At 71.0% G+C, this 111124-nt stretch carries 111 protein-coding genes and 2 tRNA genes (2 of these 113 running past the window's edge); 52 read left to right on the top strand and 61 right to left on the bottom strand.

Going from position 1 to position 111124, the window contains the following annotated elements; translation table 11 throughout:
- Positions 1-610, top strand: the 3' portion of a protein-coding gene (locus tag ACFFR3_RS13810; protein ID WP_364366371.1) for an ANTAR domain-containing protein. Its footprint begins 113 nt before the window's first position; only the last 610 of its 723 coding nucleotides appear in the window; its start codon lies off the left edge, out of view; its stop codon occupies positions 608-610.
- A 72-nt stretch (positions 611-682) separates the two neighbouring features.
- On the opposite strand, the gene ACFFR3_RS13805 is transcribed toward ACFFR3_RS13810, so the two are convergent.
- Complete coding sequence (locus tag ACFFR3_RS13805; RefSeq protein ID WP_345409712.1) at positions 683-1039, bottom strand: STAS domain-containing protein; 357 nt, start codon at positions 1037-1039, stop codon at positions 683-685.
- 172 nt (positions 1040-1211) lie between these two features.
- Here ACFFR3_RS13805 and ACFFR3_RS13800 point away from each other — a divergent pair, with 172 nt between their 5' ends.
- Both ACFFR3_RS13800 and ACFFR3_RS13795 read left to right on the top strand, forming a co-directional pair.
- Positions 1212-1982, top strand: coding sequence for a SigB/SigF/SigG family RNA polymerase sigma factor (locus tag ACFFR3_RS13800; RefSeq protein WP_345401745.1), 771 nt, complete (start codon positions 1212-1214; stop codon positions 1980-1982).
- A 16-nt stretch (positions 1983-1998) separates the two neighbouring features.
- Positions 1999-2412 (top strand): ATP-binding protein, encoded by a 414-nt coding sequence (locus ACFFR3_RS13795; RefSeq protein ID WP_345401748.1) that lies wholly within the window; start codon positions 1999-2001, stop codon positions 2410-2412.
- 59 nt (positions 2413-2471) lie between these two features.
- Here the strand turns inward: ACFFR3_RS13795 and ACFFR3_RS13790 are convergent, their stop codons facing one another.
- The 4 genes from ACFFR3_RS13790 to ACFFR3_RS13775 all read right to left on the bottom strand — a co-directional run bounded on the left by ACFFR3_RS13790 (position 2472) and on the right by ACFFR3_RS13775 (position 4547).
- Positions 2472-2669 (bottom strand): hypothetical protein, encoded by a 198-nt coding sequence (locus tag ACFFR3_RS13790; protein WP_355421584.1) that lies wholly within the window; start codon positions 2667-2669, stop codon positions 2472-2474.
- A 6-nt stretch (positions 2670-2675) separates the two neighbouring features.
- Complete coding sequence (locus ACFFR3_RS13785) at positions 2676-3497, bottom strand: hypothetical protein (protein WP_379483224.1); 822 nt, start codon at positions 3495-3497, stop codon at positions 2676-2678.
- A gap of 7 nt (positions 3498-3504) precedes the next feature.
- Positions 3505-4053 carry a hypothetical protein gene (locus ACFFR3_RS13780; RefSeq protein WP_345401757.1) on the bottom strand — a complete coding sequence of 183 codons (549 nt, stop codon included), beginning with the start codon at positions 4051-4053 and terminating at the stop codon, positions 3505-3507.
- 68 nt (positions 4054-4121) lie between these two features.
- Complete coding sequence (locus tag ACFFR3_RS13775) at positions 4122-4547, bottom strand: hypothetical protein (RefSeq protein WP_364366378.1); 426 nt, start codon at positions 4545-4547, stop codon at positions 4122-4124.
- A gap of 95 nt (positions 4548-4642) precedes the next feature.
- Between ACFFR3_RS13775 and ACFFR3_RS13770 the strand changes: the two genes are divergently transcribed.
- A tRNA-Pro gene (locus tag ACFFR3_RS13770) sits at positions 4643-4716 on the top strand.
- An 81-nt stretch (positions 4717-4797) separates the two neighbouring features.
- Here ACFFR3_RS13770 and ACFFR3_RS13765 read toward each other — a convergent pair.
- From ACFFR3_RS13765 to ACFFR3_RS13685, 17 genes are all read right to left on the bottom strand, one after another.
- Positions 4798-5916: a tyrosine-type recombinase/integrase gene (locus ACFFR3_RS13765; protein WP_379483223.1), complete on the bottom strand. Its 1119-nt coding sequence runs from the start codon at positions 5914-5916 to the stop codon at positions 4798-4800.
- Between the two features lie 89 nt (positions 5917-6005).
- Complete coding sequence (locus ACFFR3_RS13760) at positions 6006-6239, bottom strand: helix-turn-helix domain-containing protein (RefSeq protein WP_345401763.1); 234 nt, start codon at positions 6237-6239, stop codon at positions 6006-6008.
- Positions 6236-7618 (bottom strand): replication initiator, encoded by a 1383-nt coding sequence (locus ACFFR3_RS13755; protein ID WP_345401766.1) that lies wholly within the window; start codon positions 7616-7618, stop codon positions 6236-6238. The genes ACFFR3_RS13760 and ACFFR3_RS13755 overlap by 4 nt, the downstream gene beginning before the upstream one ends.
- Entirely contained in the window at positions 7615-7857 is a 243-nt protein-coding gene (locus ACFFR3_RS13750) for a hypothetical protein (protein ID WP_345401769.1), read from the bottom strand. The genes ACFFR3_RS13755 and ACFFR3_RS13750 overlap by 4 nt, the downstream gene beginning before the upstream one ends.
- A gap of 43 nt (positions 7858-7900) precedes the next feature.
- Positions 7901-8080, bottom strand: a complete 180-nt coding sequence (locus ACFFR3_RS13745; RefSeq protein ID WP_345401772.1) for a hypothetical protein — start codon at positions 8078-8080, stop codon at positions 7901-7903.
- A 374-nt stretch (positions 8081-8454) separates the two neighbouring features.
- Complete coding sequence (locus tag ACFFR3_RS13740) at positions 8455-8682, bottom strand: hypothetical protein (RefSeq protein ID WP_379483222.1); 228 nt, start codon at positions 8680-8682, stop codon at positions 8455-8457.
- An 8-nt stretch (positions 8683-8690) separates the two neighbouring features.
- A complete protein-coding gene (locus ACFFR3_RS13735; RefSeq protein WP_345401778.1) occupies positions 8691-8843 on the bottom strand; it encodes a hypothetical protein in 153 nt (50 codons plus the stop codon).
- Positions 8844-8969: 126 nt separating this feature from the next.
- Complete coding sequence (locus ACFFR3_RS13730; RefSeq protein WP_345401781.1) at positions 8970-9113, bottom strand: hypothetical protein; 144 nt, start codon at positions 9111-9113, stop codon at positions 8970-8972.
- Positions 9114-9136: 23 nt separating this feature from the next.
- Positions 9137-9262 carry a hypothetical protein gene (locus tag ACFFR3_RS13725; RefSeq protein ID WP_345401784.1) on the bottom strand — a complete coding sequence of 42 codons (126 nt, stop codon included), beginning with the start codon at positions 9260-9262 and terminating at the stop codon, positions 9137-9139.
- Positions 9263-9267: 5 nt separating this feature from the next.
- The gene (locus tag ACFFR3_RS13720) at positions 9268-9510 is read right to left on the bottom strand and encodes a hypothetical protein (RefSeq protein ID WP_345401787.1); all 243 of its coding nucleotides are present in this window, start codon (positions 9508-9510) and stop codon (positions 9268-9270) included.
- A complete protein-coding gene (locus ACFFR3_RS13715) occupies positions 9507-9830 on the bottom strand; it encodes a hypothetical protein (RefSeq protein WP_345401790.1) in 324 nt (107 codons plus the stop codon). The genes ACFFR3_RS13720 and ACFFR3_RS13715 overlap by 4 nt, the downstream gene beginning before the upstream one ends.
- A 43-nt stretch (positions 9831-9873) precedes the next feature.
- Positions 9874-10611 carry a DUF2637 domain-containing protein gene (locus ACFFR3_RS13710; RefSeq protein ID WP_379483221.1) on the bottom strand — a complete coding sequence of 246 codons (738 nt, stop codon included), beginning with the start codon at positions 10609-10611 and terminating at the stop codon, positions 9874-9876.
- The gene (locus ACFFR3_RS13705) at positions 10608-10832 is read right to left on the bottom strand and encodes a helix-turn-helix domain-containing protein (protein ID WP_345401796.1); all 225 of its coding nucleotides are present in this window, start codon (positions 10830-10832) and stop codon (positions 10608-10610) included. Before ACFFR3_RS13705 ends, ACFFR3_RS13710 begins: the two co-directional genes overlap by 4 nt.
- 85 nt (positions 10833-10917) lie before the next feature.
- Positions 10918-12090 (bottom strand): FtsK/SpoIIIE domain-containing protein, encoded by a 1173-nt coding sequence (locus tag ACFFR3_RS13700; RefSeq protein WP_345401799.1) that lies wholly within the window; start codon positions 12088-12090, stop codon positions 10918-10920.
- A gap of 8 nt (positions 12091-12098) precedes the next feature.
- Positions 12099-12251 carry a hypothetical protein gene (locus ACFFR3_RS13695; RefSeq protein ID WP_345401802.1) on the bottom strand — a complete coding sequence of 51 codons (153 nt, stop codon included), beginning with the start codon at positions 12249-12251 and terminating at the stop codon, positions 12099-12101.
- 3 nt (positions 12252-12254) lie between these two features.
- On the bottom strand, positions 12255-12482 hold the full coding sequence (locus ACFFR3_RS13690) for a hypothetical protein (RefSeq protein ID WP_345401805.1): 228 nt from the start codon (positions 12480-12482) through the stop codon (positions 12255-12257).
- A gap of 271 nt (positions 12483-12753) precedes the next feature.
- Positions 12754-13083, bottom strand: a complete 330-nt coding sequence (locus tag ACFFR3_RS13685) for an SCO3933 family regulatory protein (protein WP_345401808.1) — start codon at positions 13081-13083, stop codon at positions 12754-12756.
- 194 nt (positions 13084-13277) lie between these two features.
- On the opposite strand from ACFFR3_RS13685, the gene ACFFR3_RS13680 reads away from it, so the two are divergent.
- The 5 genes from ACFFR3_RS13680 (at position 13278) to ACFFR3_RS13660 (ending at position 17808) form a co-directional block, all read left to right on the top strand.
- A complete protein-coding gene (locus ACFFR3_RS13680; protein ID WP_345401811.1) occupies positions 13278-13820 on the top strand; it encodes a GntR family transcriptional regulator in 543 nt (180 codons plus the stop codon).
- Positions 13821-13836: 16 nt separating this feature from the next.
- A complete protein-coding gene (locus ACFFR3_RS13675; protein ID WP_345401814.1) occupies positions 13837-14553 on the top strand; it encodes a GntR family transcriptional regulator in 717 nt (238 codons plus the stop codon).
- A 12-nt stretch (positions 14554-14565) separates the two neighbouring features.
- A complete protein-coding gene (locus ACFFR3_RS13670) occupies positions 14566-14988 on the top strand; it encodes an NUDIX hydrolase (RefSeq protein WP_345401818.1) in 423 nt (140 codons plus the stop codon).
- A gap of 1052 nt (positions 14989-16040) precedes the next feature.
- Complete coding sequence (locus ACFFR3_RS13665; RefSeq protein ID WP_379483220.1) at positions 16041-16859, top strand: DUF6414 family protein; 819 nt, start codon at positions 16041-16043, stop codon at positions 16857-16859.
- A 151-nt stretch (positions 16860-17010) separates the two neighbouring features.
- Positions 17011-17808, top strand: a complete 798-nt coding sequence (locus ACFFR3_RS13660; RefSeq protein WP_379483219.1) for a DUF4231 domain-containing protein — start codon at positions 17011-17013, stop codon at positions 17806-17808.
- Positions 17809-19336: 1528 nt separating this feature from the next.
- Here ACFFR3_RS13660 and ACFFR3_RS13655 read toward each other — a convergent pair.
- The gene (locus tag ACFFR3_RS13655) at positions 19337-19552 is read right to left on the bottom strand and encodes a hypothetical protein (RefSeq protein WP_345401826.1); all 216 of its coding nucleotides are present in this window, start codon (positions 19550-19552) and stop codon (positions 19337-19339) included.
- 112 nt (positions 19553-19664) lie between these two features.
- On the opposite strand from ACFFR3_RS13655, the gene ACFFR3_RS13650 reads away from it, so the two are divergent.
- From ACFFR3_RS13650 to ACFFR3_RS13635, 4 genes are all read left to right on the top strand, one after another.
- Complete coding sequence (locus tag ACFFR3_RS13650) at positions 19665-20441, top strand: hypothetical protein (RefSeq protein ID WP_379483218.1); 777 nt, start codon at positions 19665-19667, stop codon at positions 20439-20441.
- Positions 20442-20487: 46 nt separating this feature from the next.
- Positions 20488-20590, top strand: a tRNA-OTHER gene (locus tag ACFFR3_RS13645).
- A 107-nt stretch (positions 20591-20697) separates the two neighbouring features.
- Positions 20698-22311 (top strand): dihydrolipoyl dehydrogenase family protein, encoded by a 1614-nt coding sequence (locus ACFFR3_RS13640; protein ID WP_379483217.1) that lies wholly within the window; start codon positions 20698-20700, stop codon positions 22309-22311.
- Positions 22312-22529: 218 nt separating this feature from the next.
- On the top strand, positions 22530-23504 hold the full coding sequence (locus tag ACFFR3_RS13635; RefSeq protein ID WP_379483216.1) for a zinc-binding alcohol dehydrogenase family protein: 975 nt from the start codon (positions 22530-22532) through the stop codon (positions 23502-23504).
- 122 nt (positions 23505-23626) lie between these two features.
- On the opposite strand, the gene ACFFR3_RS13630 is transcribed toward ACFFR3_RS13635, so the two are convergent.
- The gene (locus ACFFR3_RS13630) at positions 23627-23815 is read right to left on the bottom strand and encodes a hypothetical protein (RefSeq protein ID WP_364366390.1); all 189 of its coding nucleotides are present in this window, start codon (positions 23813-23815) and stop codon (positions 23627-23629) included.
- 146 nt (positions 23816-23961) lie between these two features.
- Between ACFFR3_RS13630 and ACFFR3_RS13625 the strand changes: the two genes are divergently transcribed.
- The 3 genes from ACFFR3_RS13625 to ACFFR3_RS13615 are packed head-to-tail and all read left to right on the top strand — an operon-like array spanning position 23962 to position 27120.
- Positions 23962-25131, top strand: coding sequence for an L-talarate/galactarate dehydratase (locus ACFFR3_RS13625; protein ID WP_379483215.1), 1170 nt, complete (start codon positions 23962-23964; stop codon positions 25129-25131).
- Complete coding sequence (locus ACFFR3_RS13620; protein WP_379483214.1) at positions 25128-26261, top strand: L-talarate/galactarate dehydratase; 1134 nt, start codon at positions 25128-25130, stop codon at positions 26259-26261. Before ACFFR3_RS13625 ends, ACFFR3_RS13620 begins: the two co-directional genes overlap by 4 nt.
- 10 nt (positions 26262-26271) lie before the next feature.
- On the top strand, positions 26272-27120 hold the full coding sequence (locus ACFFR3_RS13615) for a FadR/GntR family transcriptional regulator (RefSeq protein WP_345401841.1): 849 nt from the start codon (positions 26272-26274) through the stop codon (positions 27118-27120).
- Between the two features lie 5 nt (positions 27121-27125).
- On the opposite strand, the gene ACFFR3_RS13610 is transcribed toward ACFFR3_RS13615, so the two are convergent.
- From ACFFR3_RS13610 to ACFFR3_RS13595, 4 genes are read right to left on the bottom strand one after another with little or no spacing between them, the layout of a single operon-like run.
- The gene (locus tag ACFFR3_RS13610) at positions 27126-28397 is read right to left on the bottom strand and encodes a glucarate dehydratase family protein (RefSeq protein ID WP_345401844.1); all 1272 of its coding nucleotides are present in this window, start codon (positions 28395-28397) and stop codon (positions 27126-27128) included.
- On the bottom strand, positions 28397-29911 hold the full coding sequence (locus ACFFR3_RS13605) for a tripartite tricarboxylate transporter permease (RefSeq protein ID WP_345401847.1): 1515 nt from the start codon (positions 29909-29911) through the stop codon (positions 28397-28399). Before ACFFR3_RS13605 ends, ACFFR3_RS13610 begins: the two co-directional genes overlap by 1 nt.
- Positions 29912-29933: 22 nt before the next feature.
- Positions 29934-30476, bottom strand: a complete 543-nt coding sequence (locus ACFFR3_RS13600) for a tripartite tricarboxylate transporter TctB family protein (RefSeq protein ID WP_364366405.1) — start codon at positions 30474-30476, stop codon at positions 29934-29936.
- Positions 30477-30503: 27 nt separating this feature from the next.
- Positions 30504-31511: a tripartite tricarboxylate transporter substrate binding protein gene (locus ACFFR3_RS13595; RefSeq protein WP_364366408.1), complete on the bottom strand. Its 1008-nt coding sequence runs from the start codon at positions 31509-31511 to the stop codon at positions 30504-30506.
- Positions 31512-31682: 171 nt separating this feature from the next.
- On the opposite strand from ACFFR3_RS13595, the gene ACFFR3_RS13590 reads away from it, so the two are divergent.
- The 3 genes from ACFFR3_RS13590 (at position 31683) to ACFFR3_RS13580 (ending at position 34984) form a co-directional block, all read left to right on the top strand.
- A complete protein-coding gene (locus ACFFR3_RS13590; RefSeq protein ID WP_364366411.1) occupies positions 31683-32597 on the top strand; it encodes a LysR substrate-binding domain-containing protein in 915 nt (304 codons plus the stop codon).
- Between the two features lie 134 nt (positions 32598-32731).
- Positions 32732-33646 (top strand): 5-dehydro-4-deoxyglucarate dehydratase, encoded by a 915-nt coding sequence (gene kdgD / locus ACFFR3_RS13585; protein ID WP_345401859.1) that lies wholly within the window; start codon positions 32732-32734, stop codon positions 33644-33646.
- Positions 33647-33661: 15 nt separating this feature from the next.
- Entirely contained in the window at positions 33662-34984 is a 1323-nt protein-coding gene (locus tag ACFFR3_RS13580; RefSeq protein WP_345401862.1) for an enolase C-terminal domain-like protein, read from the top strand.
- Positions 34985-34987: 3 nt separating this feature from the next.
- On the opposite strand, the gene ACFFR3_RS13575 is transcribed toward ACFFR3_RS13580, so the two are convergent.
- Complete coding sequence (locus ACFFR3_RS13575; RefSeq protein WP_379483213.1) at positions 34988-35839, bottom strand: DUF72 domain-containing protein; 852 nt, start codon at positions 35837-35839, stop codon at positions 34988-34990.
- Positions 35840-35919: 80 nt separating this feature from the next.
- On the opposite strand from ACFFR3_RS13575, the gene ACFFR3_RS13570 reads away from it, so the two are divergent.
- Positions 35920-36777 carry an NAD(+)/NADH kinase gene (locus ACFFR3_RS13570; RefSeq protein ID WP_364366420.1) on the top strand — a complete coding sequence of 286 codons (858 nt, stop codon included), beginning with the start codon at positions 35920-35922 and terminating at the stop codon, positions 36775-36777.
- 48 nt (positions 36778-36825) lie between these two features.
- On the opposite strand, the gene ACFFR3_RS13565 is transcribed toward ACFFR3_RS13570, so the two are convergent.
- The gene (locus ACFFR3_RS13565; RefSeq protein WP_345401870.1) at positions 36826-38253 is read right to left on the bottom strand and encodes a YibE/F family protein; all 1428 of its coding nucleotides are present in this window, start codon (positions 38251-38253) and stop codon (positions 36826-36828) included.
- 81 nt (positions 38254-38334) lie between these two features.
- On the opposite strand from ACFFR3_RS13565, the gene ACFFR3_RS13560 reads away from it, so the two are divergent.
- Positions 38335-39054, top strand: a complete 720-nt coding sequence (locus ACFFR3_RS13560) for a DUF72 domain-containing protein (protein WP_345401873.1) — start codon at positions 38335-38337, stop codon at positions 39052-39054.
- Complete coding sequence (locus ACFFR3_RS13555; RefSeq protein WP_364366429.1) at positions 39054-40025, top strand: magnesium transporter CorA family protein; 972 nt, start codon at positions 39054-39056, stop codon at positions 40023-40025. The genes ACFFR3_RS13560 and ACFFR3_RS13555 overlap by 1 nt, the downstream gene beginning before the upstream one ends.
- Here the strand turns inward: ACFFR3_RS13555 and ACFFR3_RS13550 are convergent.
- From ACFFR3_RS13550 to thrS, 4 genes are all read right to left on the bottom strand, one after another.
- A complete protein-coding gene (locus ACFFR3_RS13550) occupies positions 39992-40444 on the bottom strand; it encodes a DUF1850 domain-containing protein (RefSeq protein WP_364366432.1) in 453 nt (150 codons plus the stop codon). The two genes, ACFFR3_RS13555 and ACFFR3_RS13550, sit on opposite strands and share 34 nt — an antisense overlap.
- Positions 40445-40464: 20 nt before the next feature.
- On the bottom strand, positions 40465-41418 hold the full coding sequence (locus tag ACFFR3_RS13545) for a TAXI family TRAP transporter solute-binding subunit (protein ID WP_364366435.1): 954 nt from the start codon (positions 41416-41418) through the stop codon (positions 40465-40467).
- Positions 41415-43388 carry a TRAP transporter permease gene (locus ACFFR3_RS13540; protein ID WP_364366438.1) on the bottom strand — a complete coding sequence of 658 codons (1974 nt, stop codon included), beginning with the start codon at positions 43386-43388 and terminating at the stop codon, positions 41415-41417. The genes ACFFR3_RS13545 and ACFFR3_RS13540 overlap by 4 nt, the downstream gene beginning before the upstream one ends.
- Positions 43389-43479: 91 nt before the next feature.
- Positions 43480-44874: a threonine--tRNA ligase gene (thrS, locus tag ACFFR3_RS13535; protein ID WP_345409717.1), complete on the bottom strand. Its 1395-nt coding sequence runs from the start codon at positions 44872-44874 to the stop codon at positions 43480-43482.
- On the opposite strand from thrS, the gene ACFFR3_RS13530 reads away from it, so the two are divergent.
- On the top strand, positions 44845-45816 hold the full coding sequence (locus tag ACFFR3_RS13530; protein WP_364366441.1) for a helix-turn-helix transcriptional regulator: 972 nt from the start codon (positions 44845-44847) through the stop codon (positions 45814-45816). The genes thrS and ACFFR3_RS13530 overlap by 30 nt on opposite strands.
- 59 nt (positions 45817-45875) lie before the next feature.
- On the opposite strand, the gene ACFFR3_RS13525 is transcribed toward ACFFR3_RS13530, so the two are convergent.
- Positions 45876-46328, bottom strand: a complete 453-nt coding sequence (locus tag ACFFR3_RS13525) for an ATP-binding protein (protein WP_345401891.1) — start codon at positions 46326-46328, stop codon at positions 45876-45878.
- Positions 46329-46499: 171 nt separating this feature from the next.
- Here ACFFR3_RS13525 and ACFFR3_RS13520 point away from each other — a divergent pair, with 171 nt between their 5' ends.
- The 3 genes from ACFFR3_RS13520 (at position 46500) to ACFFR3_RS13510 (ending at position 48545) form a co-directional block, all read left to right on the top strand.
- Positions 46500-46967, top strand: a complete 468-nt coding sequence (locus ACFFR3_RS13520) for an adenylyltransferase/cytidyltransferase family protein (protein ID WP_345401894.1) — start codon at positions 46500-46502, stop codon at positions 46965-46967.
- Between the two features lie 206 nt (positions 46968-47173).
- A complete protein-coding gene (locus ACFFR3_RS13515; protein WP_345401897.1) occupies positions 47174-47761 on the top strand; it encodes a phosphatase PAP2 family protein in 588 nt (195 codons plus the stop codon).
- A 40-nt stretch (positions 47762-47801) separates the two neighbouring features.
- Entirely contained in the window at positions 47802-48545 is a 744-nt protein-coding gene (locus tag ACFFR3_RS13510; protein ID WP_345401900.1) for a DUF427 domain-containing protein, read from the top strand.
- Positions 48546-48548: 3 nt separating this feature from the next.
- Here ACFFR3_RS13510 and ACFFR3_RS13505 read toward each other — a convergent pair whose 3' ends face one another.
- From ACFFR3_RS13505 to ACFFR3_RS13495, 3 genes are read right to left on the bottom strand one after another with little or no spacing between them, the layout of a single operon-like run.
- The gene (locus tag ACFFR3_RS13505; RefSeq protein ID WP_364366449.1) at positions 48549-49811 is read right to left on the bottom strand and encodes a M20/M25/M40 family metallo-hydrolase; all 1263 of its coding nucleotides are present in this window, start codon (positions 49809-49811) and stop codon (positions 48549-48551) included.
- Positions 49808-51664: a S9 family peptidase gene (locus ACFFR3_RS13500; RefSeq protein ID WP_364366452.1), complete on the bottom strand. Its 1857-nt coding sequence runs from the start codon at positions 51662-51664 to the stop codon at positions 49808-49810. The genes ACFFR3_RS13505 and ACFFR3_RS13500 overlap by 4 nt, the downstream gene beginning before the upstream one ends.
- A gap of 4 nt (positions 51665-51668) precedes the next feature.
- Positions 51669-52739, bottom strand: a complete 1071-nt coding sequence (locus ACFFR3_RS13495) for a C39 family peptidase (RefSeq protein WP_379483382.1) — start codon at positions 52737-52739, stop codon at positions 51669-51671.
- A gap of 205 nt (positions 52740-52944) precedes the next feature.
- Here ACFFR3_RS13495 and ACFFR3_RS13490 point away from each other — a divergent pair, with 205 nt between their 5' ends.
- Entirely contained in the window at positions 52945-55875 is a 2931-nt protein-coding gene (locus tag ACFFR3_RS13490) for a DUF7824 domain-containing protein (RefSeq protein WP_379483212.1), read from the top strand.
- Between the two features lie 45 nt (positions 55876-55920).
- Here ACFFR3_RS13490 and ACFFR3_RS13485 read toward each other — a convergent pair whose 3' ends face one another.
- On the bottom strand, positions 55921-57030 hold the full coding sequence (locus ACFFR3_RS13485) for a DUF5925 domain-containing protein (protein WP_364366460.1): 1110 nt from the start codon (positions 57028-57030) through the stop codon (positions 55921-55923).
- A 222-nt stretch (positions 57031-57252) separates the two neighbouring features.
- Between ACFFR3_RS13485 and ACFFR3_RS13480 the strand changes: the two genes are divergently transcribed.
- The 5 genes from ACFFR3_RS13480 (at position 57253) to scpA (ending at position 64884) form a co-directional block, all read left to right on the top strand.
- The gene (locus ACFFR3_RS13480) at positions 57253-59118 is read left to right on the top strand and encodes a CASTOR/POLLUX-related putative ion channel (RefSeq protein ID WP_345401918.1); all 1866 of its coding nucleotides are present in this window, start codon (positions 57253-57255) and stop codon (positions 59116-59118) included.
- A gap of 47 nt (positions 59119-59165) precedes the next feature.
- Positions 59166-60104: an S-methyl-5-thioribose-1-phosphate isomerase gene (gene mtnA / locus ACFFR3_RS13475; protein ID WP_364366465.1), complete on the top strand. Its 939-nt coding sequence runs from the start codon at positions 59166-59168 to the stop codon at positions 60102-60104.
- A gap of 77 nt (positions 60105-60181) precedes the next feature.
- Positions 60182-60955, top strand: a complete 774-nt coding sequence (locus ACFFR3_RS13470) for a peptidoglycan recognition protein family protein (RefSeq protein WP_364366468.1) — start codon at positions 60182-60184, stop codon at positions 60953-60955.
- A gap of 45 nt (positions 60956-61000) precedes the next feature.
- On the top strand, positions 61001-62740 hold the full coding sequence (locus tag ACFFR3_RS13465) for a methylmalonyl-CoA mutase family protein (RefSeq protein WP_345401921.1): 1740 nt from the start codon (positions 61001-61003) through the stop codon (positions 62738-62740).
- Positions 62737-64884, top strand: coding sequence for a methylmalonyl-CoA mutase (gene scpA / locus ACFFR3_RS13460; protein ID WP_364366472.1), 2148 nt, complete (start codon positions 62737-62739; stop codon positions 64882-64884). Before ACFFR3_RS13465 ends, scpA begins: the two co-directional genes overlap by 4 nt.
- 232 nt (positions 64885-65116) lie before the next feature.
- On the opposite strand, the gene ACFFR3_RS13455 is transcribed toward scpA, so the two are convergent.
- Complete coding sequence (locus tag ACFFR3_RS13455; RefSeq protein ID WP_379483211.1) at positions 65117-67534, bottom strand: serine/threonine-protein kinase; 2418 nt, start codon at positions 67532-67534, stop codon at positions 65117-65119.
- A gap of 111 nt (positions 67535-67645) precedes the next feature.
- Between ACFFR3_RS13455 and meaB the strand changes: the two genes are divergently transcribed.
- The 4 genes from meaB to ACFFR3_RS13435 all read left to right on the top strand — a co-directional run bounded on the left by meaB (position 67646) and on the right by ACFFR3_RS13435 (position 72751).
- Positions 67646-68605 (top strand): methylmalonyl Co-A mutase-associated GTPase MeaB, encoded by a 960-nt coding sequence (gene meaB / locus ACFFR3_RS13450; RefSeq protein ID WP_379483210.1) that lies wholly within the window; start codon positions 67646-67648, stop codon positions 68603-68605.
- 146 nt (positions 68606-68751) lie between these two features.
- Complete coding sequence (locus ACFFR3_RS13445; RefSeq protein ID WP_379483209.1) at positions 68752-70968, top strand: CehA/McbA family metallohydrolase; 2217 nt, start codon at positions 68752-68754, stop codon at positions 70966-70968.
- A gap of 74 nt (positions 70969-71042) precedes the next feature.
- The gene (locus ACFFR3_RS13440) at positions 71043-71663 is read left to right on the top strand and encodes a TetR/AcrR family transcriptional regulator (RefSeq protein ID WP_364366483.1); all 621 of its coding nucleotides are present in this window, start codon (positions 71043-71045) and stop codon (positions 71661-71663) included.
- Positions 71660-72751, top strand: a complete 1092-nt coding sequence (locus tag ACFFR3_RS13435) for an acyltransferase family protein (protein WP_379483208.1) — start codon at positions 71660-71662, stop codon at positions 72749-72751. Before ACFFR3_RS13440 ends, ACFFR3_RS13435 begins: the two co-directional genes overlap by 4 nt.
- Before the next feature lie 31 nt (positions 72752-72782).
- Here ACFFR3_RS13435 and ACFFR3_RS13430 read toward each other — a convergent pair whose 3' ends face one another.
- Entirely contained in the window at positions 72783-74537 is a 1755-nt protein-coding gene (locus ACFFR3_RS13430) for an AMP-dependent synthetase/ligase (protein ID WP_379483207.1), read from the bottom strand.
- A 343-nt stretch (positions 74538-74880) separates the two neighbouring features.
- Here ACFFR3_RS13430 and ACFFR3_RS13425 point away from each other — a divergent pair, with 343 nt between their 5' ends.
- Positions 74881-75855, top strand: coding sequence for a hypothetical protein (locus ACFFR3_RS13425; protein ID WP_364366492.1), 975 nt, complete (start codon positions 74881-74883; stop codon positions 75853-75855).
- A gap of 75 nt (positions 75856-75930) precedes the next feature.
- Here the strand turns inward: ACFFR3_RS13425 and ACFFR3_RS13420 are convergent, their stop codons facing one another.
- Positions 75931-76191: a TFIIB-type zinc ribbon-containing protein gene (locus ACFFR3_RS13420; protein ID WP_364366495.1), complete on the bottom strand. Its 261-nt coding sequence runs from the start codon at positions 76189-76191 to the stop codon at positions 75931-75933.
- A 59-nt stretch (positions 76192-76250) separates the two neighbouring features.
- Complete coding sequence (locus tag ACFFR3_RS13415; protein ID WP_345401942.1) at positions 76251-77108, bottom strand: phosphotransferase; 858 nt, start codon at positions 77106-77108, stop codon at positions 76251-76253.
- A gap of 65 nt (positions 77109-77173) precedes the next feature.
- On the opposite strand from ACFFR3_RS13415, the gene ACFFR3_RS13410 reads away from it, so the two are divergent.
- Entirely contained in the window at positions 77174-78061 is an 888-nt protein-coding gene (locus tag ACFFR3_RS13410) for a TIGR03619 family F420-dependent LLM class oxidoreductase (protein WP_345401945.1), read from the top strand.
- On the opposite strand, the gene ACFFR3_RS13405 is transcribed toward ACFFR3_RS13410, so the two are convergent.
- The 3 genes from ACFFR3_RS13405 to murQ are packed head-to-tail and all read right to left on the bottom strand — an operon-like array spanning position 78058 to position 80454.
- Positions 78058-78438: a VOC family protein gene (locus ACFFR3_RS13405; RefSeq protein ID WP_345401948.1), complete on the bottom strand. Its 381-nt coding sequence runs from the start codon at positions 78436-78438 to the stop codon at positions 78058-78060. The two genes, ACFFR3_RS13410 and ACFFR3_RS13405, sit on opposite strands and share 4 nt — an antisense overlap.
- Positions 78439-78448: 10 nt before the next feature.
- Positions 78449-79510 carry a serine hydrolase domain-containing protein gene (locus ACFFR3_RS13400; protein WP_379483206.1) on the bottom strand — a complete coding sequence of 354 codons (1062 nt, stop codon included), beginning with the start codon at positions 79508-79510 and terminating at the stop codon, positions 78449-78451.
- Between the two features lie 44 nt (positions 79511-79554).
- The gene (gene murQ, locus ACFFR3_RS13395; protein ID WP_345401954.1) at positions 79555-80454 is read right to left on the bottom strand and encodes an N-acetylmuramic acid 6-phosphate etherase; all 900 of its coding nucleotides are present in this window, start codon (positions 80452-80454) and stop codon (positions 79555-79557) included.
- Between the two features lie 57 nt (positions 80455-80511).
- Between murQ and ACFFR3_RS13390 the strand changes: the two genes are divergently transcribed.
- On the top strand, positions 80512-81621 hold the full coding sequence (locus ACFFR3_RS13390) for an exo-beta-N-acetylmuramidase NamZ family protein (protein ID WP_355432906.1): 1110 nt from the start codon (positions 80512-80514) through the stop codon (positions 81619-81621).
- An 8-nt stretch (positions 81622-81629) separates the two neighbouring features.
- Here ACFFR3_RS13390 and ACFFR3_RS13385 read toward each other — a convergent pair whose 3' ends face one another.
- From ACFFR3_RS13385 to ACFFR3_RS13350, 8 genes are all read right to left on the bottom strand, one after another.
- Entirely contained in the window at positions 81630-82493 is an 864-nt protein-coding gene (locus ACFFR3_RS13385) for a GNAT family N-acetyltransferase (RefSeq protein WP_379483205.1), read from the bottom strand.
- The gene (locus ACFFR3_RS13380; RefSeq protein ID WP_364366507.1) at positions 82493-83503 is read right to left on the bottom strand and encodes an ABC transporter ATP-binding protein; all 1011 of its coding nucleotides are present in this window, start codon (positions 83501-83503) and stop codon (positions 82493-82495) included. Before ACFFR3_RS13380 ends, ACFFR3_RS13385 begins: the two co-directional genes overlap by 1 nt.
- Complete coding sequence (locus ACFFR3_RS13375) at positions 83500-84486, bottom strand: ABC transporter ATP-binding protein (RefSeq protein ID WP_364366510.1); 987 nt, start codon at positions 84484-84486, stop codon at positions 83500-83502. The genes ACFFR3_RS13380 and ACFFR3_RS13375 overlap by 4 nt, the downstream gene beginning before the upstream one ends.
- 3 nt (positions 84487-84489) lie before the next feature.
- Positions 84490-85407 carry an ABC transporter permease gene (locus ACFFR3_RS13370; protein ID WP_345401963.1) on the bottom strand — a complete coding sequence of 306 codons (918 nt, stop codon included), beginning with the start codon at positions 85405-85407 and terminating at the stop codon, positions 84490-84492.
- Positions 85404-86411 carry an ABC transporter permease gene (locus ACFFR3_RS13365; RefSeq protein ID WP_364366512.1) on the bottom strand — a complete coding sequence of 336 codons (1008 nt, stop codon included), beginning with the start codon at positions 86409-86411 and terminating at the stop codon, positions 85404-85406. The genes ACFFR3_RS13370 and ACFFR3_RS13365 overlap by 4 nt, the downstream gene beginning before the upstream one ends.
- Positions 86412-86414: 3 nt before the next feature.
- The gene (locus ACFFR3_RS13360; protein ID WP_345401969.1) at positions 86415-88241 is read right to left on the bottom strand and encodes an ABC transporter substrate-binding protein; all 1827 of its coding nucleotides are present in this window, start codon (positions 88239-88241) and stop codon (positions 86415-86417) included.
- A 145-nt stretch (positions 88242-88386) separates the two neighbouring features.
- The gene (locus ACFFR3_RS13355; RefSeq protein WP_345409726.1) at positions 88387-89355 is read right to left on the bottom strand and encodes a zinc-dependent alcohol dehydrogenase family protein; all 969 of its coding nucleotides are present in this window, start codon (positions 89353-89355) and stop codon (positions 88387-88389) included.
- An 11-nt stretch (positions 89356-89366) separates the two neighbouring features.
- Entirely contained in the window at positions 89367-90584 is a 1218-nt protein-coding gene (locus tag ACFFR3_RS13350; RefSeq protein ID WP_379483204.1) for a M20 metallopeptidase family protein, read from the bottom strand.
- 100 nt (positions 90585-90684) lie between these two features.
- Here ACFFR3_RS13350 and ACFFR3_RS13345 point away from each other — a divergent pair, with 100 nt between their 5' ends.
- On the top strand, positions 90685-91425 hold the full coding sequence (locus tag ACFFR3_RS13345; RefSeq protein ID WP_345409727.1) for an HAD-IIA family hydrolase: 741 nt from the start codon (positions 90685-90687) through the stop codon (positions 91423-91425).
- A 171-nt stretch (positions 91426-91596) separates the two neighbouring features.
- Positions 91597-92049, top strand: coding sequence for a hypothetical protein (locus ACFFR3_RS13340; protein ID WP_379483203.1), 453 nt, complete (start codon positions 91597-91599; stop codon positions 92047-92049).
- Between the two features lie 125 nt (positions 92050-92174).
- Here ACFFR3_RS13340 and ACFFR3_RS13335 read toward each other — a convergent pair whose 3' ends face one another.
- The 3 genes from ACFFR3_RS13335 to ACFFR3_RS13325 all read right to left on the bottom strand — a co-directional run bounded on the left by ACFFR3_RS13335 (position 92175) and on the right by ACFFR3_RS13325 (position 95847).
- The gene (locus ACFFR3_RS13335) at positions 92175-92711 is read right to left on the bottom strand and encodes an NADPH-dependent FMN reductase (RefSeq protein ID WP_364366522.1); all 537 of its coding nucleotides are present in this window, start codon (positions 92709-92711) and stop codon (positions 92175-92177) included.
- A 128-nt stretch (positions 92712-92839) separates the two neighbouring features.
- Positions 92840-94834, bottom strand: coding sequence for an ABC1 kinase family protein (locus tag ACFFR3_RS13330; RefSeq protein WP_379483202.1), 1995 nt, complete (start codon positions 94832-94834; stop codon positions 92840-92842).
- A gap of 83 nt (positions 94835-94917) precedes the next feature.
- Complete coding sequence (locus ACFFR3_RS13325) at positions 94918-95847, bottom strand: acyl-ACP desaturase (protein ID WP_364366528.1); 930 nt, start codon at positions 95845-95847, stop codon at positions 94918-94920.
- A 77-nt stretch (positions 95848-95924) separates the two neighbouring features.
- Here ACFFR3_RS13325 and ACFFR3_RS13320 point away from each other — a divergent pair, with 77 nt between their 5' ends.
- Positions 95925-96368: an NUDIX hydrolase gene (locus tag ACFFR3_RS13320; RefSeq protein WP_345401990.1), complete on the top strand. Its 444-nt coding sequence runs from the start codon at positions 95925-95927 to the stop codon at positions 96366-96368.
- A gap of 93 nt (positions 96369-96461) precedes the next feature.
- Here ACFFR3_RS13320 and arfB read toward each other — a convergent pair whose 3' ends face one another.
- The gene (gene arfB, locus ACFFR3_RS13315; protein ID WP_345401993.1) at positions 96462-96869 is read right to left on the bottom strand and encodes an alternative ribosome rescue aminoacyl-tRNA hydrolase ArfB; all 408 of its coding nucleotides are present in this window, start codon (positions 96867-96869) and stop codon (positions 96462-96464) included.
- Positions 96870-97040: 171 nt separating this feature from the next.
- Between arfB and ACFFR3_RS13310 the strand changes: the two genes are divergently transcribed.
- The 3 genes from ACFFR3_RS13310 to ACFFR3_RS13300 all read left to right on the top strand — a co-directional run bounded on the left by ACFFR3_RS13310 (position 97041) and on the right by ACFFR3_RS13300 (position 100108).
- Entirely contained in the window at positions 97041-97856 is an 816-nt protein-coding gene (locus ACFFR3_RS13310) for a hypothetical protein (protein ID WP_364366534.1), read from the top strand.
- Positions 97853-98434 carry an HAD family hydrolase gene (locus ACFFR3_RS13305; protein ID WP_379483201.1) on the top strand — a complete coding sequence of 194 codons (582 nt, stop codon included), beginning with the start codon at positions 97853-97855 and terminating at the stop codon, positions 98432-98434. The genes ACFFR3_RS13310 and ACFFR3_RS13305 overlap by 4 nt, the downstream gene beginning before the upstream one ends.
- 129 nt (positions 98435-98563) lie before the next feature.
- Positions 98564-100108 (top strand): alkaline phosphatase D family protein, encoded by a 1545-nt coding sequence (locus ACFFR3_RS13300; RefSeq protein WP_345401999.1) that lies wholly within the window; start codon positions 98564-98566, stop codon positions 100106-100108.
- 140 nt (positions 100109-100248) lie between these two features.
- Here ACFFR3_RS13300 and ACFFR3_RS13295 read toward each other — a convergent pair whose 3' ends face one another.
- Positions 100249-101856: an efflux RND transporter periplasmic adaptor subunit gene (locus tag ACFFR3_RS13295; RefSeq protein ID WP_345402002.1), complete on the bottom strand. Its 1608-nt coding sequence runs from the start codon at positions 101854-101856 to the stop codon at positions 100249-100251.
- A 146-nt stretch (positions 101857-102002) separates the two neighbouring features.
- Between ACFFR3_RS13295 and ACFFR3_RS13290 the strand changes: the two genes are divergently transcribed.
- Genes ACFFR3_RS13290 through ACFFR3_RS13265 form a run of 6 tightly spaced genes read left to right on the top strand, consistent with a single transcriptional unit; the run spans position 102003 to position 107850 of the window.
- Positions 102003-103151 (top strand): efflux RND transporter periplasmic adaptor subunit, encoded by a 1149-nt coding sequence (locus ACFFR3_RS13290; RefSeq protein ID WP_379483200.1) that lies wholly within the window; start codon positions 102003-102005, stop codon positions 103149-103151.
- Complete coding sequence (locus ACFFR3_RS13285) at positions 103148-103903, top strand: ABC transporter ATP-binding protein (protein ID WP_364366546.1); 756 nt, start codon at positions 103148-103150, stop codon at positions 103901-103903. The genes ACFFR3_RS13290 and ACFFR3_RS13285 overlap by 4 nt, the downstream gene beginning before the upstream one ends.
- The gene (locus ACFFR3_RS13280; protein WP_379483199.1) at positions 103900-105150 is read left to right on the top strand and encodes an ABC transporter permease; all 1251 of its coding nucleotides are present in this window, start codon (positions 103900-103902) and stop codon (positions 105148-105150) included. Before ACFFR3_RS13285 ends, ACFFR3_RS13280 begins: the two co-directional genes overlap by 4 nt.
- Positions 105151-105161: 11 nt before the next feature.
- Positions 105162-105701 (top strand): hypothetical protein, encoded by a 540-nt coding sequence (locus tag ACFFR3_RS13275; RefSeq protein ID WP_345402014.1) that lies wholly within the window; start codon positions 105162-105164, stop codon positions 105699-105701.
- Positions 105698-106390 (top strand): response regulator transcription factor, encoded by a 693-nt coding sequence (locus ACFFR3_RS13270; RefSeq protein ID WP_345402017.1) that lies wholly within the window; start codon positions 105698-105700, stop codon positions 106388-106390. The genes ACFFR3_RS13275 and ACFFR3_RS13270 overlap by 4 nt, the downstream gene beginning before the upstream one ends.
- Positions 106391-106395: 5 nt before the next feature.
- Positions 106396-107850, top strand: coding sequence for a sensor histidine kinase (locus ACFFR3_RS13265; protein ID WP_379483198.1), 1455 nt, complete (start codon positions 106396-106398; stop codon positions 107848-107850).
- Between the two features lie 27 nt (positions 107851-107877).
- Here ACFFR3_RS13265 and ACFFR3_RS13260 read toward each other — a convergent pair whose 3' ends face one another.
- Positions 107878-109260, bottom strand: coding sequence for an FG-GAP-like repeat-containing protein (locus ACFFR3_RS13260; protein ID WP_345402020.1), 1383 nt, complete (start codon positions 109258-109260; stop codon positions 107878-107880).
- Positions 109261-109427: 167 nt separating this feature from the next.
- Here ACFFR3_RS13260 and ACFFR3_RS13255 point away from each other — a divergent pair, with 167 nt between their 5' ends.
- On the top strand, positions 109428-110657 hold the full coding sequence (locus ACFFR3_RS13255; protein WP_345402023.1) for a cytochrome P450: 1230 nt from the start codon (positions 109428-109430) through the stop codon (positions 110655-110657).
- Between the two features lie 8 nt (positions 110658-110665).
- Here the strand turns inward: ACFFR3_RS13255 and ACFFR3_RS13250 are convergent, their stop codons facing one another.
- A protein-coding gene (locus tag ACFFR3_RS13250) for an MFS transporter (protein WP_345402026.1) crosses the window boundary here: on the bottom strand, positions 110666-111124 show its final stretch. Its footprint extends 945 nt past the window's final position; 459 of the gene's 1404 nt are visible here — the last part of the coding sequence; its start codon lies beyond the right edge, outside the window — the gene reads right to left on this strand; the stop codon is at positions 110666-110668.

The raw sequence follows: 111124 nt of genomic DNA, 5'->3' as shown, positions 1-111124 counted from the left end.
GGCGGCAGGAGTGCCCGGCTGCTCGGGAGCCTCGGCCGAGCACTGGCGCGACCACCGGGTGCTGGTCTCCGGCTCCCACAGGGAGCTGATCCTGCTCGTCGAGGGCGAACGTGAGCTGGGCGAGGGCCCGTCCATCGAGGCCAGGCAGAGCGGCGGCCGCGCCACCGTGACCGACGTGCTCAAGGAGACCCGCTGGCCGCGCTACGACGCGCTGGCCACCCGCTCCGGCGTGCGCTCCGTGCTCACGGTGCCCATCGAGGTGCCGCCCGCGCTGCTGGTCGTCGGCCTCTACTCGGTACGCCCTGGCGCGTTCTCGCCCCAGGGCGCGGTGTCGCTCGCCGACATGCTGACCGAGCAGGTCGGCGTGGCGATGGCCAACATGTGGGAGTTCGAGGAGGTGCGCACCGACGCCGCCCAGCTGCAGGAGGCCCTGGCAGGACGCTCGCTGATCGACCAGGCCAAGGGCATCATCATGCAGACCAGCGGGTGCAGCGCCGAGGCCGCGTTCGAGGAGCTGCGCCGCATCTCCCAGCACCACCAGGTGAAGGTGGCCGACCTGGCCAGGCTCCTGGTCGAGGAGCACCAGCGCAAGTCGTCGAAACGCGGCTGACCCTCACTGGACGCGGCTCACCGGACGCGGCTCACTGGACGCCGCCACTGGACGCCGCTCACTGCACACGGCTCACTTGATCGCGGCGACCGCGTCAGCGAGCGTGTCGTAAATCGGCAGCCGCTGCGCCAGACCTGTGATCCACATCACCTTCGACTTGGTGTACTCCACCCCGATGAGCGCGAACTTGGTGCCCGCCGTGAGGCTGGTCTGCCAGTGATGCACGATCAGCCCGAGCGCGCGCGAGTCCATGAACGTCACCCCGGCGAGGTCGAGGATCAGGTCGTCGCCCGCCATGGCTAGATAGTCGGCGAACTGGGCGCGTGTCGTGGCGTCGAGCACCCCGTCGACCCGCACCACGGTGATCCCGTCCACGGTCGACGACGTCAGGCTGAGGGCCGCCACGGGCTCCCCGCCGTTCTCCGGCATTGTCACGAAGCAACCCTACTGTCACCACGCGATCGAGGAATACTTCCAGCCCGATGGGGGACACTGGATCCGAGGTCCAGCAGAGGGCTTCTGTCTCGAGAACAGACGAGGCGTGCCTCTGCATGGGCTTTTTTCCTTGCGAGGCCGCCTGCGATCCATATAGGGAGCAGCGATGGCTGTGCAGGAATACGTCCTCGAGGAGATGACCGCGGAAGAACTCCTGGCCGAAATGGTCAGGGAAGAGACGCCCGACAGCCACAGGGAACGCCTGCGCGAGCGCATCGTCGAGATGCACAGGCCGCTCGCCATGGAGATCGCGCGACGCTACCGCTACCGCGGCGAGCCATTGGAGGATCTCCTCCAGGCCGCGTATGTTGGCCTGATGAAAGCCGTCAACGGCTTCGACCCGACCCTCGGACACGCGTTCAGGGGCTACGCGGTCGTCACGATGACCGGCGAGGTCAAGCGGCACTTCCGCGACCGCACCTGGGCGATCCGGGTGCCCCGCCTCTACCAGGAGCGCCGCTCGGAGCTCAACCGGCTCGTGGCCGACCTGAGCCAGGACCTCGGCAGGTCCCCGACCGTTGCGGAGCTCGCCGCCAAGATGAACATCACGGAGGAGGACGTCCTGCTGACGCTCGACGCCTCGGCCGCGTACAGCACGCTCTCGCTCGACGCGCCGCTCGGCACGGACGACGACGCCGCCTCGCTCGGCGACGTCATCCCCGAGGACGACGACACGCTGAGCACCATGGTCGACAGGGAGGCCGTCAAGCCGCTCATCGACGCCCTGCCCTCCCGCGAGAAGCACATCCTGCTGTTGCGCTTCTTCGGCAACATGACGCAGGCCGAGATCGCGGCCGAGTTCGGCATCTCGCAGATGCACGTCTCACGCATCCTGCGCAAGGTTCTCGACCAGCTGCGTGCCGAGCTGGTCTCCTGACGAGGGCGGTCACCGGGTGAACGAGGACGTGGAGCCTCAGTCGGGCCACAAGGGCCCGCCACCCGGCGCGCCCGTGAAAGGCCTGCGGTTCCGCCTGCCGGACCTGCCGCGCGTGCGGCAGTACGCCGAGGAGGAGGCGCGGGCCTCCGGCATGCCGGAGGACGCCATCGGCGACTTCGTCATCGCCGTCAACGAGGTCGCCACCAACGCCGTCACCCACGGGCACGACCACGCGTTCCTGCGGACGTGGACCTCTGACGGCGACCTCGTCGTCGAGGTGCACGACAACGGCTCGTGGAAACCGGGGCCGATGCCCGGCTCCGTCGGCGGCATGGGGCTGTGGGTGGCTCGCCTGCTCTCCTCCGACCTGACCTTGCAGGTCGGCGGCGAGGGCAGCACGGTCATCATGCGCTTTCCCGGCAAAAGCTGACATCCGCGTCCAACGCGTATGGCGAAGGGGCCCGGCTCGCCGGGCCCCTTCACTTCGTTCTAGCGGCGGGCCCTGCTGCGCCAGCCGCCGTTGCCCGTACGGATGCCGGCCGTGCCGACGCCCGCCTGGTGCAGCGCCAGCAGCGTCAGCCCCAGCAGGACGAACGTCATCCCGGAGAAGCCGCCGGGGATCGACGCGCCCACCAGGTCGAGCAGGAACCCTAGACCAAAGATGATCGCTGCGATGATCGCGAGCATGCCACGTCACCTCATTCCCTGAGCATGCTGGACGCCGTGGTCCTGCGAGATCCCCTGGGCGTGCTGGACGCCGTGGTCCTGCGAGATCCCCTGAGCGTGCGGCGCGCCGTGGTCCTGCGAGCCGCTGAGCGCCAGCAGGCGCTCCAGGACGTTGCGGTAGTCGCGCAGCGCCAGCCGCAACTGCTCGGTCTCCGCCTCGCCGGCGTCCTTCCAGCGGCCGCGCAGCGCCTCCGTACGGCTCGTCAGGCTGCTGGTGAGCGACTCCACCACCTCGCCGACCAGCCCGTCCGCGCGCCGCACCGCCTCACCGGGGTCGTCCACGAACGACGCCTGCAGGTCGCGCCAGCGGGCCTGCACCTGGGTGGGGTCCTGGTCGAACAGGACGATGTCGTCGGGGGCCGCGTGCGCCGGCGCCTGGTCCGCGTACGGGTCACGGCCGGTCGCCGCGGGAGCCGCGGGGGTCGCCGCGACGCCGGTGCCGGGGATGGCCGTGCCGTCGTGGGGGTCGTCGTCGTACGGGGAGATGCGGTCGGTCCCGGCCTCGGACGCGGCCAGCTCGTCGCCGTCGCGGGCGTACTCGCCGTCGCGGACGGGCTCGTCGCTGACGATCACGTCCTCGACGGGCTCCCGGTGCGCGACGTCGTCCTTGGGGTCGTCCTTGAGGTCGTCCCTGGGGTCGTCACGCAGATCGTCTGCGAGGCCGTCGCGCTCGCCGTCCCTGTAGTCGTGCTCACGGTCGTTCGGGGTGTTATGCGGGGTGTCGTTTCCGGCGTGGTCGTACGTTCTGCCGGGCTGCGACGGCACCTTGAGCTCGTCGCTGCTGCTCATATCGTGCTCACCGTCCTCGGGTGGTCTCGTGGAGGAGCTCCTCGAACAGCGCGCGGTAGTGCACCATGGCCTGCCGGAGGTCCTCGGTGGAGGCCTCCTTCCTGGCCGCGCGCCCGCTGATCTCATGAGCCGTCCTGTAGTGGTCGAGCGTCGCCGCGTGCCCGACCGACAGGTCGGACAGGCGCTGCTCGAAGTCCTCGGTGGGGTAGCCCCGCTCGGCCATGACGGCCGTCACGAGCTGGTCCGCCTCCGTCACCGCGAAGCCGGGCGCGTCCACGAAGCGCTCCTGGACCTCGATCCAGCGGCTCGCGTACGCGTCGCGGGACTCGTCCGACAGGGGCCTGATGTCCAGCTCGGCGTGGCGCTGCTCACGGTCGAGCAGCTCCTGCTCCGCCTCCCGGCGGTTGTCGTGCTCGGAGACTATGCGTTCGTACTCCGGGCCGAAGCGTTCGCGGAGGTGGGAGCGGCGCTTCTGCTGCTGCAGCATGAACCAGCCCACTGCGGCGAGCGCCACCACCACGACCACGACGACGGCCACCCATACAGAGGTGGTCATGTTCTCGCCTCCGGTCTCTTCGATGAGACCAGCGACTGCCCTCGAACAGGTATGTCGAAACGCGAGCCTCAGTGAGCGTCGAGTGCTTTCCTCGCCGCCTCCAGCACGGCTGCGACATGTGAGCCCCCTGGGGAGGCCGGCACCTCGCTGAACCCTTCCGCGGGGTCGTAGCGCACGTCCAGGCCCGCGTCCACGAGCCGCTGAGCCCACCGCAGCGCCGTGTTCAGCCGCTCGGCCGCCGGCGGCTTGCCCTGCGCCGCGGCCGACAGGTTACGCAGGTTCGTGGCGGGCCCCGACTGGGAGTGCGTCCTGGCGAGCTTCCACGGCAGGGCGGCACTGTGGTCGAGCATCGGCTTGGCCAGCCCCGCGGCCCGCTTGGCCTGCAACACCCCCGATTCGCTCACCCCGAAGTGCGCCGCCAGCTCCTGCACGCTCCGCCCTTGAGCGACGAGCCTGGCCAGCTCATCCCGATCGATGCTCGGCCTCCGCCCCACTGGCCGCCTCCGCTCCCGCTTTTCCGTGTACGCGCGCACCTCTGATGTGCGCTAAGGTTATGACGTCCCGCCCCGCAGGGGGCGGCCGACACAACCGGGACGTAGCGCAGCTTGGTAGCGCACTTGACTGGGGGTCAAGGGGTCGCAGGTTCAAATCCTGTCGTCCCGACTGGTTGTAAAAGGCCCGTTAGCCTGGCATCAGTCCAGGACAACGGGCCTTTCCGCTTTTCTACGTAGTGCTCGCCGATCCTCAGACGGCACGCAGGTGGGGACCACTTGGGGACCGCTCGTCTCCGAGGTGCGCGCTCAGCGCGTCGCCGGCATCGGTGATGGAGCGCAAATCGGGGTGCAGATACCGCTGCGTCGTGCTCAGCGAGCCATGACCGGCGATCTTCCTCAGGACGTGCACAGGAACGCCCGCGTCGGCCATCCAGGTCAACCCGGTGTGCCGAAGGTCGTGGCGCCGGAAGTGCTCGTAGCCAAGCCTCGTCACGACCTCGTCCCAATGCGTCGCATCACGCAGCACCGCCGTGGTGATGCGCCCGCCCCGCGGCCCGGTGAACAGCCGCGCATCCGGATCAGAGCCTACGGCCGTCAGTCGCGCCGAAACCAGGTCCTGGACCTTTCCGATCAGTGGCACCTTGCGCGCACGCTTGCCTTTAGTCCCCTTGTCGGCCAGCCCTCCGGGGCTCGGAGTCGTCTGCCGCCGGACTGTCCACACCCACGTGTCGGTGTCGATGTCGCGCACCCGCACGCCGGACACCTCACCGATCCGAGCCGCCGTGCACGCCGCGAACACCACCACGTCACCCCAGCCGGCGAACTGGTCGGCCGACCGCGCCACCAACGCCTCGGCCAGCCCCACCAACGCCTGCCAACTCGGCAGCGCGAGCGACCGCGGATCGTCCAGTTCGTCCTCCGCACGCTGGAACTCACGCTGCCAGCCGGTCACCCGGGCAGGATTGCGATCGATGATTCCGTCCCGTACCGCCTGCTCCATCACCCGGACCAGGATCGCCAGACTGTTCTTGATGGTCGACCGGCTGCACTCGTCAGCGATCCAGCCATGAACGGCGCGATCGACGGCACCATTGGTGATCAGTCGTACAGGCAGATGCCCGAGCGTAGGAACCACCCGCTTACGCCAGCCGGCCAAGTACGGATCGAGCGTCTTAGCCTCCAGGCCGCGCACGGCCAGCTCCATCACGCGGTCGCCATACTCGCTAAGAGCCGATGTCGCCGCGAGTGGATCAACCCCGCCACGAGCGGCCTTCTCCATCGCCTCGATCCACGCGGCCGCCGCTTCCGGGGTGGCCACGGACTCCGACTTCGACAGCCGTCTCTTGGAGACGGGATCGATCCACCGCACACGGGCTCGGTACGGCATTCTCCGGTCCGGCCGATGCTCGACATCGGATGCCAGCGTGATACCGACCGGAAGCACCACCCCAGACGCCATCACGACGCGCCAGGGTCAGTCCGGCGGCTCTGGAGCCACGCGCGCACGTCATCCACGCTGTACAGCGTCGTCCGCCCCGACACCCGCACGAAAGGCGGCCCCTGTACGGGCTGCTGCGTCCGCCACCGCCGGACCGTCGAGGGATCGACCTTCATGAGCGTGGCCAGTTCCTCGGTCGTGTACCAGCCGGACCCGAGCAGATCAGGACCTTGATCAGTTGGCGCATGAGTCATGGGACGACCTCCTTCGGTGGGTCGAGTGAGTCGATGAGCAGGGATTCGCCGGGGCTGTAGCCCTGACCGGCGAACGTCCAATGGGCGAGCACGAGCGTGCTGGCGTCGGTCTCAGGCAGCAGGCCGGCCACGCGCAGCTGGTCGTGCCGGTAGTCGGTGCGTTCCTGGCGGATGGCACCAAGAGTGGTCGAGTAGGCCCTCGATCGAGTGGAGAAGTGGCCGCGGAAGCCGAGCATGTGGGCCCACTTGCGCAGCCGCAGCCCGGTCAGCTCCGGATGGCTCTGGGGATGGCCCAGTCGCCACGCGGTGCGGATCAGCCGGGCGGCGTGCGGTGTGGCGCCGCGTTCCTGGAGGTGGGTCAGGTCGTGGTCCCGGATGCGGCGATCGAGGGTGCCTGAGGCTTCGGCGGCTTTGGTGGCGTACTTGGCGATGTAGCCGGCCACGGCTTGTTCGGACAGTTCGCCGTCGAGGTCGCTGCCGTGGATCGGCTTGACGTCGACCTGGCGGCCCCACACGAGGTGCTCGGTGGGTTGCCCAAGCTGAGGTGCCTCCAGCTTGACGGCTGCGGCGGCCGAGCGGATGGCGCTGTCGAGCAGCTGCACGGTGGCCCACTCGGGTGGCATCTCGACGTCGGCCGGGTCGGTGGTTCGGCCGTCGAGCCGGATCACGGCGTGGAAGTGCACGACGCCGCGGGCCTGGTACTCGGCGACCTTGGCGAAGGACACTCGCACCGCTTCGTTGAAGGCGCGCTGGGTCATGCCTGCCGAGGCCGCCAGGTGGCGCCGCAGGTAGACGGTGAAGCGTCGCCACAGGTCGCCCGCGTGGGCGTTCCACAGCACGTGGCCGACGTAGTCGTAGGTGTCCGGGTCGAGCGGCTGGCCGATCCGGGAGTCGCCGGCTTGATGGCGCTCGAAGCAGACCGGGCCGGAACGGCGTGGGTGGCAGACCGGGGCGATGCCGTCCTTGTCCGGTCCCCGGTGTACCGGCCCGAACGACGGCGCGGTGAGGGTGGCGAACACCTTTGGGTGCGTACGGACAGTGCTGGGCACGCCCTTCGTGCCGCCGAGGAGACCTGCCCGGATCAGGTGGTAGGTGTCCCGGCGATACAGCTCTGAGCAGGACGGGCAGCGGGAGGCGCGCCGGTTCCCGCACCGGATGAGGAGCTGACCGTGCGGCTCAGTGTCCGTGCGGTAGTGGTTCAGAACCTCGCCCGAGGCGGCATCCAGGGTGATGCTCTCGCCGACCAGCCGCACGGGTTCGGCACAGCCGTGCAGCCGGTGGACCTGGTCCAGCCAGCGAGTCAGGTTGGTGCTCGAGTACCGGGCCAGGTCGCGGACGGCTGACCCGGCGAGTTCGGCGAGCGCCCCCGCATCGCTCACAGGGTGATCCTCCTTACCTTGACGATCGTGATCTGCGGACGGCAGGCCGCGCACTGCTGGCCAAAGGGCAGACGGCGACCGCACGAGATGCGCCGTTGCCGGCCGGGACCGCGAACCACGAGCGGCCTCTGGCATAGGCCGCCGGGCTGATGGTCGAGCACGCGGCGCGTCACGCTCCATGGGCGATCAGCGCCGCCTGCATACGTCTCGACGACTTCGACGCGATAGCGAATGGCCATCAGTTCGGCTCCGCTGTCGAGCCACTTGGCTCGGCGCCTGGCCTCACAGTGCCCGGCAGTTCTGGGCGTGCTTGTCGGCGTCGGTGTAGTGCCCTGAGGTTGCTTCGCCGCAGCCGCCGCACTCGTACCTTCCGGATCTGTACGGCCACTTGGGGTCGTATGGGAGCTTCTTCCAGGTGACGGTGTTGCCGCCAGCAGTTCGGTATCTGATCGTTTCCTTCATGGCGACGTCTCCTTCGTGATCTCGGAGCCATGACGTTCCGGACACCCGCCCAGCCCTGATCGGGCAGGCTGAGCGAGCACCCGCAACCTCAGGCATCGCGATCAGTGGAAAGCGACCCAGAAGGAGTAGCGGCAGTTCGGACAGCCGACCTGGAGCCCGCCCTCGCCTACCAGCAGCGCTTCAAAGCGCGCGAGCCGGGTTCGGTGGCGGCAGTCGGGACAGGACACCTGCTGGTCGTTGACGCCAGTCGGTAGTGACACGGTGGTGGGCCTCCCTTCAGCGATCGCATTTGGGGCAGGTTCGGGTCCGGACGTAGAGGTAGCCGTGGCAGATCGAGCACCGCTGTGCGGGCCGGGGTGGCGGCTGTTTCCTGCTCATCCGAACCAGCGCCCCAGGCCCTTGGCGCGGGCGCCGGCCTGTCGCAGGGCGTCCTCACGCAGGCGCTTGGCCTTCCTCGTGCCGACCGTGGCCTCCAGTTCGGCTTGCGCCTTGCGCCGCTCGACGGCGGTGACGCCGTGGCCGTTGGCGGCTTGGGCCAGCTTGTTCAGCTCGTTGGCGCTCTGGGTGCTGGCCTTGAGCGCGGCCAGCTGCTGCTCGGTCATCCGGCTTCTCATGAGCGCGACCTCCGAGTCTGCTCGCGCTCGGTGCGCTCGGCCTCTTGCTGGGCGAGCTGCTCGTCATAGGCGTCGCGTACGGCCTGTGGCTCGCCACCGGGCCAGATGCCCGGCTTGCCGGGGTGGAAGATCCGCGTCTTTGCTGCCATCGTGGAGTTCTCCTTCGTGGAGCCTCCAGGGCCGGGAATCTTGGCGGAGGATCGGCCCTGGAGGGATGTTCGTTGTCTGCTTGCGTCGAAGCTGGCTTCGGTGTGCACGTTCGCCTTCGGGGATCGCTAGCGGTCCCGCTCGGTCTCGTCGAACATGGCTTCTTCACGGGCCTGCAAGGCGGCTCGCGCCTCAGCGAAGGCCTGCCGGTGCGCCTGGGTGAGGCTGTAGCCCTGCTCGCAGAGCTGCTCCACCCGGCGGTCGTAGTCCACGGCTGTCACCTCCCTTCTGCCGGTCAGTCGTCGGTGTGGTTGTCGATGCCCGTGCCGGTGCAGTCCCGGCAGGTCAGCCCGTCGCCATCGAGGCCGGAGCCGTTGCAGGTGCAGCACCGATAGGCCCACAGGGCGAGTTGCTCGGACACCTCGGTCACCAGCCCTCGGGCTTGCCGAGATCGGTCCACCAGCACAGGTCCTGCTCGCAGGTGATCGGCGGCGGCGTGCTGCTACTCGTCGGCCTCACGGCCGGCACTGCGGGCGCCGGGGCGGCCGGAGCCTTCTCAGCGCCGAAGCCGCCGGACAGACCCAGAGCGACCAGCGCCACGCCTGCGATGGCGAGCCAGACGACCACGCCAGGCAACTGCCGGCCTGGCTCCGAGGAGTAGGCGTTCACGCGTTCGTCACCGCCCCGAGGTAGCTCACGGCCGCGCCGTACTCGTTCAGGGCCTGCTCAGTGACCGCGACAGCGCGGTAGGTGATCGGGCCGAAGTGGCGCTCGGTCAGGTAGTGCGTGCCGCCGCTGGCCGGTACGCCGATCAGCTCGGCGACGCGGTCCACGGCCGCGCACTTCTCCCGGTCGGTGCCACTGGCGTGGACGCTGACCGCCTCGCCAAGGCTCGGCACGGGCACCTTGGGGTTGTCGGCCAGGAATCGTGCCAGCGCACGCAGTCCGGCGATGAACTCGGCGCGGACGGTGGAGTCGGTGGTCATCATCAGCGGGTCTCCTCGTGTCGTGATGTCGGTCCGGAGTTGCGTCTCAGTCGCCGCCCAGGCCCAGGTGATCCACCAGACCGGCGGCCAGTTCGGGGGCGATGTTCATGCGGGTGCGCAGCACCTCAGCGGGGATGGGCCTGCCGTGAGCGGTCTCGTACTCGGCGGCCAGGCGGCGCGCGTAGCCCAGCAGCGCAGGCGCCGGCACAGGTCCGCCCTCATCCGCAGGCGCAGACGACGAAGGAGCGTGTTCGAGCTGCGGTTGCGTCTGCTCCTCAGGCGCAGCGGTCAATTGCTCGTGCTCATCAACCCGGGTCGCATGAACCCGCTCAGCAGGCTCGTCTTCTGCCGCAGGCGCCTCATACGCCGGTACCGTGCGCGTCGCCAACGGGGCAGGCTCGGCATGGCTCGCCCGCCGCTCCAGCATCGACATGGCGATGAGGAACGCTCCGGCCGGAGTCGCGGCCAGGATCCAGCCCCAGGCACTCTGCGGCGCTTCCGCGAGGTTGGCCGCCAGAGTCAGCACGATCCCGCCGGACAGCACCAGCGCGGGCCACGACAGCGGTCCGCGGCGAGGCCGGCCCGTCCGCTTGTCCCGCTGGATCTCCCGCGCGGCCATCACACACAGCAGGTCGATGCAGACCGCCACCGCCCAGGCCCGCCAGCCGTCCTGGCCGTACTTGCGCGCCAAGCTGGAGATGTGATCGAACGATCCGACAGCCGCGATCACCGCCAAGACGGTCACCGGCGCGGAGTCGGCCACCATCGACCGGAGCCGGTTCATCGCCCGCCCTCGCGTTCCTGGAGCCGGAGCGCTTCCCAGCGCTGGGCCTGCCGGTGGCTCACGCCGATGCGGTCCGCAGCCTGGGCGATGCTGTGGCCCTGCTCTTCGCGCAGCCCCGCGTAGTCTTCGCGGCGGCCCGCTGCTTGCTCGGCGTACTTCGCGCGGGACTTGGCCGCGCCACGTTGCCGTGCCGCCGTCGCGGCACTCGATGGTGCCTTCACGCTGATCTCCCGAATCAGGCATGGATCAGGTAGGGACGTGGCGTGATCAGGGCTCACGCCTGGCCCGATAGGTGCCGGCAGATGGCTAGGCCGGTAGATCCTCGAAGTCGGGCTCGGTGAACTCCTCCACCGCCTGCTCCAGCTCCGCCGAGTCGGCCACCTCGACCGCCGGTCCGCCGGTCAGCAGCGCCCAGGACGGAGCCAGCTCCGCATGCGCTTCCGCCGCGGCTTCGGCTTGCTCCTCGGTGACGTGCACCGAGCGCTCCAGATGCCAGCGGCTGTCCGCCCCCAGCACCACCGCCGTGCCCGGCCGGTCCGCCGAGATCTGCCGGGCCGCCGCCACAGCCCGGGAGTCCATGTCACCCAGGCACATCTTGGCTGTCTCGTCGTCGTTGACCATGTGGCAGATCCGGCCGGTCAGCTGCGCACGCAGCGCCGTCACACCCGGCCCCAGGTCCGAGCCCACCCGCTGCCCGCACACCACCAGGTAGATGCCGAACGCACGGCCCAGCTGGGCGATGCGCAGTAGCCGGGTGGCGACCGCGGCGACCTCTTCCTTCTCCGCCTTCGGATCGGCCATCAGGAAGAGTTCGGCCACCTCATCGACCAGCACGACGATGGGCACAGGCCGGACCTCATCCGGCAACCTCGGATGCCAGATGTTCTTGACCCGGTACTCCCGGCACAAGGCCATCCGCGACGTGATGATCCCGACCAGGTCAGACAGCAGCCGCGCGCACTCGGCACGCTGGGTGGCCAGCGCCGACAACCGTCTCTGGTACGGCGTGAACTCGACCCCGCCCTTGAGGTCGAAGCCGACCAGCGCCACCGGCTGCGGTGCGAGCCCCGCGATCAGCGCGTTGGCCAGGTTCGACTTACCGGACTGCGTGGCCCCGACGTTCAGCCAGTGCGGCACCTTCCGGAAGTCGATGACGAACCACTCGCCGGAGTCCAACCGGCCCACCCGCACCCGCAACAGCCCATCGGCCAGCGAATGCCCGCCGGCCACCGTCTCCAGCGGATCGACCATCGTGGCGGCGAGCGTCACCTTGCCCGGCCGCCAGCCGACCAGGCGCACACTGTGCACCCGCCAGGCATGCGCCAGCTTGTCCAGCACTCGCTCGTAATCGTCGGGAGTCTGCCCGTCATGCAGCCGGATCGTCACCCGGAAGCCGGTGGACGTCGGTCGCAGCATTCCCAGACGCGGTGCCCGTTCGACCTCGACCCGGCGAAGGCTCCGGCGTTGCTGAGTGAGCATCAGGCCTCTCACCCGGGGTACCTCCCCTTGGCATAGGCGACGGCGTCCAGCACCGCACTGCCATCGTGGTCGGCCAGCCATGCCAGTGCACAGTCAGCCTGCTCCGGCGTCAGCTCCGCCAGTTCCTCGTTGAACCGCTTCCAGAACTCCGCGAGCTTCACGCCTCAGCCCCCCAGACCAGGAAAGCCGGGGAACGTCCACCGCCAGCGACGCCGACGCCTGGACAGACCGCAGCCCGAGGCCACCGCCCGCCACGTCCCGTACACCACGAGCACCTTGACCGGGAACCCGGTCACGTACCAGAACGAGGTCGGTGCCCACCGCCGCCACGCCCACAGACCTGAGCTGACAGCCAGCAACGCCAGCCCCAGCCACACCGCGAAGTCGGCCATACTAGAGCCGTCTCCTTTCCTCTTCTTGCTGGTCGGAGACCCCGGAGCGGCTTGAGACCGCCAAGCCGACAGCCGCTCCGGGACCACAGGGTCAAAACAAGGGCTCCGTCGTAGGCCCCTGCGGAGGACGGCGCAGGCCACGAAACGGCCGCACCACCTTCTCGCCAGAGGCGCGACGGATCAGCACGTTGCGTGGACCGGGCCCCGCCCAGGCGATCAGAACCGTTACCGGCTCCCCACGCTCCAGGTAGACGCGCCCCGCGACGCCCATCTAGGCCGCCTTCTCGGGCGCCGGCCGGATCGCCTCGCAGCGGAACCCCATCCCGGACCGCCCGTTCATCTGCCAGTAGAAGCAGGTCAGACCCACCGGTCGGACCTTGCTGCCCACCACGATCTGCGGGAAGTCTGCCGACGGGAACGTCACCGTGATCACCGGGTTACGCCGGTCGTCGTTCGGCATGGGCAGCAGCGGCAGCGTGTACAGCTCACGCCCCTCCGCGTCCTTCTTCACCTCACCCGTCGCGCGGTCCACGATCTTCGGCTCAGCCTCACCGGCGACCGTGAACGACAGCGACGCGATGTCCACCGGAATGTTGCGCACGTCTTCTCCTCTGACCTTGTTCCTCGGTAAGCCCTAGCTTCGAGGTTCTAGCGAAACCATACTGCCTTTTCGATAAGGCAGCAAGGCGTTGGCTAGAGTCCATCGGGGAGTAGGTGCAAAACGGTCCTTATCGCCTTGCCAGTAAGGTGGCTAGGTGCGACCCACCAGGTTGGGCCAGTGAGGAGTGGTAGGTCATGGCTGACCAGGACATTTGGACCAGCGTCTCCTTGCCGTACGTGCGACCTCGAAGGTCAGGCCAACCGGACGCCTGGACGGAGGAAGCGGCTCAACACGGCCACACTGGTAGCAACATCCTTCGCGAAGTAGTCGAGCTGTACCCGCCGGCGAGCGTGGGAGCAGCCCTTGGCCTCCGCGAGGACGAACCGGCGGTAGTCAGACGCCGAACCGTGCTCCTTGATGAGCAGCCCATCGAGCTGGCGGATTCGTACTATCCCGCTTCCATCGCTCGAGGTACCCGCCTCGCTGACATGCGAAAGATCCCTGGAGGAGCGCCAACGCTCCTCGTTGAGCTGGGCCATGAACTTGTTCACGTCGAGGAAGACGTCTCTGCTCGACCGGCCACCGAGGAGGAGCGGGAACTTCTCCGCCTTGGAGATCACGAATGGGTGCTTGTTCTCTTTCGGCGGTCGCTATCCCGTGACAGAACGCCTATCGAGGTCAGTGTGCTGACCATGGTCCCTCACGGACGCCACCTTCGTTACAAGCTCTCACTTTGAGCAGAGAGGCTGACCCATGGTTCAGTATCAGGACACCCGTCCGAAGCATCAGCAGATCGCCGCCGCCATCCGAGCGGACATCATGGCCGGCAGACTCTCCCCAGGCGAGCAACTCCCATCCACTCAACAGCTTGTGAGTCAGTACGCGACTGCTAACGCCACTGTGCAACGTGCACTTTCGCTGTTGAAGGACGAAGGCTTCCTGGAGGGGCGCCCCGGCAAAGGCGTTTTCGTCCGTGCCAAGCAGCTGGCCGTCGTTGAAGTGTCTTCCTACTTCGCACCATCGCCACGGGGCTACAGCTATGAGCTTCTTCGTGTGGATGAAGTCGTCCCGCCCGCTGACGTGGCACAAGCTCTTGAGCTGAACGATGGTGACAAGGCTGTCCTACGTCATCGCCTGCTTCTCCTCGATGGCGACCCTGTCGAGCTCTCCTGGTCGTACTATCCGTCGAGTCTCGTGGGAGGAACACCGCTGACGGGCTCCAAGAAGATCAAAGGCGGGGCGCCTCAGGTGCTAGCCGATCTTGGCTACCCGCAACGTGAGTTTACGGATCTCCTGTCGAGCCGCCCTCCCACAGTCGAAGAGGCTGAAGGTCTGGAGCTTCCAGAGGGAGTTCCGGTGATGAGGCAGTTCAGAGTGATCTATTCCGACGACAAACGCCCTGTCGAAGTTTCTGTCCTGGTGAAAGGCGGCCATCTCTACACACTGCTGTACCGCCAGAGCACGACGTGACGAAGGGCAGGCATGACCCATTCCAAGCATTCGGTGAGCGTTGCCGGCGTCGTTGTCGATGACGCCGGCCGAGCCCTGCTGACTCGCAGGGCCGACACTGGCGAGTGGCAAGCCCCGGGCGGCGTCCTTGAGATCGAGGAGACCATCCCGGAAGGTGTTCGCCGTGAAGTCCTGGAAGAGACCGGCCTGATCATAAAGCCCGAAGCTCTCACCGGCGTCTACAAGAACATGCCTCGCGGCATCGTGGCCCTCGTGTTCCGCTGCAAGGTAGCGGGTGGCCAACTCGCCACCAACGACGAAGTCACCGCCTTCCACTGGGCATCCGAGCCTGAGATCCGCGACATGGTCACCGAGGCGTTCGCCATCCGCATCCTCGACGCTCTGTACGAAGGCACTCCAGCGATCCGGCACCACGACGGGATCAGCCTCATGTGACCCCTGGTCGGGCTGTTACAAGTTTCCCTGCGGTTTCAAGCCCGCCGCGCAGCGGCGGGAACCGCGCGATCTTGGGGACAGTAGGGGACGGCACACCCGAGTTTTGGGATAGGGCCTGAGAAGGTCTCCATGAAGAAGCCGTGAAGAGCGGCGTCAAGGCACCGGCTAGAACCAGGCAGCACATCCGGCCCCGGCTCCGTCGCGGGAGGCGTGATCCTCTCAAAGAACAGCTTCAGCGATGAGCCGCCCTACCCTGATGCCGCGCCGGCAGCGCACCGCCGCAGCGAACCCCAACGACACATCGCCTGGCCCTGCGCGCTCGCTCGCGGCGGGCTGCGGCTCTTCGGCCGGTCCCGCCGCGGCGGCGCGCGTGCCGGCAAGCCGGCACCTCCGGTAGCAGGCGGCAAGAGTTGCCAGACGCTGCGCCCTCTTCATGTATCGACGCCCCAGCCCAACGATCGACGTGACCAAGACGAGCAGCCCTCAAGCCTCAACCGTGACTCTGCGCCTGGCGGAGACGGACGACGGCCAGCTGCACGAGGAAGCAGAAGCGCGAAGGGCTGAAGACCTTGGGGCTCCGCCCCAAACCCCGGCCCTCCTCGGAGATGCGCCCGGCCGCGCGAATCAGGGGGAGTGGCTGAGGTCCTGCGCGGTCATCTCCCCGCCGGCCACCACAAGGGACACCAGACCAGCCGCGCCAGGGCAAGCCGTCATGTGCGGGCAGGACAACCAGCGCACGAGGAAGGTCACCGGGCCACATGTACACGCGAACGACGGCTTGCCCTGACACGTCCGGCCCGGTATGGCTTTACGCCTGCCCGACGAGGAGATGACCACGACTTCGCCATGGCGTCGGCGACAACTTACGGCTAACGTCTCAGAGAGCGGCTACCAACAGACAACCTTCGACCTAAACTTGAGTCACACCTCTAAACCTAGGGTAGCAAGCTGGCCTGCGCACAAGTCGCCACATGTGCGCATTAGGAACAGCGTTGAACGGGAGTGGCAACGCATAAGTCGCGATACGGACAAGCGCGCAAGCGAGGAGTAGTATGGGGTTTCGCAATCCACTTTATCTGGACTTGCAACTGCTCAAGAATTTAGCCGACTATCATGGCATAGATGTACCTATCCAAAAGGAAGTAGTCCGCAAAGTCGCCGAAGACAAAACCAGTGGAATTGGCCTAGATAAAGCTATCCAACTCAAGCGAGATGTCAACAAAACCGCAGAGGTTACAGAAACCTACTCAACCGAAATACGCCCTGTGCGTCTAGTCAATGACGTTATTGACTACTTGATCGACAATGGTGATCTTACTGATCTCACCTCCAGTCCAAAGGATCCAGTCTCCCGGCGTTCGCTTATCGAAATAGAAGGCCAGATAAGCCAGTCGCCAGCCACGTTGATTGGTTCCTTCGTGCAAAGATTCATGCCCATTCTTGTAGCTCAGGCTGCACAAGGATCATCGAACTACACACTTACGAGTGCGCAATCAGCCGAGATTTTTCTGACGCCGCAGCAGGTGGGAGATAGCCCTATAGTTTTCGATCTGGAAGCACTAAGCGACGATGAGCGCCGCTACGTCTTAATATGTGATCCAAGTGGGTTGCATGGGGCTTCAATAGATGATCTCGATGGAGAGCTCACCGTTTTTGGCATAGTCGATCGCTTGATCAGTGAGCAATCGTCTATGTCGTTGGACAGATACCTGTTGCCAGGAATGAACCGTGCTCTACGTCGCGCCCTCAGCAAAGATCCCGTCGAGAATCTTGTACGCAAGTTCGCTGAGCTTCCAGGGCAGGACATTGACGCAGACTCACTCACAGTGATTGGTCCGGCTGTGGTCATCAAGCCCGTGGCAATGTACTAGAGTTACGTAGGCGTAAGTCCTTTAGCTATTGCAATTAGCCAAAACTTCCTCCGAATATGAGAGGTAACCGACAGTATACCCAAAGCGCTACTGATCAATATAAAGGTCTGGCTTTGGGCAGCTCCATCATCGTGGGCCTAGAAGGACAGTCATGACCAGCGAACTGGAAGCGCGGCAGCGAGAGAACGCTACAACTTTGGACCAAGGACAAACTCTCCTGCGAGGGCTACGAACAGTTCAGCGCCTCCGCATGATTTGGCTTCTAGCAAGCATAGGAGCAGCCGGGTTCCTTGGATGGGCAATGCTCGTCGGAATTTGGTCAAGCTATCGTGGCGCTTTTAGCGTTATAGGGACCATCGCAGCACTGGTTTCTACAGCTGCAGCCTCAATCTTCCTTCTCAAGGCCCGGCCTGAAATCGATGAGATTCGCTACAAGATTCACGAACTTCAAGCTCAGCGTCTACATCTTGCAGCAGCGCAGGCAGCTAATCCATTGGTCGCCCTGCGCATCTATAGAGTGTCAGCTTTAGACGACATTCAAGACCTCGAGAGTCGGGCCAATAGGAATCGACGGACGGCTAATATCTTCCAATGGGCTATCATTGTTGGGTCTGTTACTGCTACTAGCCTAACGGGTGCCGCAGCCACTAACCCTGACATGCAGTCCTGGTTTAGATGGTTGGCTGCAGGGATCAGCGCAGTAGTCAGCATATCGGCAGGAGCGACCGGCTTTTTCAAGTTTCGTGAACGCAGCTTCGGGCAGCAGCAAACGGCTGACGCTATCAAGAAGCATTATAAAGCTGCCGAGTTGCGGATAGGGGAATACGAGGGTGAGGACGAAGAAACTGCTCTCACATTGTTTGCACGTAATGTTGAGATCCTAAAGGATGAACAGCGCAAACGCGAGCTACAGCTAGAGGAATCTACCGAAAGTCACGAGACTCGGTAGAGGCATTAATCGGCCATCCTCTTGGTTTATGCAGCGGCTTGCTACGACGAAGTAGTTAGACTTAAGCGCGCACGGATTCCCGGCTTCGCGCGCTCAGAGCGGCTTCATGCAGCTCATGGTGGCGAGAGAGCGACACCTCGCTTTACAGGAATGGCTACGGCAAGGCCAGACAGCCCAAGCTGAGTGCCCCTATGAATGACAACGCCCTCAAACGATCGTGGACTCTCACGGATTGCCCTGAGTTTCTCGCTCAAGACGTCCGCGTGTTTCGCTCCACCAGGTATTCGCCTGGCTTCGTTGGTAAGCAGGCAGGTAGGAATCCGGGCCTCCGCACTGTGACGAGCCAATACCTCGCAAGAAGGGCGAGAAACAGTCAGGGATCGGCAGTCAGCGCTGCTATCTAACTAGTGATCGACGAAGCGGTCCAGGCCGCGCTGGCACACTGCCCATCGGATGTCATCACTGTTCGCACTCTCAAGCATGAGGCTGGCCACGATGGGCTCACTGCACGGTGGAGTGCCATGCGCGCTGCATCCGCCCTGGGCAGCGGTGCCGCCTTGGTCCTTGTACCAGCTCGCCGGCTGAGGAGCGAGCTTCTGACGAAGACGAAGTGCCATGCTGCGACGCTACGCCGCAGGCGAGATTTGCGGTAGAAGTTGGGGACCATGTGGGGACCACACGTTCTGCGCACTGGCGAACGCGCCCTACGTGGCCACACTGATCGATGATCAGCTACAGGCCGTCCGAGCTGGGGAACCACCAACTGCAACGTTCTGGGGGTCAAGGGGTCGCAGGTTCAAATCCTGTCGTCCCGACCAGATTTTCGCTGGTCGATGAGGGTGTCACTCTAAAGAGTGGCACCCTTTCGCATTGATGAGTGCTTTCCGAGCACGAATCTGCTTACGGTGGACGGCTTTGGTGGCGGCGGTGCCACTGTTGACGACCAGGTGGGGCAATGTCGTCCAGGGGACGCCGGAGCCGGAGAGCAGCGAGACGAAGCTGTGGCGCAGCTCCCGAGGCGTCCAGTAGTACTCGCCAGGAACCGGGGCTCTTCAACCCTCAAGGACGCTCCGGCCCCCGAGGTGGGGGACCACCTCGCACGCCATCGATTCAGGCAACCCCAGCAGTCCGGCTCTGACCGCAGGACAACACGTGACCGAGGAACGACGACCGGCGAACGTACACGCGAAGCCGGGCTTGACGCTCTGCCCCCGGCCCGCTGCCGCTACGCGGTGAGTCGACGGCGTACGAGGTGGCAGGCGAGAGGACTGGATCGCAACATGGTCACCGTGGCGGAAGAAGGGGCATGGCAGGTGGTCGTCCAAGTGGATCGGCCAGCGCTTCACTCCTCCCGGCATCTCGTGCGCATCTCCGTCCAGCGCGAGCAAGGCCAGAGTGCCGTTACGCAGCACCGCTATCACGGTCCCGAAGCGTCCGAGGAGGAAGGAAGCCCACGCTCGTGTTGCTGCCGGGCTGTGGAGCATGCCCGTGATCTCGGCGCGGCGGCCGACTCTGGTGGAGGGGGTGGTCACAGTGCCTGCTCTCCTGCTTCCTGCTCCTTCAACTGCTCGGCGAGCTGGGCGATGTCGTCCGCGTCGATCGTCTGTGCCAGGCCGTGATCTATCTCGCGCTGAGACAGCCGACGGCCATTCCGGGTGGCCCAGATGCGACCGGCGGAACTACGCCAAATGCACCAACCGGGAAATGCCGCTTGGAGGTCTTCGAGAATTACCGGGGTTGACATGGGATCAGCGTGCTTACCTGCGCGTGACAAACCCACCGCGTTACCAAGACGTCCAGGACGTTATGGCGTTACGCTCCAGACGTCCCTGACGTCCTCCAGCGCGAGGTGTACCGTGGCCAACGTCCCCCTACGCAGAGCCATGCTGAACGCCCAGGTCACGAACCAGAACTTGGCCGACCGATGTGGCGTGGACGTCAAGACGGTGGAACGCTGGCTGCAAGACGAAACGCGCGTTCCGCACATGCGACACCAATGGGCCGCCGCAGAGGCACTAGGAGTTGAGATCGCCGTGCTATGGCCAGAAGCAATCCGCAATACGGTGAAAACCGGGCCGGACAAGGAAGTCTTGACCGTTTATCCCTATCGCTCTGCATGTCCGAAATCAATCTGGCGCAATCTCATCAATTCGGCGCGCAACGAAATCGTCTTCGCCGGTTACACGAACTACTTCCTGTGGCTGGAACACCCCAACCTCGCGAAGGTGCTCAAACGGAAGGCCCAGCAGGGCTGCAAGGTCCGGTTCCTCGTCGGCGATCCGGACAGCGAGGTCACCCGGCGACGCGAGGTGGTGGAGAACGTTCCGCTGACCGTCTCCACACGCATCCGGATCACGTTGTCGGAGGCCGAGCAGCTACGAGACGTTCCCGGCGTCGAAGCCCGGTTCGGCGATGAGCACATCGCCATGAGCGTGTTCCGGTTCGACTCGGAGATGCTCGTCACGCCCCACCTGGCCAAGCTGGTCGGGCACGACTCGCCTATGCTGCACCTGCGGCGGTATCAGGATGACGGCCTGTTCGACCGGTTCGCCTACCATGCCTCTGAGCTGTGGAGCAACGGCCGAGACGTATGGCAGCAGGCCCAGCCAACCGGCCAGATTCTGGGTGACTAACTGAGTGACAACCGGCCCGGACGACCAAGGATCTGAGGGGATCGTACGGGACGGCCGTACCAGGTGGGGGCGGGTTTCGGCCGTTATCCCGCCCCGTCGTGATGTGCCTGGGGGTCAAGGGGTCGCAGGTTCAAATCCTGTCGTCCCGACGGTTGTAGAAGGCCAGACGATCTTGGAGTGACTCCGGATCGGCTGGCCTTTTTGCTTGGGCGGCCGGCAGGGCAATGATCTGCAGCTCCTTTAGCCATCGTGGGGCATGTCGGCGTCGTTCCTGGTGGCGGGCGTGTTTAGATCGATGGGTTCCTGTCCGGTGGCCACTGGCCGCATGGTGCGGCGAGCAGTGCCGCGTCGCCTGGCTCGGGACGATTCCTGCCGGGTCGCGTCGCGAGCCGCGTTCCACCGCCGTGACGTGGGGCTCGTCATGCTCGCAGCCCGTCACGCAAGTACAGGACGGGAGCCCTTCGTGATGCATGAGAACGAAGTCTTCGACGTGGTCGTCGTAGGCGCGGGCCCGGTCGGAATGACCGTGGCCGAACGCGTCGCCCGCGCCGGTCCGACGGTGGCCGTGGTCGAGGAACGCCTGGTGGGCGGCGAGTGCAACTACTACGGATGCGTCCCGAGCAAGGCCATGCTGTGGCCGATGGAGATCGCGGCCGACGTCAGCCGGATGCCGGGCCTCGAACTCGGCGGTCCGATCGACGCCGCCGCGGTGCTGGACCGCCGGGAGGAGTTCGTATCGCATTTCGATGACAGTGACTACGTGAGCGGGCTGAACGATCTCCCCGCGACGTTCGTGCGAGGCCGTGGCCGGCTGTCCGGGCCCTCGCAGGTCGCGGTGCGGACGCCGGACGGTGGCACCCTCTCCCTGCGGGCCGGCGAAGCCGTCGTCCTGGCCACCGGCAGCACCCCCGCCATCCCCGGCATCCCAGGGTTGCGGGAGGCGCGCCCGTGGACGAACCAGGAGGCCACCAGCGCGCGGCAGGTGCCCGAGCGGCTCGTGGTCATCGGCGCCGGGCCGGTCGCCTGCGAGATGGCCCAGGCCCTGCATGCCCTCGGCGCTCGTGAGGTCACCATGCTCGTCCGCGGAGATCGGCTGCTGGCGCAGACTGAGCCGTTCGCCGGGGACTTGGTGGCCAAGTCTTTCGCCGGCCTCGGCATCGACGTGCGTTTCCGGCATACGGCGGTCCGGGTTGAACGGCCCGTCCCGAAGGGTCCGGTGAGTGTGCACACCGATGCCGGTGAGCGGATCGACGCCGATGAGATCCTCGTCGCCGCCGGGCGCCGGCTGGCCGTAGCCGATCTCGGGCTGGAGACCGTCGGTGTCGATGCTGACGGGCCGATCATCGTGGACGCGCGTATGCGGGCGACCGCGGTCCCGGACGGCTGGCTGTACGCGGTGGGCGACGTCAACGGGCGCAACCTGCTCACGCACATGGGTAAGTACCAGGCCCGCGTCTGCGCCGATGTGATCACCGCTCGGTCCGGCGGGCTGGAAGGCGATATCGCTGACGAGCGGGGGGCGCCCCAGGTCATCTTCACGGACCCGCAAGTGTGCGCGGTGGGACTCACCGAGGCACGGGCTCGCGCGGCCGGGTTCACGGTGCGCACGGTCGAGTACGACCTGGCCGCCGTGATCGGTGCGAGGCTGCGCGGCGACGACTATCAGGGCCGGGCGAAACTGGTCGTCGACGAGGAACGCCGCGTCCTGCTGGGCGCCACCTTCGTCGGCCCTTCGGTGGTCGACCTGCTTCACTCGGCCACCATCGCGGTGACCTGCGAGGCATCCCTCGACCAGCTCCGGCACGCGGTCCCCGTCTTCCCCACCGTCAGCGAGATCTGGCTCAGCCTGCAGACGGAGTACGGCTTGTAGAGGCGCTCGAGCCGAGAGCCCGGCGGCGTGCGTGCTGCCTCCACTCGACCCTCGTGTGCTTCCTCCGGGAGCTGAACGCGCTGGTCAGAGCGTGAACGTGGGGTGAGGGGGCAGCATCCTTTCCAGGTCCCGGTAACGGGGATCACCTTCTCCGGTGCCCGCGCCACTGTGGCGGTGCCGCCTTGGGGCGCAGGATGCCGTACGTCGTGGGAGTCGTGATGCGCGCCATCGTCATCGAGAGATTCGGCGGTCCTGACTGCCTGGTCTATACCGAACTGCCCGACCCCGAGCCCTTCGCCGGTCAGGTCGTCATCGAGATCAAGGGGTTCGGTGTCAATCATGCCGAGATGCACATGCGCCGGGGTGAGTGGGCCGAGGCCGCGAAGGTGAGCGGCATCGAGTGCGTCGGACTGGTCAAGGCGTGCCCTGGCGGTGAGTTTCCGGTGGGCGCCAAGGTCGCGGCGTTGATGGGCGGTCTCGGACGCACCATCAACGGCAGCTACGCCGAGTACACCCGGGCGCCGGCCTCCAACGTGGCGCTGATCGAGTCCGATCTGCCGTGGGAGGTGCTCGCGGCCATCCCGGAGACCTACGCGACGGCGTGGACCTGCCTGTTCCGCAACCTGGAGATCGCTGAGGGGCAGTCGCTGCTCGTTCGTGGGGCGACCTCCTCTTTCGGTCAGGCCGCACTCAAGCTGGCGGTCAACGCTGGTGCCCAGGTCATCGCCACCAGCCGCAACCCAGAACGTTTCGCCATGCTGGAGGAACTCGGCGCGCGGCGCGCCGAACGGGAGGAGCCCGACCTGTGCCGGCGCATCGGCGAGGCCAGGCAGCTCGACGCGGTACTCGACCTGGTGGGCAACAGCACCATCCTGGACTCCCTGGCGATGCTGCGGCGCGGCGGCCGTGCCTGCCTGGCCGGTTGGCTGGGCGGGCTCGATCCCATCGCCGACTTCAATCCGCTGGCGCAGATGGCGAGCGGCGTCTACCTCACCTTCTTCGCCAGCTTCGTCTTCGGCACTCCCGGCTTTCCGCTCTCCGACGTCCCCCTACAGCAGATAGCCGAGCAGGTGGCGGCGGGCCGGCTCAAGGTCGAGCCGGCGCGCGTGTTCCGCTTCGACGAGGTCCCCGAGGCGCATCGGGTGATGGAGGCCAACAAGGCCGGCGGCAAGATGGTCGTGGTCCTCGACTGAACGGAGGGCGAGGGCCGCCGCGAAACGTCACGTGCAAGGCGGCGGTCATCGTCACCGTCGATTCGGAGCGTCCCTGCTTCGGTGGAGATTTTGGTGGATTGATGCGCCGATCGGGATCGGGTTCAGAGTGGGCGTTTCGTGCCGGACTCGCCGTCGGCCAGCACCATGACCTGCGGGGTGCGGACGACCGTGGCGGCCTGTGCGCAGTCCGAGGGGTCGGCGGCCTGGGCCGGGGCGGTGGTGAGGGCGAGGACGGCGACCAGCGTGGCGGCCGAGGCAGCGGTGCGGCGGGCCCAGGGGCGGGTTCTCATGCGGATCTCCCGGTACTCGAGGCGCGGGTGTCCCCCGGAGAAGGGGTCCCCGATCATTGGTCAGGTTCAGGATCCGTGGCGGGCATGCGTGTGTCCATCGCGTGGCCGCGGATGGCCAGTTGTCGGATGAATATCGAATTTGTACGATGACTTGCGTACGCCAGCCCCACCCCGACCCCGCGAGGTTCCTCATGGCCGACCGCATCCGGCACGTCACGCTCTCCTCCGTCACGCTTCCCCTGGACGTGCCCGTCAGCGACGCCAAGGTGCTCACCGGGCGGCAGAAGCCGATGACGGAGATCGTGTTCCTCTTCGCCGAGATCGCGACCGAGGACGGGCACTCCGGCACCGGGTTCAGCTACTCCAAGCGGGCCGGCGGCCCCGCGCAGTACGCGCACGCCAAGGAGGTGGGCGAGAACCTCATCGGGCAGGACCCGTCCGACATCGGCAAGGTGTACGACACGCTGCTGTGGGCGGGCGCGTCCGTGGGCCGCTCGGGCGTGGCCACGCAGGCGCTGGCGGCCGTGGACGTGGCCCTGTGGGATCTGAAGGCGCGGCGGGCGGGGCTGCCGCTGGCGAAGCTCCTGGGCGCCTACCGGGACTCGGTGCGGGCGTACAACACCTCGGGCGGCTTCCTGCACGCGCCGATCGAGGAGGTGAAGCAGCGGGCCTCGCAGTCCCTCGCCGACGGGATCGGCGGGATCAAGATCAAGGTGGGGCAGCCGGAGATGAAGGAGGATCTGCGGCGGCTGGCGGCGGTCAGGGAGCATCTCGGGGACGGGGTGCCGCTGATGGTGGACGCCAACCAGCAGTGGGACCGAGCGTCGGCGTTGCGGTTCGGGCGGGCGGTCGAGGACCTGGGCCTGGTGTGGATCGAGGAGCCGCTGGACGCGTACGACGCGGAGGGGCACGCGCGGCTGGCCGCCGCGCTGGACACGCCGATCGCCACCGGCGAGATGCTCTCCAGCGTCGCCGAGCACGTCCGGCTCATCGAGGCCCGCGCCGCCGACGTCATCCAGCCCGACGCGCCCCGCGTCGGCGGCATCACCTCCTTCCTGCGCCTGGCCACCCTCGCCGACCACGCGGGCCTGCAGCTCGCGCCGCACTTCGCCATGGAGATCCACCTCCACCTGGCCGCCGCCTATCCGCGCGAGCCGTGGGTGGAGCACTTCGAGTGGCTGAACCCGCTGTTCAACGAGCGTCTCGAGACGCGCGACGGGCGCATGATCGTGCCGGACCGCCCCGGGCTCGGGTTCACGCTGAGCGAGCAGTGCCGTGCGTGGGTGACGGACAGCGTCGAGTTCGGGAAGGCGTGACCCGCGTGGGCGACGCGATCGCGTACGTCCGGTTCGCCCGGTACGCGGTGCCGCTCGCGGCCCCCGTCAGCGACGCCAAAGTGGCCACGGGACGGCAGCGACCGCTGTCCCAGATCGACGTGCTGACCTGCGAGATCGGCACCAGGGACGGCCTGCGCGGGCTCGGCTTCTCCTACACGACCAGGGCGGGCACCCCGGCGCAGTACGCGCACGTCAGGGAGGTGGGGGAGAGCCTGCTCGGGCGCGACCCGTCGGACATCGGCAAGACGTACGAGGCGCTGCTGTGGGCGGGCGCGTCGGTGGGCCGCTCGGGTGTGGCCACGCAGGCGCTGGCGGCCGTGGACGTGGCCCTGTGGGATCTGAAGGCGCGGCGGGCGGGGCTGCCGCTGGCGAAGCTCCTGGGTGCCTACCGGGATTCCGTGCGGGTCTACAACACCTCGGGTGGTTACCTCCAGGCGCCGCTGGACGAGGTCAAGGAGCGGGCCGCGCAGTCCCTGGCCGGCGGGATCGGCGGGATCAAGATCAAGGTGGGGCAGCCGGACATGAAGGAGGATCTGCGGCGGCTGGCGGCGGTCAGGGAGCATCTCGGGGACGGGGTGCCGCTGATGGTGGACGCCAACCAGCAGTGGGACCGGGCGTCGGCGTTGCGGTTCGGGCGGGCGGTCGAGGACCTGGGCCTGGTGTGGATCGAGGAGCCGCTGGACGCGTACGACGCCGAGGGGCACGCGCGGCTGGCCGCCGCGCTGGACACGCCGATCGCCACCGGCGAGATGCTCTCCAGCGTCGCCGAGCACATCGGCCTCATCGAGGCCGTTGACGTCATCCAGCCCGACGTGCCGCGCGTCGGCGGCATCACCCCCTACCTCAAGATCGCCGCGCTGGCCGACCACGCGCACACGCAGGTCGCGCCGCACTTCGTGATGGAGATCCACGTGCACCTGGCCGCCGCGTTCCCGCGTGAGTCGTGGGTGGAGCACATCGAGTGGCTGGCGCCGCTGTTCGAGGAGCGGATGCGCATCGAGGGCGGGCGGATGGCCGTGCCGGACCGTCCAGGGCTGGGCCTGAGTCTGTCCGGGCGGGCCCGCGACCGGCTGATCGACGACGTCGAGTTCCACGGCTCCGGCCGGTAGATTGTCCGCCGTGCCGAGCGACCAGAGCGACGCCACGCCGGGCGGCAAGAGCGATGTCACGCCGGGCGACCGGAGCGATGCCACGCCGGGCGACCGGAGCGATGCCACGCCGGGTGACCGGAGCGATGCCACGCCGACCGGCCGGAAGGCGGCGCGCAGGATCGGGCGAGACGGCGGGCGCGGGCTGGCGCACGAGCTGGTCGAGCGGCTCCGCGCCCGCATCCTGGCCGGCGAGATCAGGCCGGGCGACAAGCTGCCCACCGAGTCGTCGCTGATCAAGGAGTTCGGAGTCAGCCGCACGGTGGTGCGCGAGGCCGTCTCGCGGCTGCAGGCGGCCGGGCTGGTGGAGACGTTCCAGGGGCGGGGCTCGTTCGTGCTGGCGCTGCCGCCGCCCACGGCGTTCTCCGTGGAGGCGGCGCAGGTGCGCACCCACCGCGACGTCCTCGACATGATCGACTTCCGCATCGGCGTCGAGACGGAGGCCGCCGGGCTGGCGGCTGAGCGGCGTACGGATTTGCAGCTCAAAGCCATCGAGCGGGCCCTGATCGACCTCGGGCGGTCGGGCGAGCAGCCCGGACACGCCGTCGAGGCCGACTTCGCCTTCCACATGAAGGTGGCGCTGGCCTCGGGCAACCGGTTCTACTCCGACCTGCTGGCCTCGCTCGGCCCCATGATGATCATGCTGCCGCGCACCCGGCTCGAACACGTCTACACGGTCTCCGACGCCACCCACCTCACGCGGGTGACGCTGGAGCACGAGAACGTCTACCGCGCCGTCGCCGACAGGGACGCGGCGGCGGCGCGGGCGGCGATGCGGCTGCACCTGTCCAACAGCCGCGCCCGCCTGCAAGCCCCGTAGGAGGGCTACCAGCGGGCGGTGTTCGGGGTGAAGCCGGGGACGATCGAGCGCATGTACGCGGTGTCCTCGCGCCCGCGCTGCCCGCAGCGCAGATACTGCTCGTGCAGCGCGGCCAGCGCGTCCTCGTCCAGCTCGACCCCGAGGCCGGGGCCGCGCGGCACGGCCACGCCGCCGTCGCGGAACTCCAGCATGCCCGGCTTGACGACCTCCTCGGTCTTCCACGGGTAGTGGGTGTCGCAGGCGTAGGTGAGGTTGGGCGTGGCGGCGGCCAGGTGCGTCATCGCGGCCAGGCTGACCCCGAGATGCGAGTTGGAGTGCATCGACAGCCCCATGCCGAACGTCTCGCAGATGCCCCCGAGCAGCGCCGAGCGGCGCAGCCCGCCCCACAGGTGGTGGTCGGAGAGCACGACCTGCACGGCGTCGGCGGCCACGGCCGGCTTGAGGTGCTCGAAGGCGATCACGCACATGTTCGTGGCCAGCGGCAGCTCGGTGTGCTTCGCGACCTCGGCCATGCCGTCGATGCCGGGCGTCGGGTCCTCGAGGTACTCCAGCACGCCGGACAGCCGATCGGCCACCTCGATCGAGGTGCCGACGGTCCATGCGCCGTTGGGGTCGATGCGCAGCGCGTGGCCGGGGAAGGCGGCGGCCAGCGCCTCGACGGTCTCGGCCTCGTGGCGGGGCTCGTACACGCCGCCCTTGAGCTTGACGGCGGTGAAGCCGTACTCGTCGACCATCCGGCGCGCCTGGGCGACCAGCTGCTCGGGCGTGCGGCCCTCGCCCCAGGCGTCCTCGTCGTGGCCGGGGTGCCCGGCCCATTTGTAGAACAGGTACGCCGAGTACGGCACCCGGTCGCGTACGGCGCCGCCCAGCAGGTCGCTCACCGGCCGGCCCAGCGCCCTGCCCTGGAGGTCGAGCAGCGCCACCTCGAACGGCGACACCACGGTGTCCACGGCGCTGGAGACCTCCAGCATGCCGCCGAAGCTGGCCCCCGCACCGCCGGTCGAGGCGCCGAGCGTCTCGGTGACGACGCGGCGTAGGGCGTGCAGGTCGAAGACGTCCGCGCCGGGCAGGGCCGCGGCCACCGCCTCCAGGCGGCCGAGATGCGCCTCGTCGGCGTACGTCTCGCCGAGCCCCACCAGCCCCTCGTCGGTGTGCACCTGGACGATCGCGCGCAGCACGTACGGCTGGTGCACGCCCACCACGTTGAGCAGGGGCGGGTCGCGGAAGGCGACGGGCGTGACGACGACCCGGCTGACCCGGCCGGCGGTGACGGTCATCAGATCCTCTCCTCGACACGATCGGCGTCCTGCGCCGGTCTGCGGCGCACGGCTCTGCGGAGCAGCGGCCAGGCGGCCACGATCACCACGATGGCGAACACCGTCCCAGAAATGGGGCGGGTGAGGAAGCCCGCCGGGTTGCCGCCGAAGATGAGCAGCCCCTGACGCGCCGAGCTCTCGATCATCGTGCCCAGCACGAACGCCAGCACCAGCGGCCCCGGCTCGAAGCCGAACTTCTTCATCAGGTAGCCCAGCACGCCGAACACGATCACCAGGAAGATGTCGTAGACCTGGTTGCGCACGGTGTAGGCGCCGAGCAGCGTGATCAGCACCGTGATGGGCGCCAGGATGGCCGGGCGCACCCGCAGGATCCTGACGAACACGCCGACCATGGGGATGCTCATGATCAGCAGCAGGATGTTGCCGATGTACATCGAGTTGATGACGCCCCAGAACACGTCGGGGTGCTCGGTGACGAGCTGCGGTCCCGGCTGGATGCCCTGGATGAGCAGCGCGCCGAAGATCAGCGCCATCGTGGCGTTGGCCGGGATGCCGAGCGTCAGCAGCGGGATGAACGAGGAGGTGGCGGCGGCGTTGTTGGCGGTCTCGGGCGCGGCCACGCCCTCCACCGCGCCGCGGCCGAAGCGCTCGGGCTGCTTGGCGCGCCGCTTCTCCAGCGCGTACGCCGCCAGCGACGACAGCACGGCCCCGCCGCCGGGCAGCACGCCCAGCACGAACCCGACCAGCGAGCCCCGCCCGATCGCGCCCTTGGACTGGCTGAGGTCGCGGCGCGACGGCCAGACGTTGCCGACCTTGGCGGGGGAGTGCACCTTGTTGTGCCGCTCCTCCAGGTTGTAGAGGATCTCGCTGAGCCCGAACAGGCCCATGGCGATCGGGATGAAGTCGATGCCCTCGGCCAGGTTGAGGCTGCCGAAGGTGAAGCGCTCCGCGCCGGTGAACGTGTCGCGGCCGACGGTCGCGATCAGCAGGCCGACGCAGGCGGCGATGATGGCCTTGAGCTTGTTGCCGTTGCCGATCGAGGAGATCAGCAGCACGCCGAGGATGCCGAGCGCGGCGTACTCGGGCGGCCCGAAGTCGAGGGCGAAGCCGGCCACGATCGGCGCGACGAGGGTCAGGCCGATGATCGAGATCGTGCCGCCGACGAACGAGCCGATGGCCGCGATGCCGAGCGCCGTGCCCGCCTTGCCCTGTTTGGCCAGGGCGAAGCCGTCGAAGACGGTCACGACGGAGGACGCCTCGCCGGGCAGGCGCAGCAGGACCGAGGTGATCGTGCCGCCGTACTGGGCGCCGTAGAAGATGCCCGCCAGCATGATGATCGCCGAGACCGGCCCGATGCCGTACGTGATCGGCAGCAGGATCGCGATCGTCGCGCCGGGCCCGAGGCCGGGCAGCACGCCGATGAGCATGCCGATGATGACGCCGACCAGGCAGTAGAGCAGGTTGGCCGGCTCCAGGACGACGCCGAAGCCGTTGAGGATCGGGGAGATGTCCATGTGACTCTTCTCGGGGCCTTCCTCAGATGAGGCGGGGGAGCGGGATCTGCAGCAGCAGCACGAAGAGCACGTAGAACGCGGCCACGGCGCCGATGCTGATCACGATGGACGAGCGCCACGACTCCTTGCCCAGCCAGCGCAGCCAGACGAACATCAGCAGCGCCGACGGGATCTCGAACCCGATCACCGGCAGCAGCGCGGCGAGCAGCACGAGCGTCACCAGGCCGACCACGGTCTGCAGGCTCGCGCGGGAGAACCGCTCGGTGTCCCGCAGGCCGCGGCCGGTGACGAGGAGCACCGCCGACAGCACGACGATGACGACGCTGATGGCGAACGGCCACAGGCCGGGGCCCGGCTGGGTCAGCGCGCCGAGGCCCAGCGCGTACGAGCCGGCCGTGCCGAGCAGGCCGACGACCAGCGCCACCAGCGCGGCGCCGACCTGGGCGGCCGGGCCCGCGTGCGGGGGCCTGGCCTCCTCCATCTCGGCCTGGATCCGGTCGGCCTCGGCCTGCAGCACGGCGGCGTCGCCGGAGTCCGGTGGCGGCGCCGGGTCGGACACGGACATGGGGGTACTCCTTCGCAGGAAGGGGGGTCAACCGGCCAGGCTGATGCCGAACTCGTCGAGCTTCGCCTTGAACGTCGAGGAGTCCTTCTGCAGCGCGTCGAGGACCTCCTGCGGGGAGACCTCCATCGGAGTGAGCGAGTTCTGCTCGTTGAACTTCTTGTACTCCGGTGTGGCGAACGTCTTCTTCGCCGCGTCGAGCAGCTTGGACTTGACGTTCTCCGGCGTGCCCTTGGGCGCGGTCAGGAAGCGGTACTGCGTCACCTGGACGTCGAAGCCCTGCTCGATGGCGGTCTTGACGTCGGGCAGGTAGGGAATGCGCTCCTTGGAGAACACGGCGAGCGGCACGAGCTTGCCGCCCTTGATGTTCTCGATGGCCTCGCCGATCTGCATGGTGGAGACGTCCACCTGGTTGCCGAGCAGGGCCGTCAGGTTGGGGGCGCCGCCGTCGAAGGGCACGGCCGTGGCGTCGATGCCGGCGGTCTTGAACGTCAGCGCGGAGGCGAGCTGGGCTCCGGTGCCGACGCCGGTGGTGCCGTACCGGATGGTCTTGCCGGCCTTCTTCATGTCCTCGATGGACGTGAAGCCGGACTTGGGGTTGGTGGCCATGACGTAGTCGTCGCGGGAGACACCGGTGATGACCTCGAACGAGTCGATCTTGGTGGCCTCGGCGGGCGACACCGTGAGCGGCGTGATCGTGAACAGCGAGGCGTTCTGCACGGCGATCTTGTAGCCGTCGGGCTTGGCGGCCTGCAGCTCCTTGGCAGCGAGCGCGCCGTTGGCGCCGGGCTTGTTGATCACGGGCGCGGACACGCCGAGCTCTTTGGCGATGCCCTGGGCGAGCGCGCGGGTGATGAGGTCGGAGGAGCCGCCGGCGGAGGCGCCGACGCTGAACTCGATGTTGCCCGACGGATATTCCCCGTCGCCGCCCCCGGAGGAGGTCGTCTTGACACCACCGCACGCGGTCAGCGCCATCGCGGCGACGGCACCGGCGACACCCAGGAGGATGCGGCGGGGGGCTGTCCGAGATGTCGGCATGGACTTCTCCTTCATCCGGGCGGGGGGGCCGCCCGTGGCTTGCTCTGTGCGGAGATGCAGTTGCGTCAGGTTACGGCAAGGTTTCCGCTGTTTTGGTTCTCCGGAGACTAAGGACCTGGCTTGATGCCTGTCCAACCTCTTTTCGGTATCGAGTGATACTCTGCGAGCATCATGCTGACCCTCGACCAGATCCGGGCCTTCGTCGCGGTCGCCGAAGAGCTGCACTTCGGCCGCGCGGCCGACCGCCTGCGCATGACGCAGCCGCCGCTCAGCCGGCACATCCAGAAGCTCGAACGCGCCGTCGGCGTGACCTTGCTGGAGCGTGACAACCGCCGCGTCGTGCTCACCGACGCCGGGCGCGGCTTCCTGGAGGACGCCCGGCGCATGCTCTCGCTGATCGACACCGCGGGCGACCGGGCGCGCCGGATCGCCAGCGGCGCGGCGGGCACCGTGCGGCTCGGGTTCACCGCCGTCTCGGCCATCAGCATGCTCGGCACGCTGCTGCGCCGCCTGGCCGAGCAGCTCCCCGACATCGACGTCATCCTGCACGAACGGGTGACCGCGGGGCAGGTGGACGGCCTGCTGCGCGGCGAGCTCGACCTCGGTCTCGCCCGGCCGCCGTTCGACATCGCCACGCTCGACTCCCGGGTCGTCTTCCGCGAGCCGCTGTGCGCCGTCGTGCCCGCCGGGCACCGGCTGGCCGGGCTCGGCAGGCCGCTCGCGCCCGACGACTTCGACGGGCTGCCGGTGATCAGCTACAACCCCGTACAGTCGCGCTACTTCCACGAGCTGACCGTGCGCTTCCTCACCAACGCCCACCCCCGCATCGAGCAGCAGGTGCACCAGATCCTCACCGCCGTGCTGCTCGTCGCGGCCGGGCGCGGGGTGGCGCTGGCGCCCGCGAGCGCGCGCTCGCTCGGCGTCGACGGCATCGCCTTCTGCGACCTCGTACGCGGCGGCGGCGACCCGCTCGACGCCGGCACGGCCATCGGCGAACCCGTCGAGCTGCACGTCATCTGGGACCGCGACTCGACCAACCCCGCGCTCGGCCGGGTGCTCGACCTGCTGCCCGACCTGGAGGCATGATGCTCTTAAGGCATCGCCGGATACAGAATCGCACTTGGACAGGAATCACTCCTCCTTCTTAGCCTGTCGGACGTCAGACCTTTCAGCCGATGCGGGGAAACCCCACGGCCGCATGTCGAGCGAGGAGCCTCATCGTGTCCAGTTACTCCCCGCAGGAGCTCGCCACCCAGCTCAAGAGCGGTTTGCTGTCGTTCCCCGTCACCCACTTCACCGGCGACCTGGAGTTCGACGAGCCGCGCTACCGCGAGCACCTGTCCTGGCTGAGCGGCTACCCCGTCGCCGGCCTGTTCGCCGCGGGCGGCACGGGTGAGGGCTTCTCGCTGACCGGCGCGGAGATCGACCGGGTGGTCCGCGCCGCCGTGGACGAGGTCGACGGGCGCGTCCCCGTGATGGCCCCGGCCACCGGTGGCACCGCCAACGCCGTCGCCCAGGCCAAGGCCGCCGCGGCGGCCGGCGCCGACGGCCTGCTGCTGATGCCGCCCTACCTCACCGAGGCCGGCCAGGCGGGCCTGGTCGAGCACGTCTCCGCCGTGTGCGCCGCCACCGGCCTCGGTGTGATCGTCTACAGCCGGGCCAACGCCGTGCTCAACGACCGCTCCGTGGCGGCCCTCGTCGAGCGGAACGAGACGCTCATCGGCTTCAAGGACGGCGTCGGCGACATCGAGAACCTCACCCGCATCTACGCCTCCGTCGGCGACCGCCTGGCCTACATCGGCGGCCTGCCCACCGCCGAGACGTTCGCGCTGCCGCTGCTGCAGCTCGGCATGAGCACGTACTCGTCGGCCATCTTCAACTTCGTGCCGCAGTACGCGCTCGACTTCTACGCCGACGTGCGCGCCCAGGACCGGGAGGCCGTCTACCGGCGCATCCGCGAGTTCGTGCTGCCCTACCTCGACATCCGCGACCGGATGAAGGGCTACGCCGTCTCGATCATCAAGGCCGGGCTGACCGCCGTCGGCCGCCCCGCCGGGCCCGTGCGCCCGCCGCTGCAGGACCTCACCGAGGGCGAGCTCGCCGAGCTGACCGCGCTCATCAACAAGATCAGCTAGGGGGATCGTCCCGAGATGTCGCCCACCATCGCGAGCGTCGAGGTCGTCCCGGTCGCCGGGTACGACAGCATGCTCCTCAACCTCAGCGGCGCCCACGGGCCGTTCTTCACCCGCAACGTCGTCATCGTCACCGACTCCGACGGGCGTACCGGGCTGGGCGAGGTGCCCGGCGGCGAGGCCATCAGGCGGACCATCGAGGAGGCCGGCACGCTGCTCGCCGGGCAGCCGGTCGCCCGCTACCGCGCCCTGCTGCGCGACGTGGCCGGCCGTTACGCCGCCCGCGACGCCGGCGGGCGCGGGCAGCAGACCTTCGACCTGCGCACCACCGTGCACGCCGTCACCGGCCTGGAGTCGGGCCTGCTCGACCTGCACGGCCAGTACCTCGGCCTGCCCGTCGCCGACCTCCTGGGTGAGGGCAGGCAGCGCGACCGGGTGCCGATGCTCGGCTACCTGTTCTACGTCGGCGACCCCGGCAGGACGGACCTGCCGTACCTCGTGGACGACGAGGGCGACGACCGGTGGTCGCGGCTGCGCCGCCGGGAGGCGCTCACCCCCGACGCGGTGGTCGCGCTGGCCGAGGCCGCCCAGGAGCGCTACGGCTTCACCGACTTCAAGCTCAAGGGCGGAGTGCTGGCCGGCGAGGAGGAGGTCGAGGCGGTCAGGGCGCTGGCCCGCCGCTTCCCCGAGGCCCGCGTCACGCTCGACCCCAACGGCGGCTGGCCGCTGGCCGACGCCGTACGGCTGTGCCGGGACCTCGGAGGCGTCCTGGCCTACGCCGAGGACCCGTGCGGCCCCGAGGGCCGCTTCTCGGGGCGGGAGACGATGGCCGAGTTCCGGCGGGCCACCGGGCTGCCGACCGCGACCAACATGATCGCCACGGACTGGCGGGAGCTGGCCCACGCCGTACGCTCGGACGCGGTCGACATCCCGCTGGCCGACCCGCACTTCTGGACGATGGCGGGCTCGGTGCGCGTCGCGCAGTTCTGCCACGACTTCGGGCTGACGTGGGGATCGCACTCCAACAACCACTTCGACATCTCGCTCGCCATGTTCACCCACGTCGGTGCCGCCGCGCCGGGCGAGATCACGGCGCTCGACACGCATTGGATCTGGCAGGACGGCCAGGCCCTCACCACCAAGCCGTTCCCGATCACGGACGGCGCCGTCCAGGTGCCCGACACGCCGGGGCTCGGGGTCGAGCTGGACAGGGACGCCCTGGCCGAGGCCCACGACCGCTACCTGCGCCACGGCCTCGGCGCCCGCGACGACTCCGTGGCCATGCAGTACCTGGTCAAGGACTGGACGTTCGACCCGAAACGCCCCTGCCTGGTGCGCTGAGGGTCAGAACAGCGTGAGGGGCTCGTGCGGCTCCGGGTCGGGGAGCGGGGCCAGGTCCGGGACGAGGGCGCGTACCTCGTCGTGGAAGCGGCGGGCCAGCGCCGGCGCGTCGGCGTTGTCGGGGGTGTGGATGAACACCGTCGGTGAGCGGCCCTCGCGGAGCCACCCGGCGACCGTCGGCACCCAGGGCTGCCAGCCCGCCACCGTGCGCTCCTCGTCGTCGCGGCCGAGGTAGCGCACGATCGGGTGGGCGGTGAGCGCCCGCATGCGGCGGGGGAGGCGTGGCTTGCGCTCCCACGCCTCCCGCTCGGCGGCGCTGGACGGCGGCGCGGCGAACATGACCGTGGTGTCGAACGGCACCCACTCGGCGCCCGCGCCGTCCAGCATCCGTTCGAGCAGGCGGGCCGCCCGCTCGTCGGTGAAGAACGCCGGGTGGCGGACCTCCACGGCGCAGCGCACGCCGCGCGGCAGCCGGCGCAGGAAGGCCGCGAGCGTGCCCACGTCGGACGGCCCGAACGAGCCGGGCACCTGCACCCAGAACGCGTGCACGCGCGGCCCGAGCGGCTCCATGGCGTCGAGGAAGGCGCTCAGCTCCGCCTCGCCGCCCATCAGCCGCTGCTCGTGGGTGACGGCCTTGGGCAGCTTGACGACGAAGCGGAAGCCGGGCGAGGTCTGCGCCGCCCACGACTCGACCGTGGCGCGGGCCGGCGTGGCGTAGAACGTGGTGTTGCCCTCGACCGCGTCGCACCAGCCCGCGTACGCCTTCAGCCGCTCGGCCTGAGGCAGGTGGGCGGGCACGAAACGCCCCTGCCACCGCGCGTTCGCCCACATCGCGCATCCCACATGAAGCCGCATGGCCACGACGCTACCGGACACCCGCGAAGGCAAGATCCCCCGTTGCGTCCCCATGACGGCGCTCCACGTAAGGTGGCGGCATGGGCATGGTCGGGACGGTCGGGCTGGTGCTGCACCCCCAGCGCGACTCCAAGAAGGCGATCGACACCATCCTGCGGTGGGCCGCCGACAAGGGTGCCACGGTGCTCGGCCTGCCCGAGGAGGTGGGCCGCATCGACTGCACCGCCGTACCCGTCGACACCGACGCGCTGGTCGAGAAGGCCGACCTGCTCGTCGGGCTGGGCGGCGACGGCACCATGCTGCGGACGATGCGGCTGCTGGCCGGGCGGCCGACGCCCATCCTCGGCGTGAACCTCGGCAAGCTGGGCTTCCTCGCCGAGATCGACGTGGACGAGCTGCCGAAGACGTTGTCGGCCATCGACCGGCACGAATACACGATCGAGCCGCGCATGGCCATCCGCACCAGCGTCAACGGCACCGAGATGACGGCGTTCAACGACATCGCGCTCGTCCGCTATCCCGGCCACGGGCTGGCCAACGTCGCCGTCACCCCGTCCGACAGCCCCTTCGTGCGCTACTCCGCCGACGCCGTCATCGTCGCCACCAGCACCGGGTCCACCGCCTACAGCTTCTCCGCCGGAGGGCCGATCGTCTCGCCCCGCGTGGAGGCGGTGCTGGTCGTGCCCGCCGCCGCGCACTCCGCGTTCAACCGGGCCCTGGTGCTGCCCGCCGACGAACAGGTGAGCCTCCACGTGCTGCCGAGCAGCGGGCGGCTGGCCGTCGAGGTGGACGGCGCCGTGAAGGGGCATTTGGCCCCCGGCGACAGCCTCACCGTGACCGCCTGGCCCGGCGCGGCCAAGGTGGTCCGCCTGGGCACCACGTTCTACGAACGCGCCCGCCGCAAGCTCCGCGTTGACGGCAGCATCGAAGCCGACTGAGCCCAGGCCAGGGCCGGCTGCGGGCGCCCGCGTCACACTGGCGCGGCGTCAGGTTCCTGCGCGGCGGCGGTGGCGCGCCGGGCGCTGGGGCTCCGCCTGTGACGTCTTGTCGGCAGGTGTCGTTCCCGGAGGCGGACCGGCCGGGCGTGGGGTGAAGAAGCCGCCGGGGTCCCGCTCCTGTGGCGCGAAGAAGTCGCCGGGGTCCTGGTCCTGCGGGGCGAAGAAGTCCGACGGGCCGTCGTCGTCCCGGCCGCGAGACTTGCGGTCCCGGGCCGGGGAGTCCTGGGGCGCGGGGTCCTGGGGCGGGGTGGCGCGGGAGCGGGTGGCGGCCAGGGCGGCCAGGGCCGTGGTGATGGGGACGGCCGCGATGAGCCCGAGCGTGCCGACCACGCCGCGCACGATCTCCTGCGCGATCACCGGCGTCGTCATCACCTCGCCCAAGGGCTGCGCGCCGATGCTGAACAGCAGCAGCAACGGCAGCGACGCCCCCGCGTACGCCAGGATGATGGTGTTGATCACCGACGCGATGTGCGCCCGCCCGATGCGCCCGGCCGCGCGGTAGAGGCGGGCGAAGCCGTACGACGGGTTGGCGCGGGCCAGCTCGGCCACCGTCACGGCCTGGGTGACGGTGACGTCGTCGAGCACGCCGAGCGCGCCGATGATGATCCCGGCCAGCAGCAGGCCCTGCGTGTCGATGTTCAGGCTCATGCCGAGCATCAGCGCGCTGTCGTCGGTGACGCCGTTGAGCCTGGCCACTCCCAGCGCCGCGTACGACAGCAGCCCGGTCAGCGCCAGGCTGGCCAGCGTCCCCAGCACGGCGACCGACGTGGACGGGGAGAAGCCGTGCGTCAGGTAGAGCACGGTCAGCATGATCGCCGCCGACCCGACGATGGCCACCAGCATCGGCGGCCGGCCCTCCAGGATGCCGGGGATGACGAACGTCAGCAGCAGCACGAACGTCACCGCCAGCCCCGCCAGGGCGGTCACCCCGCGCCAGCGCCCGAAGGCGATGACCGCCAGCGCGAACGCCACGCCGAACAACCACAGCGGCAGCGACCTGTCGTGGTCGGAGAGCTGGTAGGCGCCGTCGGCGTCGCGAAGCAGGATCACGTCGTCGCCCGGCGTGAAGCGCTGCGCGCCCGGCCCGCCCGGCAGCCGGAGCTCCACCTCGCTGCCCAGGTCGGGCCCGTCGCCGACCTTGACGACGGCCTCGCCGCAGGTGGCCGGGTCGGGCTTGGGCGCGCCCTCGGGGGCGTCGGGGCAGCGTCCGAGCGTGACGCTGACGACCGTGCCGGTGAGCCGCTGGACGCCGGACTCGGGCGCGGGCCCGGCGGCGGTGCCCTCGGGCCAGAGCCAGATCAGCGCGGCCAGCGTGACGATCGCCAGCGGCACCAGGACGGCCAGCCCGGCCGTCACCGTACGCCGTGAACCGCCCGCTTCGGTGACGGTGGTGCCGTGAGCGTGGTTGGCGCCCATCGCGTGAGAGGTCCTCCTTGGCCGACTGGCCGACGAAGTAGGACAGTACTGCACCTCGCGGGGCGGGGTAGGCGCAACGGCATGACATGGCTGGCCGGCACCTCAGGGTGGCAGTACAAGGACTGGCGCGGGGTGCTCTATCCGCCGGGGGTGCCGCAGCGGCGGTGGCTGGAGACGTACGCGGGGGAGTTCCCGACCGTCGAGAGCAACAACGCGTTCTACCGGCTGCCGAGCAGGGAGGTGTTCGCCGGCTGGCGGGAGCGTACGCCACCGGGGTTCGTGATGGCGGTCAAGGCCAGCAGGTTCCTGACGCACATCAGGCGGCTGAACGAGCCTGAGGAGCCGGTGGCCAGGCTGATGGCCGCGGCCGCCGGGCTGGAGGAGAAGCTGGGGCCGATCCTGCTGCAGCTCCCGCCCACTCTCAAGGCCGACCCGGGGCTGCTCGACCGCTGCCTGGCCTGCTTCCCGCCCGGCACCAGGGTGGCCGTGGAGCCGCGGCACCCGTCCTGGTGGACCGAGGAGGCGCGGGCGGTGCTGGAGTCGCGTGCGGCGGCGCTGTGCTGGGCCGACCGGCTGGGCCGGCCGCAGGCGCCGTTCTGGCGTACCGCGACGTGGGGTTACCTCCGCCTGCACCAGGGCAGGTCGGCCTACGCGTACGGGGAGCGCGCCCTGCGGACGTGGGCCGCCCGCGTCGCCGAGGCCGGCTGGCCCGACGCCTACGTCTACTTCAACAACGACCCGGGAGGAGCAGCCGTGCACAACGCGCGACGTTTCGCCGCACTTCTTGCCAGACTCGGCTAGTGCACACCCGTCTTTACCGGAACGGCCGCCTGGAGAGCGAGGGCTTCCCCATCGCGGACGTCTCCCGGTACGTGGGCGACCGGGACGCCACGGTCTGGTTCGACCTCTGCGCGCCGTCGCCGGCCGACCTCGCCCTGATCGGCGAGGAGCTGGGGCTGCACGAGCTGGCCCTGGAGGACGTCCTGGCCGGACACCAGCGGCCGAAGCTGGACATCTACGACAACCACCTGTTCATCGCCGCCTACGGCGTGCACTTCGACGACGACCGCCGCGTGCACGCCGTCGAGGTGGACGTCTTCGTCACCGCCAACGCCCTGGTCACCGTCCGCGAGAGCGGGCACTTCGACATCGCCGAGGTGGTCAGGCGCTGGGACGCCGCCGCGCACCTGGCGGGGCACGGCGTGATGTTCCTGCTGCACGGCCTGCTCGACTACGTCGTGGACACCCAGTTCGAGCTGGCCCAGGACCTCGACGCGGAGGCGGAGGAGCTGGAGGAGTCGCTGTTCGCCGAGCAGCTGAGCAACGGCAAGGGCCTGCAGCGCACCCTGTACGTGCTGCGCAAGAACGCCACCAAGCTGCGCCGGGTCTCGCTGCCGATGCACGAGGTCATCGGCAGCCTGCTCAGGCGCGACCAGGCGCTGATGGGCGACCCGGTGATGGCTCCCTACTACGAGGACGTCCGCGATCACGTGCTGCGCGTCGGCGAGTGGGTGGACGCGGTCCGCGACATGCTCGCCAACGTCCGCGACACCCGCCTGGCGCAGCAGGGCTTCCGGCTCAACGAGATCATGAAGAAGATCACGAGCTGGGCGGCGATCATCGCCGTGCCCACCGCGATCACCGGCTTCTACGGGCAGAACCTGCCCTACCCCGGCACCGGCGAGCAGTGGGGGTTCTGGCTGTCCACGGCGCTGATGGGGCTCACCTCGGTCGCGCTCTACGTGGTGTTCAAGAAGAAGGACTGGCTCTGATCGCAGGGCCCGCCCCGCACGTCGGGGGTGACCCGCAGCGCCACCCGCACCTCGGCGGCGCCGCCGCGCGGAAAGAGCGGCAGGCAGCGCCCTCCCGAGACCAGCGTCCTGCGGCCGAGCGAGGTGGTCAGCAGCGACAGCTCCCGGTACGCCACGGGCTCGGCCAGGCGCAGCACGAACCGGCCGCCCGGCAGCCTGGCCCGCTCGCCCTCCAGCGCGTAGTAGTCGAGCACGCCGCCGCTCGCCGAGACCACCGCCCGCATCGTGAACCGGCCGCCCTCCACGGTGAACACCTCGGCGGACGGCGCCCGGTACATCGAATGCACGTACGCGATCGCGAAGCGGCCCGCCACGACGGGCAGGCCGTTCACGGTCAGGCGCCCCGGGCCGCCGGCCGCGCCGAGCGCCGCCACCGCCACGAGCGCCAGGACCAGCCGGGTCAGGCCTTCTCCTTGTAGTAGCGGGCCGCGCCGGGGTGCAGCTCGACCGGGGCCACCTGCTGGCCGAGCGCCGGGTCCAGCTTCTTCGCCTCGGGGTGCACCTTCTCCAGCTCGGCCTTCTTCTCGAACAGCGTCTTGGTGATGTCGTACGCGAGCTGCTCGTCCATCGAGTCGGGCACCAGCAGCACGTTCGCGATGCCGACGGTCTTGATCAGGCCGGACAGCTTGTAGGTGGCGGCCAGGTCGACGTCGAGGCTCACGTACTGCTCGCCGTGCGTGGACTGCATGGTCGGCAGCACCTCGCTGGTGTCCATCATCTTCATGTCCGGCCTGCTCACCGCGAGGTCGGTGATGCCTGCCGTGGGCAGGCCGCCGACCCAGAAGAACGCGTCGATCGTGCCGTCCTTGGCGGCCTGCACGGACTCGTTGATGGACAGCTGCTGCTTGGTGACGTCGTTGTCCGGGTCGAGCCCGGCCGCCTCCAGCACGCGCCGCGCCACCACCTGCGTGCCGGAGTTGGCGGGACCGAGCGAGACGCGCTTGCCCTTCAGGTCGGCGACCTTGGCCGCGCTGACGCCGGGGGCGAGCACCAGGTGCAGGTAGTTGTCGTAGATGCGGGCCAGCGCCTTGATGGGCTGCTCGGCGGTGAAGCCGTCCTTGCCGTTGACCGCGTCGGCGGCGGTGTCGGCCTGGGAGAAGCCGATCTGGGCCTTGCCGGAGGCGAGCAGCTTGATGTTCTCCACCGAGGCCGAGGTGACCGACGCGGTGGCCTGCGTGTTCGCGATGCCGGCCGACAGCTGCTTGGCCAGGCCGCCGCCGTAGACGTAGTAGACGCCCGTCGTGCCGCCCGTGGCGATCGAGATCCGGTTGCCCGCGCCACCGCCCGCGCCACCGCCCCCGCAGCCGGCCACGGTCAGGACGGCGGCGGCGACGATCGTGAGTATCCGCTTCACCTTGGGTCCCTTCTCCTTCTTCTGACGAGATGCACGGCGGCGGCCACGGCCAGGACGGCGAGGCCGGCGACGATGGGGACGGGTTCGAGGAAGAGCAGCAGCACCGCGGCCACCGCCGCGAGCACCCGCTCGGGCCAGGCGGCCGCGCCGCCGGTGGCCACCGCGAGCGCGGCCACCGCGACCGCCGACACGGCGGTCATCAGCAGCACGGTCCCGAACGGGCCCTGCCCGAGCAGCGCCTGCCCGTTGGGGGTGAGCACGAAGGCGAACGGCACCAGGAAGGCGGGCAGCGTGTACCGCCAGGTCATCATCATCGTCCGGTACGTGTTGCCGCCCGTGATCGCCGCCGCCGCGACCGCCGACAGCGCCGTGGGCGGGCTCACCTCCGACAGCACCGCGTAGTAGAAGACGAACATGTACGCCTCGGGCCGCGTCACCCCGAGGTCGAACAGCGCGGGCCCGATGATCACCGCGGCGATGATGAAGCTCGCCGTCACCGGCACGGCGAGGCCCAGCAGCAGCACCGCGACCGCCGCCATGACCGTGGTCGCGATCAGGCTGCCGGCGCCGACGTCCACGATGATGTCGGCGAGGTTCTGGCCGAGCCCGGTCAGCGTGATCGAGCCGACGATGATGCCGGCCGCCGCGCAGACCGCGGTCACCGGCAGCACCTCCAGCGCGCCCTTGGCCAGCGCCCGCCCGATGCGCCGCGGCCCCATCCGGCGCTCCGGGTCGAGGAACGACAGCAGGAACGCGACCACCGTGGCGATCACCACCGCCTGGAACGCCGACCGGTCGAGCGCCATCAGCACCACGATGAGGATCAGCGAGCTGAAGTGGTAGCCGAAGCGCAGCAGCAGCCGCCCCGCGCCCGGCGCGTCCACCTCGACCGCGCGGGTGCCGAAGCGGCGCGAGTCGATCTCGATGGCCAGGAAGATGCCGAGGTAGTAGAGCAGGGTCGGCACGGTCGCGTACAGCAGCACCTGCAGGTAGCTGACGCCGAGGTATTCGGCGATGATGAACGCCGCCGCGCCGAGCGTGGGCGGCGACAGGATCGCGCCGATGCCGCCGGCCGCGAGGATGCCGCCCGCCGCCTCCCTCGGGTAGCCGGCCCGCCGCAGCACCGGCCAGGCCACGCTGCCCAGGCTCACCGTGGTCGCCACGCCAGAGCCCGACACGGTGCCGAGCAGGAAGCCCGCCGTGGTCACCGTGCGGCCGGGCGCGGACCTCGACCTGCGGAAGGCGGCGAAGCTCAGGTCGATGAAGAACTTGCTGGCGCCGGAGTGGTCGAGCACCGCGCCGTAGATGGTGAACAGGATGATGTAGCTCGCCGCGACCTGCATCGGCACGCCGAAGAAGCCCTCGGTGCCGGTGTAGAGCTGCGAGACGATCTGCGAAATGTCGAAGCCGGGGTGCCCGATCGTCCAGTCGATCGGCAGGTACGCGCCGTAGTAGGCGTACAGCAGGAAGCCCACGCAGATGACGGCGAAGGCCAGGCCGACCGTGCGGCGTACCGCCTCCAGCAGCAGCACGGTCAGCGCCACGCCGAACACCACGTCGAGGTCGGTCAGCGCCGCTCCGGAGCCGCGCTCGCGGAAGGCGTCCATGTCGAGCAGCGGGTAGACGAGCACGGCCAGCGAGGCGGCGGCCAGCAGCCAGTCGGCCACGCCAGGCCGCTCCGGCTTCGTGCTGTCCCGGGGCTCGGGTGCGGGCCGCCGCAGCAGGCGCCGCACGACCGCGTCCAGCCCCGAGCGGTAGCAGAGGAAGACCAGCGGCAGCGCCACCGCCAGGAACGTCATCCGGTGCTGAATCGCCTCGACCGGCCGGAACACCACCAGCAGCGAGTACGCCGACAGCAGCCCGCCCACGACCCACACCCCGGCACGGAGCGGACCGCCCAGCTCGCGCGCCGGGCGCTCCTGCTCGTGGGCGGAGACCAGGTCGGCCTCACGATCGCTCAGCTCGGTCAAGCCGTCCTCCTCGGACCTCGGCCGTTGCAGCGGACTTTACGAGCCCTTTACACGATCGGGGAAGCCTCCGTTATCCGATTGATCTTTACCGTCAGCCGAACGGCCGCGCTCGCCCGGCCAGCTCCTCCACCGGCACCTCACCGGCCTGGGAGCCGTCGCGCAGCCGTACCGACGCGCTCCCGCTCGCCGCCTCGCGCGGCCCCACCACCAGCTGGTACGGCACCAGCCGGTGCGCCCTGATCCTGGCCCCGAGGCTGCCCCGGTCGGCCGGCGCCAGCTCCGCCCGCAGCCCCGACTCCAGGCAGCGCCGCAGCAGGCTCTCGGCGGCCGGCAGCTCGGCGTCCGACAGCGGCAGCACCACCGCCTGCACCGGGGCCAGCCAGGCGGGGAAGGCGCCGCCGTGCACCTCGACCAGGTGGGCGACCAGCCGCTCGATGCCGCCCACCACGCTGCGGTGCACCATCACGGGCCGCCGGCCGCCTACATAGGTCAGGTCGAAGCGCTCGGGCTGGAAGTAGTCGACCTGGACGGTGGACAGGGTCGACTCGCGGCCCGCCGGGTCGGCGATCTGGATGTCGATCTTCGGGCCGTAGAAGGCGCCCTCGCCGCGCTCCTCGTCGTACGGCCGCCCGCGCTCCTTCAGCACCTCGCGCAGCACCGACTCCGAGCGCGCCCACATGGCCGGGTCGTCCACGAACTTCGCGCCCTCGCCGCGCAGCGACAGCCGGTAGCGGGCGGCCCTGATGCCGAGCCGCGCGTGCGCCGCCTCGATCAGGTCGAGCGCGGCCGACACCTCGGCGGCGGCCTGCTCGGGCGCGCAGAACACGTGGCCGTCGTTGAGCTGGATCGAGCGCACCCTGGTCAGGCCGCCCAGCACGCCCGACGGCTCCGAGCGGTACATGCCGCCCAGCTCCGCGATGCGCAGCGGCAGCTCGCGACGGCTGCGCTGCCTGGAGCGGTAGATGAGCGCGTGGTGCGGGCACAGGCTGGGCCGCAGCACGAACTCCTCACCGCCCACCAGCATCGGCGGGAACATGTCGTCGGCGTAATGAGCCCAGTGGCCCGAGCGTTCGTACAGCTCGCGTTTGCCCAGCACCGGCGAGTTGACGTGCTGGTAGCCGTTGCGGCGTTCGAGCTCGTGCACGTAGTCCTCGACGGCCTTGCGCACGGCCGCGCCGGCGGGCAGCCAGTAGGGCAGCCCTGAGCCGATCAGCGGGTCGGTGTCGAAGATGCCCAGCTCGCGGCCGAGCCTGCGGTGGTCGTTCATGATCAACCTTTCCGTGGAAAGGGCGAACGACCAGCTCCCCGGGCGTCCGCCCGGGAAGCAAGGAATCAGCGCGCCGGGACGGTGTCCGGCGTCGTCGTGACGTAGGCGCGCTGCTGCATGGCACGACCATAGCACCCCGGGTTTCGGCAAAGCCAAGGGCGCAAATCGGTAAATGATATAAAGACAGGCGTGGCCCAGATCACCGTTGACGTGCGCCATCTCCAGGCGTTCGCCGAGGTCGGCTACCAGGTCGCGGGCGGTGGGGGCGCCCACGGCGCGATGGCGGCGCTGCGCCGCGTCGTCCCGCTCGACGCCTACGAGTTCGTCGCCTACGACCCCGCCACCGGCCGCCACCAGAGCGTGATCTCCGACGGCCACCCGCGCATCGACCACGACGCGGCGGAGGAGTACGCCGCGCTCGACGCCTACCGCAGGGCCCTCGACACCCGCGCGCCCGTCGAGATGCCCGAGCCGGGCACCGAGCGCTACTTCCGCCGCCACCTCGCCCCCTACGGCTGGCGGGCCGGGCTGACCGCGCCGCTCTTCCTCGACGAGGGCCGCTTCACCGGGCTGCTCCACCTGACCGCCAGGCAGGCGTTCCCGCGGCGCACCGGCGCGCTGGTGGCCGCCGTCAGCCCGCTGCTCGCCCACGTCACCGACCTCAACCGGTGCGTGATCGACCCCGTGGGGCTGCCCGCCGGGTTCCGCGCGGTGGCCTTCGACCGGCTCGGCACGCGGCGCGAGGTGCCGGGCCGCGAGGTGTCGCCCGTCCTGTGGGACGACCCCGCGATGGCCGCCTACGCGCGGGCCTTCATCGACTCGCGCGAGCTGAGCAGGCAAGGGCTGTGGCTCGGCGGCGACGGGCGCTGGCACGAAGTGCGGCTGGTCAGGGCCGGGGTCGGGTTCCAGGGGGCGCTCCAGGGGGCGGTGGCGGCCGAGCGGCCGTGCCCCCTGCCGTACGACCTGACCGGGCGCGAGGTCGACGTCCTCACCCGGGTCGCGGCCGGCGACTCCAACCCGCAGATCGCGGCGGCGCTCGTGCTCAGCGTGCGCACGGTCACCACACACCTCGAGCACATCTTCGCCAAGCTCGGCTGCGACAGCCGCACCCGCCTGACCACGAAGGCGCTCGCCGAGGGGCTGTGCCGGCTCGACCTCTGACCGCTGCTGAGTCGGACCGCTGCCGAGTCGGACCGCTGCCGAGTCGGACCGCTGGTGACTCAGACCGCGACGCCGGCCGGGACGGGCTCCTCCAGCAGCTCGAACCAGACCGTCGTCGAGCCCTGCTCGCGGGTGAAGCCCCAGCGGTGGCTGAGCGCCTCGATCAGCGGCAGGCCCCGTCCGCTGGTCTCCTGCGCCGCCGTACGGCACACGCACGGCGGCCCCTCGGAGCCCGCGTCCGTCACGAACACCCGCACCGCGCTGCGCGAGCTGGCCAGGCTCACCGTGAACGAGCCCCCGGCGCCCGACCTGGTGTGCAGGATCGCGTTCGTGGCCAGCTCGCTCGTCAGCAGCACCACGTCGTCGTAGAGCGGATGATCGCGGCCGAGCGCCGTCCTCACCAGCGCCCTGGCCCTGGAGACCTGCGACGGCGTCCCCGGCAACCGGACCACGTGGTCGCCTGGGCCTGGCCGGTCGTCCTCGTTCACCTGGTGCGCGTCCGGCGGTGCCACGGCGACCTCCCCCAAAATCCGGTGACGTCATGAGACGCGCCAGAGGGGGCCCGGAGATTATCGCGAAAAGGTAGGAATCGCCTTTCCGAGGTCGCCTGCACGGCCTCGCGCGCCGACCGAGTACGCTGCGATCGACGAGTCGTCTAGGCCCATGGGGGAGCAGGAGGTCGCGTGAGCAGCCTGGAGGCCGTCTGGGTGCAGCCGTACGACCGGCCGGGCACGGCGGTCGTGACCGGAGTCTTCGACATCCTGCACGTGGGCCACGTGCGCTACCTCGGTGCGGTGGCCGCGCGCGGGCTGCCGCTCGTCGTCGGCGTCGAGGACGACCCGCGGGTGCGGGCGTGGAAAGGTCCTACCCGGCCGGTCAACCCGGCCGAAGAGCGGGCCGAGGTGCTGGCCGCGCTCCGGTTCGTGACCGGCGTCTTCGTCGTCACCGGGCCGCCCGAGGCGCACGGCCCCGAGGACTACATCGACCTGCTCGCCCCGATGCGTCCCGCCGCGCTCGCCCACACGGCCGGCGACCCGCACGCCGGCGCCCGCGCCGCCGCGGCGGCGATCCTGGGGGCCGACTGCTGGGAGATGGACGCCATCCCCGGCCGCTCCACCACCCGCATCGTCAACGCGGCCTCCAAAACCTGACCCCGCGCCTTGCTCAGGCAGATGGGTGAGTGAATCACCGGCCTCCTGGTCGTCGCTTGGGGAGAGTGGTCACCTGACCCCCTGCGGACAGCCTGACCTTCTGTCTGTTGTTCGGGGCTTTTGGCTCTTTGGGATCGGGGTGCCTTACCTGGGGTTTTGTGGCTGGTGGGGTGAGTGTGGGGCATGATCGCGTACTGTTTCGTGCCATGACGGCTGAGCTGGTGGCGAGGCGGGTGACGAACATCCTGGCACCTCAGGTGCTGGTCATCGTCATGCCGCCGGCCGTGGGGCTGCTCGCGCAGGGGTGGAGCGGCGCCGCCTGGGGGCTGGTGGCGTCGATGCTCTGCGGCGGGGTGCCGGCGGCGGTGATCGCGGTGGGCGTACGCAGGGGGTTGCTGGACTCGCACCACATCGTGGACCGGACGCGGCGCACCAAGCCGCTGCTGGCGGCCGTCGCGGCGGTGCTGGTGGCGCTGGCCCTGCTGGTCGTGCTGGGCGCCCCGACGCTGCTCGTGGCCACCGTGACGGCGATGCTGATCGCGCTGGCGGTAACCGTCCCGATCACGCTGCGCTGGAAGATCTCCTTCCACGCCGCCGTCTCGGCGGGCACGGTCGTGGTGCTCGCGCACGTGCTGCCCGCCTGGCCGGCCGCGCTCATCGGGGCGGCGGTGGTGGCGCTGGTGTGCTGGGCGCGGGTCAGGCTCTCCCACCACACCTGGCCCCAGGTCGCCGCAGGAGCGGTGACCGGCGCGCTGACGACGTGGGGCACGCTGGCCGCCTTCGGCCTCGGCTGACGACCGGAATAGGCGGGGCCGCGAGCGGGTTTGCGGGGATATGGATGCCAAGAACCGCGGCCGGGTGCGCGTCGAGCGTACGGCCAAGCGTGTCAGGACCTACCTAGGCGGCCGGGTGGTGGCCGACACCACCTCCGCCCTCCTGGTCTGGGAGGTGCCCTACTACCCGGCTTACTACTTCCCGCTCGCCGACGTGGACGAGTCCGCGCTCAAGCCGACGGGCGCGACCAAGCACTCGCCGAGCCGGGGCGACGCCGTGGTCTACACCGTCACCTCGGGGACGAAGGAGGCCGCCGACGCCGCGCTCGCCTACCCCGACTCGCCCCTGGAGGAGATCCGGGGACACGTGCGGTTCGAGTGGGACGCGATGGACGCCTGGTTCGAGGAGGACGAGGAGGTCTTCGTCCACCCGCGCGACCCGTACACGCGGGTGGACATCCTGAGCAGCTCGCGCCACGTCCGCATCGAGGTGGACGGCGTCACGGTGGCCGACTCGCACAGCCCGCGACTGCTGTTCGAGACCGGGCTGCCGACGCGTTACTACCTGCCGAAGACCGATGTACGGCTCGACCTGCTGGAGCCGACCGGCACCGTCACGCACTGCCCGTACAAGGGCACGGCCGAGTACTGGTCGGTCAACGGCAAGGAGGACCTCGCCTGGTCCTACCGCACGCCGCTGCCCGAGAGCGAGAAGGTCGCCGGGCTGGTCGCGTTCTACGACGAGAAGCTCGACGTCTACGTGGACGGCGTGCTGCAGGACCGGCCGAAGACCAAGTTCGCCTGACGCTCAGGTGAGCAGCCGGGTCAGCACGCGGGTGCCGAACTCCAGGCCCTCCACCGGCACCCGTTCGTCCTTGCCGTGGAACATGCCGAAGTAGTCGAGGTCGGGCCGGAGCATGAGCGGCGCGAAGCCGTAGCCCTCGATGCCGATGCGGGCGAACGACTTGGCGTCCGTGCCGCCCGCCATCACGTACGGCACCGGCCGCGCCCGCGGGTCCTCGGCCACCAGCGCCCCGGCCAGCTCGTCGAAGAACGGCGACGGGTAGGGGACGCCCGGCGCGTCCTCCAGGTTCACGAACTCGCGGGTGATCTTCGGACCGAGCAGCTCGTCGATCACGCCGAGGAACTCCTCCTGGAGGCCGGGCAGGTAGCGCCCGTCCACGTGTGCCTGGGCCGTGGAGGGCACGACGTTCACCTTGTAGCCGGCGTCCAGCATGGTCGGGTTCGCCGAATTGCGGATCTGGCCCTTGAACAGGTGGCCGAGCGCGCCCAGCCGGGCCGCCTCGGCGTCGAGGCGGTCGAGGTCCACGGGCTGGCCGGTGATCTCGCCGAGCTCCCTGATGAGCGCCGCGACCGGAGGCGTCAGGCGTACCGGCCACTCGTAGGACGCCACCCGCGACAGGGCGTGCGCCAGCGTGGCGACCGGGTTGTCCCTGGGCGGGCGTGAGCCGTGGCCCGCCACGCCGTGCGCGGTCAGCCGCATCCACGCGGTGCCGCGCTCGCCGACCGCGATCGGGTAGACCCGGTCGTCCCCCGAGGCGACGCTGAACCCGCCCGACTCGCTGATCGCCTCGCTCACCCCGTCGAACAGGTCACGGTGCTCGCCCACGGCGTGCCGCGAGCCGTAGTCGCCGGTCGCCTCCTCGTCGGCCAGGAACGCCAGCACCAGGTCACGCTTCGGCCGCTCGCCGCGCGCCGCCATGCCGAGCACGGTGGCCAGCGTCATCGCGCACGAGCCCTTCATGTCGACCGCGCCGCGGCCGTACACGCAGTCGTCCACGATCTCGCCGGAGAACGGGTGCATGCGCCACTCGGCCGGGTCGGCGGGCACCACGTCGAGGTGGCCGTGGATCAGCAGCGCGTCGGGCGAGTCGCCGTCGATCCTGGTGACGACCGTGGTCCGCTTCGGCGCCGACTCGAACACCACCGGCTCCATCCCGGCGTCGGCGAGCAGCGTGGCGACGTACTCGGCCGCCGGCCGCTCTCCCGAGCCCGGATTGGTGGTGTCGAATCTGATCAGGTCCGAGCAGATCTCGGCGACGCTCTTCACGCTCTCCCCTTCAGTGTCAGAGGCGGCACGTCGGGGGTCTCCATGCCGAAGATCAGCCCGTAGAAGGCCAGCTCGGCCTCCAATACCGCGACGATGGTCTCTTCCCTGCGCCAGCCGTGCTGCTCGCCGGGAAAGGTGAGCAAGGCCCACTCTTTGCCATGTTTGTCCAGTTCGGCGGTGAATCGCTCGGCCTGGCTCACGTCCACGATCGCGTCCTCCAGGCCGTGCAACATGAGGCAGGGGCCCGAGGCCCGGAAGGCGTTCAGGAGCGGGGAGCGTTCGGTGTAGCGCTGCCGCGTCTCGGGCAGCGGGCCCACCAGGCCGTCCAGATAGCGCGACTCGAAGTCGTGGGTCTCGGCGGCCCAGCTCTCCGGGTCGGTGATCGCGTAGTGCGCGACCCCGCCCGCGAACACGTCGCTGTGCACCAGCGCCGCCACCGTGGTCCAGCCGCCCGCGCTGCCGCCCCTGATGGCGATCCTGGCCGCGTCGGCGACCCCGCGCTCGACCAGCCCGCGCGCCACTATGGCGCAGTCCTGGACGTCCACGACGCCCCACTGGTGGCGCAGCCGCTCGCGGTAGGCGCGGCCGTAGCCGGTCGAGCCGCCGTAGTTGACCACCGCCACGCCGATGCCCCTGCTGGTGAAGTAGGCGATCTCCAGGTCCAGCAGGATCGGCATGTTGCCGGTGGGGCCGCCGTGCACGAAGATCACGTACGGGCCCGGACCCTGCGCGCCGGACGGCGGGTAGAGGTGGGCGTGCACGCCCTCGATCGTCACCGCCTCGGGGTCCGGCAGCAGCGCGCGGTCCGGCAGCGGCTTGGGCGCCGACACCACCTCGTGCCCGCCGTCGTCCAGGCCGACCAGCGTGACCTGCAGCGGCGTGTACGGCGTCCCCTTCACCGCCACGGCCTTGCCGCCCGCGACCGAGACCGTCCCCGACCAGTGGGTGGCCGTGCCGCCCAGGTCCCGCAGGTCGCCGGTCCGGGGGTCGAGCACGCCCAGGCGGCGGCGGTCGGCGGTGCCGTGCACGACGACCAGCCGGCCGTCGTCCGCGACCGCGAACGTGGCCAGGCCGGGCTTCCACGGCGCCACGCCGAACTCGGACTCCATCGGGGTCAGGTTGCGGGGCTCGCCGCCGCCGAGCGGGACGAGGTGCACGTTCCACCAGCCGGTCGGGTCGGTGACCGCGTACAGGCTCGTCGCGTCGCGCCACTCGGCCTGCGTGACCGACTCGCTCGGGCCGCCCGCCACCACCTCGTGCGGGCCCGCCGTGCCGTCGGCGGCCAGCGGGGCGACGCACAGCTCGGTGCCGTCCCAGGGCATGTTGGGGTGGTCCCAGCCGATCCAGGAGACCTTGCGGCCGTCGGGGGAGATGCGGGGGTTCATCACGAAGTCCTGGGCCTTGACGATGACCCGCGCGTCGCCGCCGTCCAGCGGCACCGCCACCAGGTCCCGCACGTCGTGGGTCTCCCTGACCGCCCACACCTCGTCGCGGCCCGGCGGCAGGTACAGGTCGCCGTAGCGCTCGGGGCCCTCCGGGGTGAGCGCCACGGGCTCGGCGCCGTCCAGGCGGTAGAGGCGCTGGTCGGCCCAGTTCGTGAAGACCAGGCCGCCCCCGGGCAGCGGGCGCCAGGAGCGGCCTCCGTACTCGACGACCCGGTTGCGGGCGTTCCAGCCCTCGGGAAGGGCGTCCACGCGGGTGCCGTCCGGCAGGCGGCGGACCACGCAGCGCCGGCCGCCCTCGTGCGGGCGGGGCTCGTCCCACCAGACCTCGACCCCGGCGGGCGTGGCCACCGCCTCCACCCACTGGGGACCGCCGTCGGTCCTCGCCACGTCGATCGGGCTAATGCTCATGAACTCACCAATTGCCGTTGGTACTAGGAGGAAGATGGACGTCTGGGGGGTGCAGCACGTACGCGATGCCGCCGCTGCCCGAACTCCGCAGCCACACGTGCTCGAACGCGGCCCGCGGGTAGACCCGCCTGACCTCGCCGTCCGTGGGGGCGGCGGGGTCGTTCACCACCACGTCGCCCTCGGCGGTGAAGCCGGTGACGACCAGGATGTGACCGTTCGTGCTGTAGCAGGAGCCGGGCAGCTCGTGCGCCTTGAACGACTGGGAGGTGATCACCGGGATGCCGGCTCTGACGAACGGCTCCAGCTCCGCCGCCGACCGCAGCCGCGTTACGAACCCGGACAAACCGTACCGGCCGGCGTAGGCGACGTTGAACGGCCAGTTGCCGGTGCCCTGGTAGCTCGCGTCGTACGTGCCCGCCGCCGCGTGGTCCACCGCCGGGGCCGGGTCGTCGCCGCCCACCCAGGCCAGCTCCTCGGGGGCCGGGCCGCGCCCCCAGAACGCCAGCACCATCGCCACCGAGGCCGGGCTGCACCAGTTGGCGCCGCCGCCGTCGTAGCGCGGGTGGTGGCCGGCGTGCGCGTGCTGGGAGTGACGGGGCACGTCCAGCTCCACCGCGCCGCCCGGGCCGGGAGCGCTGGGGGCGGGCGGGTGCGGCGGCAGGGCCGAGGCCATCACGCCCAGGCCCGTCACCACGGCGCCTTCGCCGTGCCTGGTCACCCGCACCTGGTAGGCGGTCACCGGCCGCCTGGCCACGAACGTGTCCACCGCCACGTCGCCGTCCTCGTCGCCCTGGCCGGGCACCGACGTCCGCGGGTCGCCGTGCTCGGACCAGCGGCCCATGACGTACCACTTGGTCCAGGTGTCCTCGGCTTCGGAACGGGCTCTCGCGCGTAACGCGATCTCGATCCACGAGCCGGGCGGGGTGCGGGCCGTCCACGACGGGATGATCTGGGTGGCCGCGAAGCCGATCGGGTGCTCCGCACCGGTCCACTCCTGCGCGCCTTCCTGTGCCGTCGGTACGGCGAAGCGGGTGAAGGCGACGCGGGCCAGATCGACGGTGAGCACCAGGCACATTGTGGTTTTGTGCCGCATGCCGCACATCGGATGGTTTACGTACCGGGGCGAATGTGTCGGTGATCAACCCTATGGTCTGGGGCATGACTTTCCCTTTCCAGGCACACTCGCACCCCGTGCCCTGCCCGCCGGCCGGCATGCCCGGCCGCACGCCCGCCGGTGGCACGGCCTTACCCGGCGCCCGGGCCGCGGGGGAGGCGGCGCCGTGAACGTCGGGGAGGAGCCGCTCGCCACGTCATGGGACGCGGTGGCGGCCGCCGTCGCCACCGCCGACCCCGAGACGGCCGCCGACCTCCTCCACCGCCTCGACCCCCGCGCCCCGTGGCGGCCCGGCCCACGAGGCGCGCACAGCCCTTACACCCCCTCCGACCCCACGCCGCGAGCCTCCTTGGGGCACGGCCGTCACGCTCCTTCCGGGCATGGCCGGTACGACGGCCCGTTTGACGGCGCGTATGACGGCCCATTTGACGGCGCGCAGGTCCCATGGGATCGCGGCTCGCACGTCGCCCACCAGGCCGCCGTCACGAGCCGTTCACAAAGGTACGGGCGCTTCGCCGGAGAAGTACGGAGTCGCGGCCGGGCGGAGGAGCCGGGTGACGCCGTGCTGCTCTGGATGCTCGGGCCAGGGCTGGCCGGGCGCACGGCGGAGTGGCGGGCCGAGTTCGCCACCCTGGCCGCGCTCAAGCTCGCTCCAGGGCCGCGCCGGCGCGGCGGTCCTGGGCAGGGGGTCCGTACGGTGCTGGCCCTGCTGCGCCACACCGGGGTGACCCCGCCCGAGCACGACCCGCTCGTCGTCGCGTGGGCCGCCTGCACGCCCGACGCCGCGGGGCTGCGCGCCGACCCGCTGCTCGACCACCTCGTGCCCCGGATGTTCGACGCCGAGGGGGTCGGGGCGCTGCTGCGCGACGAACGCGCCGACCCGCCCAGGCCCCGGTCGTGGCTGGCCGCGCTGCACGAGCTGGCGGGCGACGGGCGGATCGGGCGCGACCTGCTGCTCGACGGGTGCCTGCGGCGGTTCCTGCGTGGCGGGCAGCCCGCCGACCTGCGCTTCTTCGTACGCCTCCATGAGCTGCTCCAGCCCACGGACGACGAGGTGAGCCGGCGTCGCCGCGCCTACCTGGGGTTGCTGCCTGCCGCGCCCGGCGCGGTGGCCGAGCCGGTGCTCAGGCACGTACGGCGGCTCGGCGACCTGGAGGCCGGCGACGTGACCGAGGCGGTGCGGGCCTTGCTGCTCAGGCCCGAACGCAAGCTGCAGACGGCCGGCGTCACCTGGCTCGACGAGGCCGCCGCCGGTGACCCCGCCGCCGGGCTCGACGCGCTGGCGCCCGCGCTGGGCTGCGCGTTCGGCTCGGAGTCCACCGACGTGCAGGGGCGGGCCGTGCGGGTGGCGGTCAAGCACGCCAAGCGGTTCACCGCCGAGGGGGCTCGGGCGATCAGGGAGGCGATGGCGGTGCTGCCGCAGGAGCTGGCCGAGACGCTGGCGGCCGTCTTCGGCCCGGACGCGGCGGACGGGCCCGGCGATCTCGACGGCTTCACCCCGGTGTCCTTGCCCGCACCCGTCGAGGCCGGCGCGTTCCCCGCGCCGGTGCGGGCGGCGTACGAGCTGGGTCCGTGCCCGCGGGACGACTGGCAGGGTGCGGAACGCTGGCTCGCGGGCGTGGTCCACCTGTACGGACACGCCCGCGAGGCCCTCACCACCCGCCTCACGGAACACCGGCCTCCGCCCCCGGGCCCCTGGCTGGACATCGGCCACTGGGCTCAGGCGATCGCCCGCCTCGTGACCGGGACCGTCGTCCCGTCGGCCGCGGATGGCTCGTCACCGGTCGGGGACGAGCGGCTGCCGGGGCTCGGGGACGTGCCAGGGCCGCACCTGTTCCTGCTGCGACGCTGGGCCGAGGTCCACGACGCGCTCGCCGCGGGCACACTGCCGCCCTACCTGCTCGCCGAACCCACCGAGGGCTCCGGACTCCTGGACCCCGAGATGCTGGTGGAACGCCTGTCCGGCTACGAGCGGGCAGGCGTCGAGGCCCTGCCCGCCGACCTGCAACAGGCCCTGTTGCGGCTGCCCCGCGACATCCCGCCGCACGCGGCGGCCCAGGCGGCCCGGCTCGCCTCGGAGGCGGGCCGCGTCGCCGCCCGCTGGATGAACGGCGAGCGGCCGGAACCGATCGCCGAGCTGATCTGGTCATGCCGGGTGCTCGGCGGCCCGGACACCGCCACACCAGTGCCTGGCACGAACATCCTCCCGCCCGCCCCGCCGGCGCCCGGCGTGCACGTCCTCCCGCCCGGCAGCCCGGTCGGCGGGGATGCGGGCCACTCCGGCGGTGGCGGCTTTCCAGCCGGCGATGGTGGTGAGCGAAGCGGTGAGGCGGCTGCCGGCGAGTCCGGCCCTTGGCAGGAGGGCTGGGCTTGTTGTGCGGCTGACACCGGGCCGGTGCTGGACCGGGCGCACGAGCTGAGCGCGCGGCTGCGGCCGGCCGGGCCCACTGGGCTGGAGTTCGTGGACGGGCTGTTCAGCGGGTCCGTGGCGCATCGGTTGCGCGATCACGGCGGGTATCTGGGGTGGTGGCCCCATCTGATGCCGTCCGACCGTGAGGCGGTGGCGGCCCACTGCGTGCCGCATCTCATGGAGCGGTGGCGGCGGGTGCGCATGGAGACGGCGCAGGCGCAGGCCCTGGCGGCGGCGGGTGGGCCGCCCGGGGAGGCGCTCGCGCTCGTGGTGGCGTACCTGGTCGCGGATCGGGCACGCGGGACGGCGGAGGAGCGGGCGCGGCCGGTCGTGGAGCTGGCCGCGCGCGGCGAGCTGGACGCCGAGCGCGTGGGACGGCGGCTCGCGCTGCTGATCCAGCGTACGGAGCTCAAGCCCGGCCCGGCGTTCGAGACCTTGGAGGCGGCGGCCGCGTTCGGCGCGCAGCGGGAGGTGTGGCGGATCGTGACCGCGTTCCTGCCGGGCTTCCTGCCCGCGCCGGGCGAGCGGTCGCACACCCGGCACACGCAGGGCCTCGTGTTCGCGTTACGGGCGGCCCGATGGGCGGGCGCGCGCGGCGCGGTGCCGTGCGTGGCCGAGATCGCCCAGCGCAAGGCCTCGAACAACTTCGTCCGTGAGGCCCGCCGCCTGCACACCTACCTCACCTGAAGGGCGATCCGGGGGCGTCTGTCAAGGCGCCCCCGGGGCCCGACGTCAGAGGTAGAGGCCGGTCGACTCGTCGCCCGGGGTCGGGGTGATCTCGCGGCCGGAGCGGAGCGCGTAGAGCTGGGCCAGGGTGGCGCCGGACGGGCCGACGCCCTCCTGCGTGCCCAGCCACGCCACCGCCTCCTCCTTGCTCAGCGGCCCCACCTCGAGCTGCGCCAGGCAGCGGCCGGGGCGGACGACGGCGGGGTGGAGACGGGTGAGGTCTTCGTTGGTGGTGATGGCGACGAGCACGTCGCGGCCCTGCCCGAGCAGCCCGTCGGTGAGGTTGAGCAGCCGGGACAGCCCCTGACCCGCCTGGGCCTTGGCGCCGGAGCTGATCAGCTCGTCGCAGTCCTCCAGCACGAGCAGCCGCCAGCGCTGGGACTCCTCGTCGGTGTCGTAGCCGACGGCGACCTCCATGAGGTAGCCGGGCTCGTTGAACAGCCGCTCGGGGTCGAGCACGCAGTCGACCTGGCACCAGTCGCGCCACTGCTTGGCGAGCGTGCGCAGCAGCGTGGTCTTGCCGGTGCCGGGCTGGCCGTGCAGCAGGATGAGGCGGCCGTTGACGTCTTCCGGGGTGACCGCCATGAGCCGGTCGAGCGCCGGGCGGACCTTCGCCGAGTAGTTGGTGCCGATCTCGTCCCAGGGCTGCGCGGTGATCGGCTTCTCCGAGCGGGTGCCGCCGTGCATGCCGCGCCACCAGAAGCCCATCTCCACGTGGTCGACGTCGGGGACGGCCTCTTCCGCGCCTTCGATGCTCTCCGCGAGCACGCTCTTGGCCAGGTCTTCGTCGACCGCGGTGACGCTGACCGTCGCCGTGCGGTTGCGGTGGCGTACGACGCGCAGGGTCCAGCCGTCACCGCAGATCAGCCGAGACTCGGAGCCGTCCTCGACCCGGGCGGTGCGCAGCACCCGGCCGCCGGCGGGGGCGAGCGGGGCGTCAGGGCGTACGCGCTCCAGGTTGGCCAGGCGGGACCACGGCTGCACGCCCGTCGCGAAGGGCGACAGTGCCAGAGCGTCGATCACGTCGATGGCGGAGTCGGCGTCGTCGATCCAGATGTTCATCGGGAGCTCAGAGGAGTCCGGGCTGGGGAACGGCACCTCCCTAATCACAGACATACCGTTGATGATCTCCGTCTCAGGGGCCGGATGTCGAAGAGTTTTCTGGCTGGGGACAGTGGTTCTCCTTGAGCGTACCTGGCCGGGTGGTGACGAGGGGGCCGGGCGCGCCAAGCCCGGTGGCGCCGGGGAAACTGTGACCGCTTCGCCATGCGAGAGGGGTGTATGCCCGGTACCTTGTGACGTCGGGTTAATCAGTCCTTAAGCGGAGGTATGGGGGAAGTGTCGAAAGTCACGTTCCGCGAACGGGCTCGGTACTGGTTCGACAACACCATGTCGAAGGGCACGGCGTCGCTCATCGGGTGGCTGGCCATCGTGTCGGTCGCGCTGATGGCGGTCGTGACGGGACTGACGCTGTGGCTGGCGCCCAACGAGCCCGAGGGTGTCGACCACGCCGGCGAGCTGCTGTGGATCTCCCTCATGCACGCCCTGAGCCCGGGCAAGGTCGCCAGCGACGAGGGGTCCATCACGTACGTCGCGATCATGTTCGCGATGTCGCTCGGCGGCTTGTTCATCGTCAGCATGCTGGTCGGTCTGCTGTCCAACGGCCTCAAGCAGAAGGTGGACCGGCTGCGCAGGGGGCGCTCGCGGATCGTGGAGCGCGGGCACACGGTCATCCTCGGCTGGTCGGACCAGGTGTTCACGATCATCTCCGAGCTGGTCAAGGCGCAGGCCAGCCAGAAGCACTCCGTCATCGCGATCATGGCGGAACGTGACAAACTCGAGATGGAGGAGGAGATCCGCGAGCGGCTGGGCGACCTCGGCGGCACCCGTGTGGTGTGCCGTACGGGACGGCCGACCGAGCCGCGCGACCTCGCGCTGATGAACCTCTCGACCGCCCGCTCCGTCGTCGTGCTGTCGCCCGCTCGCGACGACCCCGACGCCCACGTCATCAAGATCCTGCTCGCGCTGGCCAAGCGCGAGGGCGTGCGCCCGCCGGTGGTGGCCGCCCTCACCTCCAGCCGCAACCTCGCCGCCGCCCGCCTGGCCGGCGGCGAGGACGTGCACCTGGTCGACTCCGACGACACCGCCTCGCGGCTGATCGTGCAGTCCTCCCGCCAGTCCGGCATGTCCGTGGTCTGCATGGACCTGCTGAACTTCGACGGTGGCGAGATCTACCTGCGCACCCCGAAGAAGCTGCTCGGCGTCACGTACGGGGACGCGCTGCACGGGTACGAGACCGCGTCCGTGATCGGCCTGCGCCGCCCGTCGGGCATCGTGCTGAACCCGCCGCTCGACACCGTCATCGACGACGGCGACCAGGTCATCATCATCGCCGACGACGACTCGCACGTCCGCCTCGCGGCCGGCCGGCCCGCGCTGGAGGAGGCGGCGATCGTCACGGCGGAGAAGGCGCCCACCCAGCCGGAGCGCACGCTGCTGCTCAACTGGAACGGCCGCGCCGAGCAGATCATCCGCTACCTCGACGGCTACGTCGCCGCGGGGTCGGTGCTGGAGGTCGCCACCGACCACCCCTCGGCCGGGACGAACCTCACCGGCCTGCGCAACCTCACCGTCAACGTCAAGGACTGCGACACCACCGACAGGTTCGCCCTGGAGTCGCTCGGCGTCGGCCTGTTCCAGCACGTCATCGTGCTGTCCGACGACCGCTTCGACCCGCACCACGCCGACACCCGCACGCTCATGACGCTGCTGCAGCTGCGCGACATGCAGAAGACGCTGGGCGAGCACTACTCGATCGTCAGCGAGATGCACGACGAGAACAACCGCGCGCTCGCCGAGGTCACCGAGGCCGACGACATCGTGATCAGCGACACCGTCATCGGCCTGCTGCTGGCCCAGCTGGCCGAGAACCGGCACCTCGCGGACGTCTTCGGCTACCTCTTCGACTCGCGCGGCTCGGAGATCTACCCCCGTCCGGCCTCCGACTACGTCAAGACGGGCGTGGAGGTGTCGTTCTCCACCGTCGTGGAGTCGGCGCGGCTCAGGGGAGAGACGGCCATCGGCTACCGCGACAACCTGGGCAGGAACGATCCGCCGCACTACGGCATCGTCCTGAACCCGGACAAGACGCGGCCGATCGTGCTCGGCACGAGCGACTCGGTCATCGTCCTCGCCGAACGTTGATGAGCCCGGCGCTGATGGCTGGTGGGAGATTGGGTTAGCGTTCTGTCGTGAGGACCATCGACTGGGTCGGCGACGCCGTCGAGATCATCGACCAGACCCTGCTGCCCGACAAGTGCGTGATGCTGCGCATCCACACGGTCGCCGAGCTCATCGACGCCATCAGGCGGCTGGCGGTGCGCGGCGCGCCCGCGCTCGGCGTGGCGGGGGCGCTCGGCGTCGTGCTGGCCGACGGCGACCCCGACCAGATCGCCGCGCTGCGGGCCGCCAGGCCGACCGCCGTCAACCTCGCTTGGGGCGTCGACCAGGCCGCCGCCCACCTCGACGAGGGCCGTGCGGCGGTGCTGGCCGCCGCCCTGCGCGTACGCGACGACGACCTCGCCGCGAGCCGGTCCATGGGCGCGCGCGGCGCCGCCCTGCTCGAAGGCGACCGGTTGCGCATCATGACCGTGTGCAACACCGGCGGGCTGGCCGCCGTCGAGCGCGGCACCGCGCTCAGTGTCGTCCAGACGCTGCACGAGCGCGGCCGGCTGGCCGAGGTGCTGGTGCTGGAGACGAGGCCGCTGCTGCAGGGTGCCAGGCTCACGACGTGGGAGCTCGGCAGGATGGGCGCGCCGCACCGGCTCATCGCCGACTCCGCGGGCCCCTACCTGCTGGCGCGGGCCGACGTCGACGCGGTGCTCATCGGCGCCGACCGCATCGCCGCCAACGGCGACACGGCCAACAAGATCGGCTCGTACGCGCTCGCTCTCGGGGCGGAACGCGCCGGGGTGCCGTTCATCGTGGTCGCGCCGGAGTCCACGATCGACGAGGACACCCCGTCGGGCGACAAGATCGAGATCGAGGACCGCGGCGCCGACGAGATCGTCTCCGTACGCGGCGTGCGCATCGCCCCCGAAGGCACCCAGGCGCTCAACCCGGCCTTCGACGTGACGCCCCACGACCTCATCACCGCCATCGTGACCGACCGGCGGGTGATCAGACCGTAACCGAAATCGCCGATCCCGGGACCGTTCCGCGTCCTCCGGGTTACGCTCAGTCGTCACGACAGCGACTCTCGGAGCTCATGGTGGCCATCGACCTGGTGTTACGGCGCGACTGGAACGCCCGCGCCCCGCGCGGCGACTACACACAGCTCGACTCCACCAAAGGAGTCAAGGTTCACTACACCGGCGGCAGGGTCGATGAGGCGATCGTCGGCGACCACGGGCGCTGCGCGGCGCTGGTGCGCTCGATCCAGGCCCACCACATGGACGGCAACGGCTGGATCGACATCGGCTACAGCTACGTCGCCTGCCCGCACCGCAAGGTGTTCGAGGGCAGGGGCCTGCACCACCTGCCCGCCGCCAACGGCCCGGGCCTGAACGCCGGCCACTACGCCGTGCTCGGCCTGGTCGGCAACTCGGGCCTGGTCAGACCGCCCGACGGCATCCTGCACGCCGTCGTCGACGCCATCGAGTTCGTCAGGAAGAACGGCAGCGCGGGCAAGGAGATCAAGGGTCACCGCGACGGCTACGCCACCGACTGCCCCGGCGAGCCCCTCTACGCCTGGGTCAGACGCGGCGCGCCGCGCCCGGCGGGTGGCGGCGACGACGGCGGGGGAGGCGGGCCGACCGCACCGCCGTTCCCCGGGAGGCTGCTCAGCTACCCGCCCGTCACGCGGGGCCAGGACGTCCGCACCTGGCAGACGCAGATGCGGCGGCGCGGCTGGGAGCTCGCGGTGGACGGCGCGTACGGGCCGGAGTCGCGCGAGGTGTGCCGGAGCTTCCAGCGTCAGCAGAACGTCAGCGACGACGGCATCGTGGGCCCGATCACCTGGCGTCTGACTTGGGAGGCTTAGGCCCGGGGTTACTGGGTTCGGGTGGTTCCGCCTACTATCCGAACCATGGAACTGGCAGCGGGGTTCGCGCCCACCTCACGGGACGACTGGCGGGCGCTGGCGGCGGAGGTGCTGCGCAAGTCGGGAGCCGAGACGTCCGCGCCTGAGGAGGCGCTGTCCAGGACGACGTACGACGGGCTCACGATCGCCCCGCTCTACGACGCCGATGACCTGCCCGGCGACCCCGGCTCCCCGGGCGCCGCCCCCTACGTGCGCGGCGCGCGGGTCACCGGCGGCTGGGACGTACGCCAGCGGCACGCCGTCGCCGACCCCGAGGCCGTGCTCGCCGATCTGGAGAACGGCGTCACCTCGCTCTGGCTGGTCGTCGGCGACGACGCCATCCCGGTGGGCGCGCTCGGCAGGGTGCTGGAGAACGTCTACCTCGACCTCGCGCCCGTCGTCCTGGAAGCGGGGGAGCAGACCCCCGAGGCCGCCGAGGCCCTGCTCGCGCTGGCCGCGGAACGCGGCGTCGAGCCGTCGGGCAACCTCGGCGCGTCGGCGGCGTACGGCACCGGCGGGGCCGAGCTGGCGCTGCGCTGCGCCGAGCGGCATCCGGGGCTGCGGGCCGTCACCGTGGACGCCACGCCGTACCACGACGCGGGCGGCAGCGACGCCGAGGAACTGGCCTGCTCGATCGCGGCCGGCGTCGCCGAGCTGCGCGCGCTCACCGAGGCCGGGCTGAGCGCCGGGCAGGCGCTCGGGCAGCTCGAGTTCCGGTACGCCGCCACCGCCGACCAGTTCGCCACCATCGCCAAGCTGCGCGCCGCGCGCCGCCTGTGGGCCAGAGTCGCCGAGGTCTGCGGCGCCCCGGACGCGGGCGGGCAGCGGCAGCACGCCGTCACCGGCTCCGCGATGATGACCGCCCGCGACCCGTGGGTCAACATGCTGCGCACCACCCTGGCCTGCTTCGGCGCCGGGGTCGGCGGAGCGGCGGCGGTGACCGTGCAGCCGTTCGACGCCTGCCTCGGGCTGCCCGACGACTTCTCCCGCCGCATCGCCCGCAACACCCAGTCGCTGCTGCTGGAGGAGTCGGGGCTGGGGCGCGTCATCGACCCGGCCGGCGGCTCCTGGTACGTCGAGCGCCGCACCGCCGACCTCGCCTCCGCCGCCTGGGCCTTCTTCCAGGAGATCGAGGCGGCCGGCGGCATCCTGGCGGCGGGGCCGCTGATCGCCGCCCGCATCGCCGCCACCCGCGCTCGCCGCGACGACGACATCGCGCACCGCCGCTTCCCCATCACCGGGGTGAGCGAGTTCCCCGACCCTGCCGAGAAACCGCTCCGGCGGGCTCCCGACCGCACGGACGAGCGGGCGGAGCCGCCCAGGATCCGGTACGCCGAGCCGTACGAGCGGCTGCGCGACCTGGCCGACGCGCAGCCCGAGCGGCCCAAGGTGTTCCTGGCCACGATCGGCCCCCTGGCCGCGCACAGCGCGCGGGCCACGTTCGCCGCGAACCTCTTCCAGTCCGGCGGGCTGGCGGTCGAGACGGCCGGGCCGGGCACCGACCCCGGGCGGATCGCCGCCGCGTTCGCCGCCAGCGGCACCACCGTGGCCTGCCTGTGCTCCACCGACCAGCTCTACGAGCAGCACGCCGCCTCCGTCGCCGCCGCCCTGCGCGAGGCCGGTGCGAAGAAGGTGTGGCTGGCGGGGAAGGGACGTCATGAGGGGATCGACGCGAACCTCTACGCCGGGTGCGACGTGCCCGCCGTGCTCCGCGAGACGTTCGACGACCTGGAGGTGACCCGATGATCCCGGACTTCTCCGGCATCCCGCTCGAACCCCTGCCCGCGGACGGGCCGGCGGGCCCGCAGCCGGAGGGCGAGGTGTGGGAGACGCCCGAGGGCATCGCGGTCAAGCCCCTCTACACCGCCGCCGACCTGGACGGGCTGGACTTCCTGCGGACGTATCCCGGCGCGCCGCCCTACCTGCGCGGCCCTTACCCCACCATGTACGTCAACCAGCCCTGGACGATCCGCCAGTACGCCGGCTTCTCCACCGCCGAGGACTCCAACGCCTTCTACCGGCGCAACCTGGCGGCCGGGCAGAAGGGCCTGTCGGTGGCGTTCGACCTGGCCACGCACCGGGGCTACGACTCCGACCACCCGCGCGTCGCGGGCGACGTCGGCATGGCGGGGGTGGCGATCGACTCGATCTACGACATGCGGCAGCTGTTCGAGGGCATCCCGCTCGACCGCATGTCGGTGTCCATGACGATGAACGGCGCGGTGCTGCCCGTCCTGGCCCTCTACATCGTGGCGGCGGAGGAGCAGGGCGTCGCGCCCGAGCAGCTCGCGGGGACCATTCAGAACGACATCCTCAAGGAGTTCATGGTCCGCAACACCTACATTTATCCGCCAGCTCCGTCAATGCGCATTATTTCGGATATTTTCGCTTATACGAGTGAGAAGATGCCGAAATTCAACTCCATCAGCATTTCTGGCTATCACATCCAGGAGGCCGGAGCCACGCTGGATCTGGAGCTGGCATACACGCTCGCCGACGGCGTCGAATATCTGCGCGCCGGCACCGCCACAGGGCTCGGCATCGACCGGTTCGCGCCCCGGCTGTCGTTCTTCTGGTGCATCGGCATGAACTTCTTCATGGAGGTCGCCAAGCTGCGCGCCGCCCGGCTGCTGTGGGCCAAGCTCGTGTCCGGGTTCGGCGCGAAGAACCCCAAGTCGCTCAGCCTGCGTACGCACAGCCAGACCTCCGGCTGGTCGCTCACCGCACAGGACGTCTTCAACAACGTCGCCCGCACCTGCGTCGAGGCCATGGCCGCCACCCAGGGCCACACCCAGTCGCTGCACACCAACGCGCTCGACGAGGCGCTCGCCCTGCCCAGCGACTTCTCCGCGCGCATCGCCCGCAACACCCAGCTGCTGCTGCAGCAGGAGTCCGGCACCACGCACGTCATCGACCCCTGGGGCGGCTCCTACTACGTCGAACGCCTCACCCACGACCTCGCCGCCCGCGCCTGGGACCACATCCAGGAGGTCGAGTCGGCCGGCGGCATGGCCAAGGCCATCGAAGCGGGGCTGCCGAAGCTGCGCATCGAGGAGGCCGCCGCGCGTACGCAGGCCCGCATCGACTCCGGCAGGCAGCCGGTGATCGGGGTCAACAAGTACCGGGCCGAGGGTGACCGCGACATCGAGGTGCTCAAGGTCGACAACAGCGCCGTACGGGCCAGCCAGCTCGACAAGCTGGCCCGGTTGCGGGCCGAGCGCGACCCCGACGCCGTACGCCGCGCGCTCGACGCCCTCACCAAGGCCGCCTCGCACCCCGCGCCCGGCCTGGAGCACAACCTGCTCAAGCTGTCCGTGGACGCCGCCCGCGCCAAGGCCACCGTGGGGGAGATCTCCGAGGCCCTGGAGAAGGTCTTCGGCCGGCACGCCGAGCAGGTGCGTACGATCACTGGCGTGTACCGCGACGAGTCAGGCCAGGCCGCCAACATCGAGCGGGCCCGGCGCGCCTGCGACGCCTTCGCCGCGACGGAGGGGCGCAGGCCGCGCATCCTGGTGGCCAAGATGGGGCAGGACGGCCACGACCGGGGCCAGAAGGTGATCGCCACCGCCTTCGCCGACCTGGGGTTCGACGTCGACGTCGGCCCGCTGTTCCAGACGCCCGAGGAGGTCGCTCGCCAGGCCGTGGAGGCCGACGTGCACATCGTCGGCGTCTCGACGCTGGCCGGCGGGCACCTCACGCTCGTCCCCGCGCTGCGCGACGCCCTCGCCGCCCTCGACGCCGCCGACATCATGATCGTCGTCGGCGGCGTCATCCCACCCGGCGACCAGGACGAACTCCGCGCCGCCGGCGCCGCCGCCATCTTCCCCCCGGGCACGGTGATCGCCGACGCCGCCCTCGACCTGCTCGAACAACTCAGCAAACGCCACTAGGCCCCGGCCGGACCCGAGCAAGCCGACGGATCCGCTCACTCCGCGCGTCTCAGGAGGTGTGCGGGGCTGGGGGCGTGGAAGGCGAGGGCCCGGGGGCCCGCAGGGGTGCTGCGGGGCCTCGGCCGTCACGGAGGTGTGCGGGACCGGGTGGCGCGGAAGGTGAGGGCCCGGGGCCCGCAGGGGTGCGGGGCCTGGGCCGCTCGGGAGGTGTGTGCCGGGTTGGTCGGGAGGGTCAGTAGGTGCCCTGTTCGCACATGGGGACCGAGATCGTGCGTTCGACGGTGACCGGGGTGGTGATGCGCAGGGTGACGCGGTGGACGCCGCCGGTGCTGCGCAGGGTGCGGGGTGCGGCGAGGTAGCGCTCGCCGTTCGCCGAGATCACCGCCGAGGAGCGGGCGATCGACGTGCCGTCCACGAGCCAGGCGTAGGTGAAGGTCGTCGCGGTGCCGCTACGCCGTACCAGGGCCTGGAGCGTCACCTGGCCGCCCGACCAGCAGTCGCCGCTCCTCGTGCCGCCGGGGCGCACGTAGACGAGGCGGAGCCGGTTCGCGCCCGAGGTGGTGCTGGTCGTGCGGTCGTCGGCCGGGACGGTGGTCGCGGTGCCGTCCGACTGCGGGGTGGGGCGCCGGCTCCTGGCCTGATCGGAGGACGAGTCGGCCGGTGCGGTGGCCGGTGCGGTGGCCGATGGTGTGGCCGCCGGTGCGGTGGGGGTGCCGCTGCTCGCGGGCACCTCTCCCGTCTTGGGGGTCGGCTCCGTCGGGGTGAGCCAGACGATCGCGCCGGCCAGCGCGCACACGGACACGCCGGAGACGCCCGCGACGGCCACGGTCTTGACCCGCCGCCGCCGCGACGGCTTGCCCGCCTTACCCGCGCCCTTCCCGCTCTCCTGCCCGCCGGCCGCAGCCTGCCCACCGCCCTCGGCGCCGCCGATCCCGCCGTCACCACCGCTGCTGCCGAATCCACCGGCGCCGCCGAATCCACCGGCGATGGCACCGAAGCCATCCGCCGCAGCGCCGTGCCCATCCGCCGCAGCGCCGTGCCCGGCCTCCGCAGCGCCGCGCCCGCTGGCCGAACCGCCGTGCCCGGCCTCCGCAGCGCCGCGCCCGCTGGCCGAACCGCCGTGCCCGGCCTCCGCGGCGCCGAGTCCCGCCGCCCGGTCCTCGAACCCGGAGCGTGCGCCTGCGACGCCGGACCCGAACCCGCTCGCTCCCGTCCCGCCGGGTCCGCCCGCCGAGGTGTGGCCGTCGGCCGTGCGCGAGGCGGGCGGTGCGTCGAAGGCGACGGGGGCGCCCAGCGCCATGCCCGATCCGTGCCGTTCCCGCTCGCCGGAGGACGGCTCCACCGTGGACGACATGTCGAACAGCGCCTGCAGCGACGCGGCGGTCTGCCCGTTCTGCCCGCTGACGTCGTGCTCGCCCTGCTCGGGCCGCTGGTGTTCGTCGCGCCCGCGCACGTCACCGCGCACGTCACCCCACACGTCACCCCACACGTCACTGTGAGCGTCGTGCGGACGAGCCCGCCCGCGCGGGTCGTGCGGATGCGCCCCGCCGTGCGCGTCGCGGGGGTGACCGTCGCCGTGGGGATCGTGCGGCCGGGCGCCGGGACGCACGTCGTAGTCGTGGAGGTGCGCGTCGTATGAGGGTCTGCCGTCGTGCGAGTGTCCTGCGGCGACACCAGGGGCCTCGCTGCCGTGCGCCGCGCCGGTGCGGGCGTGGGGGTCCCCGGAGGCGGGGTCTTGGGTGGGGCCGAAGTCGCGGGTCGTCGCCTCGGCGGGGCGGCGGCGGGGCATCGGGGGCACGCCCTGCCTGTCCGGCGTGTCGTAGGCGTCGGGGGCCGCGTGCGGGGCCAGGGTGCGCCGCGAGGGCGCCGTCAGCTCCAGCAGCACGTCACGCATCGACGGCCGCGCCCCGGGGTCCTTGACCAGGCAGGCGGCGACGATGTCGCGCAGCGGCCGGCCCAGCTCGCCGAGCTGCGGCTCCTCCCGCAGGATGCGGTTGATCACGGCGGGCAGCGCGTCGTCGCCGAACGGCGGCACGCCGGTGGCCGCGAACACCAGGACGGACGCCCACGAGAACACGTCGGCCGCCGCCCCCACGGGCCGCCCGGCGAGCTGCTCGGGCGCCATGTACGCGGGCGTCCCCACGATGTTGCTGGTGGCCTTCATGCCCGAGCCGAGCGCCGCGGCGATGCCGAAGTCCACGACCTTGGCCCCGTCGGGGCCGAGCAGCACGTTGGACGGCGTGAGGTCGCCGTGCACGACGCCGGCCTGGTGGATGGCGTCGAGCGCGGTCGCGGTGGCGACGGCGAGCCGCTGCAGCTCCGCGCCGCCGCGCCGGCCGGCCTGCTGCAGCGAGGGCCCGTCCACGTACTCGGCCACGATGTACGCCCTGCCGCTGGTCGAGGCGTCGAGCACCCGCGCGAGGCAGAACGGCTCGACCGTGCGCGCGGCGGCGATGGCCGCCGCCAGGCGGTCGTCCACGCGGTCGTCCACGGTGAGCCCCTCGCGCAGCACCTTGACGGCGACCGGGGTCCCGTTGCGTGCCTGACCGAGGTAGACGACACCGTGGCCGCCCGCGCCGAGGCGCCCGACCAGCCGGTAGGGTCCCACCGCTGCCGGGTCGCCCTCGCGGAGGGGTTCGACATTGGGCATGAGGGGAGTGACTCCTGTGACGGCTGAGATCAGAACTCCAGCACCCTACTGGCAAAAGTCAAGATTTGTCAGAAGTTAGGCTGATCAACTGCGAAGAAAGGGGTAAGTAGGGTGCATTCGCTGGAGGACTACGCCCGCGGCGTACGGGCCGGTTCGCGCACCTGGATCGCCCGCGCGATCACTTTGGTGGAGTCGACCAGACCCGACCACAACGCGCTCGCGCAACGGCTGCTCGTCGAGCTGACCCCGCTCACCGGGCACGCCCGCAGGGTCGGCGTCTCGGGCGTGCCGGGGGTCGGCAAGTCCACGTTCATCGACGCCCTCGGCGCCCGCCTGACCGGGCAGGGGCACAAGGTGGCCGTCCTGGCCGTGGACCCGTCCTCCACCAGGACGGGCGGCAGCATCCTCGGCGACAAGACCCGCATGTCCCGCCTGGCGGCCGACCCCGCCGCCTTCATCAGGCCCTCGCCCACCTCGGGCACGCTCGGCGGCGTGACGAAGGCCACCAGGGAGGCCATGGTGGTGGTGGAGGCGGCCGGCTTCGACGTCGTCGTGGTGGAGACCGTGGGGGTCGGGCAGTCGGAGACCGCGGTGGCCGACATGGTGGACACGTTCCTGCTGCTCACCCTGGCCCGCACCGGCGACCAGCTCCAGGGCATCAAGAAGGGCGTGCTGGAGCTCGCCGACGTCATCGCGGTCAACAAGGCCGACGGCGAGTACGAGCTGCCCGCGCGCAAGGCCGCCCGCGAGCTGGCGGGCGCGCTGCGCATGCTGCGCTCCGACGCGCCCCCGCCCCCGGTCCTGACCTGCAGCGCCTTGACCGGCGACGGGCTGGACGAGGTCTGGGCCAAGGTGCTCGCCCACCAGGAGGGCCTCGACCTCGCCGCCAAGCGCCGCCGCCAGCAGGTGGGCTGGACCTGGACCCTGGTCAAGGACCGGCTGCTGGCCGAGCTGCGCGCCGACCCCCGGGTGGCGGAGATCAGCGCGGAGGTCGAGCGCGAGGTGCTGGCGGGCGAGCTGACGCCCGCGCTGGCGGCGGAACGCATTCTGTCCGCATTCACCCGATCCTGAACCGGCGGGCGGAGCAGCATCGGAACCCCGCAGGTGGAGATACCTCTCCCGGGGATGAGGATTCCCCCTCCGCCCCGCTCCGGCCCGGCGAAACCGCCCGGTGAACCATGCCACGATGGCGCCCAACCGACGTGGGGGAGGCGCACATGGGTGCGGAATCGATGCTGCCCGGAAGGGTGACCGACGAGCTCGAGGAGTACGGCCGCCTCCTCGACCGACACGGCATCACCTGGGGAGAACCGGAGATCCATTACGTGAAGTTCTTCGCCCGGCGGAGGGTCCTGCCGCCCGCGCTCTTCGACCGCTTCTGGTCCCTGGTCCTCCAGGCCGTCGCGGCCGACCACCCGGACGAGCCGCACGACCGGCTCGCCGCCCGGCTCGCCGAGCCCGACTACGACCGCGTCCTGCGCGACACCCTCGACGGTGAGCTGCCCGGCCACCTCGTCGCCGTCCGCATCAAGCAGGGCGGCGCGGTGCTGGAGGGCGCGCCGCGTACGGTGCTGGTCGGCACGCGGACCTCCCGCGCGGGCGGCGGCACGAAGGAGCAGGCGCGCGGCCACGTGCCGTTCGTGGTGGAGCCGGGTGAGGCGCAGGCGCCCGAGCACGGCGGGTCCGCCGCGCCCTGGCAGGAGGCGCGCACGGCGGGGCTGCCCGGCCGCGGCGGCGAGCGGATCTCGCTGCTGTTCGACTCCAAGCGCGAGGAGCCCTGCCAGGTCGCCGTCGACGGCGCCGGCCGGGTGCTGGCGCCGCACGGCGCCTGGCTGGTGGAGGTGGACGAGGACAGCACGATCCTGGTGGACGGCGAGCGCGTCAGGCTCGACACGCTCGTACGCCACGTGCCCGCGGCCAGGCTGCGGCTGTCGGCGGGCACGCCGTGCCGGTGGAGCGTCGTGGACGGGGACGGCAGCGGCTGGTTCCCCTCCGGCGTGCCGCACCGCTACGACTACCACGGCCGCCCCTACTTCCACGGCGACGACCTCGTCGTCGAGGTCCCCAGCCTGCCGCTGACCGTGCGGGCGGCCAGGGGCATGGAGTACGGCGAGCGCGAGCTCGCCCTCACCCCCGACCCCGGGGCCGAGCGGCTCGTCGAGCTGACCCCGGACCGCCTGTACGACGCCGCCGCCCGCGGCTGGTACGGCGGCGACCTGCACGTCCACCTCAACTGGGCGGGCGACCTGGTGGCCGTGCCCGCCGACGCGGCCGCCGCCCAGCACGGCGAGGACCTCCACGTGCTCAACCTGCTGGCGGGCAACGTCTCGGGCCGCCGGGTCTACGACAGGGAGGCGCTCGAACACTGGACCGGCCGCGACCTGCCCTGGTCCGACGGCACCCACGTGGCCAGGATGGGCGTCGAATACCGCAACGACCTGCTCGGCCACGTCTACGCCTTCGCGCCGCGCTCGGCCCCAGGCCGCTACCACACGGGCTTCGACGGCGACGCCGACTGGCCGCCGAACGCCGACGGGCTGCGCGAGCTGCGCGGACTCGGCGCGCTGGTCGGCTACAGCCATCCCTTCCGCACCCCGATCGGCGACGGCGACCCGCCCACGGGCGTGGTCTCGCCGGTGCCGCGCAACTGCGCCGCCCGCGAGCTGGTCGCCGACGCCGCGCTCGGGCTGGTGGACAGCCTCGACGTGCTCACCCACGCCTCCATCCCGGCCACGGCGGCGGTCTACCGGCGGCTGATCGGCGCGGGCAACCGGCTGGCCGTCACCGCGGGCACCGACGCGATGATCTCCTTCACCCGTTCCGACACCCAGTCGAACCCGCCCGGCTGGGCCCGCGTCTACGCGCAGGTCGAGGGAGGGCTGACGGCGCGCTCGTTCGCCGCCGCCGTACGCGCGGGCCGCACGTTCGCCACCACCGGCCCCTGGCTGGAGCTGAGCGTGAACGGCCACGGCCCCGGCCACGTCATCCACGCCACCGCGGGCGACCGCATCAGCGTCACGGCCGCCACCGTCGGGCCCGAGGCGGTGGCGATCCGCATCCGCACCGCCGACGGCCTGTGCGCGGGGGCCGAGCGGCTGGCCCCCGACGGCCGCGACTGCGGCGACGAGCCGCTGACCGTGACGGCCGAGCTGACGCTGGACGCGTCCACGTACGTGGTGGCCGAGGTCCTGTGCGCGCCGCATCCGCGCACGCTGACCGCCACCGGCTACGCGCTGACCAGCCCCGTCTACGTGGACGTGGACGGCCGGCCGGTGGCCAGGCGCGAGGACGTGCTGTGGTGCCTGGAGTGGCTCGACCTGCTGGAGCAGCTCATCCGCCAGCACGGGCGGCTGGCCAGCCCGTACCAGTTCGGCGACCACATGTCGCTGTTGCAGCAGGCCAGGGCGGTCTACACGAGCCGGCTCGAGTCCTAGACGCCCCGATGGACGACCCCCCGCGGACGCGGGGGGTCGTCGTGCTTTCTGGCCATGTGTGTTAGATTTTGGCCATGCGGTCAGAAAATGAGCCGGGCGGCCAGAAGTCTCGCTCGTTCATCGAGGAGGCCAGGCGGGCGCAGATCGTGGCCTCGGCCATCGAGGTGATCGCCGAGGCCGGCTACGGTCAGGCGTCGCTCGCCCGGATCGCCAAGCACGCCGGCATCAGCAAGGGAGTGATCTCCTACCACTTCGCCGGCAAGGACGAGCTGATGGAAGAGGTGGTCGAGCGGACCTACGGACGCATCGCCGAGCACGTCGCGGCCAGGATGGAGGGCCGCACCACGGCGAGCGAGCTGCTCAGGACGTACGTGCTGGCCGTGGCCGAGCACATGCGCGGCCACCGCACCCAGCTCGCTGCCCTCGGAGAGATCTTCAACAACTTCAGGGGAGCCGACGGCCAGCCCCGCTACGGCGTGCACACCAGCGAGCCGATCTACCAGACGTTTGAGTACTTCTACCGGATGGGCCAGGAGAGCGGCGAGTTCAGGAGCTTTGACACCCGGGTCATGGCCGTCACGCATTCGGCCGCCATCGACAGCATGTTCGCCTACTGGGCCGCCCACCCCGACCACGACCTCGACGCTCACGCCACCGAGCTCGCCGACCTCTTCGAAAGGGCCTGCCGCGCATGACGACAGAGACCGCCGCCCCCGCCACCAGGACCACCAGGCTCCACGCCGTCGACAACCTGCGCGTCGTGCTGACCGTGCTGGTGGTCGCCCACCACGTCGCCCTCACGTACGGCAACATCCCCGTCTGGTTCTACCTGGAGCCGGCCCGTGACCCCTCAGGCAGCCTGCTGGACCTGCTGGTGGTCTTCAACCAGGCGTTCTTCATGGGCTTCTTCTTCCTCATCTCCGGCTTCTTCACGCCGGGCTCCCACGCGCGCAAGGGCGGGCGCGCGTTCGTGCGCGACCGGCTGATCAGGCTCGGCGTCCCGCTGCTCGCCTTCCTCGTGGTGCTGCGCCCGATGGTGAACTTCGGCGCGCTGGCGGACCTGCCCGGCATGCCGTACTGGCAGTTCTACCTGTTCTCCTGGGACCCGGGCCCGATGTGGTTCGCCGAGGTGCTGATCGTGTTCGCGCTGGTCTACGCCGCCTGGCGGGCCCGCAGGCCGGCGCCGGAGCGCGCGGACGTGCCGTTGCGCACGCGGCAGGTCGTGCTGTTCACGCTCGCGCTCGCGGCCGTGACGGCCCTGTGGCGGATCCCGGTGCCGACCGGCACGTACATCCCCGTGCTCGGGCTGCCGTCGGTCAGCTTCCTGCCGCAGTACATCGCCATGTTCGCGGCCGGATGCGTGGCCTGGCGGCGCGGCTGGTTCGCCTCGCTGCCCGCGCGGGCCGGCCGGATCGGGCTGCTCACGGCCGCCGGGGCGAGCGCGACCGTGCTGCCCGCCTCGCTCGTGACCACCGGCCTCGTCTCCAGCTCGCTGACCGCGCTGTGGGAGTCGGTCTTCGCCGTCAGCATGATCATCGGGCTGACCGTGCTGTTCAGGGAGCGGTTCGGCACCCAGGGGCCGCGCGGGCGCTTCCTCGCCCAGCACGCCTTCACCGTCTACATCCTGCACCCGCTCGTGCTGGTCGGGCTCGGCCACGCGCTGAGCTGGATCCAGGCGATCGCCATCGTCAAGTTCGCGATCATGCTGGTGCTCGCGCTGCCGCTGTGCTGGGGGCTGGCCTATCTGGTGCGGTCGCTGCCGGGCGCCAAGCGGGTGCTCTGAGCCCCTTCCCGGGCCCGGCAGCGCTCAGGCGTCAGCTGTAGAAGGCGTCGAGGACGCCGCCGTGGCGCTCCTCGACGGCCCTGCGCTTGATCTTGAGGCTGGGGGTCAGCTCACCCGTCTCCACCGTGAAGTCGCTCGCCAGGATCGCGAACTTCTTGACCGTGGCGTAGCTGGCCTCGCCCGCGTTGACCTGCTCGATCGCCTTCTCGACCTCGGCGCGCACGCGCGGGTGCTCGCGCAGCTCCTCGGGGTCGAGAGGCAGCGACTCCGCCTCGGCCCACGGCTTGACCACCTCCATGTCGAGGGTGACCAGGCAGGTGACGTAGTTGCGGCGGTCGCCGTGCACGAACACGTGCGACACGTACGGGCAGGCCGCCTTGATCCGGCCCTCCAGGTAGGTCGGGGCGACGTACTTGCCGCCCGAGGTCTTGATCAGCTCCTTCTTGCGGTCCGTGATGCGCAGCCGCCCGGCCTCGTCCACCTCGCCGATGTCGCCGGTGCGCAGCCAGCCGTCCTCCAGCGCCTCGGCCGTCTCCTCGGGCAGGCCGTGGTAGCCGCGCATGATGCCGCGTCCCTTGATGAGGATCTCGCCGTCCTCGGCGATGCGCACCTCGGTGCCGGGGAACGGCAGCCCGACCGTGCCGAACCTCACCGACTCCGGCCGGTTGAGGAAGGTGCCGGCCGACGACTCCGTCAGCCCGTACCCCTCGAGGATGGTCAGGCCGGCCGCGTCGAAGAACTCGGCGATGTCCTGCGACAGCGGGGCCGCGCCCGAGATGAAGAAGCGGATCCGGCCGCCGAACCGCTCGCGCAGCTTGGCGAAGACCAGCCGGTCGGCGAGCGCGTACTCGGCGCGGGTGGTCACCGGCACCGGCACGCCGCGCTGGCGGGCCCTGCTCACCCTGATGCCGGTCCTGCGCGCCCACTCGAAGATGCGCAGCTTGAGCCCGCCGTCGTTGCGCATGTTCGCCACGACCGTGTTGTGGATCTTCTCGAAGATGCGCGGCGCGGCGGCCATCACGGTCGGCCGCAGCACGCCGAGGTTCTCGGCGATCTTGTCGAGGCGGCCGTCGATCGCGGTCGGCACGCCCTGCCCGATCATCACCACCTCCAGCAGCTTGCCGAACGAGTGCGACAGCGGCAGCCACAGGAAGTGCAGGTCGCTGGGGGAGATGAGGCCGACCTCGCGGACCGCCTCGGCGGTGTAGAGCCAGTTGTCGTGGGTCAGCTCGACGCCCTTGGGGCGGCCGGTGGTGCCCGAGGTGTAGATGAGCGTGGCCAGGGAGTCCTGGGCGATGGCGTCCACCATGGCGTCGTAGTCGCCCTCGCTCGCGGCGACCGAGGCGAGCGGGATCACCCAGCCGTCGTCACCGGCCGCGCCGTCGATGACGATCACGTGCGTGACGTCGGGGAGCTCCTTCTGCACCGACCTCAGCTTGGCGACCTGGTCGTCGTTCTCGGCGACGACGATCGTGCTGCCGGAGTCGTTGATGATGAACGCGGACTCCGCCGCGGTGTTGGACGGGTAGATCGTGGTCGTGGCCGCTCCGGTCGCCAGCACGGCGAGATCGCACAGGATCCATTCGAGGCGGGTCGAGCAGAGGATCGACACGCGGGTGCCGGGGCCCGAGCCGAGCTGCGCCAGGCCGAGGGCCAGCCCGCGCACCCGGTCGCCCACCTCACGCCATGACAACGAGGTCCACCCGTCGTCCGAGGGCACGCGGTACGCCTCGGCGTCGGGGGTGGCCGCGATCCGGTCGCGGAGCAGGGAGGGAATGCTGGACATGCCTGACCTCCTGGGGGGTGATGGCCCGACTCTAAGGCGGCGGTGGCGCTCCAGTCGATGGTTCTCGCCATGCCGTGGGGCGTGACGCTTCCTGTTCCGCGGGGAGCGGGCCGAGCGGCGAGCGCTTCCGCGGGGACCGGGCCGACCGACAACCTCGACCTGGCCGGCGTCAGGCGGCCGGCCGAGGCGCCGGCGGCATACCGGGACGCGTTGATCGTGGCCGGCCACGACCGGCCGTTCCTGGAGACGCTCGGGATCACCCGGTGGCTGCGGCAGGACCGGAGGAGGGACTGTCGGAATCGTGAATTGACGGTTGGGGATCAACCCGGAGATAGTGTGGCAGGTGGCTACACCCCGGTTGATCTCCTCCGTTCTCGCTCTGGCGACCCTCACCACGCTCGGCGCGTGCTCAGCGGCCGGTGAGTCACCCACCGGGGGCGAGTCGAAGGTGAGCGGCGTCGCGGGCGGCGAGGGCACCGCCCCTGCCACCGACGGCAAGGAGACCTCGGCCGCGCTGACGCCCGAGGCGTACAAGGGCGAGCTGGAGAGCCGGCGCAAGGCGATGACCGACGCGATCAGCGGCCTGACCAAGGCACGCGGCGTCAAGGCGCTCGACACGCGGGTGGGACGGGCCGAGGAGGCGCTGAGCGGCGCCGCCGAGGCGCTGTCCGCCCTCACCCCGCCCGACGCCGTACGCGCCCAGCACGAGGCGTACGTCGCCAGCCTGCGCGAGGTCGCCACCGGCCTCGGCTCGACGGCGGGCAAGGTCGGCTCCCGCGACCTGTGCACCCCGTCGGCGGTGCTCACCGACCTCGGCGACAAGCTGACCGCGCTCGACAAGGCGGGCCGCGCCCTGCAGACCGCCGGCGACTACCCGGCCGACGTGGTGACGGTCAAGGCGGGCGAGCGGCGTACGCGGCGGCTGCGCAACGGCGCGTTCGTCAAGAAGGGCGGCACGCTCGACGGCCGCAGCTCGCTGGAGATCGACAACGGCGGCAGCCTCGACGCCGTGGTGACCGCGCTCAGGGGCGGCAGCAAGGTGTTCAGCGTGTACGTGCGCAGGAAGGCGACGTTCAAGGTCAAGGGCGTGCGCGACGGCAACTACAAGATCTACTTCACGCACGGCACCGACTGGGACGGCAAGTCGGGCGCCTTCACCCGCGAGTGCAGCTTCGAACGCTTCGAGAAGACCGTGAAGTTCAAGACGACGTACACGGCGACGCAGATCCTCTGGCACGACTGGCGGCTCACGCTGCACACGATCAGCGGCGGCAACGCCCGCACCGCGCCGGTGGACCCCGAGGACTTCCCGGGCTAGACCCGCGACCAGGCCCGCCAGGAGCCCGGCGACGGGAAAGGCCGCGCTCCCTGGCGGGGCGCGGCCTCAAGAGGATCAGGTGGAGAAGAGCATGCCCACCCAGCTGCGCTGACGGTGGTGGCCGTAGTGGTGGCCGCCGTGGTGGGGGGCTCCCCAGGCCGGCCCGGGAGCCGACGGAGGGGGCGGGGGAGCCGCGTGGTACTGCGACTCCATCCGGGTCAGCGTCTCGAGCTCGCCGTAGTCGAGGAAGATACCCCGGCAGTTGTCGCACTGCTCGATGTGGACGCCGTTGCGCTCGTAAGTCCGCATGTTCCCGCGGCACTTGGGGCACTGCATCTAAGTCGCTCTCCTTGACTTCGAGGTCTCAGGGTTGAAACCTACCGCGCGCAACGCCGTCACGCCCTGACGATTCTGTTGCACGCCTCGACTAACGAATGTTCGACCTCGTCGAGTTCCCGGCCCTCGCGGTCCGCGTTGACCACGGCCACCGCCGCGAGCTGCACGGTCAGCGCCCTGGCCGGCACGTCGAGCCACCGCCACGGGTCGTCGCCAGGGCCCAGGGCGGGCCCGCCGGAGGCGAGGTAGGCGCCGAGGAACCGCTCCCACACGGCCGGTTCGAGCAGGCCGGCCGCGTACCAGGCGGCGGGCCGCGCGAGGTCCCACGCCGGGTCGCCCACGCCCAGGTCGTCGACGTCGATGAGCAGCCACCTGTCGCGGTGGACGAGCTGGCCGAGATGCCAGTCGCCGTGCGTCGGCAGCCCGGGCAGCGGCGGCGGCTCGGGCAGCTCCTTGAACGCCCGCCTGATCAGCTGCTCCACCGGCCCGTCGCCGGGCATGCGATCGACCGCGCGGGCCGCCCTGGCCGGGCCTCCGGCGGGCGGCAGCGCCGGCAGGAACGTCAGCGGCACCGCGTGCAGCCTGGCCAGCAGCCGGGCGCCCTCCTCCCAGGGAGCCGCGCCGGGGTCGTCGTCCTGCGAGATCGGCCGCCCGGCCGGCCACACCGTGACCGCGCGCCCCGCCGCCGACAGCACCTCGGGCACCAGCGGGGCCAGCATCACGCCGCTCACCGCGGCCGACGCGGCGGCGCGCAGCCGTGGCCGCAGCGACTCGGCGTCGTCGCGCGCCGAGTGGGCCTTCACCACGACCTCGCCCAGCCGTAACACCTTCACGTCGGTGCGCGTCGGGTGCCACACGGGCGTTCCGGTGCCGCCGTACGCGGCGGCGATGCCCGCCAGCTCCTCCTCGAGACCCACGCGTACAGCCTATTTCGTCCGCAGGTGGCGCGGCTCCCGGCGGCGGCGTAGGGAAAACTGGGCGCATGAGAATCGGTTTCGCCGTACCCGTGTCAGGGCCGTGGGCCACACCCGAGCACATGCGCCGTGTCGCCGTCCGGGCCGAGGAGCTCGGCTACGCGGAGCTGTGGACGTTCCAGCGGCTGCTCTATCCGGTCGGCAGCACCATGGGCCCCACCTACCGCGCCGTCCACGACCCGCTGATCACGCTGTCCCACGTGTCGGCCGTGACAGGCCGCATCGGGCTCGGCGTCGCGGTGATCAACGCGTACGTGCCGCCGATCCTGCTGGCCAAGCAGCTCGCCACCCTGCAGACGCTGTCCGGCGGCCGGGTCACCGCCGGCATCGGCCTGGGCTGGCTGCCCGAGGAGTTCGAGGCGAGCGGCGTCGGCATGGAGCGGCGCGGGCGCAGGGGCGAGGAGTTCGTCGAACTGCTGCGCCGGGCGTGGAGCGACGACGTGGTCGAGCACAGCGGCGACTTCTACCGGGTGCCGGCCGCCCACATCGACCCCAAGCCAGAGCCGGGGCCGCCGCGCGTCCTGCTCGGCGGGTCGGCCGACGTCGCGCTGCGCAGGGCGGCCCGGCTGGCCGACGGGTGGGTCAGCTCCAGCAGGGAGGACCTGGCGGCCATCGGCGGCAGGATCGAGATGATCAAGGCGGAGCTGGCCGCGTCCGGGCGCGACCCCGGCGCGTTCCGCTTCGTGGTGCGCGGGGTGACGCGGGTGCGGGCCGCCGACGAGGACCGGCCGCTGTCGGGCACGTACGACAAGATCCGCCGCGACGTTGCGGCCCTGGGCGCGGTCGGCGTGACCGACGTCTTCCACGACCTGAACTTCGACCAGGACATCCCGGCCGCCGGCCCCGAGGAGGCGATGCGCAGGGCCGAGGAGGCCCTGGAGGCGCTGGCTCCCTAGCCGCCGCCGTAGGGCACGGTGATGATCTCCAGATTGTGCCCGTCGGGGTCGGACCAGTAGAGCCCGCGCCCGCCGTCGTTGGTGTTGATCCGCCCCGGCTCCTGGTGGTACGGATCGGCCCAGTAGGTCAGCCCGCGCTCCTCGATCCGGCCCCGGATGCGGTCGAACTCCTCCTCGCTCACCAGGAACGCGTAGTGCTGCCCCGGCACGTCATCGCCGGCCTGCACGACGTCGAGCGAGACGCCGTTGGCGAGCGTGACGACGCGGAAGGGCCCGTAGACCGGCGCCGGCTCGAGACCGAGCACGTCCACGAGGAAATCCGCCGTGGCGTCCCGGTCCCTCGCGGGGACGATCGTGTGGTTCAGCTCGACGCTCATACTTCGCAGGCTACGTCAAGAGGCCGGACAGGCGGGCCGCCTCCTCCGCCACCGCCTTCCGCAGCTCCCTGACGCCCTCGCGGCCGCGTACCGGGTGCACGGCGTTCGTCAGCAGCACCACGGTGAGGCGGCGGGCCGGGTCGACCACCAGGGACGTGCCGGTGAAGCCCGAGTGGCCGTACGCGTCCTTGAGCGGCCCGACGATGCCTGGATCGCCGATCCGCACGCCCAGCCCGTGACGGAACGGCGCCCCCTCGGCGCCCTGGTCGCGTGTCATCTCCGCCACGGCCGCCGCGCCCAGCACCGGCCCGCCGCCCAGCCGCAGCGCCTCGCCGAAGGCCAGCAGGTCGTCGGCGGGGGCGAAGACGCCCGCGTGCCCCGCCACGCCGCCGAGCGCGTACGCGGTCTCGTCGTGCACCTCGCCCCGCACGCACCCCGGCCCTGGACGCTCGGCCTTCCACTCGGTGGCGGCCACCCGCCCGAGCACCTCGGGGCCCGGCCGGTAGCCCGTGTCGGGCAACCCCAGCGGGCCGGTGACCCGCTCGCGTACCAGCACGTCCAGCGGCGCCCCTCCGGCCAGCTCGGCCAGGCGGCCGGCCATGATCATGCCGACGTCGCTGTAGAGGTAGGGGCCGCCGACCGGATGCGCGGACGGCGTGGCGACCATGGCGGCCAGGCGGGCGCCGGCGTCCGCGTCCGGCAGCTCCTGGTCGATGCGGCGGGTCGGCGGCAGGCCCGCCGTGTGGGTGAGCAGGCGGCGCGGGGTGATGCGGGGATCGGCGTCCGGCAGGTGCGCGGTCACCGGCGCGTCGAGGTCCAGCCTGCCCTCCTCGGCCAGTGAGAGCAGCACCGTCGTGGTGAACAGCTTGCTGACCGAGGCCAGGTCGAAGATCGAGTCGCGGCGGGCCGGCGGGCGGCCGGCGGCGAGCGTGCCGCCGGCGTCCGCGTACCGCACCAGCTCCCCGGCGGACGCCTGGGCCGCCACGGAGCCGTCCACGGCGATCAGCGCCACCGCGGCGGGGCACACCTCGGGCACCGCCGCCGTCAGGATCGCCTCCAGCCGGTCCGACATCCCCGTCCTCCTCATCGTGAAGTTCGACCGCCCGCCCGGACGTCTCAGCCGCTGAGCGCGTCGCTGAGGCGTTCGCCGTGCGAGCTCAGCAGCGCCCTGGCCGCGTCGGCGTCGAGGCCGTGCCTGATCATCAGCACCGCGACCTTCGCCTGGCCGCCCGCCGCGTCCAGCGCCGCGCCGGCCGTCTCCTGGTCGGCGCCGGTGATGTCGCTGACGATGCGCAGCGCCCGCCCGGCGAGCTTGCTGTTCATGGCCGACATCTCGATCATCTTGTTCCCGTACGTGCGGCCCAGCTTGACCATCGAGATCGTCGAGATCATGTTCAGCACGAGCTTCTGGGCCGTGCCCGCTTTCAACCGGGTCGAGCCGGTCACCACCTCGGGCCCCACGACCACCTCGATGGCGTGCTCGGCGGCGGCCGACAGCGGCGCGTCGTCGTTGCACGACAGCCCCACGGTCAGCGCGCCGCGGCCGCGCGCCTCCGCCAGCGCGCCCAGCACGAAAGGAGCCCGCCCGCTGGCGGACACGCCCACCACCGAGTCGAGCGGTCCCACCTCCAGGTCCTTCAGCGCGGCGGCGCCGGCCTCGGCGTCGTCCTCGGCCCCCTCAACGGAACGGGTGAGCGCGTCCGGCCCGCCGGCGATGATGCCCTGCACCAGCGACGGGTCGGTGCCGAACGTCGGCGGGCACTCGCTGGCGTCGAGCACGGCCAAGCGCCCCGACGTGCCGGCACCGACATAGAGCAGCCGGCCGCCCTGGCCCATCCGTTCGGCGATGGCGTCGATCGCCGCCGAGATCGCCGGGAGCACCACCGCGACGGCGGCGGGCACGGCGGCGTCGGCCTGGTTCATCAGCCGGGCGAGCTGCACGGTCGGCAGCCTGTCGATCTGGGCGTAGCGGGGGTCGCTCTGCTCGGTGGACGGCTCTGATAGCGGATCAATCATGTCGCTAATTTCCACCCTCTACTTCTCTCTTGTAAATATCTTTCAGACAATGGGTTCATGCCACACGTACGAACAGGAGCCGAACGGCTGGCCGCGGATCCCGCCCTGGCGGGCGGCACGCGTCTCGGCCTGATCACCAATCCCACCGGCGTCCTGCCCGATCTGACCCCCACACCCGACGCCCTGCTGGCGGCGGGCCTGAACCTGACCGCGCTCTTCGGCCCCGAGCACGGCATGCGCGGCACCGCGCAGGCCGCGGGCAGCGAGGCCGACGGCGTGGACGAGCGGACCGGCCTGCCGGTCTACGACACGCACAAGCTCTCCGGCGACGCCCTCGACGCGGTGGTGGCCGCCTCCGGGGTGGACACGCTGGTCTTCGACATCGCCGACGTGGGCGCCCGCTTCTACACCTACGTGTGGACCATGTACGACCTCATGGCCGCGGCGGCCCGGCTCGGGCTGCGGTTCGTGGTGCTGGACCGGCCCAACCCGCTGGGCGGGACGGTCGAGGAGGGGCCGCTGCTCGACCCGGCGTACGCGAGCTTCGTCGGCCGCTTCCCGCTGCCCCTGCGGCACGGCAGGACGGCCGGGGAGCTGGCCGGCCTGTACGGCTTCGACCTCGACCTGACCGTCGTCACGATGGAGGGCTGGCGGCGGGAGATGACCCACGCCGGCACGGGGCTGCCCTGGGTGATGCCCTCGGTCAACATGCCGACCCCGGAGACCGCGCTGGTCTATCCCGGCACCGGCCTGTTCGAGGGCACCAACTTCTCCGAGGGGCGCGGCACGACCCGGCCGTTCGAGCTGGTCGGGGCGCCGTACCTGGACGCGCGCTTCGCCCCGGCGCTCGGCGAGCTGGGCCTGCCGGGGGTGCGGTTCAGGGAGGCGTGGTTCACGCCGACGTTCCACAAGCACGCCGGCGTCCCCGTACGGGGGGTGCAGCTCCACGTGCACGACCCCGCCGCGTTCCGGCCGGTGCTGACGGGCCTGTCGATGCTGCACGTGGCCCGCACCCTCCACCCGGACGAGCTGCGCTGGGAGGGCCCTGAGCTGTTCCTCGACCACCTGTGGGGGTCCGGCACGCTCAAGAAGTGCCTGGAGGCCGGTGGGGACCCGCGCGAGCTGTGTCCGCCGCCCGCCCACCCTGAGGGAGGACTTCTGTACTGACCGGCCCATCACGCCAGATCGCGCCGGTAGAGCCAGAAGACGCGTTCGGCTCGCGCGCCCACGGCGCGCGAGTAGAACCGCAACGGCCCCACCCACCCGATCTGGGCGTGGTCCTGCCCGGCGGCCCGCTGCTCGGCCAGGCACCTGCGCAGCAGCACGCGCCCGAGGCCGAGACCGCGGGCGTCGGGCGCGGTGCCCATGGGGCCGAACCAGGACGGCCGCGCTCCCCAGGCCGCGAAGCCGAGGACGCGGCCGTCGCGTTCCGCGTAGTGCAGCCCGGCCGCGTTGACCGCCTCCCAGGCCCAGCGATCGTTCCAATGCTCGGCGACGAAGGCCCCCACCCGCCCACGGTCCGCCTCCGCGCCGAGGCCGTGCACGGACACGCCCGCGCGCTTGAGCCCGGCCAGCTCGTCCTCGACGGACAGGTCGGCGTGCCGCAGGTCGGCGGTCATGTTCCAGGCCACCTCGTAGCGCTCGTAGCCGAGGCGCTCGGCCAGGCAGGCGGCGGCGGTGTAGCGCACGTCGATGCCCGGCCAGGCGTAGCAGGGCGGGTTGCCGGCGAAGCGGGCCTCGCGGGCGCCCTGGCCGCGCAGCCAGTCCTCGGCCGCCCGCACCAGCGCCCGCCCGCGCCCTGCGCCCTGGGCCGAGGGCTCCACGGCCAGCAGGTCGACGTGACCGATCGCCGGGTTCACCGAGTTGAGCGAGGCCATCACGACGCCGCCGTCCACGGCCAGCGCGGTCCAGCGCCGCTCGGCCGGGGGCCGCGCCAGGCTGCGCACCAGTGCGGCGCCCTCGCCGGCGTCGGACGTCAGCGCCGACTCGGCCACCCGCGCGGCCTCTCCGGCGTCGAATTCCCGCACGGAGTGCGTCATCACACCTCGCTCATCGGGCGGGCGATCACGCTGCGGCGCTCGGGGTGGAAGCACGCGTGCTCCTGCGGCACGCCCTCGGTGAGCTGCAGCAGCGGCCGCTCCGACGCGCACCGCTCGGTGCTGAACGGGCAGCGGCGGGCGAACAGGCAGCCCTCGTCGGCCTGGCTCTCGTCCAGCGACTCCAGCGGCACCACGGGCTGCTCGCCCGGCTGCTCAAGACCGTGCAGGACGGGGATGGCCGACAGCAGCGACTGCGTGTACGGGTGCACCGGGTCGGCGATGATCGTGTCCACCGGGCCGTGCTCGACGACCTGGCCACGGTAGATGACGTACAGCTCGCCGTCGCCGCCGATGTAGCGGGCCGTCGCCACGTCGTGCGTGATGAACAGCACGCTCACGCCGAGCCGCTCGCGCAGGTCCTTCAGCAGCGCGAGGATGCCCAGCCGGAGCGAGACGTCGATCATCGAGACGGCCTCGTCGGCGACCAGCATCTCCGGGTCCACGGTCAGCGCGCGGGCGATGACCACGCGCTGCCGCATGCCGCCGGACAGCTGGTGCGGGTAGCGCGACAGCACCGAGCCCGGGTCGAGGCCGACCAGCGAGAGCACCTCGGCGGCCCGCTCCTCGATCCAGGCGCGCGAGCGGCCGGTCTGCCTGGCCCGCAGGCTGAGCGGCGCGAACAGCGTCTGGTGGACGGTCCTGGTCGGGTTCAGAGCCGAGTACGGGTCCTGGTGGATCATCTGGATCTTGCGGAAGTGCGGCTGGCGCTGCTTGGGCTTCAGCCCCGACAGCTCGACGCCGTCGATCGCGATCTCGCCCTCGTCGTACGACTCCAGCCCCGCGATGATCCGCCCCAGCGTGGTCTTGCCGCACCCGGACTCGCCGATGAACGAGGCCGCGCCGCCCTTGGGGATCGCGAAGTCCACGCCCCGCAGCGCCCGCACCTCGCGGGCGCCGAGCACCTTGCCCCGCTGCTTGAACGTCTTGACGACGCCGGTTCCGGTGATCATGCGTGCTCCTTCACGGTCACGGCGTGACAGGCCACGGTACGCGTGCCGTGCTCGACGGCCTCGGGGTCCACGGTGTCGCACACGTCCATGCGCAGCGCGCACCGCTCCCTGAACACGCAGCCCTGCTTCGGCACGGTCGCCAGCGTGGGCGGCCGGCCCGGCAGCGCCTGCGCCTCGTCGATGTCGCCGACGAGCCGCGGGATGGCCTTGATCAGGCCGCGCGTGTACGGGTGGCTGGGCGCGCCGAGCACCTCCCTGGTCGGGCCCTGCTCGACGAGGCGGCCGCCGTACATGACGGCCAGCCGGTCGGCGACCTCGGCCACCACGCCGATGTCGTGCGTGATGACCAGCGTGGTCAGGCCGCGCTCCGCGTGCACCTCGCGGACGATCTTCAGGATGTTCGCCTGAGTGATCATGTCGAGCGCGGTCGTCGGCTCGTCCAGCACCACCAGGTGGGCGTTGAGCACCAGCGCCAGCATGATGCCGACCCGCTGGCGCATGCCGCCGGACAGCTCGTGCTGGTGCGAGTCGAGCACGCGGGCGCCGTCCAGGCCCATCCGGCCGAGCAGCTCCTTGGCCTCGCGCACCAGCCCGCGCAGATCCTCGATCCCGTGCGAACGGCCCAGGTCGAGCAGCTGCTTGCCGACCGTCTTGAGCGGGTTGAGGGAGTTCTGGGCGGCCTGGAAGACGTAGCCGATGTGCTTGCCGCGCGCCTTGCGCAGCTGCTCGCCCGACAGCGCCGCCACGTCGCCCAGCCCGTCGATCTCGACGCTGCCCGCCGCGATCCTGCCGGGCGGCTGCACGGCGTTGAGCAGCGACAGCGCGAGCGTCGACTTGCCGGATCCCGACTCGCCGACGATGCCGGTGATCGAGCCTGGCTCCAGCGTCAGGCTGACGTCCCTGACGGCGGGCAGCTCGCCCGCGGGGGTCTTGTAGACGACCGTCAGGCCGCCGATGCGCACTCCGGGCGCCTTGTTGCTCACCCTCTACTCCTCGCGCAGCCGGGGATTGAAGATCTCGTCCATGGCGTCCACCACGAGCACGATCCCGAGCGTGAGCAGCAGGATCGCCAGCAGCGGAGCCAGCAGGTAGCCCAGCGCGTTCGGCGTGATCATGGCGCCCGCCTGGAACACGGCCAGGTTGAGCATCACGCCCCAGTTGTCCGACTCGTACGGCAGCACGCCCAGAAAGAACAGGCCCACCTGCGAGTAGACCGCGCCGGTGACCGAGATGAGCATGTTCATGGCGATGTACGGCGCCATGCTCGGCAGCAGTTCCTTGCCGATGATGTGCGTCGTGGACAGGCCGAGCCCGCGCGCCGCCTCGATGAACCCGCGCTCGCGCAGCGACAGCGTCTGCGAGCGCACGGCCCGCGCCACGCCGCCCCAGCCGAGCAGGCCGAGCACGAGGCCCATCTGCACCGGGCTGCTGAAGCGCCACACGGTCGCGAGGACCAGCAGCAGCGGCAGGCCGGGGATGGTGAGCTTCATGTCGGTCAGCCGCATGAGCACGGTGTCCCAGCGGCCCCGGCGGAAACCCGAGAACAGCCCGATCGCGGTGCCGACGACGACCGTGATGACCGCGGTCACCGCGGCGGTCAGCAACACGTAGCGCGAGCCCTTGATGACCAGCGCGGTCACGTCCCGCCCCTGCGGGTCGGTGCCGAACCAGTGCTCCCAGCTCGGCGGCTGGGTGATCGCGTTGGTGTCGCCCGGCAGGTTGGCGGGCAGCAGCATGGGCCCGACGACCGCCATGATCACGAAGCCCGCGAGGATGACGACGCCGACCATGCGGCTGGGCTTGCGCCTCATCACCCGCCACACGCCGCGCCAGAAGTTGCGGCGCATGGCCGAGGCCGCCGAGCCGGTGCCCGCACCGGTCTCCGGAATGAGCGTGGCGCTCACGACGCCTCCTCTCCGCTGCGCACCCGCGGGTCGATGACCGTGTAGAACAGGTCCGCCACGATGTTGGCGATGATGGTCCCGGCCGTGATCAGCAGGAAGGCGCCGCCCATCAGGGCGTAGTCGCGGTCGGTGACGCTGCTGATCAGCAGCCAGCCGAGGCCCGGATAGTTGAAGATCTTCTCGATGAAGACCGCGCCGCCGAGCAGCAGCCCCAGTGACAGGGCGAGCATGGTGAACAGCGGCAGGATCGCGTTGCGCGCGATGTACCTGAAGACGATCGAACGCTTCATCCCGCGCAGCTCGGCGGCCAGGATGAAGTCGTCACCGAGCACGGTCACGACGCTCGACTTCATCGCCAGGATCCACCCGCCGTACGCCGACAGCGCGTACGTCAGGACCGGCAGGATCGCGTGCTCGACGAGCGAGCCGATGTAGCCGGCGTTGAACCCCGGTTCGTACAGGATGTCCACCGACCCGTCGGCGGGCAGGATGGGGATGAGCGTGGCGAAGATCACCACGAGCAGCATCGCCAGCACGTACTGCGGGATGCCGTGCAGCAGCGAGCCCGAGATGGACAGCGCGTCGCCGAGCTTGCCGGTGCGCTTGATCGCCGCGTACACGCCGAGGATGATTCCGACGAGGAAGCTCAGCAGCGTGCCGGCCAGCACCGGTAGAACGGTCCACTTGGCCGCGTCGGTCAGCACGTCGAGCACGGGGGTGCCGGGCCTGGTGACCGAGACACCGAGGTCGAGGCGGAGCAGGCCGGTGATGTACTCGCTGTACTGCTGCCACAGCGTGCCGTCCGGCTGGAAGCCGTACAGCACCTTCACCGCCTGCTGAGCCGCCTCGGGGGCCATGCCGCCCTCGATCAGCTTCTCGTAGCGGGCGGCCATGGGGTCGCCCGGGATGTTGTTGATGATGAAGAAGCTGATCGTCGCGACAACGAGGATCATGACGAACCCGCGGGCCAGGTGGCCCGCGAGTCGCCGTGCGATGGACGTCATAGGCTACTGCTTCGCCTTGATCAGACCTTGCTGGATCCACACGCCGGAGGGGAGCACGCCGGTGCCCATTCGCAGGACCTCGTCGTCGTGGGGCCAGCCGGTGAAACGGTTGTTGTTGACGAACTGCGTGTTCACGTAGTCCCAGAGCTGGATGACCGGCAGGTCCTGGTTCGCGGCCTTGGCCAGCTTCGCCATGATCGGCTTGGCGGCCTCCTCGTCGGCGGAGTTCAGCTCGGCGGTCAGCTCACCGGGGTTGATCTTCTCGCCGTCGACCTCGATCTCCTCGGGGCCGCCCATCCAGTTGTTGTTCTTGCCGGGGGCGCTGTGCGTGACCTTGCCCGCGACGTTGTTCCAGCCGTTGGAGGCGCCGTAGAGGCGCTGGAAGATGTCGTACGGCGCGGGGCCGAGCGCCATCAGCCAGAAGCCGACGTCGTACTTGCCGGCCGCCAGCTCCTCCAGGTACAGCGGGTAGTCGGCGGTCGTCACGACCTCCGCGTCCACGCCGGCCTTGATGAGCTGGCCCTTGATGTTCTCCTGCGCCGACAGCCAGTCGGAGAAGCCGGCGGGCGCGTGCATGGAGACCTTCCACGGCGTGCCGTCGGCCAGCGTCCACTTGCCGTCCTTCTTGACCAGGCCGGCTTCCTTGAACTCCGTCTCGGCCTTGGCCAGGTCCACCTTGTACGGCTCGAGCTGCGGGACCGTGTCAGGGATCCACGCCTGCGCGGCCTTCTGGTGGATGCCGCTGGTGGTGGCGGCGGCCGTGCCGCCCTCGGGCGAGGCGACCTTGGTGACCTGATCGCGGTCGATCAGGTAGGCCAGGCCCCTGCGCACGTGCACGTTGTCGTACGGCTTCTTGGTCTGGTTGAAGGCCATGCCCACGGCCACCGGCGAGTAGCCCTTGATGACCTCGTTGCCGGAGGCGGCCTTGATCCGGTTCATCACGTCCGTCGGCGCGGCGGTGAACCCGGCGTGGTCGAGCTTGCCGGCGGTGAGGTAGTTCCAGATCTGCTCGTTGCCGGTGTAGTTGAGGAACTTCACCTGCGAAGGAGCGACGTTGGCGGCGTTGAAGAAGTACTTGTTCTTGACCAGCAGCGCCTCGGAGGGGTTGACCCGCTCCAGCACGAACGGGCCGGCGGAGACGTCCTTCGGCGGGGCGAAGGCGATGACCTTCTCGCCCAGGGACGAGATCTCCTCACGGGCCTTCTCGGCCTCGGCGCCGTCGCCGCGCGCGGCCTTGAGCTTGTCCCAGAAGTCGGCGGGGAGCACACTGCTCCACACGTGCGCCGGCAGGATCGTGGTGTCCAGCACGCCGCGGGCGAACTTGGGGCTCGGGTTGGCCATGTCCTGCGTGATCTTCACCGTCTGCGGGTCGACCACTTCGACCTCCGCGGCGGCGCCCGCCGCGCCCGGGGTGGTCGAGAACGCCGTGCTGCCCTGCGTGTAGGCGATGCCGATGGACATCTTGACGTCCTCGGCCGTGACCGGCTTGCCGTCGGACCACTTCGCGTTGGGCTGCAACTTCAACGTGATCGCGGAGTTGTCGTCCGCGAGCTCCCAGCTCGCCGCAAGACCAGGCAGGGCCTTGTTCGGGTCGGTCAGGTGGTTGACGACCCAGCCCAGCTTCATGGAGCTGTAGCCGGGGAAGGAGTTGCCCTTCGGGTTGTACGGGTTGGCCGGCGCCGACGCCTCAAGGCCCGGCCTGTTCACGTCGATCGTGGTGAAGAGCCCGCCTCCACCGCCCGAGCCGGACTTGTTGGTGGTGCCACCGCTGCACGCCGCAGTCGCGGTGGCAAGACCCAGCAACGCCACTACCGCTGCCAGTCGCTTCATTTGCCGCTCCGGGGGATGTCTCTAGGGATTGACCGGACATTACGATCGCGCCAGATCGGCGTCAATAATCTCCAGCGGTTGTGAGGCTAATGTAACTTTCCTTCATGAGTGTAGGAAGTGACGCTAAGCGCCATCAAGTAAAACCTCAGGTCAGCACCAAGACGGCCGCCCCGTTGACCCGGTCGGCGGCCAGGTCGGACAGCGCCCTGTCCGCCTCCTCGAACGGATAGGCCACCGCCGACACCCTGGGCGGATGCGACAGGGCCAGCTCGAGGTAGGCGTGCCCGTCGGCCCTGGTGTTGGCCGTCACGCTGCGCAGCGTGCGTTCCTGGAACAGGTGCCGGTCGTAGTCGAGCGCCGGGACGTCGGTGAGGTGGATGCCCGCCACGGCGAGCGTCCCGCCCCGGTCGAGCGCCTCAAGCGCGGGCGGCACCAGCGTGCCGACGGGCGCGAACAGGATCGCCGCGTCCAGCGGCTCGGGCGGCCGGTGCGCGTCCGCGGAGGCCGCGCCCAGCTCAAGCGCCAGCCTACGTGCTTGTTCCGACCGCGTGACCACGTGCAACGTGGCCCCGCGCGCGATCGCCGCCTGCGCGGTCAGATGCGCCGACGAGCCGAAGCCGTAGATGCCGAGCCGCCCCTCCTGCGGCAGGTCGCACCTGGCCAGCGCCCGGTAGCCGATGATGCCCGCGCACAGCAGCGGCGCCAGCCACTCGGCCGGGCGGTCGCCGGGCAGCGGATAGACGTAGTCCTCGCGGGCGACGAGGTACTCGGCGTAGCCGCCGTCGGCGTCCCACCCCGTGTACGTCGAGGCGGGACACAGGTTCTCCATGCCCCTGCGGCAGTACCGGCACCGGCCGCAGGTCGAGCGCAGCCACGCCACGCCCACCCGCCTGCCGGTCCCTTCGATCCTGCCGACCACCTGGTGCCCGGGCGTGGTGCGCGGCCGGCGCGGCTCCAGGTCGCCCTCCGCGAGGTGCAGGTCCGTACGGCACACCGCGCACGCCTCCACCTTCACCAGGACCTCGCCGGGCCCCGGCACGGGCGCCTCCCGCTCGATCAGCCGCAGCGGCCCCGACGTGATCGGTCCAGGCCGCTCCACCACCCAGGCACGCATGTGGTCACCCCTTATCCGTTCGCCGCCTCCTGCGCCAGCCTGGAGGCCGCCAGCGAGGCGTACAGCGCGGCGCCGTCCGGCAGCACCGCGTCGTCGAAGAGCGCGTCGGGGGAGTGGTTGTAGGGGGCGGTCACCGGGTCGCGGTCCGGCGGGCAGGCGCCCAGGAACACGAACGCGCCCGGCACGTTCTCCAGCACGTACGAGAAGTCCTCCGAGCCCATGATCGGGTTGGGCGAGACGGCGTAGCGGCCGGGCCCGAACAGCTCGTCGGCCGTCGCGCCGGCGAACTCCGCCTCGGTCCTGTCGTTCACCGTCACCGGGTAGCCCATCGCGAACGACGGCTCCACGCCCAGCCCGTACGCCGCCGCGATGCCCTCCACGACCTCCACCAGCCGCCGCTTGGCCAGCGCCCTGTTCTCCTTGCTGAAGGTCCGCAGCGTCGCCTCGAAGTGCGCCTCGTCGGGGATCACGTTGTCGGCCGAGCCGGCCTGGAACCTGCCCACCGTCACCACGACCGGGTCGAAGACGTTGAACGTCCTGGTCACCATGGTCTGCAGCGACGTCACCATCTCGCAGGCCGCCTGGATCGGGTCGAGCGACAGGTGCGGCGTCGAGCCGTGCCCGCCGCGCCCCTTCACCGTCACCTTGAACGTGTCGGCCGCCGCCATCAGCGGCCCGGGCCGCGACGCGAACAACCCCTGCGGCAGGACCGACGACACCACATGCATCCCGTACGCCGCCACCGGCCGGGCGCCCGCCGCCTCCAGCACGCCCTCCTCGATCATGCGCTTGGCGCCGTCGTGGCCCTCCTCGCCCGGCTGGAACATGAAGATCACGTCACCGGCCAGCTCGTCGCGCCGCCCGCTCAGCAGGTGCGCCGCCCCCACCAGCATCGCCGTGTGCAGGTCGTGGCCGCAGGCGTGCATCTGGCCCGGCACCTGGGAGACGTACGGCAGGTCGTTCTTCTCGGCCACCGGCAGCGCGTCCATGTCGCCACGCAGGAGCACCGCGGGTCCCTGCTGTCCACCGGGCCTGCCACCTCGCAGCACCGCCGTCACCGAGCTGAGCGCGGAGCCGGTCGTGATCTCCAGCGGCAGCCCCTCCAGGGCCGCGAGCACCTTCTCCTGGGTGCGCGGCAGGTGCAGGCCGATCTCGGGGGTGGTGTGCAGGGAGTGCCTGAGCTGGACGATCTCGTCCCGCATGTCCTGGGCGGTTTCAGTGAACGACATGAGCAACATTGTTCACCTGCCGGGCGGGAAGTCGATAAGGCGCGCTCGGTACGATGAACGCGTGACTCAGCGTAAGCGGATCGACTCCTGGTTGTCCGACATGGACGGCGTTCTCGTACACGAAGGGCGGCCGGTCCCAGGTGCGGACGAATTCATCAAAAGACTCAGCGAGTCGGGCCGGAAGTTCCGGGTCCTGACCAACAACTCGATCTACACCCAGCGCGACCTGTCCGTACGCCTCGCGGGCGCCGGGCTCGACGTGCCCGCCGAGTCCATCTGGACCTCCGCCCTGGCCACCGCCCAGTTCCTCGACGACCAGCGGGCCGGCGGGTCGGCGTACGTGATCGGCGAGGCCGGGCTGACCACGGCGCTGCACGAGGTCGGCTACGTGCTGACCGATCTCGACCCCGACTACGTGGTGCTCGGCGAGACCCGCACCTACAGCTTCACCCAGATCACCCGCGCCATCCGGCTCATCGAGGGCGGCGCGCGCTTCATCGCCACCAACCCCGATCCCATCGGCCCCTCCACCGAGGGCTCGCTGCCGGCCTGCGGCGCCGTCGCCGCCATGATCACCAAGGCCACCGGCGTGGAGCCGTACTTCGTGGGCAAGCCCAACCCGCGCATGATGCGCAGCGCGCTCAACGAGATCGAGGCCCACAGCGAGACCACGGCCATGATCGGCGACCGCATGGACACCGACATCGTCTCGGGCATGGAGGCCGGGCTGTTCACCATCCTCGTGCTCACCGGCGTCACCCAGCGGCACGAGATCGACCGCTTCCCCTACCGTCCCTCCCTGATCGTCGACTCGGTCGCCGACCTCATCGAGCTCATCTGAGGCCCGCGGGACGGGCTCAGGAGGAAAAACCTGCACCCGCTTCCCGCCGTCGTTCCCGCCGTCGAGAGGGGTTCGAGGGGCGCGAGAGGAAAGAAGCACACCCGCGCTTTTCCTCCGCTCCGCGCCCCCGTCCCGCGGCTGCGACGATGGCAGCAAGCAAGAGCGCAGAGCGTGAGGGGGCGGGGGCAGGTGGACGTACGCGCGGAGGTCCTCGACCTGAAACTCCGGGTCGAGGATCTCGAGACGGCCCTGGAGCAGGCCGGGCCCGAACAGCAGATCGGTCTCATGCGGGAGGTCCTCAACCTCTCGGAGCGGCTGCAGGCCGAGATCACCACGCTGCGGGCCGAGCTGGCCCGTGCCCGTGGCGAGATCGGCGAGGAGTTCGCCGCGGTCGGCACGGAGATCGCGGGGGTGCGCAGGGAGGTCGCCTCCCGGCCTGCCGCCGAGACCCCCGAGACGGCCGAAACCGCTGAGGGCGCCGAGCCCGGGGCGGACGTGCGGGCGGAGATCGCCGTCGAGTTCGCCGTCGTCCGGTCGGAGATCCAGCGCGAGTTCGACTTCCTGCGCTCCGAGGTCCTCGACCTGAGCATCAAGCTGGAGCGCCTGCAGCGGCGCGAGCACTGACCGCATCACAGCGCCGTCAGAGGGGCCGTCAGAGGGGCTGTCGTCGGAGGGGCCGTCGGAGGTGCCGTCACAGCGCTTTCACAGGGTCGTCACAGGGGTCGTCACAGGGGTCGTCACAGGGGCCGTTACAGGGCCGACAGCACCGGCTCCATGACCTCGGCGGGGCACAGCTGGCGGATCACTCGCCGCACCTGGTCGCGCAGGTCGGCCGAGGTCAGGTGGCCGTCCTCGTCGAAGTGCGGGCAGGCCGGCGAGATCACCAGCTCGGCCCCCATCACCACGGCGCCCGCCCCGAGCAACTGCTTGTACAGCTCCGCCTGCGCCCACATGGCCCCGCAGGCCCGCGCGCTCGCGCTCATCACCCCGACGTGCTTGCCCGACAGCCCGTCCCGCGCGGACATCCAGTCCAGTGCGTGGGTCAGCTCCATCGGCAGCAGGCTGTGCTCGGGAGCCGTCAGCAGGATCGCGTCGCTCCCCGCGACCATCGAGACCAGCTCCCGCGCCGGCCCCGGGACGGTCCCCGGCTGGTACGGCGGGATGTCGCCCAACCCCTGCCACACCTCGAAACACACGTTCTCCGGCAATTCGCCGCCTGCCGCGTCCAGCAATCTGGTGATGAATGACCCCGCGTGGAGACTGGCGGCGATCCCGATGATTTTCACCCACTGCTCCCAAGGGGTTCCGGTGTTACCGGGAACCTGCCCGATGCCGCGGATGTCCAAGACCATGCCGAAGTCAAGAGGCGCACAGTTCTCCCCGAACTCGGCGAGCTTGTGCGGGGATGTCCCGACTACCGGTCGTCGGAGGCGCGGGGGCGGCGGAAGATCAGCGCCAGCACCCGCAAGCCCAGGATCGCCGCGACCATCAGCAGGTTGTAGCCGATGAGCTGCAGCAGCGTCGTCGAGCCCACCAGCGCGGGCCCGCCGTCCGTGGTCAGCAGGATGACCGCCATCACCCCCGCCGTCGAGCCCAGCACCGTCAGCAGCACCTGGTGCAGCAGGCCCGTCACGTAGCGGCGGTCACGGTCGTCGGCGAGCAGCCGCACGTTCATGCTGAAGCGGCCGTGCTCGGCGGCGCTGGCGATGCGCTCGATCCGGCGCGGCAGGCGGCGCAGCATCGGCACCAGGGCGGTCAGCTCCTGGGTCAGCGACTCGCGGATCGTCTCCGGCGTGACCTGCTCCGACAGGTAGCGTCCCGCGAACGCGCGGGCCTCGCCGATCAGGTTGAAGCCGGGCGACAGGCGCACCAGCGTGCCCTCCAGCGTGGCCAGCGCGCGGAAGACGGCGGCCACCTCGGGCGGGATCGACAGGCCGTACTCCGAGACGATCTTGAACAGGTCGGTGAACAGCTGCGCGCTGTCCAGGCCGGGGCCCAGGTGCCTGGCCATGAACTGGCCCAGGGCCCGCTCCAGCGCCGGCTCGTCGATCTCCTCGGGGCGCGGCACCACCTCCAGGAGCGCGTCCGTGACGCCCAGCGGGTCCTGGCGGTTCATGGCGAGCAGGAAGCGCTGCAGCGCCGCGCGTACGGAGCCGTCGAGCCGGCCCACCGAGCCGAAGTCGAGCAGGCCCAGCGTGCCGTCCTCCAGCAGCATGAGGTTGCCCGGGTGCGGGTCGGCGTGGAAGACGCCCTCGATGAGGATCTGCCTGAGCAGGCAGTCGAGCAGGTCGCGGGCCAGGCGCGGGCCCTCGGCGGGGTCGGCGGCGGTGACCGGGCGTCCCGACAGCCGCTCCATGACCAGCACCCGCTCCGAGCACATGGCGCTGATCGGCGCGGGATACGCGACGCTCGCTCCGCCGCCGTGGTCCTCCCCGGAGCCTCCTGAGGCGCGGGCGGCCGAGACGGCGGCCATGTTGGCGGCCTCGACGCCGAAGTCCAGTTCCTCCCTGATCGCCGTGGCGAAGCCCTCGGCCAGGTCGCGCAGGCCGAGCGAGCGGCCCCAGCGGGTCCTGCCCTCCAGCGTGGCGGCCAGCCGCCGGACGATCTCCAGGTCCTGGCCGAGGACCGCCTCGATGCCCGGCCGGCGTACCTTGACCACGACCTCGCGGCCCGAGTGCAGCCGGGCGGCGTGCACCTGGCCGATGGAGGCGGCGGCGAGCGGCGTACGGTCGAACGCGGCGAACACCTCCTCCATCGGCCCGCCCAGCTCCGCGCGCAGCACCGGCTCGACCTGCTCCCACGGGGCGGGGGCGACCTGGTCCTGCAGCCGTCCGAGCTCCTCGACGAACTCGGCGGGCAGCAGGTCGCGCCGGGTGGACAGCACCTGCCCGAGCTTGACGAACGTCACCCCGCCGTCGTCCAGCGCGGCCCGCAGCGACGCGGCCAGGCGGAGCTTGCCCGAGCGGTCGTCCAGCCGTTCGCCCCTGCCGCGCAGGTAGGGGCCGAGTCCGTGCCGGACGGCGATCCTGGTGATCTGCGAATAACGCCTGGTCCTGGACAACCGGCCGCGTACGGACCGCGCCAGCTCCAGCGGCCCCGGCACCGAGCCGGGCGGCACCAGCGCCTCGGCCAGCACGAGCATGGCCATGGGGATCAGCACCATGGCCATGAGGACGAGCAGGAGTACTCCCAGGGCGGCCGCGTCGGGCGGCTGAGTGCCGTCCATGGGGCCGACCATGGCCATGATCGGCTCCAGCACCGGCTGGGCGAGCGCGAACGCGACCAGCGCGGCCAGGAATGTGCGCAGCGCGCCGAAGCGGACATCCAGCAGCCGCTGCGTCACGACCGCGAGGAGCATGATCGTCAGTAGCGTGGCGATCCCGACGGCGACCGTGGTGGGAAAGTCCATGGGCCAGGATCCTCCCATGCCGCCGCTACTGCGGTGCCATGCCCCTCTTCATGATGTTCTGTACGCTTCTGCGCCCCTGCGGGTTACTTCTGGGCGGCCTCGCGGGCGCGGCGGGCCTCGCGGCGCTCGACGAAGCGGGCGGCCGTGGCGTCCGTCCTGGCCAGGAACGCGGACAGCTCCTCGCGCGCCTTCTCACCCTCGGCGTCCAGCCCCGTCTTGTCGAACACCGACCACTGCCGCAGCACCGGCATGAGCACGTCGTCCAGGTGCAGGCGCAGGTCGTAGATGCCCTCGTGGGCGATGATCAGCGACTTGCGGGCGAAGCCCTCCATGCCCTGGCCGGGCATCTGGAAGGTGGTCACGACGTCGGTCACCGCGCGCATGGTCTGGTTGGGGTCGAGCTCGAAGGCCGCCTTCAGGAGGTTGCGGTAGAAGAGCATGTGCAGGTTCTCGTCGGCGGCGATCCTCGCCAGCAGCCGCTCGCAGCCCTCGTCGCCGGAGGCCCTGCCGGTGTTGCGGTGGGCGATGCGGGTGGCCAGCTCCTGGAAGGAGACGTACGCGAGCTGCTGGAGCATCGTGCTGTACTCGGTGACGAAGCCCTGCTCCATGTGCCGCATGCGGGCGCGCTCCAGCGCCACCGGGTCCACGGCGCGGGTGACGGTGAGGTAGTCGCGGATGGCGGTGCCGTGACGGTCCTCCTCGGCGGTCCACCGGTGCACCCAGGTGCCCCAGGCGCCGTCGCGGCCGAACGTCGTGGCGATCTCGTGGTGATAGCTGGGCAGGTTGTCCTCGGTCAGGAGGTTGACGATGAGCGACACCCTGGCGGCCTCGGGGATCTTGGAGTCGCCCTCCTGCCATGCCTCGCCCCCGTAGATGCCGTCGAAGTCGCGGCCTTCGCTCCACGGGATGTACTCGTGCGGGAACCACTCTTTGGCCATCTTCTCGTGGCGGTCGAGTTCGCCGGCCACCACCGGCTCGAGCTCGTGCAGCAGCTCCGTCTGAGACATCGCCATAAAAGATCTTCTCCTTCAGGTTACGGTACCGTAGGTTAGGCTACCGGAAGGACATACCGGTCAAATAGGGTGGATGTATGCGACCAAGTGTCCGCGGTGTCCTGCTCGACCACGACGATCGGCTCGTCCTGTTCCGGCGTACGGTGCCGGGACGCGCGCGCTACTGGACGGTGCCGGGCGGGCACGTCGAGCCCGAGGACGACACACTGGAGGACACCCTGCACCGGGAGCTCCTGGAGGAGCTGGGCGCGACGGTCTTCGCGGTGCGTCACCTGGTCACCGTGTCCTACCCCTGGCAGGGCGAGGTCAAGACCCAGCACGTGTACGGCTGCCGCCTGCTGAGCATGGACTCCAAGCTACGCCACGGGCCGGAGTTCGATGACCCGGCGCGCGGTCTGTACGAGGTGGAGCACGTCCGGCTGCACCGTTCGGAGCTGTTCGCGCGCAACCTCATCCCGCAGGCCGTGGCCGGCTACCTCTCGGCCACCATCACCACCCTGCCCCGCCTCATCGGCACCTGACCTCGGGAGCGCGCCCGCCGATGAAGGGGCGGGCGGTGGGGAGACGGGCGGGAAGCCTGGAAGGTCCCCGGAAGCTCACTGGACGCGGGGGCGTCAGGGTTCGCGGCGCAGGCGCTTGAGGTCGGAGCGGTGCTTCTTGGCGGCGATGCGCCGTTCCACCGAGCCGCGGCTCGGCTTGGTCGGCCGCCGGCGCTTGGGCGGCGGCGCGATGGCCTCGCGCAGCCGCTGCGCGAGCCGGTGCGCGGCGGCCTCGCGGTTGCGCAGCTGGGAGCGGTACTCCGAGGCGGCGATGGTGATCGTGCCGGTGCCGAGCCGGTCGAGGGCGCGCGCCTTGAGCGCGGGCGGCAGCGCCGTGGTCGCGGACAGGTCGAAGGTCAGCTCCACCCGGCTGTCGGTGGTGTTGACGCCCTGGCCACCGGGGCCCGAGGAACGCGAGAAGCGCCACACGAGCTCGGCGTCGGGGATGACGACGGCGTCGTTGACGACCAGCGGGCCGGGCATGGTGGGGAGCTCCTGTTCGCGATGCGCTCTTTCTTACGACATGTCACCGTATATGGACGGCATATACCGCCCGCAATCACATTTTCCCGCCGCGAGTGCTCGTTGACACTCCGCCGGACGGCCACGTATGCCACTATCGCGCGGAAGAAGCACGGGGTTGGGGAGGGCGCGGTGTCCGGCATCGTCGGCGTGCACGGGATCGGCAAGTACGACTACTACCTCAGAGCCGGACGGTCGGTGCCCGGCGCCGAGACGGCCATGCGCCGCAAGTGGGACCGCTACCTGCACGCGGCGCTCGGCGGCGAGACGCGGCCGTACTTCTCGGAGATCGCCTACTTCTCCCACCTCCTGAACGACGGCGCCGACCTCGGCGAGGCCCCCAAGGCCGCCATGGAGCTCCAGGCGCAGGAGGTCCTCGCCGGCTGGGCCAGGAACCTCGGGCTCGGCGAGCACGTCACGGGCGCGCTCAAGTCGGTCACCGGCTGGCTGCTGGACAGGCTGGACGAGCGGTCGGCGGCGTTCGCCAAGCTGTTCGCGCCCGAGGTGGCCGCCTACCTCACCGACAAGGGCCGCCGCGAGAAGTGCCGGCAGGCCGTGGCCGACGTCATCAGGCGCAACCGCCCCCGGATCGTCATCGCGCACTCGCTGGGCAGCGTGGTGACGTACGAGGCGCTGTGGGCCTGCCCCGACCTCGAGGCGGACCTGCTCGTCACCCTCGGCAGCCCTCTCGGCATGCGCAACGTCGTCTTCGAGCACCTCCTGCCCGCCCCCGTCAACGGGCGCGGCGAGCGCCCGCCCGGCGTGCGGCGCTGGGTGAACATCTCCGACAAGGACGACATCGCCGCCATCCCGCCCGCCCTCGCCGGCTGCTTCACCGGCGTCGACGCGGAAGAACTGGTCAACCTCGACTGGATCGACTTCCACACCGCCGAGAAATACCTGGGCTGCCCGGCGCTCGGCCCGCATCTGCGACCATTCCTCGCATGACATGGATCGTGTTCGACTACGGCGGCGTGCTCTCCCTGCCCCAGTCGGCGGACGACGCCGACGCGATGGCGCGGGCGGTGGGCGCCGAGCCCGGAGCGTTCAGGCGCGGCTACTGGGAGCATCGCCTCGCCTTCGACCGGGCCGACCTGAGCCCGCACGCGTACTGGAGCGCCGTGCTGGGCCGGGCCGCCACGCCCGCCGAGGTCGCGCGGCTGGTCGCCATGGACGTCTCGAGCTGGGCCAACCCCGACAGAGGCACGGTCGCGCTGCTCGGCGAGCTGCTCGACGCCGGCCGTGACGTGGCGCTGCTGTCGAACGCGCCCGTCTGCGTCGGCGACGGCCTCGACCAGCTGCCCTGGATCGCGGCGATCGGCCACCGCTACTACAGCGGGCGGATGGGCCTGGTCAAACCCGACAAGGAGATCTACGACGCGCTGGCGCGCGGGCTCGGCGCCGATCCGTCCGACATCGTCTTCGTCGACGACCGGGAGGAGAACGTCGAGGGCGCCCTGCGGGCCGGGCTGCGCGCGGTGCACTTCACCGACGCCGCCGCCCTGCGCGCGTCCCTGCCCGGCTGAGGTGCGGCGGCCGCCGTTCACGAGGGCTTCACCTCGCGTACGCGGTGGCCGCGTACCGACCGGTGCTGTTCATCCTGGCTTGACTCCGCTGTCACGGCGGAGTCAGACCGGGAGGCGATACCTGGGAGCGTGGACCGCAGAGCCTTCCTGACAGCGGCGACAGCCGGCCTCCTCGTCTCCTCGCCCGCCCTCCCGGCGGCCGCGACCTCCAGAACGCTCAAGACCGACCCCTTCACCCTCGGCGTCGCCTCGGGAGACCCCTCCACCGACGGCTTCGTGCTGTGGACCCGACTGGCCGCCGACCCCCTCGGCGGCGACGGGCGCGGCGGCATGCCGTCCCGCGACGTCGAGGTGGCCTGGCAGGTCGCCGCCGACGAACGGTTCCGCGGGATCGTCAGGTCCGGCACCGCCACCGCCCGCGCCCGCGACGCGCACAGCGTGCACGTCGAGCTGAAGGGGCTGGAGCCGGGGCGCGAATACTTCTACCGCTTCAAGAGCGAGGGCAGGCTGTCGCCGGCCGGGCGCACCCGTACGACGCCGGTGGGGGAGACGCCGCTGCACTTCGCCGTCGCCGCGTGCGCCCACTACGAGCACGGCTTCTACACCGCCTACCGCCGCCTCGCCGAGCAGGAGCCGCAGCTGGTGGTGTTCCTCGGCGACTACATGTACGAGTACGGCCCCAGCGGCTACACCGCCCTCGCCGGCCGCGTCCGCACCCACACGCCCGGCAAGTGCCGCACCCTGGCCGACTACCGGCTGCGTCACGCCCAGTACAAGAGCGACCCCGACCTCCAGGCGGCCCACGCGGTGGCGCCGTGGCTGGTGGCGTTCGACGACCACGAGGTGGAGAACAACTGGGCCGGCCACGTCTCCAGCACCGGCGCGCCCGGCTTCGAGCAGCGGCGGGCGCAGGCGTTCCGCGCGTACTACGAGAACATGCCGCTGCGCCGCGCCAGCCTCCAGGGCGCGGTGCTGCGGGTGAACCGGCGGGTCTCCTGGGGCACGCTGGCCCGCTTCCACCTGCTCGACACCCGGCAGTTCCGCGACGACCAGGCGTGCCTCGACGGCGTGCGGGCCGGGTGCGACGACCGGCTCGACGACCGGCGTACGCTGCTCGGCGCCGGCCAGTGGCGCTGGCTGGAGCGCGGCCTGGACGCCTCCACCGCCCGCTGGAACCTGCTCGGGCAGCAGATCATGGTGGCGCAGCGCGACTTCAGGACCGGGCCGGGGCGCGAGGTCAACCTCGACTCCTGGGACGGCTACGCCGCCGAGCGCACCCGCCTGCTGACCGCCCTGGGCCGCACCGCCAACCCCGTGGTGCTGACCGGCGACGCCCACATGCACCACCTGGCCGAGCTCAAGACCGACTTCGACGACCCCGACTCGCCGGTGGTGGCCAGGGAACTGGTGGCGTCGTCGATCGCCAGCGACGGCGACGGGTACCGCGACCGTACGTGGATCTCCGAGGCGTTGCAGGAGAACCCGCACTTCTCCTACATCGACCAGCGGCGCGGCTACCTGATGGGGCGGCTGACCAGGGACGAGTTGTCGGTGGACTTCCGCACCCTCGACTACATCTCCCGCAGAGGCGCCCCCGCGAAGACCTCCCACCGCCTCACCGTCCCGGCGGCACAGGATCGCTCCGCCGCCGCCCAAGCCGCGCCACCGGCCTGACCTGAAGAGTTGCTGAAGGCCGCCTGCGAGTTCGCTCAATCGGATGGGGGGTCGGCCGGGCCCCGGCGTGGCAGGTTTCGCCGGGGCCCGGCCGGTGACCGGGCCGGGCGCGCGGGTGGCGGGCGCCCGGCCCGGCCGGCTCAAGTGCCGGGCCAGCTCGCGTCGGGGAACTCGCCCGACGTGCCGCCCGGCATGACCACCTGGTCCCGTTCGCTCAGCCCCGAGGTGACCTGCACGTACTGGTCGCCGCGCACCCCCGTGCGGACGACCTTGGCCGAGTCCCTGCCGCCGGCGCGCACGGTGACGACCTGTGTCCCGTCGGAACGGCTGCGCACCGCGGACGCCGGCACGTAAAGGGCGTCCCTGGCCTCGCCCGTGGTGATCGTCACCGACGCGGTCTGCCCGAGCATGAGCCCGGCGGGCGGCTTGTCGAAGGCCAGCGTCACCGCATACCTGACCAGCCGGTCGGACACGGTGGCGGACGGCGCGACGGCCGTGACCGTGCCCGTGTACCGCTCGCCCGCGCGGGTCGCCAGCGTGATCGCGGCGTGCTGGCCGACCGTCAGCCGGTTCACGTCGGACTCGGTGACCATGGCCCGGACCTGCAGCTCGTCCAGGTCGCCCAGCGTGATGAAGGTGCCGGTGCCCGCCTTGTCGCCGCTCGCGCCCGCGACCGACAGCACCGTGCCCGCCACGGGGGCGACGATCCTGGCCGCCCGTACGGCGTCCGCGGCCTGCTCGACGGCGGTCTCGGCGCGGTCCACGTTCACGGCGGCCTGCTCGGCGCTGAGCCCGCCCTTGCCCGTCGAGCCCTTGGTGCCGCCCGTCCTGGCCTGCCGGGTCCCGGTCCTGGCGCACTCACCCGGCCTGGACGTCTTGGGCTGCCTCACTACCGTCGGCCTCGCGCTGGTGGCGGCCTTCCTTGACGGCTTCGGGGACGCGGTCGGCGAAGGCTCCGGGGTGTCGTCCACACCGACCACCCCCGGGGTGCCGTCACCGGGAAGGCCCCGCAGGCCGCCGTCGGACGGGTCAGGCGTGGGCACGGCGGGCGGGGGAGCGGCGGTGGCGGTCGCGGTGACGGGCGCGGTGACGGGCGCGGTGACCGTCGCGGTGACCGTGGCCGTCACCGTCGCGGTGGCCGTCACGGTGGCAGTCACGGTGGCCGACGCGGTGACGGTGACGGTCGGCTGCGGCTCGGGGAGATCGGTCGGCTCAGGGCCGTGCGTGCGGGTCGGATGCGGGCTGAACGGCGCCTCGGGGCCGAGGACGGCACCGGCGGCGGGCACGCAGCCTGTCCCCGCGGTCCCACCGCCGGTGGCTTCAGGGGCGGCCTCGGCGGCCGTGGTGGTTTCCGGGGCGGTGGTGGTTGCCGGGGCGGTGGTGGCTGAGGAGGCTTGGTCCAGGGCCTCTTGGGCGGCGGCCAGGTCGGCCTTGGCCGCCTCGTACGCCTCCCGCGCCGCCCGCCCGTCGATCCTGGCCAGCACCTGGCCCTTGCGCACCTTGACCCCGGCCTCGACGTACACCTTCGTCACCGTCCCGGCCGAGCCGAACGCCAGGTCGCGGCGGGAGCCGTCCACGGTGTTGCCCGCCGCGCTGACCGAGGCCGTGACCTGCCCGCGCTGTGCGGCGGCCAGCCGTACCTGGGCGGCCGGCCGGGGATCGTCGCGCAGCGCCAGCGCCAGCGCGAGGCCGGACCCGGCCACGAGCACGGCGAGGGCGAGCCCGCCCAGCACGAATCTCGGTCTCATGAGGGGACATCCTGGCCGAGCAGGTTGGCGGCAGCCTGCGCGCACCCTCAGAGTTTCCTGGACGCCGGATGGGCGCCGCCGCCGTCCAGCGAACGTTCAGCTTGCTCGCGGCTGCGTCGCAGCCTGGTGTGCGAGGGTCACCGCTCGTGAAGGTGTCGATCAGGCGCAGGGCGCTGTTGACCAACGGGGCGCTGACGGTGCTCTTGCTGGGCGGTGCCGGCCTCGTGTACGCGCAGCTCGGCACGGATCAGGCGGCGGGCGAGACGGCGGTGCGCACGGTGACAGCGGGGCGCGGCTCGGTGACCGCGTCGGTGTCGGCGTCGGGCGCGGTGGAGAGCTCCTTGTCGCGCGCGCTGTCGTTCGGTACGAGCGGCACCGTCGAGAAGATCTACGTCAAGGCAGGGGACAAGGTCGCCAAGGGCGACATCCTGGCCAGGCTGGACGACGCGGCGGCCCAGGAGAGCCTGACAGCGGCGAAGGCCGCGTACGACAGCGCCGTATCCGACGGGACGGGCACGGCGCAGCTCTACGCCGCCTTCATCAAGGCCCGCAACGCCTATCGCGAGGCCCGGCGCACGGTGGCGGCCACGGTCCTCAAGGCCCCGTTCAAGGGCACGATCACGGCGGTGAACGGCTCGGTGGGCGGAACCAGTGCCGGCACTGGCACCGGCACTGGCACCGGCACTGGCACCGGCACTGGCACCGGCACTGGCACCGGCATCGGCAACCCGCAAGGCGGGCAGGGGACGGGCGCGAGCACCGGCTTCATCGAGCTGGCCGACACCACGAAGCTCCAGCTCGTCGGCACCTTCACCGAGTCGGACGCGGGCCGGCTGAAGAAGGGCCGGCAAGCGACGATCACGTTCGACGCGCTGCCCGGCGTGACCGCGACCGGCAGGGTGACGCAGATCGAGCCGGTCGCCGCCACCAGCGAGAACGTCGTGCGCTACCCGGTGACGATCACGTTCACAAAAGTGCCGGACCAGATCAGGCTGGGACAGACCGCCACGGTCGAGGTCATCACCGGCCGGGCGGAGAACGTGGTCACCGTCCCCTCCACGGCGATCTCCACGAGCGGCGGCCGGGCCACGGTCACCGTGCTGCGGGACGGGCGCCAGGTCAGGACCCCGGTCGAGGTCGGCGTCCAGGGCGCCACGCTCACCGAGATCACGTCCGGCGTGTCCGAGGGCGACGAGATCGTGCCGCCGTCCACCCCGTCCACCCCGTCCACCGGCCAGCGGACCGGCGGCGGGCAGCGCTTCGGCGGCGGCTTCCCGGGCGGGGGCCGGCGGTGACGGCGGAGGGAAGGACCGCGGGGACGGTCCCGGTCCTGCGGGTGCGGAACCTGGTCAAGGAGTACGGCGCCGGCGAGGCGAGGGTGCGCGCGCTGCGCGGCGTCAGCCTGGACGTCGAGCGCGGCGACTACGTGGCCATCATGGGCGCGTCGGGCTCCGGCAAGTCCACGCTGATGAACATCCTCGGCTGCCTCGACGTCCCCACCTCGGGCACGTACCTGATCGACGGCGCCGACGCCGGCCGCCTCGACGAGCACCGGCTCGCGCTGCTGCGCAACCGCCGCGTCGGCTTCGTCTTCCAGTCGTTCAACCTGATCCCGCGCATGAGCGCCCTCGCCAACGTCGAGCTGCCCCTCGTCTACGGCGGCGTGCGCCCGGCCGAGCGGCGCGCCCGCGCGCTGGCCGCGCTGGAGCAGGTCGGCCTGACCGACCGGGTGCACCACCAGCCGAACCAGCTCTCCGGTGGCCAGCAGCAGCGGGTCGCCGTGGCCAGAGCCCTGGTGACCGCGCCCGCGCTGCTGCTGGCGGACGAGCCGACCGGCAACCTCGACACCGCCTCGACCCGCGACGTCCTGGAGATCCTCGACCGGCTCAGCGCGTCGGGCCGCACGATCGTGCTCATCACCCACGAGGACGACGTGGCCGGGCACGCCAAGCGGGTGATCCGGCTGGTGGACGGCGAGATCGTGGACGACCGCCGTCAGGCTCCGGTGGACGGCCCGCCGCCCCGCCTGCCGGAGGCCGCCCCGTGAACCAGGTCGAGATCCTCCGCTTCGCCCTGCGCGGCCTGCTGGCCAACAAGATGCGCAGCGCGCTCACCACGCTCGGCATCCTCATCGGGGTGGCCGCCGTGATCATGCTGGTGGCCGTCGCCGAGGGCTCGTCACGCAGCATCCAGCAGAACATCCAGCGGCTCGGCGCGAACACGCTGACCATCTCGCCCTCCTTCTCAGGGGGCGGCGGTGGCGGCCAGCGGGGTCCCGGCAGGGGCGGCAACACCGGGCCGCGTACGCAGGCCAGGCAGCTCAGCCTGGCCGACGCCAAGGCGCTGACGGACGCGACGCTTGCCCCGTCCGTCCGCAGCGTCTCGCCGGTGGTGACGGTCTCGGCGGCCCCTGCCTCGTACGGCGCCGCCGCCCACCCGATCGCCCAGCTCGTCGGCACCTACCCGAGCTACTTCGAGGCCGTCAACAAGCCGGTCGCGAAGGGCGCCTACTTCTACAACGACGACGTGACGGCCGCCAGGAAGGTCATGGTGATCGGCCAGACCGTGGCGGACGAGCTGTTCGGCTCCGCCGACCCGATCGGCGAACAGGTGAGCGTGTCGGGGGTGCCGTTCACGGTGGTCGGGGTGCTCAAGGAGGCCGGGTCGAGCGGCGCGCAGGACGCCGACGACGTGGCCGTGGCGCCGCTGCCCGCCGTGCAGCAGAGCCTGAGCGGGTTCGGCTCGCTGGACCAGATCGTCGTGCAGGCGACGGGAGCGGGCACCACCTCGGCGGCGCAGGCCGAGGTCACCGCTATCCTCAACCAACGACACGGCATCACGAACACCACCAATCCCGACTACCGCATCCTGAACCAGGCGACGTTGCAGGAGACCGTCAGCGAGGCCACCGGCACCTTCACCGTGCTGCTCGCCGCGGTCGCCGCGATCTCGCTGCTCGTGGGCGGCATCGGCATCACCAACATCATGCTGGTGACGGTCACCGAGCGCACCCGCGAGATCGGCGTCCGCAAGGCGCTGGGCGCGCCCAGGAGCGCCATCCTGGGCCAGTTCCTGATGGAGGCCACGCTGCTGAGCCTGGTCGGCGGCCTGTCGGGGGTGCTGGTGGCGTTCGCGGGGACCAGGTTCAGCATCGCCGGCATCGAGCCGGTCCTCGTGCCGTCGTCGGTCGCGCTGGCGCTGGGCGTCTCGGTGGGGATCGGGCTGTTCTTCGGCGGCTACCCGGCCAACCGGGCGGCCAAGCTCAGGCCGATCGAGGCCCTGCGCCACGAGTAAGGAGAGGGACATTGGACAAGCTGGACTCCTCGCCGTTCCCCGGCGACCTGCGGGAGGAGCTCGCCGTCCGGCCGGCGAGGGGCCTGTCGAAGGTCACGCTCGCGCTGGGCGCCGGGGTCGTGCTGGTGGCCGGGATCCTCATCGGCATCCAGGCGCACAGCGCGTTCGGCTCGTCGGGCGGCTCGGGCGGCTCGCCGGGCCGGTCGCTGGGCACGCCGCAGGCGGGCCCGTCACGGCAGGCCGCGTCCGGCGAGCGGCCGGGCGGCGTGGGCAGGGAGGGCCGCCGGCCGGGCGGCTTCGGCGGCGGCACGACCGGCACGGTCGAGAAGGTCGAGGACGGCACCGTCCACCTGAAGACCGTGACCGGCGAGAGCGTCACCGTCGCCACCACCGGCGAGACCACCGTGCAGATCTCCAGGCCGGGCAAGGTCGCCGACCTGAAGCCGGGCGCCACGATCGTGGTGCGCGGCACGCCGGACGCGGACGGCACGGTGACCGCCGCCTCCATCACGCAGGGCGGCCCCGCCGCCCGGGGAGGCGGCCCGCGATGAGCGAGCCCGAGGCCAGGCTGCTGGTGGTCGACGACGAGCCCAACATCAGGGAGTTGTTCTCGGCCAGCCTGCGCATGGCCGGGTTCGAGGTGCTGACGGCGGCCGACGGCAAGGAGGCGCTGCGGGTGGCCGAGGAGAGCACGCCGGACCTGGTGATGCTCGACGTGATGCTGCCCGATCTGGACGGCCTGGCGGTCGCGGGAAGGCTGCGGTCCCGCGGCCGCCGGGTTCCGGTGCTGTTCGTGACCGCCAAGGACACGCCCGAGGACCGCCTGGCCGGGCTGGGGCTCGGCGAGGACTACGTGACCAAGCCGTTCAGCCTGGAGGAGGTCATCGCGCGCATCAGGGCCGTGCTGCGCAGGACCCGCCGCGGCGCCCCGCCGCCGAACCGGCTCAGGGTCGCCGACGTGGAGCTGGACGACGAGACGCACGAGGTCTGGCGCGACGGCGTCCTCGTCCGGCTCTCGCCGACCGAGTTCCGCCTGCTGCGCTACTTCATGCTCAACGTGGGACGGGTGCTGTCGAAGAAGCAGATCCTCGACCACGTCTGGAACGGCGACTGGCGCACCGACGTCGGGCTCGTCGAGTCGTACGTCTCCTACCTCCGCCGCAAGATCGACACCGGCGAGCAGAAATACCTGCACACCCTGCGCGGCGTCGGCTACATCCTGCGCCCGCCCCGCATATGAGGAAGATGCGCAGACAGCTGTCCAGGGCGCCGCTCTGGCTGCGGCTCGTCTCGGCCACCCTGCTGCTGGTCACCCTCGCGATCACGCTGACCGGCCTGTTCGCCGTGCGGCTGCTGCGCAACTACCTGGTCGAACGCGTCGATCGCCAGCTCCACGTGGCCGCCGTGCCGCGCGAGACGCTGCCGCCGGTCGACCCGCGCCCCGACGGGCGGCCGCAGCGCTTCTTCGGCCTGTTCCACGGCGTCGTCCTCGACCCGAGCGGCGAGCTGGTGCGCACCTTCAGCGAGTCCACCGAGGAGCACACGCCCGCTTTGCCCCGGCTGACCGGCCCCGAGGTGCGGGTTCGCGACGGGCGCCCCTTCACCGTCGAGTCGACCGTCGCCGGCGGTCCGAACTGGCGGGTCATCGCCGTGCCCACCCGCGCGGGCCAGACCAGGATGATGGCCATCAGCCTCGGCGAGGTGGACGCCACCGTCTCCCAGCTCGCCCTCATCGTGGCGGTGGGCGGCGGCGGCACGCTGGCCGTGCTCGGGCTCCTCTGCTATTGGCTGGTACGCAGGAGCCTGCGCCCGCTGGGCGAGATCGCGCGTACCGCGAACGACATCGCCGGCGGCGACCTGTCGCGCCGCGTGCCGCTCTGGGCCGGCACCACCGAGGTCGGCAAGCTCGGCCGCTCGCTCAACACCATGCTCGCCCGCATCGAGAGCGCGGTGCGCGAGCGCGAGGAGGCCGCCGAGTCGGCCCGCGCGTCCGCGACCGCCGCCCGCCGCTCGGAGGAGCTGATGCGCCGGTTCATGGCCGACGCCTCCCACGAGCTGCGCACGCCGCTCACCTCGATCAGGGGGTTCGCCGAGCTGTACCGGCTGGGGGAGACCAAGGACCTGGACGAGGCCGTACGGCTGCTCGGCCGCATCGAGGGCCAGGCCGCCAGGATGGGGCTGCTGGTGGAGGACATGCTGCTGCTGGCCAGGCTCGACCAGCGGCGCGAGCTGGCGATGCGGCCCGTGGACCTGCTGAGCCTGTGCGCCACCGCCGTCATCGACGCCCAGACGCTCGCGCCCGACCGGCGGATCGAGCTGGTACGCCTGTTCGGCGGCGACGGCGAGGTCGTCGTCACCGGCGACGAGACCCGGCTCGGGCAGGTGCTCAACAACCTCGTCACCAACGCGCTCACCCACACCCCGCCGGGCACCCCGTTCCAGGTGCGGGTGGGGGCCGACGGCGACCACGCCGTGGTGGAGGTGGCCGACGAGGGGCCGGGGTTCGCGCCCGAGGTGGCGGAGCGCGTGTTCGAACGCTTCTACCGGGCCGATCCGGCACGCAGCGCGGGCGGGTCGGGGCTGGGGCTGTCGATCGCGGCGACGCTGGTGGAGGCGCACGGCGGGATCGTCATGGCCGAAGCGGAGCCGGGCAAGGGCGCGTTGTTCCGCGTTCTCCTGCCCCTCGACGCCCGCCCCTGACCCCCTCCGGCTCTCGCCTGCCCCAGGTCAGCCGAAGGCGTAGCCGTACAGGCCGGTGCCCTCGGCGAGGCGGCGGAGCTTGCCGAGCCTGACCCGGTCCGAGCCGCGCCGGCCCGGCGCGTACATGACGAGGCCCTGGTCGGGGGAGGCGATCACGAGCCCGTACACGGGACGGCGCTGCGCCGACAGCGACCGGTACCGCTCCCATCCCGGCAGCGCCGACACCGACGCGCCGAAGTCCTGCCCCTTGCCCTTGACCAGCAGGTTCCCTTCGCGCGTCAGCCCGCCCGACCGGCGTCCTGCCAGCACCTGCACGGCCTTCTCGCCCGGCACGCCGACGGCCAGTTCGTCCACGCCGTCGCCGTTGAGGTCGGCGGCGGCGAGCGCCGTCCCGAACCGGTCGTAGTAGCGGGGGCGGCCGTCCAGGCTGTTCTGCGACCACGCCTCGGTCCTGTCCGTACGCAGCCCGCCGCCCGACCCGTAGAGCACGTCCACGGCGCCGTCCCCGTAGTCCATGGCCCGCTGGTTCTCGGTGATGCCCTCACCGGGCACGCCGATGGCGAGGTCGGCCCTGCCGTCGCCGTTGAAGTCCCCGGTGGCCAGGGCGGCGCCGAACGCGTCCCACTTCTCCGCGGCCCCGTGGATGCCGGGCGTGGCCTGGGTGAGCAGGCGCGCCCGCCGCGCCCGTACGTCGACGACGGTGACCGAGCCCTGCCCGTCCTGCCGCACGCTGTCGGCGGGCGCCCCCACGACCAGCTCGTCCTTGCCGTCGCCGTCGAAGTCGCCGGTGGCCAGGGCGGCGCCCCACTGGTCGGTGACGGCGGCGCGCTGCCGTACCCAGGAGGTCTTCTGGCTGACCGCGACCGGCTTGCGGCCCTTGAGCCCGTACACCGTGACCTGGCCGCCCGAGCGGTGGCTCGGCGCGCCCACGATCAGCTCGTCCCTGCCGTCGCCGTCGAGGTCGCCGGCCGCCAGCGCCGCGCCGAACCGGTCGCTGGACGGCCTGGCCAGTGCCAGCTCCCTTCCTGGTACGAGCCCCCGAGGCGAGCCGTCGTACACCTGGACCACCCCGTTGCCGTCGCCGCCCGGCACCCGCTCGCCGGTGAACTCCTCCGACACTCCCACCGCGAGGTCGGCGCAGCGGTCCCCGTTGAAGTCGCCCACGGCCAGCGCCGACCCGAACGCGTCGCCCGGTTCCGCGCCGTCCTGGGTCAGCTCGACGCGCTCACCCGACCCGTACATGACGGTCACCGAACCGGCCCTGTCGTGGGCGTACGGGGCGGCCACGGCGAGGTCGGGGCGGCCGTCGGCGTCGAAGTCCAGCGGGTGCCCGCCGCACGCGCGGGCGGCGGCGGGAGCCGTACCTGAGGCGAGGGGGAGGACCAGGAGAGCGGCGAGCAGCGCGTTCATACCGCCAGTAAGACCAGACGGCGCGAATTGGGGCTTAACGCCGCGAGAACGCGCCAGAAGGGCAGGATGCACATCCGTGTCCGGGTCGCGCGGGCCCCGTGGCGGCAGGGGTTTCCGGTACGGCCGTCGATGGCCGGAGCGGCGTGGGACCGTGCCAGGATAGGACGGTGGACATCGACCTCGCCGATCTGGATTTCTGGGGCAAGCCGCTGAAAGAGCGGAATGAGGCTTTCGCCCGGCTCCGGCAACTGGAGCACCCGGTGTTCTTCCCCGAGAAGAAGGTGCCGTTCCTGCGCTCCGGCAAGGGCTTCTACGCCCTCGTCCGCCACGCCGACGTCGTCGAGGCCAGCCGCAACGCGAAGGTCTTCTCCAGCGAGCCGGCCGTCACCAACCCCGAGCCGCCCGGCTGGGTCAAGCAGGTGTTCGGCGAGTCGATGGTCAACATGGACGACCCGCGCCACGCCCGCCTGCGCCGCATCGTGACCCGCTCGTTCAGCCCGAAGATGCTGGCCGGCCTGCAGAGCGACATCGAGGCCGCGTGCGCCCGCATCGTCGACGACGTCGTGAAGGACGGCCCGCGCGACTTCGTCTCCCAGGTGGCCGCCCGGCTGCCCATCCACGTCATCTGCGACATGCTCGACATCCCGCAGGAGCTGCGCGAGCAGGTGCACCGCCACGTCGACATCTCCACCGCCTACACCGGCGTGCGCCCCAGCCTGGCCCGCACCGTCCAGATGGCCGGCCAGAACATGATGGCGCTGTTCGCGCTCCAGCGCATGGTCATCAAGCTCGGCCACGAGCGCGCCGCCGACCCCAAGGGCGACCTGGTGTCCCTGCTGGTCAACGCCAACCCCGACGGGGAGAAGCTGACCGACAAGGAGCTCGGCTCGTTCTTCTCGCTGCTGCTGGTGGCCGGCAACGAGACCGCACGCAACACGATGGCCCACGGCATCAGGCTGCTCACCGAGAACCCCGCGCAGCGCGAGCTGCTCATGAGCGACTTCGACAGCCACGTCAACGGCGCCATCGAGGAGATGGTCCGCTACGTCTCGCCCATCATGCAGTTCCGCCGCACGGTCACCCAGGACTACTCGCTGCGCGGCCTGGAGCTGAAGAAGGGCGACAAGGTCGTGCTCTTCTACGGCTCCGCCAACCGCGACGAGACGGTCTTCCCCGAGCCCGACGCGTTCGACATCACCCGCGACACCAAGCCCCACGTCGGCTTCGGCGGCCCAGGCCCGCACTTCTGCCTGGGCGCCAACCTCGCGCGGCAGGAGATGCGGACGATGTTCCGCGAGCTGCTCACCCGGCTGCCCGAGATCCGCACGGTGGGCGAGCCCGAGCTGCTGCTGTCGAACTTCGACAACAGCGTCCGCAGCCAGCGCTTCACCTTCTAGCGCTCCGGTCAGTCGGCGGCCAGCACGTTCGACCTGATCGTCACCCACGTGAGCACCGCCGCGACGACCATCATCGCCCCCGAGATCAGCATCGCCGTCCTGAACCCCGCGTCGAACACCGGCGGGTTCTGGAAGGCGTCGCCCACCAGCCCCACCAGCGGCGGCACCGCGGCCACCGCCAGCAGCCCGCCGGTCCGCGCGACCGCGTTGTTGACGCCGCTGGCCATGCCCGCGTGCCGCTCGTCGGCCGAGGCCAGCACGGTCGCGGTCAGCGGCGCGACCGTCGCCGACAGCCCCAGCCCGAACAGGGTGACCGCGGGCAGCACCTGGAAGGCGTAGGAGGCGCCGAACCCGATCGTGCTCATCGCCAGGAAGCCGCCGCCCGCCGCGAGCAGCCCGATCGTCATGGGGCGGCGCGGGCCGTACCGTTTGGCGAGCTCGCCGGCCCTGGCCGACAGCAGCATCAT

The organism is Nonomuraea salmonea (assembly GCF_042428605.1).
Classification (GTDB): Bacteria; Actinomycetota; Actinomycetes; order Streptosporangiales; family Streptosporangiaceae; genus Nonomuraea; species Nonomuraea salmonea.
The sequence above is the reverse complement of the archived record's forward strand: the minus strand, read 5'-3'. Positions and strand labels throughout refer to the sequence as shown.

Excerpts from the sequence above, each read along its gene's own strand:
- ACFFR3_RS13510 (WP_345401900.1), top strand. The coding sequence starts at position 47,802 with ATGGATGCCAAGAACCGCGGCCGGGTGCGCGTCGAGCGTACGGCCAAG.
- ACFFR3_RS13745 (WP_345401772.1), bottom strand. The coding sequence starts at position 8,080 with ATGAAGGAAACGATCAGATACCGAACTGCTGGCGGCAACACCGTCACC.
- ACFFR3_RS13465 (WP_345401921.1), top strand. The coding sequence starts at position 61,001 with ATGGAACTGGCAGCGGGGTTCGCGCCCACCTCACGGGACGACTGGCGG.
- ACFFR3_RS13410 (WP_345401945.1), top strand. The coding sequence starts at position 77,174 with ATGAGAATCGGTTTCGCCGTACCCGTGTCAGGGCCGTGGGCCACACCC.
- ACFFR3_RS13485 (WP_364366460.1), bottom strand. The coding sequence starts at position 57,030 with ATGTCTGTGATTAGGGAGGTGCCGTTCCCCAGCCCGGACTCCTCTGAG.
- ACFFR3_RS13750 (WP_345401769.1), bottom strand. The coding sequence starts at position 7,857 with ATGGCCATTCGCTATCGCGTCGAAGTCGTCGAGACGTATGCAGGCGGC.
- ACFFR3_RS13445 (WP_379483209.1), top strand. The coding sequence starts at position 68,752 with ATGGGTGCGGAATCGATGCTGCCCGGAAGGGTGACCGACGAGCTCGAG.
- ACFFR3_RS13325 (WP_364366528.1), bottom strand. The coding sequence starts at position 95,847 with ATGGCGATGTCTCAGACGGAGCTGCTGCACGAGCTCGAGCCGGTGGTG.
- ACFFR3_RS13780 (WP_345401757.1), bottom strand. The coding sequence starts at position 4,053 with ATGACCACCTCTGTATGGGTGGCCGTCGTCGTGGTCGTGGTGGTGGCG.
- ACFFR3_RS13665 (WP_379483220.1), top strand. The coding sequence starts at position 16,041 with ATGGGGTTTCGCAATCCACTTTATCTGGACTTGCAACTGCTCAAGAAT.
- ACFFR3_RS13655 (WP_345401826.1), bottom strand. The coding sequence starts at position 19,552 with ATGTCAACCCCGGTAATTCTCGAAGACCTCCAAGCGGCATTTCCCGGT.
- ACFFR3_RS13675 (WP_345401814.1), top strand. The coding sequence starts at position 13,837 with ATGGTTCAGTATCAGGACACCCGTCCGAAGCATCAGCAGATCGCCGCC.
- ACFFR3_RS13610 (WP_345401844.1), bottom strand. The coding sequence starts at position 28,397 with ATGACCGTCACCGCCGGCCGGGTCAGCCGGGTCGTCGTCACGCCCGTC.
- ACFFR3_RS13710 (WP_379483221.1), bottom strand. The coding sequence starts at position 10,611 with ATGAACCGGCTCCGGTCGATGGTGGCCGACTCCGCGCCGGTGACCGTC.
- ACFFR3_RS13350 (WP_379483204.1), bottom strand. The coding sequence starts at position 90,584 with ATGTCGTTCACTGAAACCGCCCAGGACATGCGGGACGAGATCGTCCAG.
- ACFFR3_RS13380 (WP_364366507.1), bottom strand. The coding sequence starts at position 83,503 with ATGATCACCGGAACCGGCGTCGTCAAGACGTTCAAGCAGCGGGGCAAG.
- ACFFR3_RS13640 (WP_379483217.1), top strand. The coding sequence starts at position 20,698 with ATGTCGGCGTCGTTCCTGGTGGCGGGCGTGTTTAGATCGATGGGTTCC.
- ACFFR3_RS13400 (WP_379483206.1), bottom strand. The coding sequence starts at position 79,510 with ATGTCGGACCGGCTGGAGGCGATCCTGACGGCGGCGGTGCCCGAGGTG.
- ACFFR3_RS13715 (WP_345401790.1), bottom strand. The coding sequence starts at position 9,830 with ATGATGACCACCGACTCCACCGTCCGCGCCGAGTTCATCGCCGGACTG.
- ACFFR3_RS13680 (WP_345401811.1), top strand. The coding sequence starts at position 13,278 with ATGGCTGACCAGGACATTTGGACCAGCGTCTCCTTGCCGTACGTGCGA.
- ACFFR3_RS13295 (WP_345402002.1), bottom strand. The coding sequence starts at position 101,856 with ATGAGACCGAGATTCGTGCTGGGCGGGCTCGCCCTCGCCGTGCTCGTG.
- ACFFR3_RS13345 (WP_345409727.1), top strand. The coding sequence starts at position 90,685 with ATGGACGGCGTTCTCGTACACGAAGGGCGGCCGGTCCCAGGTGCGGAC.
- ACFFR3_RS13625 (WP_379483215.1), top strand. The coding sequence starts at position 23,962 with ATGACTTGCGTACGCCAGCCCCACCCCGACCCCGCGAGGTTCCTCATG.
- ACFFR3_RS13600 (WP_364366405.1), bottom strand. The coding sequence starts at position 30,476 with ATGTCCGTGTCCGACCCGGCGCCGCCACCGGACTCCGGCGACGCCGCC.
- ACFFR3_RS13630 (WP_364366390.1), bottom strand. The coding sequence starts at position 23,815 with ATGAGAACCCGCCCCTGGGCCCGCCGCACCGCTGCCTCGGCCGCCACG.
- ACFFR3_RS13565 (WP_345401870.1), bottom strand. The coding sequence starts at position 38,253 with ATGGGCGCCAACCACGCTCACGGCACCACCGTCACCGAAGCGGGCGGT.
- murQ (WP_345401954.1), bottom strand. The coding sequence starts at position 80,454 with ATGATTGATCCGCTATCAGAGCCGTCCACCGAGCAGAGCGACCCCCGC.
- ACFFR3_RS13500 (WP_364366452.1), bottom strand. The coding sequence starts at position 51,664 with ATGAGCATTAGCCCGATCGACGTGGCGAGGACCGACGGCGGTCCCCAG.
- arfB (WP_345401993.1), bottom strand. The coding sequence starts at position 96,869 with ATGCCCGGCCCGCTGGTCGTCAACGACGCCGTCGTCATCCCCGACGCC.
- ACFFR3_RS13470 (WP_364366468.1), top strand. The coding sequence starts at position 60,182 with ATGGTGGCCATCGACCTGGTGTTACGGCGCGACTGGAACGCCCGCGCC.
- ACFFR3_RS13440 (WP_364366483.1), top strand. The coding sequence starts at position 71,043 with ATGCGGTCAGAAAATGAGCCGGGCGGCCAGAAGTCTCGCTCGTTCATC.
- ACFFR3_RS13405 (WP_345401948.1), bottom strand. The coding sequence starts at position 78,438 with ATGAGCGTCGAGCTGAACCACACGATCGTCCCCGCGAGGGACCGGGAC.
- ACFFR3_RS13330 (WP_379483202.1), bottom strand. The coding sequence starts at position 94,834 with ATGGACTTTCCCACCACGGTCGCCGTCGGGATCGCCACGCTACTGACG.
- ACFFR3_RS13270 (WP_345402017.1), top strand. The coding sequence starts at position 105,698 with ATGAGCGAGCCCGAGGCCAGGCTGCTGGTGGTCGACGACGAGCCCAAC.
- thrS (WP_345409717.1), bottom strand. The coding sequence starts at position 44,874 with ATGGCGCACGTCAACGGTGATCTGGGCCACGCCTGTCTTTATATCATT.
- ACFFR3_RS13580 (WP_345401862.1), top strand. The coding sequence starts at position 33,662 with ATGTCGCCCACCATCGCGAGCGTCGAGGTCGTCCCGGTCGCCGGGTAC.
- ACFFR3_RS13420 (WP_364366495.1), bottom strand. The coding sequence starts at position 76,191 with ATGCAGTGCCCCAAGTGCCGCGGGAACATGCGGACTTACGAGCGCAAC.
- ACFFR3_RS13605 (WP_345401847.1), bottom strand. The coding sequence starts at position 29,911 with ATGGACATCTCCCCGATCCTCAACGGCTTCGGCGTCGTCCTGGAGCCG.
- ACFFR3_RS13385 (WP_379483205.1), bottom strand. The coding sequence starts at position 82,493 with ATGACGCACTCCGTGCGGGAATTCGACGCCGGAGAGGCCGCGCGGGTG.
- ACFFR3_RS13575 (WP_379483213.1), bottom strand. The coding sequence starts at position 35,839 with ATGCGGCTTCATGTGGGATGCGCGATGTGGGCGAACGCGCGGTGGCAG.
- ACFFR3_RS13670 (WP_345401818.1), top strand. The coding sequence starts at position 14,566 with ATGACCCATTCCAAGCATTCGGTGAGCGTTGCCGGCGTCGTTGTCGAT.
- ACFFR3_RS13740 (WP_379483222.1), bottom strand. The coding sequence starts at position 8,682 with ATGACCGAGCAGCAGCTGGCCGCGCTCAAGGCCAGCACCCAGAGCGCC.
- ACFFR3_RS13435 (WP_379483208.1), top strand. The coding sequence starts at position 71,660 with ATGACGACAGAGACCGCCGCCCCCGCCACCAGGACCACCAGGCTCCAC.
- ACFFR3_RS13360 (WP_345401969.1), bottom strand. The coding sequence starts at position 88,241 with ATGAAGCGACTGGCAGCGGTAGTGGCGTTGCTGGGTCTTGCCACCGCG.
- ACFFR3_RS13265 (WP_379483198.1), top strand. The coding sequence starts at position 106,396 with ATGCGCAGACAGCTGTCCAGGGCGCCGCTCTGGCTGCGGCTCGTCTCG.
- ACFFR3_RS13570 (WP_364366420.1), top strand. The coding sequence starts at position 35,920 with ATGGGCATGGTCGGGACGGTCGGGCTGGTGCTGCACCCCCAGCGCGAC.
- ACFFR3_RS13560 (WP_345401873.1), top strand. The coding sequence starts at position 38,335 with ATGACATGGCTGGCCGGCACCTCAGGGTGGCAGTACAAGGACTGGCGC.
- ACFFR3_RS13700 (WP_345401799.1), bottom strand. The coding sequence starts at position 12,090 with ATGCTCACTCAGCAACGCCGGAGCCTTCGCCGGGTCGAGGTCGAACGG.
- ACFFR3_RS13805 (WP_345409712.1), bottom strand. The coding sequence starts at position 1,039 with ATGCCGGAGAACGGCGGGGAGCCCGTGGCGGCCCTCAGCCTGACGTCG.
- ACFFR3_RS13320 (WP_345401990.1), top strand. The coding sequence starts at position 95,925 with ATGCGACCAAGTGTCCGCGGTGTCCTGCTCGACCACGACGATCGGCTC.
- ACFFR3_RS13635 (WP_379483216.1), top strand. The coding sequence starts at position 22,530 with ATGCGCGCCATCGTCATCGAGAGATTCGGCGGTCCTGACTGCCTGGTC.
- ACFFR3_RS13660 (WP_379483219.1), top strand. The coding sequence starts at position 17,011 with ATGACCAGCGAACTGGAAGCGCGGCAGCGAGAGAACGCTACAACTTTG.
- ACFFR3_RS13495 (WP_379483382.1), bottom strand. The coding sequence starts at position 52,739 with ATGTGCCTGGTGCTCACCGTCGATCTGGCCCGCGTCGCCTTCACCCGC.
- ACFFR3_RS13260 (WP_345402020.1), bottom strand. The coding sequence starts at position 109,260 with ATGAACGCGCTGCTCGCCGCTCTCCTGGTCCTCCCCCTCGCCTCAGGT.
- ACFFR3_RS13785 (WP_379483224.1), bottom strand. The coding sequence starts at position 3,497 with ATGAGCAGCAGCGACGAGCTCAAGGTGCCGTCGCAGCCCGGCAGAACG.
- scpA (WP_364366472.1), top strand. The coding sequence starts at position 62,737 with ATGATCCCGGACTTCTCCGGCATCCCGCTCGAACCCCTGCCCGCGGAC.
- ACFFR3_RS13735 (WP_345401778.1), bottom strand. The coding sequence starts at position 8,843 with ATGGCAGCAAAGACGCGGATCTTCCACCCCGGCAAGCCGGGCATCTGG.
- ACFFR3_RS13590 (WP_364366411.1), top strand. The coding sequence starts at position 31,683 with ATGCTGACCCTCGACCAGATCCGGGCCTTCGTCGCGGTCGCCGAAGAG.
- ACFFR3_RS13690 (WP_345401805.1), bottom strand. The coding sequence starts at position 12,482 with ATGGCCGACTTCGCGGTGTGGCTGGGGCTGGCGTTGCTGGCTGTCAGC.
- ACFFR3_RS13305 (WP_379483201.1), top strand. The coding sequence starts at position 97,853 with ATGACATGGATCGTGTTCGACTACGGCGGCGTGCTCTCCCTGCCCCAG.
- ACFFR3_RS13800 (WP_345401745.1), top strand. The coding sequence starts at position 1,212 with ATGGCTGTGCAGGAATACGTCCTCGAGGAGATGACCGCGGAAGAACTC.
- ACFFR3_RS13365 (WP_364366512.1), bottom strand. The coding sequence starts at position 86,411 with ATGACGTCCATCGCACGGCGACTCGCGGGCCACCTGGCCCGCGGGTTC.
- ACFFR3_RS13430 (WP_379483207.1), bottom strand. The coding sequence starts at position 74,537 with ATGTCCAGCATTCCCTCCCTGCTCCGCGACCGGATCGCGGCCACCCCC.
- ACFFR3_RS13760 (WP_345401763.1), bottom strand. The coding sequence starts at position 6,239 with ATGACTCATGCGCCAACTGATCAAGGTCCTGATCTGCTCGGGTCCGGC.
- ACFFR3_RS13455 (WP_379483211.1), bottom strand. The coding sequence starts at position 67,534 with ATGCCCAATGTCGAACCCCTCCGCGAGGGCGACCCGGCAGCGGTGGGA.
- ACFFR3_RS13790 (WP_355421584.1), bottom strand. The coding sequence starts at position 2,669 with ATGCTCGCGATCATCGCAGCGATCATCTTTGGTCTAGGGTTCCTGCTC.
- ACFFR3_RS13355 (WP_345409726.1), bottom strand. The coding sequence starts at position 89,355 with ATGCGTGCCTGGGTGGTGGAGCGGCCTGGACCGATCACGTCGGGGCCG.
- ACFFR3_RS13595 (WP_364366408.1), bottom strand. The coding sequence starts at position 31,511 with ATGCCGACATCTCGGACAGCCCCCCGCCGCATCCTCCTGGGTGTCGCC.
- ACFFR3_RS13515 (WP_345401897.1), top strand. The coding sequence starts at position 47,174 with ATGACGGCTGAGCTGGTGGCGAGGCGGGTGACGAACATCCTGGCACCT.
- ACFFR3_RS13390 (WP_355432906.1), top strand. The coding sequence starts at position 80,512 with ATGCCACACGTACGAACAGGAGCCGAACGGCTGGCCGCGGATCCCGCC.